Genomic DNA, 112,893 nt, shown 5'->3' on the forward strand with positions numbered 1-112,893 from the left:
TATAGTTCTGCACATGGACAGCGCAGCAACGCAGCGAAACGAACGAAGCGAAGCCAGCGCCGCCCGATAAAACCTCAAACTTATTGAATCATCTTTCATTCCGGAGCACACCATGTCGAACGCCAAACTGCAAGTCCTGACCCCGCGCAACAGCCAGCTGATCTTCATCGACCACCAGCCCCAGATGGCCTTCGGCGTGCAGTCGATGGACCGCCAGACCATGAAGAACAACGCCGTGGGCCTGGCCAAGGCAGCCAAGATCTTCGACGTGCCGACCACCATCACCACCGTGGAAAGCGAATCGTTCTCCGGCTACACCTACCCCGAACTGCTCGACGTCTTCCCGGGCAAGGAGACGCTCGAACGCACCTCGATGAACTCGTGGGACGACCAGAAGGTGCGCGACGCGCTGGCCGCCAACGGTCGCAAGAAGATCGTCGTGGCCGGCTTGTGGACCGAGGTCTGCAATACGACGTTCGCCCTGAGCGCCATGCTGGAAGGCGACTACGAGATCTACATGGTGGCCGACGCCTCGGGCGGCACCACCAAGGAAGCGCACGACTACGCCATGCAGCGCATGATCCAGGCCGGCGTGGTGCCGGTGACGTGGCAGCAGGTGCTGCTGGAATGGCAGCGCGACTGGAAGAACAAGGAAACGTACGACGCCGTGACGGGCCTGGCGAAGGAACACTCGGGCGCCTACGGCATGGGCATCGACTACGCCTACACGATGGTGCACAAGGCCGCCCAGCGCACGCAGACCGCGCACCCGTCGATTGCCCCGGTGCATGCGCCGGTGATCGAGTACTGATTGGCAAACGCCAGCACAGATCCCGGGAGAACACGATCATGAAACCCCGTCAACGCATCGCAAGCGGCGCCCTTCTGCTGGGATGCTGGCTGGCCGTCAGCATGTCGAGTGCCGCCGCCGCAGCACTGGTGGCCCAGACGCTGATGCTTTGAACACGTGTCGCAAAATAAATGCTTGCGCTTTGCGAAAGTCGTCTATAGAATTCGCGCCTTCGCTAGGCTCGTAGCTCAGCTGGTTAGAGCACCACCTTGACATGGTGGGGGTCGTTGGTTCGAGTCCAATCGAGCCTACCAACGCACAAACAGGAACGGACGGTCGCCATTACGGCACCGTCCGTTTTTGCATTCCAGAGACCCCAACGGAGCCCTTTCATGATCCAGCCTAGCCCGGTATTCAAGGACAACCTCGCCCAACTGCCCGCCATCGACGGCATCGCCCGCATCGATCTGGTCGATGCCAAGGGCACCGTGGTCGCCAGCATCGAGAACGTGCAGGGCAAGCAGGGTTCGCTGGCCGTGTACCACTACCTGCAGCAGGCGTTCGGCAAGCTCGATGCCCAGGCTGCCGAGCATGGCCTGGCCGTCTTTGCGGAACACACCGCCGATGCACGCAACCGCCCGGGCGCCCACCCGAACGTGGACCGCCTGCTGGCCGTCGCCGCCGGTGGCGAAGCGCTGCAGGTCCAGGTCGTCGCCAAGGCCTGAGCGGCCCGCCGCCTGCCGCCGAACGGAGTAGAGTGACCAGGGGAATCGGGCCCGCCCACGTCGACTGGGCCCGGGCATTTCACCTGGAGGGCGACATGGACGACACCTCCCTTGTCACCGTCACCGTGCAGGACAACGGCCCCTTGCGCATCAAGGGGCCAGTCAGGATCGTGACCCCGGCCGGCGCGGCCTTCGTGTTTGAAGGCGAACAGGTCTGGCTGTGCCGATGCGGCCACTCCGACACCAAGCCTTTCTGCGACGGATCGCACAAGCGCATGGGCTTTTCGAGCACACCGCAGCCGTCGGCCTGAAGGCGCCGTGACGGCCGGCCCAAAGAAAAACGGCCCCTTGCGAATCAAGGGGCCGTTTTTTATTGCGCAAATCTCAGTGCGCGGTGGCCTCGCCTGCGCCGATGCCTGTCTCGGAGCGCAGCTCCTGCGCCTCGAAGCCGGCCTTGTCCAGCAGGGAACGCCGCGACTTGTCGGTCACCGAGAACAGCCAGATGCCGAAGAAGCCGATCGTCATCGAGAACAGCGCCGGCGACGTATAGGGGAACGGCGCGTTCTTGAAGTGGAACACGTCCACCCACACCGCCTGCGACAGCACCGTCAGCACCACGGCTGACAACAGCCCCAGGAAGCCGCCCACCATGGCACCGCGCGTGGTGCAGCCCTTCCAGAGCACCGACAGGAACAGCACCGGGAAGTTGGCCGACGCCGCCACGGCGAACGCCAGCGACACCATGAATGCGATGTTCTGCTTCTCGAACACGATACCCAGCACCACGGCGACGAACCCCAGCACGATCGTCGTGATCTTCGACACGCGCAGTTCCTCGGCGCTGGTGGCCTTGCCGTGCTTGAACACCGTCTGGTACAGGTCGTGCGACACCGCCGATGCACCGGCCAGCGTCAGGCCCGCCACCACGGCCAGGATCGTCGCGAATGCCACGGCCGAGATAAAGCCCAGGAACACGTTGCCACCGACGGCGCTGGCCAGGTGAACGGCGGCCATGTTCACGCCACCCAGCAGCTTGCCGCTGCCATCCTGGAAGCTGGCGTTGGTGCTGACCAGCACGATCGCGCCAAAGCCGATGATGAACGTGAGGATGTAGAAGTAGCCGATCCATGTGGTGGCCCAGAACACCGACTTGCGGGCTTCCTTGGCGTTCGGCACGGTGAAGAAGCGCATCAGGATGTGCGGCAGCCCGGCGGTGCCGAACATCAGCGCGATGCCGAACGAGATGGCCGAGATCGGGTCCTTGATGAAGTTGCCCGGGCTCATGATCGAGTCCTTCTTCGCATGCACTTCCACGGCCTTGGCAAACAGCTGCTCGGGGCTGAAGTGATACTGTGCCAGCACCATGAAGGCCATGAACGTCGCGCCGCCCAGCAGCAGGCAGGCCTTGATGATCTGCACCCACGTGGTGGCGGTCATGCCACCGAACAGCACGTAGATCATCATCAGCGCGCCGACGATGACCACGGCCACCCAGTATTCCAGACCGAACAGCAGCTTGATCAACTGCCCTGCCCCCACCATCTGGGCGATCAGGTAGAAGGCCACCACCACCAGCGTGCCCGACGCCGCGAAGGCGCGGATCGGCCCCTGCTTGAAGCGGTACGCGGCCACGTCGGCAAAGGTGAAGCGGCCCAGGTTGCGCAGCCGTTCGGCCAGCAGGAACGTGATGATCGGCCAGCCGACCAGGAAGCCGATCGAATAGATCAGGCCGTCATAGCCGTTGGTGTAGACCGCCGCGGAAATACCCAGGAACGACGCCGCCGACATGAAGTCGCCGGCAATCGCCAGGCCATTCTGGAAACCGGTGATGCCGCCGCCGGTGTAAAACGTGGCCGCGGACTTGGTTTTCTTGGCTGCCCACTTGGTGATGAACAGCGTGCCGATGACGAACACCACGAACATGCCGATGGCCGTCCAGTTGGTGGCCTGCTTCACGGCCTGGCCCAGATCGCCGCCAGCCGCAAAGGCGTTGACGGACAGCAGCAGTGCCGCGCCGATGGCGGCGGTGCCGAGTGCGTGACGGGTCATCATGCCACCTCCTGCTTGATGCGGTCGGTCAGATCGTCATAGACGCGGTTGGCATGGCGCACGTACAGCCCGGTAATCACGACGGTAAAGAGAATCACGAACAGGCCGATGGGCATGCCCCAGGTCATCACGCCCTGGCCCACGCGCGTTGCCAGCAGTTCCTTGTCGAAGGCAATCAGTAGCACGTAGCCGTAGTAGACCACCAGCATCACGGCCGTCAGCAGCCAGCCCAGCCGGCCGCGCCGACGCACCAGCTCCTGATACTGCCGGCTGGCCTTCAGTTTCTCGATCAGATCCTCTTGCATCCTTGTCTCCTGCGCATCGCTGCTGCACGTCTTGCCACATCTGTTCGCATGCACCCGGCGGGTGTCTTCTGCATGGCATGGTGACAAGGTAATGCGCGCCCCTTACCCGGTTCTTACACGGTGCCGTTGGCGTTGCGGGGGTAAACGCCTAGCGCTGGCACGTCACATCGGCGCGCAAGGGACACGGGCGTCACGGCCCCACCTTGCAGACCGGCGCGGATTTGTATAGGCTCTCAACTGCGATCCAACATATCCGAGTTAAGACTCATCGGGCGAATTGACCATGTCGTTTATCAGCACCGGGGTCGAGTACGGCCTGCACTGCCTGCTCTACCTGAGCCGCTCCCATGCCGCCGTTGAAGAGGCCAGCGTCCGCGACTTGGCCGAGCTGCAGGGCATTCCCGTCGACTACGTCGCCAAGCTGTTCACCAAGCTGGCCAGGGCCGAACTCGTGGTGGCCACCGAAGGCATCCGGGGCGGTTTCCGGCTGGCGCGGCCGGCCGAGCGGATCTCGGTGCATGACGTGGTCGTGGCGATCGACGGCGACAAGTCGCTGTTCGACTGCCGCGAGATCCGCAGCCGCTGCGCGGTGTTCGAGGATGCGCCACCGGCCTGGGCCACGCGCGGCGTGTGTTCGATCCACGCCGTGATGCAGACGGCCGAGCGGGCCATGCGAACCGAACTCAAGCAGCAGACCCTGGCCGATCTGGCACAGCGTACGGTCGACAAGGCGCCCGCCAACTTCGGACCCCAAGTGGTGCATTGGCTCACCGACCGCGCGGCCAACCGCCGTGGCGACAAGGAAGACCCTGCGCCGGCGAAGGGCCGCAAGCGCGGCTGAACGCCAACGGCAGCACACGGCAAAACCCACGGCAGAAAGGGCGATCGTCATGATCGCCCTTCTTTTTTCCCTTCCTTGATGGCGTGGCGCGCGCGGCGCCACGCCCTGTCCGTAGACCTATGCCACGACGATGCGCAGCGGGTCTGCAGACGCCAGCGCCTCGGCACGGTTCGCGCTGGGCGGATAGATCCACTCGGTGTTGATCTTCGTCTTCAGCGCCTTGGCTTCCGCGCCGACCAGCTTGACCTGACGGTCCCAGCCCTCGGTATAGACCGCGCCCCACGGGCCCAGGTCCAGGCAGGTGACGTACTTCGGCTGGCTGTACGGAATCTGCGCCTGGCCCAGCAGGTCGGCCGCCACGTTGTGGCCGGCCGAACGGCCCAGGTTCATCGCGTGCTGGCACGACATCATGGCGAAATTGCCGGCGTCATCCACCGCGGCATAGGCGACATCGCCGGTGGCGTAGACAGTATCGACGCCCTTGACGCGCAGATGGCTGTCCACGTGCAGGCGGCCAAAGCTGTCGCGTTCGGCGGGGATCTGGGCGGTCAGCGCGCTGGCGCGTGCACCGGCCGTCCAGACGACCGTGGCGGCGTCGATGCGCTCGCCGCTTTCCAGCGTGACGCCCTCCGCGTCCACCGCAGCCACGCCCGAGCCGAGCTTCCACGTCACACCGAGTTCGCGCAGCGCCTGGGTGATGACGGGGCGCGGGCCCGCGCCCAGATCCGGGCCGATATCGCTGTTGCGCTCCACCACGATCACGCGCACGTCGGCACTGTCACCGAACACTTCACGCAGCCGCGCCGGCATTTCGGCAGCGGTCTCGATGCCGGTAAAGCCACCGCCCGCCACCACTACCGTGTTGCGCGCCGCGCTGGCCGGGCGCTGCGCCAGCGCCGCGATATGCGCTTCCAGCTGCGCCGCGTCGGCAATCTGGTCGACGTTAAATGCGTGCGCATCAAGCCCCGGAATCTGCGGGCGGAACAACCGGCTGCCAGCTGCCAGCACCAGGCGGTCGTAATCAAGGGTCTGGCGCGACGCCACATTCGCGTCGGCACCCACGCCCTGCACGTGCACCTGCCGGCCTTCGACATCGATGCGCTCCACCACACCCTGGACAAACCGCACGCCAACGGCCTTGAAGATCTCCTGCAGCGGCGCCTTCATGCCATTGGGGTTCTGCTCGTAGAGGCGCGGCCGCACATGCAGCTCCGGCGCAGGGGCGACCAGCGCGATCTCCACATCGGTACGACCCACCTGGTCAAGCAGGCGGGCTGCGGCCAGTGCACTCCACATGCCAGCAAAGCCAGCGCCAATCACAAGAATTCGTTTCGACATCTTCAGACTCCTGGGTCAAGCCCTTTTCGGTTCCACGGCGTTCGGTCGCCAATCCGACGGCTACGGCGCCTGCCGTCTGCCCGTCGCCTGGCTAACTACGATTCTACGAGTCGTAGTTTTAAACCTGCAAGGTGTTTTTCACAATGACCCGACGAGATGTCAGGGAATTCGCGCGGCCGCTTGCACACGTCGCCCTTCCCACCTAGCATTACTACGACTCAACGAGTCGCAGTTAAATACCAAGGAGCGCATCATGAAGCAGGTCAGCTGGGTAGCAATCCTGAGTGTGGCAGCCGTGCTGGCGGCTGGAATCGCCGCGTGGGCGGCTGAAAGCGAAGGCGCGCGTGCGATGCAAGCGGTTGCGCCGTCGCTGTTGGCGGGACAAGACCTGACGGGGGTGTCGGCACCGCCCGCGCGTACGCTCGGCACCGGCGACGAGGGCGACGCCAGCCAGGCATCGGGGCCGCCGCGCAAGTCGATCCGCTCGCAGGCGTGACGCGGCGGCGGCGTGGCAAGCGCCGTTCAGCGCATCTTGCCGACAATCGTCTTCATCTCGTCTTCGGTAAAGGCGCGCAGTGTCTGCGTGTGAACGTTTCCCTGTGCGCCGATGGACAGGCCAAAGGCGGTCACAGATGCGTCGTCCTGCGCTTCCAGCGTCAGGATCACGTCATATTTTCCAAGTGTCCAGAACACATCGGTCACCTTCACGCCGAATTGCGGCGCGATTTCGCGCACGGCTGCGGCGCGTTTGGTGGTGTCCTTGACAGAGCGTATGCCCTGGTCTGTAAAGCTTGCGAGCACGATGTATCGGGTCATGGCAAATCTCCGACAAGATGGGACAGCGTCGTCAGCATGCCGACGGCGGCTCATGGCTTCGGAGCGTGACCCGACAGGTGCGCGCGGGCGCACCGGCCTGATGATCTGGAACGTGGACGCGTGCACCTTGCAGGCGACACACCGGGGAGTGTGAGCAACTTCGCGTCCATGCAAGGAGCGAGCCACTGGCCGCACCACGCAGGCTGGCGGGCAGCGGCCGCCCGTTACCGGCGCGATTCCGGCCCAGGTCGTTGCAAGCCTGAAACAGTCAGCGCGAAGACGTGCGCACCGGCCCCGGACACGCCTTGAGGCCAAGCCACATCACGCCGATGACGATATTGACCGGCACGCTGAGCGCGCCCGGCACATAGAAGCAGGCGGACAGCGCCGGCGCGCGCATCAGCACCTCGACGGCACCGCCCAACCCGTACAGCAAGACCCCGCACCACAACCACCGCCGCATATAGGTCAGCAGCCAGTGCGCGCGGGACTGGTTGAAACGCCAGGCCGCCGTGCGCGCGATCAGGTCGCCCCGGCTCGCGTCCTTGAACATCCAGTCGAAAAAGAAGTACCGATACAGCAGGGTGCGAAAGGCAAGCTCTTGCATGATGGTGGTGGGCCTACTCTGGCCATATCGCGCAAAGACCGTGCCCACGCCGCTTCCGGCGCCGGGACTTTCACTACTGTAGGCGCTGAAGGCGCACCGGGCAGGTTTTTCAAACGCGCCTCGGCATCCAACGCGCGCATGCACCGGACCGATGCACCACGCCTGTCCCAAACGACGGAAGCGCGAACCGAAGCGCTTCGCGCATCACAACCCCGGCTCAGATCCGTAGTGATCCGCCATGAAATCGATGAAGGCGCGCGCCCTGGGGTTCTGGTGCCGGGTGTGCGGATAGAGCGCGTAGTAATGGCTGGTGCCTGCGTGATACTGCGGCAGCACACGCACCAGGCCGCCGCGTGCCAGTTCGCTGCGTGCCGTGCGCTCGGTGAACGCGGCGATGCCCGCGCCGGCCAGCGCCGCCGCATACAGCGCGGTGATCGCATCGGCAGCCAGCGCACCCCGCGCGGCAACGCGCTCGGTGTGACCCTTCTCATCGGTCAGTTGCCAGGTAACGGGCGCCGCCGTGAACGCCAGCAACTGGTGGTGGGCCAGATCGCTGGCGTTGACCGGCAGGCCATGCGTGGCCAGGTAGGCGGGTGCGGCCACGAGAACGGTATCGGAACCGGCCAGCCGCTTCGCCATCAGGCTGCTGTCGGCCAGCGGCGCGCTGCTGATGCGCAGCGCCACATCGAAGCGCTCGGCCACCAGGTCGACAAACTGATCGCTGCACGACACTTCGAGCCGCATCTCGGGATAGCGGGCGCGGAACGCAGGCAGCCAATCCTGCAGTTCGAGCGTACCGATGGCCAGCGGCACCGTCACGCGCAGCAGCCCGGACAACTGCGCGCCCTCCCCCGTCATCGCCGCGTTCATGGCGTCGATGCGTGCCAGGATGTCGGTGCAGTGGCGGTAGTAGCGCTCGCCGGCGTCGGTCAACGCAAAACGGCGCGTATTGCGGTTCAGCAGTTGCACACCCATGCTGGCTTCGAGCTGCTTGAGCTGCCGCGACACCGTGGAGTGGGACAGGTCGAGCCGCTCCGCCGCCGCCGAGAAGCCCCTGGCTTCGACAATGGCGCGAAAGACGCGCATGGCAAGCAACTGGTCCATGGAAATGCCGTCCCCCAAAAGCAGAAACGCCCCGGCGGGGCGTTTCAAGACAGTGTCAGCGCAGCGGCAGATGCGTGATGGCCGTCGTGGTCATCACATCGCCGAAGGTGTCCTCGATCTCCGCAAGCGCGGCTTCGTGCAGCGCATCCTTGCCGATCGTGCGGCCATCGGCGCGCGTGATGGCGCGCGTCGCCGAGGCGTCGGATGCTACCACAACGTGAAGCCCGAGCGGCACCGCATCGCGGGCGGCACCGGCCACGCAGGCATGCGTCATCAGCCCTGCCACCACGATGGTTTTCACGCCCATCGCCTTGAGCCGCTGGTCCAGGTCCGTGCTGGCAAACACGCTCACGGTTGCCTTGCGAAGCACCACGTCGTGCTGGCGCGGCACCATGCCCGGCTGGAAGGCCACTATCTCGCCATCGATGGCAAAGACGGCAGCGCCGGCCGGCGCGACATGCTGGACCTGAAAAACGGGGATGCGGTGCCGATCGGCAAACGCCAGCAGCTGCTGCGCGTTGTCCATGGCGCGCTGGCCGTCGGGAATCGGCATCCGGCCGGAGAAATACTCCCTCTGGAAGTCGATGATGACCAACGCCGTGGTGCGGGGATCGAGATGATCGACGGGCGTAGCACCCAGCATCGCGCGGATGCCCGGGTGCGGATTGTCTTGCGCCGCGTGGACAGCGCCGCCGGCAGAGGCCGCAAGCGACAGGCTCACGGTGGCCAGGCGGAAGCAACGCAACAGGTTCAGGGTCATGACAGGCTCCTCAACGAAATGAGGCGCCAGTCTAGGTTTGCACGGGTGACCTGTTCAACGCCATGCGCCGCACAGCATTTGTGCGGCGCATGCACAGGCGCACGGGGCGCCGGCAATGACGGAATCCAGCGACGGCATCGGGACGTCGTCAGATCAGGCGCCGTCGAGGTAGATATTGCGTCGGCCCAGGCGACTGCCAAGGGCATCGGGCGGCAGGCTCATGCTGGCGGGATCGGCCGCCATGGGCGCCGGTGCCATCGTCGCGGCGCCCGGCGCGGGCGGCACGCCCATCTGCACGGATTCCATCGAACCCTGCGCATAGGGATTGGCCGCCGGCTGCTGCTGTGCGACGTCGACCGGCGCGGCAGCGGTGGCGGGCGCGGCGTAGCCGGCGGGAGCGCCCGGTGCGGCGTAACCGGTGGGCGCGGCAGGGGCGACAGGAGCGGCCTGGGTGGCGGGCATCGGCTGGGCCTGCTGGACTGGGGCCACCTGCTGCGCGAGCAGCGGGTACGACGCGATCAGTGCGCCAGTCATCAACAGGGATTTCGCCAGATGTTGCTTCATTCGTGTACCTCCAGAAAAGCCTACAGACTCGGGAAAGCCCACTGTAGCGTCGAGGCACCTGACAAAGTGTTCCGTTTTGCAACTGTCATTTACGAGCCTTGCGGCTGACATGCATGCGCAGTATTTACGCGCGCGTGCGCCGACCGCCACCCGCGCGCGCGCATTACGGCGGCGTCATCACCGTCACGCGCAGGTACGTTGCAGGAATCTCGGTGACGTCGGGCTTGCCGCTCTGGTTCTGCGCGTTGAACAGCGCGTCGAGTTCGCGCTGCAGGTCGTCGCGCTTGCCGTTGGCCTCGGCGGCCGCGAACGCGTTCATGGTCGGGCCGTAGTAGTCGCGGAAGGTCGTCAGCAAGTCCGATGGCTTGCCGGCGAACCGGAAGACATAGGTGTCCCGGTCGAAGCCGATGTTCTCCGGCGGCACGCCTGCCGCGCCGAAACGCTCGGTGACGATGACTTCGTGGCCCCACAGCATGGGACTGATAAAGCCCTCCGGTGGCGGCGGTGAATAGGACATGCTGATTTTCAGCACCTGGGCGACCAGCGTCGGATCGTTCGGAATCCAGTTGCCCATCACGATCCGCCCACCCGGCTTGGCCACGCGCACCATCTCGCTGGCCACCTCCGCCGGCTTGGGCGCGAACATGGCGCCGAACATGCTGACGACCAGATCGAAGGTGTGGTCCGGCAGATCGGTCAGCGCGCAGGCGTCGCCCTCCTGGAAACGCAGGTTCTTGAGCCCTGCCTCCTGCGCGCGCCGGTTGCCCGCGGCCACCAGGTTGCTGGCGATGTCGACGCCCAGGACATCGGCCCCACGCTTCGCTTCCGGCAGCGCGGTGGTGCCGTCACCGCAACCCAGATCCAGCACCTTCATGCCCGGCGTGACGTGCAGTCTCTCCACCAGTTCGTCGCCACTCTCGCGCATGGTCGCCGCCAGCCGCGTGAAGTCGCCCTTTTCCCACAGCGCCTTGTTCGGATTCATCTGCTGCCCCCTTGTTGCCATGTCGTTGTTGTCCGTGCCGATTGCGTCGACACACGGCACCCGCGTGGCGGGTTCTGGTTTTGTAGTGCATGGGACAGGGGTGGGCAATGGGACCGAAGCCCCATGCGGCGAACGAGACACCCCCGGGGCCGGCCGTTATCGCACGGGCAGGTTCGCGCGTGCGTACACGCCGGTCAACGCGGCACGGCTGGCCTGGTAGGTCTGCAGGACCCAGTCCGCGTATAGCGCCGCTGCCAGGCTGCTCCGCTGCGGGCAGCGCACCACGCCGGCGGCCAGCGCACCGGCCCGGGCACCCGACTCCAGCGCAAAGCGCAGACCATCGCCCGTCGCCGGATCTAGGTAGCCAGCCGCATCGCCGCAAACGAAGTAGCCCACACCCGCCGCTTGCTGCAGGTGCCGCCAGCGGCGGCATTCGCGCCAGATTCTGCCCACGGGCCGCACGCCGACGGGCCATGCCACGCTGGTGTCGCGCGTGCTGCATAGCGCCGTCCAGATGCAGCCCTGCGCGGTGGCGCACCGCCACAGCCATCCGTGGGGGCCGATGGCGAACTGCGTACCGGGTTCGCTGGCCTGCCCGGCGTCCAGCGCGCCATAGCCGCGCTGCAGCCACCATGGCCGCGAGTCGATGACCTCCGCCAGTCCCAGGCTGCGGCGCAGCCAGCCGTTGACACCGGAGGCGTCGATCACCATGTGTGCGCCCGCTGCAAAGCCGTGTTCGGAGCCCTCCACGCCTTCCACGCGATGGCCAGCGACACGTGGCCGCAGCATGGCCGCCGGCATGGTCCGGTAGTCGACCCCGGCACGCACCGCAGCCTCACGCAGACCGCGATCGAGCCCGGCGCGATCCACGGCACGGCCCCCGGGTATGTGGCCACTGGTATCGCGCCCTGCGAGATCGAGCCATATGTCGGACCGGTTAGCGAACGCAGGCGCGATCGCGTCCAGTAGCCGTAGCGCCGCCACCGACGCGCATTCGGGCACCGCACGGGTACGGCCGCTGCCCACCATCGTCACCGCGCAGCCTGCCCTGGCCACCGCAATGGCCGCTGCGCATCCTGCGGGACCATCGCCGACCACCAGTACGCCACGGGCACGCATGATCGATCAGTACAACGCCAGTGCGTTCGGCCCTGGCGGGCGGCGTCGCACCGCGCCGATCAGGCCCGCCGGCGTGGCATCGCACTGCAGCGCCTCGGCATAGGGCACGCGCAGCCGCCCAGGCTCATGCTGGCGAGGCACGGCGCTGGCATCTGCGGGAAGCACGAACACGAAGCGATAGACGATCTCCGGCGCACCATCCGGGGCGGCAGGCAGGGCGGCTTCGGGCGCGCCGTCCAGCCTGCGCGCCGACACCAGCCACAGCCGCGTGTGCGACGGCACCTGCCCGTTGTCGCAGGCCGCCACCGCGTGCCGCAGCGCGCCAATCCGCCGGATCAGCTCGGCGGCATCGACATGCTCGAACGCGCCGAACAGCATCTTCCCGCCCAACGCATTGGCCACGTAGTCCGAACGCTGGATGTCGGCATAGTCGACCTCGCCCGCTGGGGTCAGGTACGGGCCGTACTCGCCATCCCAGCCGGGCCGTGTTGCCGCGCCGTTCGCCAGCGGGTGCGACGGGTGATAGCCCAGCTCATCGTCGAGCATCGGCAGCGCGGTGGGCGCATCGGCGCGATGAAACGTGCGCGACGCGTCGGGGCTCAGCGCCGGCCAGAAGCTGTTCGACGCCGCACACAGCTTTATGTCCTCCGCAAACGGGCTACCCAGCCCGAACGTGGCCAGGTAGATGCCGCCCCATCCCCCGGCATAGGTCACGTCCCAGCCCGGCGCGAACACGCTGGACGAGGCATCGGACAGGAAGGACACCATGCGCGGCACGTGCGCGCCGTCGGCGTCGGGTGCCTGCCCGCGTGGCGCCAGGCTGAACGACACCGGCAGGGTCGTCTCGTCGGGCGGAAACGCGCGTGCCGCGCTGAACGGGTCCAGATGCATGGGATTGGCCGCCAGTCGCTCCGCGCTGAGCGAGAGCGGCGATCCGCTGCGAAACTGCGACTTCGGATCGATCTTCTGCTCGCGGAACCAGCGCTGCAATTCCGCCTGGTCGGCGTAGGGGTAGAAATCCGGCGCGGCCACCACGGAATAGGCCGGAAACACGTGCCAGTCTGGCCATTGCGCCACGCGCACGCTGACCGCCCCTTCCGCGCAGTGGTCCAGGAACATCTGGGCGTGATAGCCGCCCTGTTTCACGTCATCCAGGAAACGCTCACGGTCCGGGGGCTCCGTGCACATGTCGCGATAGGTGGCCCCGGCGTCGTGCCAGCGATGCCGGATATTGATGTACTCGGGCGCATTGCGTGGCTCCGGATAGCGCAGGAACGCCGGCGCGAAATGCGGGATATACCGCTCGCGCAACGCGTTGATGCCTTCCAGGAACAGCTTGAACAGGTCCGAGAAAATGCGCTGGGTGGTGAAGCGCCGGTTGACCACCGGCAGCACGCGCCATTGCGGCGACACACGGAACCCCCGTATGTTGAAATTCTCGCGTGTCAAGGGCTCGATCAGCGGCAGCGCGCCCGGCATCAGCCATACGGCATCGCCCTTTTGCACCAGCGCGATCGGCGGCGCCGTGGAGCCCGGCACCGGTGCAGGGTTCTGCGCGCCCACCGGAACGCGCCACGACTGCGAATACGGCGGATCGGCCAGCACGGCCTTGGGCTCCGGCGTCACGCCCCAGCGTGCCTGCACGGCACGCCGCAGCTTGTCGCCAACATGATGGTGGCCGAACTCCAGCGTCAGGTCCTGCCCGGGTACGCAGCCGCTGGCAAACAGCTTGCGTACGGGCACCAGGAATTCGCGCGTCTCGTCGCCCTCGCGCTCGCCTTCCACCAGGCTCAGCGCGTCGGCACCACGTGTCCTGCGCACCAGATACGCCGCGTAGTGCGCGGGCAGCACGCGTACATGCTCGGGGTGATTCGTGACGGTCGGCACGTGGCTGCGCGTGCGGGGGTCGTAGCTCGATTCGGTGTCGCCATTGCGCGCGATGCCCAGCCGCGAGAACACCATGTCGGCATGCTGCTGATGGCCGGTGCGGCGGGCCGGCCGGTACTGGCAGGCTAGCACCGCGATATCGAGCGATGCCCAGTCATCCGGCAGCGGCGCGCGGGCATGGATGTAGTTTTCCAGCAGGTCCAGGTCGGCCAGTTCGATACCCGGATCCAGCGCCGGGCACTCCGCCAGCGCCAGCATGTGATAGAGCAGGCTGCGCGCGGGATCGCCAGGCTCCACGGCGCGCAGCGTGGCGCGGCTCAGCTCGGCCACGCGCGGGTCCGACCAGTCGATTTGCAGGGGATGTTCGAGGATGGCGGCGGTGTCGTCGGCCGATCGAACCGTGGTCAGGTCCAGCCCGTGCCGCAGCAACGCCTGTTTCCATGGGGTCGACAATCGCAGCACCCAGGCATGCATGGCTTCCACAGGCATCGCGTACCTCCCCCGGACAACCGGCGGCGTGCCCACAGTTTCCCGGGCGCGCGCTTCCATCGGATTTCAATCCGTATTCCATCGCATTTATTTCTGCCGGGCATCCCTTGGCCTTTAGGCCTAGGCGTGCCAGCGCCGCCTCGCGATGGCGAGCGACATTGACTAATATAGGTGATCGCAGCAGCAAGAGAATCGGGCTCGCGCGCTGACGCGCTTGCACGCTTGCGATTGCGACCAGGGCGACCAGGGGCCATGTCATGCTGACTCGTAGAACCTTTCTACTCGGCGGTGCGGCGGCGGGCGCGCTGGTGGTGGGATGGACATTGGTGCGGCCCGAGGACCGTCTCGACGCCGACCTGCCGCCGCCCGCCACCACCGGCGACGCGCGCCTCAACGGCTGGGTCGTGATCGGCGCCGACAACCGGGTGACCGTCGTCATGAGCAAGGCCGAGATGGGCCAAGGCGTGCATACCGGCGCCGCCATGCTGCTGGCCGAGGAACTCGACGCCGACTGGTCGCAGGTGCGCGTCGAGCAGTCCGCTATCGAACCCCTGTACGTCAATCACGAGAACCTGCCGCGCGGTCTGCCGTTTCGCCCCGACGATGACGGCGCGCTAGCCCATATCAGCGAATATCTGGCGCGACGCAGCGCCCGCCTGCTGGGGTCGATGGTGACGGGCGGCTCCACCAGCATCGTGGACCTTTGGCAGCCGATGCGCGAAGCCGGCGCCTCCGCGCGCGCGATGCTGTGCAGCGCGGCAGCGCGCCGCTGGGACGTGCCGCTGGAACAATGCCAGGCCCGGTCCGGGCGCGTGTTCCATGCGAAATCGGGACGCTCGGCCAGCTTTGGTGAACTGGCTGCCGAGGCGCGCGATCTGCCGCACCTCGGACACCCCACGCTCAAGGACCCGAAGTCATTCACGCTGATCGGCAAGCGCCTGGGCCGCATCGAAGCCACTGCCAAGCTCAATGGCACCGCGCGCTTCGGCATCGACGCGCTGCCCGACAACCTGCTCTACGCGAGCGTGATGATGTGCCCGACACTAGGCGGCACCCTGCGCAAGTTCGACGCGAACAAGGTGACGCACAAGATCGGGGTGAAGGGGTTCTATCCGGTCGACGCCTACCATGGCGGCACGGGCGGCGTGGCGGTGATTGCCGAGAATCCGTTCATCGCCATGCGCGCGCTGTGCGAGTTGCCCGTCGATTGGGATCATGGGGCTGCCGCCGACCTGAACAGCGATGACGTGCGCGCGGCGCTGACCCGCGCGCTGGAAACCCGCGACGGCGGCCATGCGTTCTACCGCACCGGCGACGCCGAAGCGGCGCTCAAGCGCGGCAAGATGCTGGAAATGCGCTACGAGGTGCCCTACCTGGCGCACGGTGCGCTGGAACCCGTCAACTGCACGGTGCAGGTGGACGGGCGCAAGGCCCAGGTGTGGGTGTCCACGCAGGTGCCGATGGCCGCGCGCAAGGCGGTGGCAAGCATGCTGGGCCTGCGTGCCGATGACGTCCAGATCCACCAGCAACTGCTGGGCGGCGCCTTCGGGCGACGGCTCGAAATCGACTTCATCGTGCAGGCCGCCGCCATCGCACGGCACGCGTCGCCCAACCCGGTGCAGACCATCTGGTCGCGCCTGCAGGACATGACGCACGATTTCTACCGCCCCGCCTGCATGGCCGTTTGCCGTGGCGCGCTGGACGCCGACGGCCGGCTTGTGGCGTGGGAAAGCGTCTCCGCCAGCCAGTCGATCGCCGAACAGGCGCTGCCGCGCGCGTTCGGCAAGCCACGCTTCCTGACCCGGCTGCTGCCCGACGCCACCATGGCCGAAGGTGCGTTCGACCAGCCTTACGAATGCCCGAACATGCTGGTGCACCACCATCGGGTGGAGCTGCCCGTGCCTGTCGGCTACTGGCGGTCTGTGGGCCATTCGCACCAGGCGTTCTTTGTCGAGTGCTTTCTCGACGAGATGGCGGCTGCGGCGGGCAAGGATCCCCTGGCGTTCCGGCTGGAACTGCTCAGGCAGCCGGCGCACCGGCGCCATGTGCGGGTGCTGGAGACGCTGCGCGAGCGTGCGGCATGGCGCGGGCCAGCGCAATGGAAGGATCGCGCTGGCGTGACGTTCGCACGCGGCATGGCGATGCATGAATCGTTCGGCAGCGTCGTGGCGCAGGTGGCCGAGGTAGCAGAGGTGAAGACGGAGGGTGCCCCGGGCGAGCATGGCTTCCGCGTGACGCGGGTTGTCTGCGTGGTGGATTGCGGCCGCGCCATCAATCCGAACCTGGTGGAGCAGCAAATGGAAAGTGGCATCGTGTTCGGCCTGTCGGCCGCGCTGCAGCAGGCCATCACGCTGCGCAACGGGCAGGTGCAGCAGCACTACTTCAATGAGTTTCCGCTCGTCGACATGCAGACCTGCCCTGTCATCGAGACGTATGTGCTGGACAGCGACGCAGCGCCAGAAGGCGTGGGAGAAACCGCGACCCCGCCCATCGCGCCCGCCGTGGCCAACGCCTTGTTTGCGCTGACCGGGCAGCGCCACCGCAGGCTGCCGCTGCAGCCGCCGCCTGCCGTACCGGAGGGCAACGACCCATGGTGTCAGTCCGTCTCAACGGCAAGACCGTAGACCTGAAGTCCGCAGCCGACACGCCGCTGCTCTGGGCACTGCGCTGCGAGCAGCGCCTGACCGGCACCAAGTTCGGGTGCGGCATCGGCGTGTGCGGCGCCTGCACGGTGTTGCTCGACAACCGTGCCACGCCCGCTTGCCAGTTACTGCTGAAGGATCTGCGCGGTGCGCGCATTACGACAATCGAAGGCCTGCAGGGCCCGGTCGCGCAGGCGCTGCGTGCGGCGTGGATCGAATTCGATGTGGTGCAGTGCGGCTACTGCCAGAGCGCGCAGCTCATTGCCGCTGCAGCGCTGCTCGCCCGCTGCGCGGTGCCGACAGACCTGCAGATCGATATGGCGATGCGTGACATCGCCTGCCGCTGTGGCACCTTCCCGCGCATCCGCAAGGCCATCCACAAGGCAGCCGCCGTGTGCCGGCGCGGCTGAGCGGTTGGCCGCCGAAGCGTCAGCGCCCGCGCCGCGCGTTGGCCACGCGGGCGGCCGGCTCGCCGGACTCCGCCAGCGTCAGCTCCACCACGCGCAGCACCTCGCGGGCCGTGTTTTCGGAATGCTCGCGCAGGATGTTTGCCAGGCGCGGACGCCCCGGTTCGTGCAGCGCGGTCATGATGGCCTCGTGTTCCTCGTGCGACTCCTGCCAGCGCATCAGGTCGGCATTCGCCGCGCCGCGCGCGCGATGCACCTTGCTCATCAGCGTGGCATAGATGCCCGACAGCACGGCGTTGTCGGCGCTGTCGACGATGAGTTGGTGGATTTCCTGATTGATGCGGAAGTAGTCGGTGCGACGGCCCGAATCGTGCGCGTCGATCATGGCCTGATGCTTGCGTTCGATCTTGGCCAGCGCCGCGTCGTTGATGCGCTGCGCGGCCAGGTCGCCGGCGTGGGCCTCCAGCCCGTGCAGCGTCTCGAAGGTGGCGCGCAGTTCGTCGAGGTCGAGCGGGGCCACGCGATAGCCGATGTACTGGCGATGCAGCACCAGCCCTTCGGCCACCAGCACCTTGAGCGCCTCGCGCAACGGCGTCTTCGATACGTCGAACGCATCGCAGAACGCTTTCTCGTCGATGCGCACGCCGGGCGGCAACTCGCCCTCCTGGATCATCGTGCGCAGCCGCGCCGCAATTTCGGCCGACATGCCCAGTGTGCGGAGGCGGGCGGTTTTAGGAAGCACTTGTGTCACGAACGTCACCAGAATAGGGAATCTGCACCAGTCCGAAGATTAGCACACCCAGATTGGTGCTTACCCTATGACGATATAAATCAACAACTTAGCAGCGTTGTAATTACAGATTACGTATCCTATACTCGCTTTCAGTTGCGCGACACCCAAACAGAAACGCCTCGAAAACGCAGCACCCAAGGAGCAAGGAGACCCCCGCCATGTCAACCACAAGCCAGGCCGCCACAATGACGGCCCCGCGCAGCAGCGTCCGCTGGAAGATCTTCCTGATGATGCTGTTCCTCATCGCCATCAACTACATCGACCGCGCGTCGCTGTCGGTGGCGATGCCGCTGATTGCCAAGGAATTCGACCTGAGCCCCACCATGCAGGGCATGGTCCTGAGCGCGTTCTTCTGGACCTATGCGCTGATGCAGGTGCCGGGTGGCATGCTGGCCGACAAGTACAAGCCGCGCATCGTGATTGCCTGCGCCACCGTGTTCTGGGGGGCATTCCAGGCCCTGGCCGCTGTCTGCACCACCACCACGGCCTTATTGCTGACCCGCCTGGGACTGGGCGCCGCCGAAGCGCCGATCTATCCGGCAGGAGGCAAGCTCAACGCCATCTGGATGACCCAGAACGAACGCGGCCGCGGCGCCACGCTGCTCGATGGTGGCGCCCCGCTGGGCGCGGCGCTCGGCGCGATCATCATCACGTGGCTGATTTCCGCGCTTGGTTCGTGGCGCCTGGCCTTCGTGGTGGCCGGCGTCGGCACTGTCATCGCCGGTGCCGTGGCCTGGTGGTACATCCGCAATTCACCGCGCGAACACGCCGGCGTCAATGAACTGGAAGCCAGCTACCTGGAAGAAGCCCACGCCACCGAACACCGCGCCGAGCCGGCCAACCTGTCGGGCCGCTCGCTCGACTTCTTCAAGTACCGCTCGGTCTGGTGCATGGCCATTGGCTGGATGTGCTTCAACACCGTCTTCTACGGCCTGCTGACCTGGATGCCGAACTACCTGAACAAGGTGCATGGCTTCGACATCAAGGCCATGGGCGGCGCCAGCTTCATCATCTTCTTCTCCGGCTTCGTCGGCGAACTGATCGGCGGCTGGATTGCCGACAAGTGGAAGGAAGCCGGCGGCCGGCCCAACGTGGTCATGCGCACGCTGTTCGGCATTGCCGCCGTGGTGGCCACGGTCTCGATCTTCTCGGTGGCCTACGTGACCAACGCCGTGGTGGTCGTGGCGCTGCTCTCGTCCACGCTGTTCTTCCTGCGCTGGTGCGGCCTGTTCTGGTGCATCCCGTCGATCCTGGGCACCCGCAACAAGATCGGCTTCCTGGGCGGCGTGATGAACCTGGGCGGCAATATCGGCGGCATCAGCGTGCCGATCATCGTCGGCATGATCGTGCAGTACACCGGTTCCTACTTCCTGGCCCTGATGTTCTTCGCGGCTGCCGGCGTTGGCCTGCTGCTGGCGTCCACGGCCATCGACTACGAAAAGAAGATCCCGGTCTGACCATCGCCGGCTGGAGGGGTCCCGCCTCCAGCGGCAACCCGAACCGCAAGACCCATATCGAAACCCGAGGCATCGCGTTCAGACGGTGCCCGAATACTCCCGAGAATTAACCATGAGCAAGCAGATTCGCCTTGGCATGCTGACGCCCTCTTCCAACACCGCGCTGGAGCCCATTACCAGCGCGATGGTCAGCGGCCTGCCCAACGTCAGCGCGCATTTCTCGCGCTTCACGGTCACCGAGATTTCGCTGCGCGACCAGGCGCTGGGGCAGTTCGACCTGGAGAAGATCCTGGGCGCAGCGCGCCTGCTGGCCGACGCCCGCGTGGATGTGATCGCGTGGAACGGCACGTCGTCGGGCTGGCTCGGTTTCGACCGCGACCAAGCACTGTGCAAGCAGATCACCGAGGCCACCGGCATCCCGGCCACCACCTCGGTGCTGGCGTTGAACGAGATTCTGGAGAAGACCGGCGCGCGCCGCTTCGGCCTGGCCACGCCTTACCTGGACGACGTGCAGCAGCGCATCATCGCCAACTACCAGCGCAGCGGCTTCGATGCCTCGGCGGAGCGTCACTTGGACCTGCATGTGAACTACAGCTTCGCCGAGGTGGAGGCAGACACCATCCGCAAGATGGTGCGCGAGCTGGCCGGCCAGAACGTGCAGGCCATCACCACGTTCTGCACCAACCTGCACGCCGCGCACCTGGCCGAGGAACTGGAAGCCGAGACCGGCATCCCGCTGTACGACACGATCTCCACCGTGGTGTGGAAGTCGCTGCGGCTGGCGGGCGTGGACACCAGCGCCCTGAAGGGCTGGGGCCGCCTGTTCCGCGAAGTCGCGTAACGGTAACGCATCGGAGACTGATGACCATGCCTGCAGACAACAATCTTGACCTGGTGATCCGCAATGCCGACGTGGTCACCGCTTCCGACCGCTTTCGCTGCGACATCGGTGTACGCGGCGGCAAGATCGTGGCGCTGGGCCACGGCCTGCCCGCCGCACGGCAGGAAGTCGACGCCACGGGCCTGCTGGCCCTGCCCGGCGGTGTCGATGGCCACTGCCACCTGGACCAGCCCATGCCCGACGGCATGCGCATGGCCGACGACTTCTTCACCGGCACGCGCGCGGCCGTGTGCGGCGGCACCACTACGGTGATCCCGTTCGCCGCGCAGGAAAAAGGCGCCTCGCTCAAGGCTGCCGTGGCCGACTATCATCGCCGCGCCGACGGTCGCGCCGTGATCGACTACGCGTTCCATCTGATCGTGGCCGATCCCACGCCGGCCGTGCTGCAGGACGAACTGCCGTCGCTCATCCGCCAGGGCTACAGCTCGTTCAAGGTCTACATGACCTACGACGACCTGAAGCTGTCGGACCGCGAGATGCTCGAAGTACTGGACGTCGCGCGCCAGAACCAGGCCCTGGTGATGGTGCACGCCGAGAGCGCCGACTGCATCTCGTGGCTGACCGACAAGCTGACTGGCGAAGGCCGCATCGCGCCGCGCTTCCACGGGCTGGCCCGCCCGGCCGTGGTCGAGCGCGAAGCCACGCACCGCGCGATCTCGTTCGCCGAACTGGTCGACGTGCCGATCCTGATCGTGCATGTGTCTGGCAAGGAAGCCATCGAGCAGATCCGCTGGGCGCAGGGCCGCGGCCTGAAGATCCTGGCCGAGACCTGCCCGCAGTACCTGTACCTGACCGCCGAAGACATGGGCCTGCCCGGCGACGACGGCTACGAAGGCGCCAAGTGCATCTGCAGCCCGCCGCCGCGCGACCCGGAAAACCAGGCTGCCGTCTGGCGTGCGCTGGCCAACGGCGTGTTCAGCGTGTTCTCGTCGGACCACGCGCCATTCAACTACGACGACCCCGAAGGCAAGAAGCTGGGCGGCGTGGCCCAGCCGTTCGACCATATCCCCAACGGCGTGCCCGGTATCGAAACCCGCCTGCCGCTGCTGTTCGATGGCGTGCAGCGCGGCAAGCTGTCGCTGCACCAGTTCGTCGAACTGACGTCGTACCGGCCCGCCAAGATCTACGGCCTCTATCCGCGCAAGGGAACCATCGCCGTAGGCGCCGATGCCGACATCGTGCTGTGGGACCCGGCGCGCAAGGTGCGCATTGCCAACAGCAACCTGCACCACGCAGTGGACTACACGCCGTACGAAGGCATCGAAGTCACCGGCTGGCCGATGACCACGTTCTCGCGCGGCGAGATGATCGTGCACAACGGCGAGTACCTGGAGCCGGCCGCAGGACGCGGCAAGTTCCTGGAAGCGGGCCAACCCGAACTGTGAATACCATGAACCTCCTGATCGTCAATCCGAATATCAGCGCGTCAGTGACCGACCTGATCGACGCCGAAGCCCGGCGTACCGCATCGGCGGACACGCGCATCACGATGGCCACGGCCAGTTTCGGCGTGGCCTATATCGAAACGCGCTTCGAGGCGCTGGTGGGCGGCTACGCCACGGCGTGCGCCGCCGCCGAACACGCGGGGAGCTTCGACGGCCTGATCGTCGCCGCGTTTGGCGACCCCGGGCTGGCCGGGCTCAAGGAACTGTTCGACGTACCGGTCGTCGGCATGACCGAAGCCGCGTTGGCCAGCGCCTGCCTGCTGGGACAGCGCTTCTCGATCATCGCGATTTCGCACCGCATTGAAGCCTGGTATCGCGAATGCGTGGCCGCGAACGGACTGTCGTCGCGGCTGGCCAGCATCCGGTCGCTGCAGTCGCCGCTGCGTGACATTGGCAGCGTGCAGGAAGACCATGCAGCCCGGCTGGAAGAGATGAGCCTGCAGGCCGTGCGCGAGGACGGCGCCGACGTGATCATCGTGGCCGGCGCCCCGCTGGCGGGCCTGGCGCGCTCGCTCCAGGGCCGGATTCCGGTGCCGGTGGTCGACGGCGTCAGCAGCGCCGTGCGGCATTGCGAATCGCTGGTGGCACTTCGCGCCGGCGGTGCCCGCGAAGGCAGCTTCGCGCGCCCGCCGCAGAAGGCCAACGCCGGCCTGCCGGCGGCCCTGGTGCACCTGCTGGCGTAGTCCTGCGCCAACCGCCTTCGCGGACCAGGCGGCCGCAGCCGCCCCAGGGGAACGCCGTTCTCAGCGGAGGTCAGGGAAATCTTCTTCCCAATACTCGTCCGGCATGCGCGAGGACTGGTCCTCGCGCTCCATCTCGCGGCGGCGGAGTTCTACCCGCCGGATCTTGCCCGATATCGTTTTGGGCAGCTCGCTGAATTGCAATCGGCGGATCCGCTTGTAAGGCGCCAGCTTTTCCCTTGAGAAGCGAAAAACCGCTTGCGCCAGCTCGGGCCCGGCGGTGTAGCCCTGGCGAACCGTGACGTAGGCCTTCGGCACACACAGCCTTACCGGATCGGGGCTGGGCACCACGGCGGCCTCGCCAATCGCCTCGTGTTCGATCAGCACGCTTTCCAGCTCGAACGGGCTCAGCCGGTAATCGGATGCCTTGAACACGTCGTCGGTGCGGCCGACGTAGACAAGGTAGCCATCGTCTCGCCGCAAGGCGATGTCGGACGTGTGATACCAGCCGTTGCGCATCGCTTCCGCCGTGGCCTTCTCGTTGTTGGCGTAGCCGCTCATCAGTCCAACCGGGCCGCTGGCCAGCGACAGGACAATCTCGCCTTCCTCAGCGGGCCGGTCGTCGGTATCGACCAGCTCGACCCCGTAGCCGGGCAGTGGCCGCCCCATGGAGCCCGGCACCACCGGCTGCCCCGGAGGATTTCCGATCTGGCAGGTCGTCTCGGTTTGTCCGTATCCATCGCGAATGGTCAGGCCCCATGCGTTTTGCACGCGCTCGATGACCTCGGGGTTCAGCGGCTCTCCCGCGCCAACGACCTCGCGCAGCTTTACGTCATAGGACGACAATGGCTCCTGCACGAGCATCCGCCATACCGTCGGCGGCGCGCAGAGCGTCGTCACGCCGCACCGCACCAGCACGTCCAGCGTGTCACGGGGAACGAAACGGGCGAAGTTGTAGATGAAGACGCAAGCCTGGGCATTCCACGGCGCGAAGATGCAGCTCCAGGCGTGCTTGGCCCAGCCCGGCGAGCTGATATTCCAATGAAGGTCGCCGGGCTGCAGGCCGATCCAGTACATCGTTGACAGGTGGCCAACCGGATAGCTCTGGTGGGAGTGCTCCACGAGCTTCGGCTTCGACGTGGTTCCCGACGTGAAATACAGGAGGAAAGGGGCCGACGCGTGCGTCACCCCGTCCGGCACAAATGCCTGCGACGCCTGACGGGCATCGCCAATGTCGTGCCACCCGCCCGCCGGGGCGCCGACCGAGATGCGCGTCACGCTTGCGTCCACCCCGTCGAACTTGCCCAGTTCAGCGCCATCCACCAGAACGAACCGGGCTCCGCCCGCCTGTATGCGTTCACGAACATCGTCGGCGGACAACTGCGTCGTGGCGGGCAGCACGATGGCGCCGAGCTTCATCGCCGCCAGCATGACGTCCCACAACTCCACCCGATTCGGCAGCATCAGCAGCAGCCGATCCCCCCGGGACACCCCCAACGCGCGCAGGTAGTTGGCCGTGCGCGACGACCTTTCAGACATCTCACTGAAGGACCACGACGTGCCGGCGTCGTCCGGCTTGTCCACGATCCTGAGCGCGGGATTGTCATTGCCCCGGGCCATGACGTCGAAGTAGTCCAGCGCCCAGTTGAAGACGCCGAGCACCGGCCAGGCGAAGTCCCGGTAGGCCAGATCGTAGTCCGTGCGGTGCTGCAGCAGAAAATCCCGTGCCGCGATGAACCCTGCGGCGCCTGACGCTACATCCTTCATCCTTGTCTCCTGTGGTGGTCCCCCAAGTGCAATCCAGTATAGTCACCGGATTGCCTCCGGGAGCCGGCACGTCCTGGCCGGAACGTGGGCACGACAGGAGACAGCAGCATGAAGATGGACGCCTTTGCATTCGGCACCACCAACTGGGCCGAGGTCGAGCCTATCGAGCATCCCGGCGAAACCGGCATGGCCTACTGGCGCACGCGGTTCTTTGGCGAGCAGCCAAACCAGATCCGCGTGCGGATGGTCGAATACTCCCCCGGCTATCTGGCGGACCACTGGTGCCAGAAGGGGCACATCCTCTTCTGCCTGGACGGCGAGCTGGAAACCACGCTGGAGGATGGCCGGAAGTTTGTGCTGACGCCCGGCACGAGCTATCAGGTGGGCGACAACGCCGAGCCGCACCAGTCCTATACGCGGATCGGTGCCAGGCTGTTCATCGTCGACTGAAGGCGAAGCGCCCGGCCTGAAGCCGGGCACCCCCGATCAAGGCGCCTCGAACCGCGACTGCTCGTGCAGTTCCAGCCGCAGCTTCTGCTGCGCCTCCAGCGCATTGACCATGGCCGTACGCGCCGCCAGCGTGGTCTCGGTCAGCCCCCGGCGCACGACCAGCAACTGGCCGATGCCGATCTCGCCGGCCACGTAGGCACGGGCCGCGCGATCCGCGGCGCTCTGGTCGAGCGTCAGCGCGGCTTGTTGGGCGCGCGCCGCCTGCTCCAGCCCCGTGACCGATCTGGCCAGCACATCGAACTCGGCCCCGGCCGTCTGCTCCACGGCGGCACGCCGGCGCGCGGCGGCTTCGGCGTCGGCCACCGCCGCCAGCGCGACGGATCGCCGATGCGCGGACCCCAGCGGCATCGAGATCGACAACCCCGCAATGCGCTCCGCCCCGCCGCGCTCGACCGTGACAAACGCCCCCACCGTCGGATCGGGCTTGCGCTCTAGGTCCGAGCGGCGGGCCGCACGGCTGGCCACCGCTTCGTCGGCAATCGCCAGCCGCACGGCATGGCTGACATCGAGATAGCGGGCCCGCGCGCCTTCGCCGAGCAGATCCCCGGCAGCCGCCGGCGGCATCGTGGCAATCTGCGGTCCGGCCGGCATGGCGACGGGCAGGCCCAGCGCCGGAAAGCGCGCCCGCAGTTCGGCTTCCGCCGCACCCTGTGTCGCGCTGGCGCCGGCCAGCGCCGCTTCAGCGCGCGCCTTTTCGGCCTGCACGATTTCCAGGTCCATGGGCGCGGCGTCGCTGGCACGCACCCGCTTGCCCGTCGACGTCACCAGATCGCCGGCCAGTGCGGCACTTCGCACCATGGCGGCGGTGGCCTGGCGCGCACGCAGCACGTTGAACCACAGTGCCAGCATCTGCTTCGACGTTTCGTGCTGCGCGTCGTCCAGCGCGATATCGCCCTGGTCGATCGTGGCATCGGCCAATGCTGCGTCCGCGTCGGACTTGCCCCACAGCCGCAGCGGCCGCTCGATGGCGACCTGCCCTTCCGCGAAATTGTCGGACGGGTCGCGAACATGGCGCCGCTGCCCCGTGGCCCGCACCACGAACTCGGCCGTGCCGGCGCGAATGCCACTGGCCCGCGCGCTAGCGCTGTCACGGCGCGCCCTGGCCGCCGCCACGTCCGGCGCAGCATCCAGCGCGGCGCGTACTGACACGGCCGTCGGCAGATAGCTTTCCTCGGTCACGGCGTGCATTTCGGGTGCCCGGGCCTCCGCGGCGCAAACGCCCGACGCCCACCAGCCGGCAACCAGCACGATGCCGAGCGTCAGCTTCAGTTTCAGTTTCTGATCATGCGTCTTCATTGTTCCTGTCCTCCCACTGCGGCAACCGGGGGATTCACTTGCGCGATGCGCTTCGGCATGCCGAAGCGCTCGAACAGCAGCGGCAACAGCAGCAGCGTCAGCGCGGTGGAGGTGACCAGCCCGCCTGACACCACGATGGCCAGCGGACGCTGGATTTCCGAGCCCGGCCCACTGGCCAGCAGCAGCGGAATCATGCCGAGCGCCGTGATGCACGCCGTCATCAGCACCGGGCGCAGGCGGTCCCTGACGCCGCGCTGCACCGCCTGCCGGACATCGATCCCCTCCTCCAGCAACGCGTTGAAGTGCGACACCAGCACCACGCCATTGAGCACGGCAATGCCGAGCAGCGCGATAAAGCCGACCGAGGCCGGCACCGACAGGTACTCGCCCGCGATGCGCAGCGCCGCGATCCCGCCGACCAGCGCGAACGGGATGTTGCCGATCACCAGCAGCGCCTGCCGCACCGAGCGGAACGTCAGCATCAGCAGCAGGAAGATGGCCACCAGCGCCAGCGGCACCACCAACCCCAGCCGCGCGGCGGCGCGCTGCTGGTTCTCGAACTGGCCACCCCAGACAATGCGCACGTCCTTCGGCATGCCGGGCAGCGCGGCCACCGCGGCACGCGCATCCGCGACAAAGCCGGTCAGGTCGCGCCCATCGACATTGACCTGCACGATGCCGAAGCGCGCGCCGTTCTCGTGGTTGATGCGCACAGGCCCGTCCACGCGGCGCACTTCGGCCAGCGACGTCAGCGGCCAGGTCTTGCCGTCGGGCGCCGTCACCATCAGGCTCGTGAAGCTCTCGGGCGTCTGCCGCAGTGCGTCGCTGCCACGCAGCAGCAGCGGCGTGCGCACCACCCCTTCCGGCACGATGCCGATGCGCTCGCCTTCCACCTGCGCACGCAGCAGCGCCTGCAGGGCATCGCCGGACAAGCCAGCGCGGCCCAGTGCCGCCCGGTCCACGGCCAGCGTCAGGTACTGCACGCCGTCATTGCTGGTGGCGATCACCTCGGCGGCGCCGGGCACCTTGCGCATCTGCTCGGCAATCGCGGTGGACGCATGATTGATGGCCGCCAGATCGTTGCCGAACACCTTGATGGCCACGTCCCCGCGCGTGCCGGTCATCATCTCGGAGATCCGCATCTCGATCGGCTGGGTAAAGCTGTACATCACCCCCGGAAAACGCCCCATGACCTTGCGGATGTCGACGGCGATGTCTTCCTTCGTGCCCCGCCATTCGGACTTCGGCTTCAGCACCAGGAACGCGTCCGTCTCGTTCAGGCCCATCGGGTCCAGGCCCAGATCGTCAGACCCCATGCGCGCGACAATGGAGCGGATCTCGGGCACCTCCGCGAGCAGCGCGGACTGCACGCGGCGGTCGATGTCGAGCGATGTCTCCAGCGACACCGACGGTGCGCGCTGCATCTGCACGATCAGATCGCCCTCGTCCATCGACGGCATGAACGTCTTGCCCACCGACGCGTAGAGCGCCACCGCAACCAGCAGCACCGCGCCGGCCAGGCCGAACACCACGCGGGCACGCTGCTGGCTCCAGACCTGCAACCGGTCGAAGCGCGCCGACACCCAGCGCATCAGGAACGGCGCGTGCTCGTCATGTGTGCGCAACAGCAGCGACGCCAGCGCCGGCACCACGGTCAGCGCGATCACCACGGACGCGCCCAGCGCCAGCACGATCGTCAAGGCCACGGGGCCGAACAGCTTGCCCTTCAGCCCTTCGAGCGACAGCAGTGGCAGGAACACGATGGCGATGATCGACACGCCGGCCAGCATCGGCACGGCCACGCTGGACACCGCATGCCGGATGATGGCGGGACGCAGCGCCGGATCGGTATGCCGCGCATGGGCGCGCGCCAGCCCCGATTCGATGTTCTCGACCACCACCACGGCCGCGTCGACGAGCATGCCCAGCGCGATGGCCAGGCCGCCCAGGCTCATGAGGTTGGCCGTCAGGCCCACGTAGCGCATCATCAGGAAGGTGGCCAGCAGCGACAGCGGCAATGTGGCCGCCACCACCAGCGCCGCGCGCAGGCCGCCCAGGAACAGGTACAGCGTGACGATCACCAGCAGGCTGGCCTCGACCAGCGCGCGCACCACGGTGTTCGCCGCGCGGGACACGAGTTCGCCCCGGTCGTAGAACACCTTCGTGGTCATGCCCTTGGGCAGGCTGGGCGCCAGTTCGTCGAGCTTGTCCTGCACGGCCTTGACGACCTTGGACGCATCGGCGCCGCGCAAGGCCAGCACCAGCCCCTGCACCGCCTCGCCCTTGCCGTCCATCGACACCGCACCGTTGCGCGTGGTGGATCCCAGCCGCACGGTCGCCACGTCGGCCACGGTGACCTGGGCCGCCTGTGCCGCATCGGCACCTGCCGACACGACGATGCGCCGCAGGTCGTCCAGCCCGCGCACGCCGCCTTCCACGCGCACCACCCAGGTTTCGTCGCCCTGCTCCACGCGCCCCGCGCCGTCGTTGCGGTTGTTGGTTTCCAGCGCCTGGCGCAACTGTTCGAGCGTCACGCCGCGCGCGCGCAGCCTGGCGGGATCGGGAATCACCTCGTAGCTGCGTACCTCGCCGCCCAGCGCATTGACGTCGGCCACGCCGCTGACGGTGCGCAGCGCCGGCCGGATCACCCAGTCCAGCACCTGGCGGCGCTCGGCCAGCGTGTGGGTATCGCTCTCGATGGTGAACATGAACATCTCGCCCAGCGGCGTGGTGATCGGCGCCAGGCCGCCCACCGCGTTGTCGGGCAGGTCGCGCATCAGCCCGGACAGCCGCTCGGTGACCTGCTGGCGGGCCCAGTACGGGTCCACGCCTTCCTCGAAATCCACGGTCACATCGCTGAGCCCGTATTTCGACACCGACCGCACGATGGTCTTCTGCGGAATGCCCAGCAGTTCCTGCTCGATCGGCGTGGACACGCGCTGCTCTACCTCCTCGGGCGTCATGCCGGGGATCTTGAGGATGACCTTGACCTGCGTCGGGGCGATGTCCGGGAAGGCATCGATGGGCAGGTTGGCATAGGCCCACGCGCCGGCAAACGCGAGCACGGCGGCCGCGATCAGCACCAGCACGCGCTGGCGCAGGGCGACATCAACGATTCTGGCCAGCATCATTGGCCTCCAACGAGCATGCCTTTCAGCGCGCCAATACCCGTGACGGCCACCCTGGCATTGGCCGGCAGCGTGCCTTGCACCGTGGCAACGGCATCGTCCGTGGCATCGACTGTCACCGAGTGATAGGCCACGCCGTCCTTGACGGCCACGAACACCCCGGCCTTGCCTTGCGTGTAGGTCAGCGCGGCCACCGGCACGCGCAGCCGGACGCTGGCCTGCCCGGATGCACCGCCTGTGGCCGTGCCCAGATGAATGACGACGCCGACGCTCTCGCCCGCCTGCAGGCTGCCGCGCGTGTCCAGCGTGGCCCGGATGCGCACCGCGCCAGTACCGTCGCTGGACGGCACCACCCCCGCCACCTTGCCGGCCGCGCCGCGCTGGCGTACCTCCACGCGCTCGCCGCCGCGGATCGCGGGCATGTCGCGGCCGACCAGCAGGTCAAGCTCCAGCGCCTCGGGATCGACGATGCGGAACAGCGCCGCCGACGCATCCACGCGCGTCCCCGGCACCGCATGGATGTCGGCGATCAGCCCGTCGCGGCCCGCCACCATGCGCGCTTCGCCACGCGGCCCCACGCCGATGCCGGCGGCCGCCATTTCGGCCTCGCGCGCCCGCACGGCGGCGGTGGCCTCGCGGGCACGTGCCTGGGTGGTCTCCCAGCGGCTGCCGGCGATGATGCCGTCGTCGTGCAACTGACGATCGCGCTTGAGCGCAAGCTGGGCCAGTTCGGCCCGCGAGCGTGCCTCGGCCAGCGCACGGCCGGCCTCGAACATTTGCGGGCTGGCAAACAGCGCCAGCGGCTGACCCTTCTTCACGGGCTGGCCGATGGCGACCAGCACCTGCGACACCATGCCTGGATACGGCGCGGCCACCACGAACTGTGCGTCGGGACGCAGCACCACGCGCGCGGTGGTGCCGATTTCGATATGCGCGGCGTTTTCGGCGGCCGCAAAGCGGATGCCCAGTGCCTGGGCCTGGGCGGCGCTGAGCGGCAGCGTGCGTGCGTGGACGGGGGCGATACAGGTCAGCGCCGATACCGCAAATGCGGCCAGCGCCAGACGACGACGGAAAGACATTCCTGACTCCGAATCAATGCGAGTGAAAGCCGCACGCCGAAGTGCTCGGGCGTGCAAGGACACCGGTTTGCCCGGTGGGAATCGCGGTCAGGGATACAGCGGAGGAGCGTGTGCGGGCGGCGGGTGGCTACTGCCACCGCGCCAGCGTAGCCGGTGCGGCGTGGCGGCACGTGCCAGCGGCCAGGCGACCCATGTCGCCAGCACCAGCAGCACGGCGCACAGGGCCAGCAGGGCCTCGATCATCGACGGATCGACATCGAGCCCCGGGCCGGCGTGGTTCAGGCCTTTTTCGACATCGATCGAGAACGGCTCGTCATCGGCGTGGGGCACGGCCGGGACGGCCTGGGCCTTGCGCTCGTCAAGCACGATCTTGAACAGGCCCGGCATCGGGATATCCAGATGGAAGCCGGTCTGGTGCGGCGTGCCCATGTGGGCATGCAGCAGCGGACCCAGGCACTGGATCACGATCAGGATCGTCAGGAAACCAAATCTGGCGAATGGTACAAGGCGCCCCATGGCGGTCGAATCACAAGGTTGGGGCTGGCGGAGTTCGCGACCAATGACTCTATCGTCCAGTGCCAGCCCCAGCCGGTGGACGTAAAGTCAAAGGTCTCGCGAAACAGGCTTCGATTGCCGAAACCGGTTGCCGGCGCCATGGCTTGTCTGGCCAAGTATGTTGACGACGGCGCCCCCGTGGGTGGAGGCAGGCTACTCCCCTAAGACGGACCGAATGCTAGCACGGCTTGACTGGCGCTGCCACCGCGCCCCGTGCCTGCCATCCGGGCGCCGTGTGCGGTACGACATGGCGCAACTTGTCAATCGGCCATTCGATGCCACACATGCCATGCCCGCACGACTGTTTGATCAGTAACACTCTGCGCAGCTGTGACACTGAATCTGCCATATGCTGGGTTGTTCAGCGTCGGACCGCAGCCTGCCAGACCCCGCACGGAGGCGACACATGCTTTATGGAAGAGCAGCCGATACCCTGCGACGAGAAGCCGTCATCGCACGCGAGATCGCGCCCGTGGATCGGCGGATCGCAATGCTTCGCCAGGACATTCGCTGGCAGCTTCACTATGCAAAAACGCAGAAGGCGCGCGGCTATCCGGCGCAGGATTACGCGCAGGTGCTGCGCCTGTTGCGGCGGACGCTGACTGTGGAAAGAGCGTACCGCGCCGCGTTGTGCAAGGCGGCGCTGGCCCGACTGCCCTGAGCCTGCCGGGCCTGACTGGCCCGTTCGCGCCTGCTGCGCACCTGCTGCGCGCCGTTTCGGTTCCGTATTGACGTGCCGCGGTTTCCCCGACGAAGCCATTCCCGGGTGCCATTTCGTTTCCCTGTCGGAAACGTACCGGCGGCAGCCCAGCTACCCCCCCATATCCCGACCAACCGGTAATCGCACAAGCCGATGTTGCAAGGCAGCAAATGGCCTTGTAGCCGTTTCTTTAAAGTTGTATTTTGAATGCATGTTTAAGAGAGGTGAACCGGCCACCCGGCTCTCCTGGATCCTCGTTATCACAACCCACGCTCATCACTTCGGAGCCATCATGCAAGCCCCCAACCACACGCCGGCAGACCTTGACGTCCACCACAATGTCTCGGGCTTCTCGGACCGCGTCGCCCTGGCCATCACCATGACGCTGCGCTTCTTTGCCGACACCTTCTTTGCCAAGCGTTATGGCAACCGCGCCATCGTGCTGGAAACCGTGGCCGCCGTGCCGGGCATGGTCGGCGGCATGCTGGTCCACCTGCGCTGCCTGCGCTGGATGGTGGCCGACGAAGGCTGGATCCGCACTCTGCTGGACGAAGCCGAGAACGAGCGGATGCACCTGATGACGTTCATCCAGATCGCCAGGCCCAACTGGTTCGAGCGCGTTGTGATCCTGCTGGTACAAGCGGTCTTCTTCGTCGCCTACTTTGTCCTGTACCTGGTGTCGGCACGTACCGCGCACCGCCTGGTCGGGTATTTCGAGGAACAGGCGGTCATCAGCTACACGCTCTACCTGGCCGAGATCGATGCAGGCCGTGTCGAGAACGTTGCCGCCCCGGCCCTGGCCATCGAATACTGGAACCTGCCTGCCGATGCCCGGCTCCGCGAAGTCGTCCTGGCCGTGCGAGCCGATGAAGTGGGCCACCGCGACGTCAACCACGGCTTTGCCAATGCTCTGACGGGCGCCGAAACCATCGGCCAGGCCGTGTAAGCGTTATCGAGCCGCTCGCCGCCACGTCAGGAAAGCCCGCCTCAGGCGGGCTTTTTGCTGGCCATCGCGCAGGCTTCGCGTCGCTCGACGCATGCCGGGGCCCTGCGCGTGGCAGCCCAGAACACCAGCGCGACGACGCTGACCGCAGCGCCGAACGCGCATACGGCCAGCCATCCGCCAGCTGCGTAGGCCGCAGTGGTGCCCAGGGCGCCCAAGCCGCTGCCCACGGCATAGAACAGCATATAGATGCCGATGAGGCGGCCCGGCGCCTCGGGGCGTGTCCGGACGATCATGCTCTGGCTTGTGACGTGCAGCGCCTGCGCCGCCGCGTCGAGCAGCACGATTCCCGCAGCCAGTATCCACAGCGACACATGGAGTTGTGCGAGCGGCCACCACGCCAGGATCAGCATCACCAGCGCCACCAGCGTCGTGCGCTGCCCGTGCCCGCCATCGACCCATTTTCCGGCACGCGCGGCGGCTAGGGCGCCGACTACGCCCACCAGCCCGAACGCACCGATGGCCGTGTGCGGCAACGAGAACGGCGGCGCGCTCAGGGGCAGGACCAGTGCACTCCAGAAGATGTTCAGCGCGGCAAACATCAGCAGCGCCAGCGTGCCCCTGACCTGCAGCGTGCGTTCCTGGCGCAGCAACGTGAACATCGACAGGATGAGTCGCGGGTAGCTCACGCGCACGCCTGGCGGCGCAAGGCGCGGCAAACGCTTCCAGAGCAGCAACCCCAACGCCACCATCAGCATCGCCGCCGCAAGGTAGACCCAGCGCCAGCCTGCCAGATCGCTGACCGCCCCGGCAAAGACCCGTGCCGTCAGCAATCCCACGAACACGCCACTCTGGGCCGCGCCGACCACCCTGCCCTGTTCGTGCACCGGCGCCGCACTGGCCGCATAGGCCAGTAGGCCCTGCGTCATCGCCGTGCCAAGCAGTCCCACCGCCAGCATGCCCGCGAACAGCGCCGGCAACGTTCGCGCGGTGGCCACGACCACCAGCGCGATGATCAGGGCCGCCAGCTGCGCACGCATCAGCCGGCGCCTGTCGATCAGGTCGCCCAACGGCACGACGAACAGCAGGGCCAGCGCGCTGCCCACCTGCGTCATCGCCACCACGCTGCCCACCACCGACTGGCCCATCTGGAAATCCCGCGCCAGGGCGTCGAGCAGCGGCTGGCCATAGTAGACGTTGGCCACGCTGAACCCGGCCGATGCGGCGAACAGCGCGACCAGCCCCTTGGCCATGCCAGGCGCGTCCGATGGCGCCCCCGTCCCCCTGCGTAATCCTTCCGACGGCTGTTCCGGTGCCATGTCGCCCCTCAATCTGGTTTCAAATAAAAACTTGTTGAATGCTAGGGCATGCAGTTTTAAAATGCAACCAGATCATTCCAGCCGATGCCCATGACACGCACCAGCCCGAAGCCTCCCGAATCCTGTCCCGTCGCCCGCTCTCTCGATGTGGTGGGCGACCGCTGGTCGCTGCTGATCGTGCGGGACGCCTTCGATGGCGTCCGCCGCTTCAGCGACTTCCAGCGCGGCCTGGGCATGGCGCGGAATATCCTGGCGGACCGGCTGCACAAGCTGCTGGAGGCCGGCGTGCTGGCATTGCAGGCGGCGTCGGACGGATCGGCCTATCAGGAGTACGTGCTGACCGCTGCGGGCGAACGGCTGTTTCCGGTAGTGGTAGCGCTGCGCCAGTGGGGCGAACGGCATCGGTTCGCGGCCGGTGAGCGCCATTCCACGCTGATCGACAAGCGCACCGGCAAGCCCGTGCCGCCCATGCAGCCGCTGGCGAAGGACGGCACGGCCATCCGGCCTGCCGATACCGAAGTCCGCAAGCTGAAGCAGGACATCGACACCGCCCGGACCGGCGTATGATCTGAGGCATCTCTCCCTGGCCGCCGGAATGCCCGCGATGACCGACCGCCCTCACCTGTCTCCCAAACTGCATCTGACCGCCACGCACGGCTTTGCGCTGCACAACAGCCGGCAGCCGGCGTTCCGGCGCGAATGGCACGAGCACGACTGCGGCATGTTGCTGTGGCCGCGCATGGGCCGGCTCAAGGCGGAGTGGGATGGCCGACGCGATACGTCGGCAGGATCGGAGACAGGGAAGACAGAGGAAACAGGGGAATTGGCGGGTCGCCGCCAGGCAGCGACGCTGGTACGCGGCGCCGCGGTGCTGCTTCCGGCGTCGATCTCGCACCTCACCGCCTCCGAGCATCGACAGCAGCAGCATGGCGAACTCTATCTGCCGCCGGACCGCATGCCCGCCCGGCGGTATGGCGCGATTCGCCTCGACGGGCCCACGGTCGCCATGCTCGAAGCGCTGCTGGCCCCCAACCTGTCCACTGCGAGTGCCTCCTGGCTGGTGCGCGCCATCGTCGAACAGATCGTCACCAGCCCGCCACTGGCGCTGCGGGCCGAACCGGCATCGATCGCCCACCGCATGGTGTGGCGCTTCACGCAGGCGCTGGAATGCGACCGGCCCCTGCCATCGATCGATGCCCTGGCCAGCGAACTTGGTGTGGCGATTCGCCAGTTGCAGCGCGCTTGCCAGATCGAATTCGGCACCACGCCCGTGGCGATCCGCCGGCGCGTACTGGCCGTGCACGCCAGGGCACTGATCGCGGCCGGGCATTCGCCCGCCAGCGTCAGTGTGCAACTCGGTTTTGCTTCCAGCGGCCATTTGCACCGGCTGCTGCGCGAGGTGCCGGCATCGGCGTAGGCGCGGCCTTCCTTACGCGTTGGCCACGATCGCTTCGACTTCGATCTCGATCCACGCACAGTCGGGCAGACTGGCCACGCCCAACGCGCTGCGGGCAGGCAGTGGCTGATCGGGAAACGCCACGCGCAACACGGCCGACGCCGCGTCCAGCACCGCCGGATGCCGCGTGAAGGGTTCCGCAGCGCGGATGAACCCGCGCAGCCGCACCACCTGGATCACGCGCGACAGCTCGCCGCCACACGCCAGTTGCAACGCCGCCAACGCATTCAGCATCGACACCTCCGCCGCTTGCCGGGCCGGCATCAGGTCCTGATCGGTGCGGCACTGCCCCACCATGGCCACGCCGCTCCGCCGGCAGACCTGGCCGGAAATTGACACCCATTGCGCATCGCCAACCGGCACGGCGCAAAACGGGGCGTAGTGGCCTTGGGGTGCCGACACCTGCGGCAGCGCCAAACCCACGGCCGCCAGGCGTGATTCGGGCGTTTCCGGCATCACCGCCATCACCGGTACCTGCGCCGTCATGGCGCGCCCCACGCGGTCTGACCACTGAGCCAGCAGCCGTCCGCCGCACCCTGATCGTCGACACGCGGCGCCACCAGGATCTCCGAGGGACTGCCCATGGCATCGCCCTGCCAGACGGCAATGGAAGGCACGGTTTCGCTGTCAAGCTTGCCTTCGCCGGCCAGGTAGCCCCACAGGGCGGCAGCGGCAATGCCGGTGGCCGCATCCTCTGGATAGCCCGACGATTTCGGAAACTGGCGCGCATGCACGATGCGCCGGCCGTCCGGTTTCGTGGCGCCGATGGCGTACGGATAGAGCCCCGTGGAGTCGATCGACTCGCAGAGCGTCTGCATGTTTGCGAAGTCCGGCTGCAGGCCATCCAGCATCGACTCCGATGGCAGCGCCACCAGCGTCTTCACACGGCTGGTGGCGGCGTTGGTCATCGTCCACGCACCCGCCGGCAAGCGCAGTTGCGCCGCCACCCGGGCACTGTCCTGTGCATCCAGAGGCTGCGTGCGCACTGCCGGCTGCGAGATCCACGCGCATTGCAGGGTGTCGTCCCACCGGGCGTGCACCACGCCGCTCAGTGTTTCGATGCTTGCCGTCGGCGTGGTCCAGTGCCCCCATTGCCGCAGCGCCCACAGCGTGCCGACGGTGGCATGGCCGCACATTTCCATCTCATGCTGGGGGACGTAGAAGCGGATGCGCCAGTCGCAGCCAATCGTGCTGGGCAGCACGAAGGCCGACTCGTGCCCGTGGGCTGCCGCCACCGCCTGCATGGCCGCCGCGTTCATGCCCTGCGCGTCGGCAACCAGGGGCACCGGGTTGCCGCCCCAGCCATCGCGCACGAATACGTGGATCAGACTGACTTCACTCACCTGTGGCTCCTACCGATCGCGCAATCGCCCCCCAATAGGGGATGTCCTTCTGTACCGCTGCCTGCAGCACGGCCGGAGTGCCGGGGCGCGCCGTCACGCCCTTGGCCGCCAGGTCGTCCACCACGGCCTTGTCACCCAGCACCTTGTTCAGCGCGGCATTGAAGCGCGCCACCACGGGTGCCGGCGTCCCCTTGGGGAACGCAATGCCGTACCACAACTGCTGCTCGAAGCCGGGCACGCCCTGGCTGGCGAAGGTCGGCACATCGGCCAGCAGCGGCGTGGGCGCGGTGGTGGCAATGGCGGTGATCTTGTGGGCCTTGATGTACGGTGCCAGGCCTACCGGGTTATCGAACATGATCTGCACCTGGCCACCGATCAGGTCCGTGTAGGCCGGCGACGCGCCGCGATAGGGCACGTGCACCAGCGGTACGCCGGCCAGTTTCTGGAACTGCTCGCCCATCAGGTGCGAAACGGTGCCCACACCCACCGAGCCAAAACTGTGCTGCGCGCGGTCGGCCTTGAGCCTGGCGAGCAATGCCTTGACATCGGTCGACTGCAACTGGTTGTTGACAGCCAGCACGTATGGCGAGGTGCCGACAAACCCGGCATAGCTGAAGTCCTTGGCGGGATGGTAGGCCAGCTTGGGATAGAGCGCCGCGCTGACCGCGTGCGTGCTGGTGGTCACCACGCCGGCCGTGTAGCCATCGGCATTGGCGCGCGCCACGTAGGCCGAGCCCAGCGTGCCGCCGGCCCCGCTGCGATTGTCGATCACCACCGGCTGGCCCAGTTCCCGCTGCAGCTGGGGCTGAATCGACCGCACCACCAGGTCGGTGCCGCCGCCCGCCGGGAACGGTACGACGATGACAACGGGCCTGGTTGGCCAGGTTTCGGCATGCGCGGCCCCGAAACAGAGTCCGGCGGCAATGGCCAGCAGGGCGCGGCACGCCGCGCGTGGCGAATAGGACAGGATTGACACGGGCTTGCTCCCTTACTCCTTGTTGGTGTGCAAGAAGTCTAGGCACGCGGTCTACGGGACTCGAACCGGAATGCGACCGGCGCCGATCCGAAATACGCCCTGCCATCATGCGGCCCCGCCCCGCGTCTAGACGCAAAAAAGGGCACCCTCGCGGATGCCCTTCCTGTCATCGCACGCAGCGCGCGATCAGAACTTGTGGCGAATGCCCATCAGCACGCCGGTCTGGTTCTTGCCCGCCACCGTGGTTCCGAAGCCGCCGGTGCCCAGGTCCGAACCGTCCTTGTTGCGGGTATAGGCCAGGTTCAGGTAGACGTCGGTCCGCTTCGAGAACGAATAGTCAGCCGAGACGATGAACAGCCACGGATCGGCGCCGGAGTTGCGGAAGTCCTGGTAGTACGCCGCGCCGGTGAGCGACCACGCCGCGGTGATGTCCCACTGCGTGCCAGCCCAGTACAGGTTGGTGGTCTGCGAGGTCGGCGGCGTCATGAAGCGGGCGTAGCGATAGCCCAGGTACGACTTGACCGAGCCGAACTGGTACGTGCCGGACACGGCGGCCTTGCGCGTCTTGTCCTGGTCCGTGGACACGGTATTGCCGTTCACTTCGTCGTACACCACCGCGACGGCCAGCGGGCCGCTTTCGTAGGCGAGGCTGCCGCCGAATTCGCGGCCGACCTTGTAATTGCCCGGCACTTCGCCGTTGACGCCCGACGTGCCGTCCGCACCGGCGCTGTACATCAGCTTGGCGCTGACCGGACCGAACTTGCCGGCGTACTTGATCGAGTTGTCAGCGCGCGACTGGAACGCGCCGTCCTGGGCACCGATCGAGTAACGCGTCGAAATGCCCATCGGGTCGTACTGCACGCCGAAGTCATACATCGCCGTCGTATGACGGCCGAGCGTCAGCGTGCCATAGGCGTTGCTCAGACCGATCCACGCCTGGCGGCCGAACAACCGGTTGTTCTGGGTGCTCTTGCCATCGTCGACGCTGAAGCCGCTTTCCAGGGCAAACACCGCACGCAGGCCACCGCCAAGATCCTCGGAACCGCGCAGGCCCCAGCGCGAGCCCGACAGGTTGCCCGACTGCATGCGGACCACCGAATTGTTGCCGGCACCCAGATGGTTGGCGTATTCCACGCCAACGTCCGCCACACCGTACAGCGTCACCGACGTCTGGGCGAACGCACCCCCGGCGAACAGGCCTGCAACGGCCGCCGCCATCCATACTGCTTTCTTCTGCATGACTTTGAGGTCTCCCCTCTCGTTGGAAAATCGTCATCGGCCTGGCAATGCCGGCCTGGGTTCTTCTTGCGCTGCCGCCACCCCGTGGCTGCGGCCTGACGCCACCTGGTCTGCAATATCATGCATACCGATGGCGCTTCGTATGTATTTGAACCAAGACAATACCTCATATAGTGACGCATGTGTCACTCACTCGGGGTTATCCCCGATAAAGCGGCGCAACAAAACCCAACGGGGCGGGGCGGTCTCGTTTTGGGAGAGGGAGGGGGAAACTGGCGTTGAGCGTGCGGCGAGGCGCTCAGCGTTCGGCGCCGCCCTCTCGAACCGGCAGGGTGCCGGTGATGGGCGGACGGCGCCCGATGGCCGTATCAGGCAGGCAGCTAAATTTCCATCGTTTCGTCGGCGCGCAGCGTCAGGACGCCTGCACCGTGGTCATCCGGTGTCCTAGCCGTGGTGTTCTTCGTGGTGATCGTCATGATGGTCGTCGTGGTGACGGTCATGGTCGTGCGGATGATGGTGGCGGTTCCATTCATCGCGCCCCCACCAGCGGCGTCCGTCCCAATAGCGGTCACCGTGCCAGCCAATGACGACAGCCGGCCCGGCGACGACTGTCGGCGCCCGCTCATAGACGTGGGCTGGTTCGACGTAGACGGGCGCGCCGCGTTCATCCACATAATCGCGCGCCAGAGCGGCGGTAGAAGCGGCGGCAGCGAGCAGACCCAGAGTAAGGCAAGTAGCGTAGTGTCGTAACATGATCCAACTCCTTGGATAAGGAACTCGATACCTTCAATCTACGGCGGCTGACGCGCATGTCCTCTGCTACCCGGGCTGAAAGACGTGTCCAACGGTGTCCTACATCGCCATACCCATATGCCGAATCGGTCGTTTGTCCGCAAGTGTGACGCGGTTAGACTGACGCCCCTTTTTGCATTCTGAAGTGTCGTCCATGGCTTTCCCGATTCCATCCCGCGTTGCACTGGCCCTCACGTTCGGCGTGGCGGCTGCTGCGGCTACCGGCAGCGCTGTTGCCGATACCTATCCCAGCCGTCCCATCCGCCTGGTGGCGCCCTTCCCGGCGGGAGGCGCCACCGACGTGCTGGCGCGACTGCTGGGCAAGCAGATGGGCGAGCGCCTAGGGCAGCCGGTGGTCGTGGAGAACCGGGCCGGTGCGGGCACGATCGTCGGGGCCAGCTATGCGGCAAAGGCGGCCCCGGACGGCTATACGCTGCTGCTCACGGCGGGCACCACCACGTTCACGATCAACCCGGCGCTGCAGAACAACCTGCCTTACGACCCGGTAAAGAGCTTCGAGCCGATCGGCTTTGCCACGCGCCTGCCCCTTGTGCTGATTGCCAATCCGAAGGCACAGATCAGCGACCTCAAGCAACTGATCGCCAAGGCCAGGGCCGAGCCGGGCAAGTACAGCTATGGTTCGTTCGGTGAAGGCAGCACCGCGCATTTCGCGGGCGAACTGCTGTGGTACAACGCCGGCATCAAGCTGGTTCACGTACCGTACAAGGGCAGCGCGCCGGCCATGAACGACCTGATCGGCGGACAGATTCCGCTGGCAATCGACACCGTCACAGCCGCCGCGCCGCAGATCAAGGCGGGCAAGGTGAAGGCGCTGGCGGTGACCACGGCGCGACGCTCCGCGCAACTGCCCGACGTGCCGACGGCGGCAGAGGCCGGCATCGCCGGCGTCGACATCGATGCCTGGTCCGTATTGGCCGCACCGCGCGGACTGCCGGCCGACGTGAAGCAGAAGCTCACGAAGGCGTTGGCCGACACGCTTGCGGATCCGAACGTGCGTCGGCAACTGATCGAAGCCGGCTTCGAGCCGCGCTATGGCACCCCCGCCCAGGCCGAGGCCCAGATCGAAACAGAACTGCCGAAAATGCGCGCCATCGCACGACGCGCCGGCATCAGCAGCCAGTAACGATGCGGTTCGCCCAGGCGGCGCCAGACTGCGGCGCTGCCTGGGCCGGCGTCTTCAAAGGCTGTCGCGGCCGGGACCATCGTCCCCGGCCGGCGGATGGCGGAAGTGGGCCTGCACCAGCCCGGCGGCAGCCTCCCAGAGCGCCGGGGCACCAAGCTGGATGGTCGGCCCGTAGCGGGCGACGACCTGCGCTTCATCGAGTCCGGGTGCAATCCAGGTGCCACCGCCGGTGGCGACGTTATGGAGCAGCGGCTGGAAGCGGTCCAGCGACTTGGCAAACTTCGCGTCGTCGCTTTCCGCTGCCTCGAATTCCGTCCACAGCCGCCGGAACTCGGCGGCCTGCGCTTCCGGCAGCAACGAAAAGATTCGCTCCGCCGCCCGCTGTTCCCGTTCGGCCTGATCGGCCTGCATCGACGGATCATGAAACGGCGTGTCGCCGGCATCGATCTCCACGATGTCGTGAAGGAGCAGCATTTTCACGACGCGCACCACATCGACGGGCGCCGCGGCATGCTCCGACAGCACGAGCGCGTACATGGCGAGATGCCACGAATGCTCGGCGCTGTTCTCCCGCCGCGACTGGTCGATCAGCGGCGACATCCGCACGACGCTCTTCAGCCGGTCGATTTCCCGAAGAAATGCCAACTGGCGTTCCAGGTTGGAAAGATTCATGGCGCAGTGCCGTCCGGTCCGTCTTCCTCGTCTTCCTCGTCTTCCAGCAGGTGCCCGTAGGCGTCGATCTCCTTCTGGGTGCGCGCCTCGCTCGCGGCGATCTTGTCGGCGGTGATCTCGCCGTCCACGAACTCGACCGATACCCGTCGTACGCGCGAATCCTTGTCGACGATGCCCTGCAGCACCTTGTCGAACAGTTTCTCTCCGGCCCTGAGGCCCAGCACCTGCGGCACCAGCACCTTGACCAACAGGATCTCGGTGTCGTCCGAGCCCTTGGCCACATCAGCGATCGCTGTCCTCAGGTGGCTCTTGAGCTTGAGCACACTGAGGTTGCCGGGAATCGCCACGTGCGATACCCGAATCCGTTTCTTGTCCATGCCTGACTGCCCGACTGTGATGTCAAGGCGCCGAATATAACGCACTGACGCGCCACGACCGGGGCCGGCGGCGGCCAAGCGCTTCATTAAGCATTCTTAAGGGAAGATGCAGACGAGAATCATTATCATTCGAATCTCATTTGACATGACCGGATGTGTAGGCCGCCGGTTCCGCCCCCCGAATGCGTCTGAAAACCCTTGCCGTCGTTGCCGGCACCCTCCTTTCCGCAGCGCCGCAGGTGCGAGCCCAACAGGCCGGTTCCGCCGGTTCCGGTGCCCCCCTGCCGACGGTCGTCGTCACCGGTACCCGAAGCGAGAAAACGCTGGACGAGACGCCGATCCGCACCGAGGTGGTGGATCGCCAGGAAATCGAGCGCACCCATGCGCGCACGCTCAAGGACGCGCTGGAAAACGTGCCCGGCCTGCAGTTGCGCGAGATCCACGGCAAGTCGGGCTACGAAGTGACCCTTCAGGGCATGACCAGCGACCAGGTGCTGGTCCTGATCGACGGGCTGCCGATCTCGGCCAGCACGGGCTCTACCGTCGATGTCTCGCAATACCTGCTGACCGAGGTCGACCGCGTCGAGGTGGTCAAGGGTGCCAGTTCGGCGCAGTACGGCAGCTCGGCAATGGGCGGCGTCATCAATGTGATCACGCGCCCGATCGCCAAGGGGTTCTCCGGCGCGGTCACAGCCGACGCCGGCAGCTATGGCGCCCAGAATGCCAATGGCTCGCCGGGCGCCCTGCACGGCAACGTCCGGCTGGAAGGCGGCACCGAGCAGATCCGGGCGCGGATCAGCGCCGATGCGCTCGACAACAAGGGGTTCGCCGTCGATCCGGACGGCTGGACGCGTCACGGCGACAAGATCCGGCGTGAACAGTACGCAGGGCGGCTGGAATGGCTGCCCAGCACGGCGGGCAGCTTGTGGTTCGATGCCAGCGCCTATCGCGAGACCGACGAACAGCGCTACCAGTACTACGCGCCGCAGCGCAAGACCGAGGACATCGACCGCAACCGATACGCCTACGGCGGCCAATGGCGCTTCGACAACGGCGTGCGGGCGCGGCTGGCGGGCGTGCATGAGACGTACGACAGCACGTCGCGCGAATACTCGAACGGCTTCCAGACCTCGGTCCGCAACTCCTCGCAGCAGACCGACCACGTATCGGCCCAGTTCGACCTGCCGGCCTGGTATCGCCAGCTGTGGCAGTTCGGCGGCGACTTCCATCGCGAAACCCTGGACCAGTCGGTCAACGGCACATCGGAACTGACCGGCACCGGCAACGCCGAACGCCAGGCGGGCGAGCTTTACCTGCAGAACGACATCATCTTCAACGACATGTGGGAGATGGTCGTCGGCCTGCGCGGCCAGCACGATTCCGATTTCGGCAGCCACTTCGCGCCCAAGGTGGGGGTGCGTGCCAATCTGCTATCGAACGACACCTGGAAAGGCGTGCTGCGCGCCAACTACGGGCAGGGCTACCGCGTGCCCAACCTCAAGGAACGCCACTACCTGTTCGACCACAGCTCGCTGGGCTACATCGTGCTGGGCAACCCGAACCTGAAGCCGGAATCGTCGAACAGCTTCCAGCTGGGCGGCCAGCTCAGCTGGCGCGACCGTGTGACGCTCGACGCCAACCTCTTCTACAACCGCGTCACCGACCTGATCCAGACCGACATGACCAACTTCACCATGGTCAACGGCATCGCGGTCTACACGTACCGTAACGTGGCGCGGGCCAAGACGCAGGGCATCGAGACGTCGCTGCGCTGGCGCGCCACCAACCAGCTGAACCTGACCACGGCCTACACCTTCACCGACACCGAGGATCTCGACACGGGCCTCGAACTGACCCGCCGGCCACGCCATATGGGCCGCGTGGGCGCCGACTGGCGCGTCTTGCCGTCGACGGAGCTGTCGGCCCGTGCGCGCTTCCAGAGCAGCGAACTGACCGACTCGGCCACCGGCGCACGGTCGCCGGGCTGGGGCACGCTCGACCTGGTGCTGAACCAGAAGATTGGTCGCAACGTGACGGCCTTCGCCGGCGTGAACAACCTGTTCAACCGTCAGCGCGATTTTGCGAATGCCAGTGACTTCGGGCCCGTGGCGGGGCGCTTTATCTACCTGGGCGCACGGTTCAACGTCGACGTCGCCCGCTAACGAGAAATCAAACGGGGAAGCACACTCATCATGATCCAGGACACCCTTGCATTGCATCGCCGCCCGCTGGGCGTCTTCGGCGCGGCCGCGCTGGCGCTGACGCTGGCAGCCTGTGGCGGCGGCGACGGCGGCGGCACCACGACCGGCAGCCCCAACGGCGGCACGACCACCCCGCCCGCCTCCACCTCGGCCTTCTCGCAGACCGCCGAATGGACATTCGCCCTGCCGGCGGCCGGCAATTCGCTCTGCTACGACTTCAACACCAAGGCCGAGACCGGCTGTACCGGCACCGCCTGGGACCTGAAGGTCAAGACCGATACCGGCGGCCGCACAGCCAAGCTGTGGACCAACAGCGGCACCAGCGGCACCGGCAACGGCGGCGCCTTCGGCAGCCCGTTCGACCACACCTGGACCGCGCTGGCGACCTGGAAGAACGCGACCATCGACCCGGTCAATGGGGCGCTGCCCGCCACGGTGTTCCTGAAGGACTCGGCCAGCGGCGTGTTCGCCAGCGCCAATGACATCGGCTCGGCCGTGTTCGAGTACGGCGTGACCGGCGCGGCGACCGATCACCTGCTGTATCCCACGTTCCGCACGTTCGTGATCACCACCAACAGCGCGCTGCCGGACACCACCGGCACGGCAGCGGCACCGGTGTTTGCGCTGCAGGTGACCGGCTACTACGGCGGCACCGGCGGCACCACGTCCGGCTATCCGAGCTTCCGTTTCGTGGACCGCAGCGCGCCTGGCACCGTCTACACGGCTTCGGTCAACGCATCGGCCGACTGGGTCTACTACGACCTGATCAACCGGGCCGTCACCACCGCGTCGGGCACCTGGCATATCGCGTTCAACCGCTACAACGTCAAGCTGAACGGCGGCGAATCGGGCACGGGCACCGTGGCGGGCTTCCTGGGCAAGACGCCGGCCGGTTTCTATGACTCCTCGAACAAGCCGGTGGCATCGGCCTTCACCAGCGCCAGCAACGTCACCACCACGCTGGCCAACCTCACCGCTGCCGACATGAGCCTGCCCACCGCCGCGGCGCAGTGGGTCAAGGACTCGACAGCTTCGGTGCTGAACCCCACGTACACCGGCGCCTACCCGAACCCGCTCAACTACGGCTGGTATTCGTACTTCCCGACCGCTGCGGCATCCGCCGCAAACGGCCTGCCGGCGGTGGCACACCTGATCAGCGCCAACACCGACGCCGGCGGCCTGATTCGCGGCGGCGAGGGTGCCACGTATGCGCGCTTCCACCTGACGAAGATCGCCTACGCCGATCCGAACTCGAACAGCAGCCAGCAGACGTGGACGATCAACTTCGACGTCCAGCCCTGAGCCGGCCTCACTGACACACGCGACGACTGACGACACGCATGGAAATGGAACAACAAGGCATCGAGACGCTGCGCCAGCGCCATCAGGCGTTGGTGGAAGCCCAACCGAAACTACGCATCCGCGACCGCGCCCAGCGGCTTGGCGCCAGCGAGGCCGAGCTGGTCGCGGCAGGATGCGGCGTAGCCGTGCGACAGCTCAGCGGCACGGCGCAGCAGTTGTTCCGTGACCTCGGCACGCTCGGCACGGTGATGGCACTGTCGCGCAACGACCATGCCGTCCACGAACGGCATGGGCAATACCAGGGCATCGAGGCTGACGGCCCCGTCGGCATCGTGCTCGGGCCCGACATCGACCTGCGCATGTTCTTCGGCGGATGGCGATTCTTCTACGCCGTGACGGAGAACGGCCGCGACAGCCTGCAGTTCTTCGACAAGGCGGGCGAAGCGGTCCACAAGGTCTACCGCACCGATGCGACCGATGCCGCTGCATGGCAGGCGTACATCGGCCGCCATGCCGTGGAAACGGTGACGCAGGTCGTGGTCGAGCCCATCGTGGCGCCTGCCGATGCCGACATGCCTGCCGACGCGGAAGCGATGCGCGCCCACTGGCTCGGGCTCAAGGACACGCATGACTTCTTTGCCATGCTGCGGCAGTTCAAGGTGTCGCGTCTCGGCGCGCTGCGTACGGCTGGCAACGACCTGGCCCAGCAGGTCGGCCATACGGCCGTGGAGACCATGCTCGGCCGTGCCGCCGAATCCGCCCTGCCGATCATGTGCTTCGTGGCCAATCGGGGCATCGTGCAGATCCACACCGGGCCGGTGCACAAGCTGGTGCGCACCGGACCGTGGTTCAACGTACTCGACGAAGCCTTTAACCTGCACCTGAACACCGAAGCCGTAGCGTCGAGCTGGGTCGTCAACAAGCCCACTGCCGATGGCTGGGTGACATCTCTGGAACTGTATGGCGCCAACGGCGAGCTGATCGTGCAGTTCTTTGGCGAGCGCAAGCCGGGCAAGCCGGAACTGGGCGCCTGGCGCGCGCTGCTGCAATCGCTTTGTCCGGTGGCCCTGGCCGCCTGATGGATTTCCGGAGTCGACAATGAAACTGCTTCGCCCTGCGCTGTTGTCCCTGCTGTGCGCGGCAGGCCTGGCCCAGGCCGCCCCGCCCGCCCGCGTGGTCGGACTGGGTGGTGCGGTCACCGAAATCATCTACGCGCTGGACGCGGAGAAATCGCTCGTCGGCGCCGATTCGTCGAGCATCTATCCGCCTGCCGCGTTGAAGCTGCCCAAGGTGGGCTACTACCGTGCCGTCTCGGTCGAAGGGCTCGCCAGCCTGAAGCCCGATCTGGTGCTGGCCGCCGATCAGGCCGGCCCACCCCAGGCGCTGGAACAGATCGGCAAGCTCGGCAGCAAGGTGGTGACGCTGCCTTCGGCGCCCACCGTGGCCGCGCTGGACCAGCGCATTCTTGGCACCGCCACGGCGCTGGAGATACCGGAGCGCGGTCGCGCGCTGGTTGACAGGCTGCACGCCGACCTGCGCGCCATCCGGCCGGTCAGCCAGCCAGTGCGCGTGCTGATCGTCAGCAGCCATACCGGCAAGATGCAGGGAATGGGCAAGGACACTGCCGGCGATGCCATGCTCACGCTCGCGGGCGGCACCAACGTGCTGGCCGGGCAGACCGGATTCAAGCCGTTCTCGGCCGAAGCAGCAGCGGCCCTGAAGCCGGACGTGATCGTCACCACGACGATGTCAGTGGGTGCCAGCGGCAGCGCCGATGCATTCCTGGCGCAGCCTGGCCTCAATGCCACCCCTGCCGCGCGCAACCGGCGCCTCGTCGTCATGGACGATCTGCTGCTGCTGGGCTTTGGTCCTCGCCTGCCAGAAGCACTTCGACTGTTGCAGACGGGGCTCGCCGCACCGCAAACGGCGGCCCGCTGATGCGCGGCCACCGACTGGGCATCTTCACCACCCTGTGCGTCATGCTGGTGCTGGCCGCCCTCTGGACCGCGTCCAGCGGCGCACTGTCGATTCCGCACAGCCGGCTGTTGCCGTTGCTGTGGTCGCCTGCCGTGGACGGCGACGACGCCATGTGGCGCAACGTGCTGATCGAAGTGCGGCTGCCGCGCATCGTGCTGGCCATGACCGTGGGCGCCGCCCTGGCGCTGGCGGGCGCGGTCATGCAGGCGTTGTTTCGCAATCCGTTAGCCGAACCCGGCCTGATCGGCATTTCGCTGGGCGGTGCGGCGGGCGCGGTGGCGGCCATCGTGTTGGGCGCGGAGGGGCTGGCGGGCATCGCGCCCGCGGCGTTCCTGGGGAGCCTGGCGGCTACGGCATTTGCCTACCGGCTCGGCGCGCGGCGCGGGGGCATGGCCAATCTTCTGCTGGCCGGCATTGCCATCAACGCCATCTGCGCGGCCATCGTCGGCTTCTTTACCTATCAGGCCAGCGACGTGCAACTTCGCAACCTCACGTTCTGGAACATGGGCAGTCTCGCCGGCGCCACGTGGACGATGCTGGCCTGGCTGGTGCCACTGGTGGCCGTGCTGTGCGCGCTGCTGCTACGTGACTGGCGCGCCATGAACGCGCTGCTGCTGGGCGAGCGCGAAGCCCAGCACCTTGGCTTTGACCTCAAACGGCTGCGCCGCCGGCTGATCGTGCTGACTGCCCTGCTGGTCGGGCCCATCGTCGCGGTCACGGGCACCATCTCGTTCGTCGGGCTCGTCGTACCGCACCTGGTACGCATGCCGCTGGGCGCGGATCACCGCTGGCTGTTGCCGAACACGCTGGCTGGCGGCGCGGTGGCGATGACGCTAGCTGACTGGCTGTCCCGCATGGTGGTGATTCCGGCCGAACTGCCAATCGGCATCGTGACGAGTCTCGTGGGCGGGCCCTTCCTGCTCTGGATGCTGACGCGAAGGGGGGCATGACATGCTTGTCGCCCGGAGTCTGAGTTGCAACCGCGGTCGCCGGCAGGTGCTCTCGAGCATCGATCTGCATTTGCAGCCCGGCGAAGTGCTGGGCGTCCTGGGCGCGAACGGCGCGGGCAAAAGCACGTTGTTGGGTGCATTGGCCGGCGAAATCGCCGCGCCGGCGGCAGCGGTGTCGCTAAACGGACGTTGCCTGGGAGACTGGCCTGTCCACGCCCTCGCCCGGACACGCGCCGTGCTGCCGCAATCGCCGGGACTGAACTTCGACCTCGACGTGACGGAAGTGGTCGCCATGGGCGGCTATCCGTTTCCGGAACTGGATCGTCGCGCGCTGGATACGCTGATGCACCGCGCGCTGGCGCTGGCCGATGTGACGCATTTGGCCAGCCGCGACTACCAGAGCCTGTCCGGCGGCGAGCAGCAGCGTGTGCAGTTTGCCCGCTCGCTGGTGCAGACGCTGGCCTGCCGAGGGACGGACAGCTATCGTGCCCTGCTGCTTGACGAGCCGATTTCGAGCCTGGATCCACGTCACCAGCTACTGCTGCTCGACAGCGTCAGGACGCTGAGCCGCACCGACGGCCTGGCCGTACTCGTCGTGCTACACGACGTCAATCTGGCTGCGCGCTGGTGCGACCGGTTGCTTCTGCTGGCGGACGGCCAGACCGTGGCATGCGGCGCGCCCGTCGACGTACTGACGGAATCCACCCTGGCAAGTGTCTATGGCATACCCGCCAGGGTCATGGCGTCGCCCGTCCATGCGGGCGTTCCGTTTGTCGTCTTCGGATGAGACGGCTTGCCACGCACCGGCCCCCATCATCCCACGTGCCGCGAGCCCGACCCGGAGTTTCCGCATGACCTTCCGCCTGCAGCAGATTCTGCAAGACGCGGTCGCACTGATACCGGCTTCGCTGACCTTTGCGGCGCTGGTGCTGCCACCCGCATTGCTCTGGATTGCGGTGTCCGACCTGCTGTATCGCCGCATTGCCAACCGCATGTTGCTGGCACTGCTCGCCCTGTGGCTGACGCACGTTGCGTGGATCAGCCTTTGCGGCGGGCAAGCCCCCGCGTGGCCGGACATCGTCCGCAGCGGCACGGCGGCCGTGATCGTGCTGGTGGTCGGGTACGGCCTGTTTGCGATGCGATGGGCAGGCGCGGGGGACGTGAAGCTGACGGCCATACTTTGCCTCTGGCTGGGACGTGAAGTGGCGATGTTCCTGCTGGTCACATCGCTGGCGGGTGGTGTGCTGGCCTTGTTCATGCCGCTCCTGCACAGAATCGAACTGGCCGTGGCGCAGTGCGTCGCGCAGCTTGGCCCGCGCCTGCGCCTGACGCTGCCCACACCGATGTCGCTGCAGGGTCATGCTTCGCCCGGCATTCCCTATGGGTTTGCGATTGCCGCCGGCGCGGCTTTCGTGCTGTTCCGGCACTGACGTCATGCACCGACCCATGATCCCGTTACGGCTGCGATCGCGTATGCCATCGCGCCGTGCCGCCCGTGGCGCGCTTGCCATGGAAGCCGCCTTCGCGCTGCCCGTCATCATCGCCGGCGCGATGATGTTCATCGAACTCGGCAACATCGGGCTGACCGTTGCCATGGGCAGCACCGCACTGGACCGCGCCACCCAGCAGCTACGCACCCAAACCACAGGGACCGTCCGTCCGGCCGACGTCGGGTCGCTGGAGCGGCGCTTGCGCCATGGTATGGCTGCCGTATCGCATCGCTTTCTCGACGAGACCGATATCGCCGCCGTTGCGGTCGAACGCTTCACATCGCTGGATGCCATGAACGCTGGCCGTACGACCACAGCCAGCGCCGCCGCCAGCCGCACCGTGCCGGCCTGGCGCATCACCGTGGAAATCCGCAAGGACTTCATCACGCCGCTGCCGCGCCTGCTGGGTACGGGTGGCACCGCCTTCCGCTATCAGTACCAGGTGTGGCTCGATAACCTGCCCGCGCTGACGGCCAACATGAAGCAAGATTAACGTGTCTTCCGCCTGGCGATCACGTACAAAGAAGCCCTGCACGCAAGCGCCGCACGGCTGCGCCTTGTCCCTCTTTTCTCGATTCCGGAAGCACTCACGATGACCACCACCACGGAAGCCCGCACTTCGCTCTCTTCCCGACTCAAGCATGAGACCGCGGCCCAACACGAGCGCATGCACGGGCTCATGGAAACGGCCAAGCCCTTTGCCAGCCGCGACGGCTACGCGCGCTTTGTTGCCGCGCAGTTCCTGTTCCAGCGCGATATCGAGCATCTCTTCGCAAACCCGGCCGTGCGTGCCGCGGTGCCGGACATCGACAGCCGCGGCCGGGCCGCCGCATCGCAAGCCGACCTCGCCGACCTGGAATGGGCGGTACCCGTTGGTGAGATCGCCAGCCGGGGCGTGGCCATGCCCGAAGCACTGGGCTGGCTCTACGTGTCCGAAGGGTCGACGCTGGGCGCGGCATTCCTGTTCAAGGCCGCGAAGGATGAGCTGGGACTGTCGGCCGAGTTCGGCGCGCGCAACCTGGCCGCCTATCCCGAAGGACGCGCCGTCGCGTGGCGCAACTTTGTCGCAGCGCTGGACAGCGACACCGTGGCCGCGCACACGCACGATGCCGTGATCGCAGGCGCCAATGCGGCCTACAACCGCTTCGGCCAACTGCTCGCCGACATGTTTGAAACCGTCTGACCCTGCACGACGCCCGTCCCCCACGCGGCGGGCGAGCGGGTGGAAATGGCGCTAGGTCTTGAGCGCGTCCTTGAGACCTGTCCGGTCGCTCCAATGCCGACGGTCCAGCAGCAGCACCGCCAGAAGGCCCTGGGGCTCATGCGCCTCCAGGGAAAGCTGGGCACCGTGAAGCCTGGCGATGGCATTGACCAGCGCCAGGCCCAGACCGCTGCCTGATGGCGAGATACCACCGGAGGTGCCGCCAGAGATACCGCCCAGACGACGAAAGCGCTCCACGGCCTGACCGCGCAGATCCGCCGGGATGCCGGGACCGTGGTCGGCCACGCCTAGTGCCATGCCTTCGCCACGACGGCGCGCCAGCAACAGCAGCGTCTTGCCGTCCGGTGCGTACTTGATGGCGTTTTCCAGCAGGTTCGACAGCGCCTGAAACAGCAGCGCGCGGTCGCCATAGAGTTCGCGCCCCGGCTCCGCCTCGATGTACAGCGCCATGCCGGACATCGACACCAGCGGCGCATAGTATTCGGCCAGGTCGTCGAACAGCCCGCGCACCTCGAACCATTCAAACGCGTGCTCGCAGCGGCCCGCTTCCACTTCGCCGATGCGGAGCACGGCGCGCACCATGCGCTGGATGCGTTCGCCTTCCTCCAGCGCGCCAAGCACATCATCGCGCATGGGGTCATCGACTTTCTCTGCCAGATTGGCCAGCCGGTTGTGCATGCGCGTCAGCGGCGTGCGCAGTTCGTGCGCCAGGTGGCTGCTCACGCTCTTGACCTCTTCCATGAGCCGGTTGACACGATCCAGCACGTGATTGATGTCCTGGCCCAGCAGGTCGAACTCATCGCCATCGCGCCGGCAGGGCACCGTCGCGTCGCGCTCGCCGGTCACGTAGCGGCGCAGCGCGCTGCGGATGCGGTCGACCCTGCGCATGCTTTGCACGCTGGTATAGAGCCCGATGGCAAGGCTCGACAACAGGACGGCGAACAGTCCGGCCCCGGCCACCAGCGGAATGACGCGCAGCCGCTCGCGCATTGGCAGGATGTCGTAACCGCTGAAGAACACGCCGCCGTCCGCCAGCGGCACCTGCACGCCGAAAAGCTGTGCCAACCTGGCGCTGGTGTCGCCCACCGTGACATTGCGCCACTGCAGTTCGCACGGCGGCACGCATTGCAGCGCGGACCTGACCTTCGCATCACCAAACAGCAGCCCGCCCGACGGCGACAGGACCAGCGACTTGCTGCCTTCACGTTCGCGGCTGTCCTCGCGGGCCAATGCCACGGCCAGCTGCCTCGCATCGGAAAAATGATGGCTGTGTTCCTGCGCGCGCACGTCGGCCAGGATCATGTCGCGCACGTGGCTGCGCAGCAGTACGTCGATCTGGTGCGCGCTCAGCAGCACCGATCCGATCGCTACCAGCAGGAAAAGGAAGGCGACCAGCGAGGCATGCCGAAAGGTTCGGGTCTCCAGCAGGTGGGCGAGGCGCTCAGCCCAGGACATAACCGACCGCACGCACCGTGCGCAGCAGTGACCGCGGGAAATTGCGGTCGATCTTGCTGCGCAGCTTCGAGACATGAACGTCGATCAGGTTGGTCTGCGGGTCAAACTGGTAGCCCCAGACCTTTTCCAGCAGCATGGCGCGCGTGACCGTACGGCCAGCGTTCGCGGCCAGCACCTGCAGCAGTGCAAATTCCTTTTCGGTGAGATCGATGGGCTGACCGCCCCGTGACACGCGACGCTCGCGCCAGTCGATGCAGAGGTCTTCCAGACGGGTGATCCAGTCCGCCTCGTTCGGCAAGGCCCGCCATTTGGCGAGCCCCTCCAGCCGTAACAGCAGTTCGGTGAAGTCGAAAGGCTTGCCAAGATAGTCGCCCGCACCGGCGCGCAGCCCTGCCACCCGGTCACTGGGCTGGTCCACGGCAGATAGCACCATGACGGGGGGATGCGGGTGATCGGCCAATGCGCGCAGCACGCCAATGCCGTCGATACCGGGCAGCATCCGGTCCAACAGTACAGCGTCAAACGCCTCGTCCCGGATCAGCTCCAGCGCATGTTCGCCGGTGTCTGTCAGGCGGCAGTCATGTCCCTTCTGCTGCAGCTTGGAACTTAGCCAATGACTCACCCGCGGATCGTCTTCCACGATCAGAACACGCATGACAGTTCCCCCCCCTTACCAAAGTTCACCCGTCCATTGACCCTTCTTCCGCCCGGACTTTTTGTCATTTGTACCGGTTCGGTGACAATTCTACATGAGACGCATTCTCATTTGCGAGGAAATTTTGGACAAGCGCCTACCCCTGGCGCGGGGAGCCCGGCCGCAGCGTAACAGGCATTATTGGCGAATTTTGCGTTGCGAAAGATTAACTTTGCTTAACGCCCAACCCAGCTCTGGGGGCTCGATAGCGTCCCGATACAAGGCTTCGCCTTCCGAGATGCCAAATCAGGCCGCAGTCCACACGCATGCGATGGACACCATCTGAATCTGCCACGCATCGGCGCGCCTCTACCCCGCTTCAGGCTTTTGACAGCCTTGCCACGCGTTGACTGCCCGCCATCGATTGTTGTCGACCCGACAACATACTGAAGGCCTTCGCGAGCCTACTGCCGTTCGCCTCGCCTGCCTAGAATCCGTTGCAACGATGGTTACGCAAATTGCGCGACGGTCGAGGAAGGATGTCCGCACGACGAAGCGGACCGTGCTGCCGCCCAGTGCGGCTTACCCACCCAATTGACAGGACTACTGATGATGAGCGAAACAACTCGCAATGTGCAGCCGGTTACCGCCAACCTTGGCAACGAAAACGCCGGCGAGCTCGTGTCTTCCCGCTATGCCGTGCGCGTGGGCGACGTCGACGTCGTGCTGATCAGCGATGGCATTCTGCCGCTGCCGACATCCACGATGTCCACCAACGTGAGCCAGGCCGACCGCAACGAATGGTTCGATGGCCGCTTCCTGCAACGTGACATGTTCGACTGGGCGCTGAATATCGCGCTCGTGCGCAGCGGCGATCGCCTGATCCTGATCGACTCGGGCGTGGGCGACGGGTTCGCGTACTTCACGCGCGCCGGCCGGTCGGTCATGCGCCTGGAAACGGCGGGCATCGATCTGGCCGCGATCACCGATGTCGTCATCACGCATATGCACATGGACCACATCGGCGGGCTGAACGTGGATGGCGTCAAGGCCAAGCTGCGTCCGGACGTACGCATTCACGTGGCTGGCGCAGAAGTGGAATTCTGGAAGAATCCGGACTTCAGCAAGACCGTGATGCCGGAAACGGTGCCGCCCGCCCTCCGCAAGGCCGCGGCCAGGTTCATGGAGCTTTACCGCGAGAACGTCGTGCAGTTCGACCAGACCGTGCAAGTTGCGGCGGGCGTGTCGGCGCGTGTGACGGGTGGCCATACGCCGGGGCACTGCGTCGTGGACGTCGCCTCGAACGGCGAGAAGCTGACGTTTGTCGGCGACGCAATCTTCGAGGTGGGCTTCGACCATCCCGAATGGCAAAACGGCTTCGAGCACGAACCCGAAGTGGCCGTGGACGTGCGTATCGCGCTGCTCAACGAAGCCGCTGAAACCGGCGCGATGCTCGCCGCGGCGCATGTCGCCTTCCCGTCCATCGGACACATTGCCAAGCAGGGTAATGGCTTCCGGTTCGTGCCGGTGCAGTGGGATTACTGATGGATGGCGAGTCGCTGTCCGCAAACCCGGGCCACTATTGTTGGCATCACATCACCTCACTACCTGCTTGCAGCAGACCTTCGTACATGGCGACCACCTCGTGTCGCGTTATCTACACGGTCCGACACGGACCGACACGCTTCGGCCCGTGGCCCGACTTCTGAATGAATGGCTTCCGGGCTCGATGGGCGTGCGGCAGCCCGAGCAATATGCACACGCGATGCTGGAAGGAATTACCGCCCGGTCGCTCATGAAGTACGGCTTGGTGCTGCAGATGGCAGGGGCCTCAGCCGCGTATCAGCGCGGCGATATCCGCCGCCTGCCTCGCCCGCTCCAGCCTCGCTCCGAAAGCCCTGAACGACGCAAGAAGCGTGACTCGCGGGACAAAGGCGATTGCCTGCCGGAGGTCCAAAACACCCGCAGGCGCCCAAAACGCACGCGCAGGTGGATGAATCGATACATTCCGCCTTCGCCCGACAGGCTGGACGCAGCGCTAATACACGCTGCCCAAAAAGCGCTGGCGAAGGTTCTATGCTTGAGGTGTGGGACGCCGGGCCGGCTCCATGGTCGCTGGATCTTGGTCGGGCCAGGAAAACGATGGCACTGACGACATGAAGCTCATTCACGCGGGAACCGTGCTGTGCGCCATGTTGGCGGCCTGCGTCTCGACTGGCGTCGACGTCAGGCCAGAGCAGTTGTCGAACTTCCTGCTCGGCTTTTCCACCATCGACGACGTCACCAGCCAACTCGGCACGCCATCATCCGTGGTCGCGCTGAAAACCGGATCGACCATCCTCGTCTATTCATTCGCAACGTCCCACCCGCATCCGGAGAGTTTTATCCCGTTCATTGGGCCGCTTTTCTCCGGAGGCGAGATCCTCTCGTCAATGGTCCTGCTGGAATTCGACGAGAACGGCGTTCTCAGAAGTGAACGTCGAACGACGTCGAGCGGCGCGTCCGGTCTGAGTGTCCTGCCTTCCAAACCCATGTAGTGGCCGCCCCGTCTGGGCGCCCTGATGAACAAGGGCCTCACCATCCGCACGGGACAGACCCATGTGAACCGCTGGACCGATGACCTGCTGCAATGCATTCTCGACGGGCAGATTGATCCCAGGTTCATCATCACGCACCGCGTGGCGCTGGAAAACGGCCCGGACATGTACAAGACATTCCGCGACAAGCAGGGCGGCTGTGTAAAGGTCGTCATGACGATGTCGTAGTTCGATTCGTCCCCAGGCCCTCGCAGGGCTGGAATGCGTCTTGCTGGGCCTTGGCTGGACGGACCTGTCGGCCCGTCTCCGCCCCAAGCAACCCCACAGCACGAGACATCATGGACAAATCCAAAGTACCCGTCGAACAGCGCGCCGCGCTGTCCCTGCTGGTGGATGATCACCGCAGCGTCAAGAAGCTCTTCAAGGCCTTCGAGGATGCGAAGGCCGACGCCGAAAAGCAGTCGATTGCATCCGAGACCTGCCAGCAACTGACAATCCATGCGCAGATCGAGGAGGAGATCTTCTACCCCGCCCTGCGCGGCGACAGCGACAAAATCGATGACATGCTTGATGAAACCACGGTCGAGCACGACATGCGCGTGGTGGCGCAGGCCGACTGGGTCATCGACATCGGACCCGGCGCTGGCGACGAAGGGGGGCGCATCGTGGCCAGCGGCTCGCCGACCATCATCGCTACCTCCACCACCAGCGTGACGGCGGCCTACCTCGCCGCCGAGTTGGGCTAAGCCGATCCCGGAACGCGCGCCTCGGCTCGACGAGGTCGTCACGGTGTGAGGAAATTCCAGACTCCTCGACGGCGTTTCGCCGACGGCACGCAGTGATAATTATTCGTATTCGGGTCGAAGCACGCGCTCCGCGAAGCCCGCGATCTCATCTGAATCAGCTACGCGCCCTAACCAAGAATGCGGGTGATGACCGCTCACCTCTCGGTTTCTACCCGTCAGACGACTCAACGAGGTTCATACCGCAATCTGTGAGGTGTGCACGTTCATATGGAAGCTTGTACCTTTTCAGCTTGTTCCCCTGGCCCAAGTGCATGCCACCCTATCCTATAGTTGAAAAATATTGAATAACACGTGCGCGACATGAGTGATTGTGGTCAGGCTTCAATGCTTATAGTTCAGCACACACGACGCCGAAGCGAGAAGGGTGGCGGCGGCGTGAAACATCAGACAAACTGAACTACTTTGCGCTGGACGTTTCGGCGCCTTTTGGAGAAAGAACACATGCCGGCCATCAGCGATTCCCAACGTCCCGACACTTCCGCCGCCAGCATCTGGGCGCAATGTCGCGCCGCGGTGCTGTTGACGATAGTCGGCGGTGCCATCGACACCATCGGTTTTATCGCGCTGCTCGGCTTCTTTACCGCCCACGTCACCGGCAACCTGGTGCTCGCCGGCGCGGCCTTCGTGAAGGGCGGAGCGGGGCTGTGGATCAAGCTCGGCGCGATTCCGCTGTTTATCGCCACCGTGGTGGTTGCCAAGATCTGGATCGATCGCTGCAGCCAGACGCACAAGACGCTGGGCTGGCTGTTCGTGGCCGAGGCGATATTCCTGCTGGGATTCATGGGCGTGGGGTTGTATTTCGCTCCGTTCAGCGACCCGAATGCGGTCGAGCTCGCGTTGGCCGGTGGTCTGGGCCTGATGGCGCTTGCGATCCGCAATACCTCGAGCAAGACACTGACCAAGAGCATCAGCCCCAGCACGATGATGACCGGCAACACGACGCAATTCGGCATCGATCTGTCGAGCTACCTCCGCGCACCGATCCGCGAACATCGGGTGGCTGTCCTGAAAAGCGGCAGCATCGTGCTCGGCTTCGTGCTGGGTGCTTTCCTCGGTGCCGTGCTCTATATGCAGATCGGTTTCTGGAGCGTGCTGCCGTTTATCGTGATCATCGCGTATCTGGCCAGCCTGTCCTTCCGCAATCAGTTCGTGTGAGCGCGTTCATGACTATCAACAAAAGCCGGCTCGAATCGTTCAGCGATGGTGTGATTGGCGTCAGCCTGACGCTGATGCTCTATCAGATCCAGTTTCCAACGGAATTCAACTGGAATGGCCTGCGTTCGGAGGCCCCGCATTTTTTTGGCTACGTGCTGAGTTTCATTTACGTCGGCATTTACTGGAACAACCATCACCACCTGTTCCAGCTGGTGCGCGGCATCAACGGCAAGGTGATGTGGGCAAATCTGCATCTGTTGTTCTGGCTGACGATGATCCCGATCACCACCACCTGGACGGGCAAATCGGATTTCTCGGCGATTCCGACGGCACTCTACGCCTTCGTGCTGTTCATGTGCGCGATTGCCTACTGGATTCTGGAGCGCGTCATCATCGCCACGCAGGGTAAGGATTCTTCGCTCGCAGGCACCATCGGCAAGGATCTGAAGGGCAGGCTGTCGCTGGTCGTGTATGCGTTGACGGTTGGCGTGAGTTTTTTCAGCACCACCGCCGCAACGCTGATGCTGATTGCCATGGCGGCATTCTGGTTCTTCCCCGATTCACGGATCGAGAAATATCTCCTGTTGCATTAATCCAAACCCGACCAGCTTACGGCACAGCCCGGGTGGCGTAAGCCGCGTCAACCTCCGCGCGCACCGCCCCTGGTGGCCGTCCGACCACCCGCTTAAATGCGCGGCTGAACGCAGCGAGCGACCCGTAGCCGAGCCGGTACGCGACGGATTCGATCGCCTCCCGGTCGCGTGCGATCCATTGCGCGGCGAGTCGCATCCTCAGCTCGGTCAGGTAGCGCACGGGCGTCATCCCAGTCGCCGCGAGAAATCGCTCGGCAAACACCGAACGCGACACGCCCGCTTCGACGGCCAATTCCGCGACGCTCCAGATTCGGCCCGGATCGCGATGCAGCGCGACGATCGCGCGGCCGAGCTTCGGATCGAGCAGCGCTTGCACCCAACCCGTTGCGTCACCACAGCCGCACTCGACCCAGCCGCGGACGATGAACGAGGCGACTACGTCCGCGAGCCGCGCGAGGATCCCCGCGAATCCTGCGCGCTCCGAGCAGGATTCGCGCTCCATCGCATCGAGCATCGGGCGGATTTCGGGGTAACGCGCGAGCAGTGTGCCGACGTGCATGAACTCCGGCATCGTGCCGACCAGCGGCTGCATGCCGCCAAGATCAAACTCCATGCACCCGCTGAAGATCAGCGCGTCGCCGACCGTCGAATCGGAGCTCGCGCACGACGGTGGCGCACCGACCGACGCGACCGAGTCGCAGATTTTCGCGGTCTCGAAGGCACTGATGGGGCGGCACGCCGCGTCTGGATCGGACACAAGTGAATGCATGCTGCCGTGCGGCAACAGGATCGCGTCACCGGTTTCAAGCCTCATCGTCGCGCCAGCCGCGTCGCGCAGCAGGACGGGGCCGCGCCCGACAAAATGGAACTGCGCGCGTCCCGGGACGTGACCGAAGCTCAACCCGAACGGGCGCAGGACCTGGATGCGGCGATATTGGACGCCGCTCAGGCGCATCCCCAGCAGCAACTCGCTGACGAGGTCGCGCACGTCGGGAACAGGAAGGGAAGCGGACATTGGATCCGGACGATTGATCAATGATTGCGGATTGTATGTCATATACCGTCCGACCATCGCCGCTTACGATATGCCGTCATTGGCACTTTTCCCGACTTTTCCTGACATGGAACCACCACGCATGAATCCCGGAATTTCCAACGCCGCTTCGCTAGCGGCTCCCAGCGAACCCGCCTGGGGCGCGGTCTTCGCCATGTCGCTTGGCGTGTTCGGCCTCGTCACAGCCGAATTCCTGCCCGCGAGCCTGCTCACGCCGATGGCCGACAGCCTCGGTGTGACCGAAGGTGTCGCCGGGCAAACAGTGACGGCCACCGCAATGGTCGCGCTCATCACGAGCCTGCTGACCGCTGCCGCGACGCGTACAATCGACCGGCGGCGCGTGCTGCTCGCATTTTCGGTGCTATTAGTCGCATCGAATCTCGCCGTTGCGTTTGCGACCGACCTCACAATGATTCTGGTTGGTCGCGTTGTGCTCGGCATCGCGCTTGGAGGCTTCTGGACGATGGCGACGGCCACCGCGATGCGGCTCGTGCCCGCTGCGATGGTGCCGCGCGCGCTGTCGATCATCTTCAGCGGCGTGGCTGTCGCGACGATCGCCGCTGCCCCGCTCGGCAGCTATTTCGGCCACCTGATCGGCTGGCGCAACGTGTTCCTGTTAGCAGCGGCGCTTGGCGGCGTCGCGTTTCTGTCGCAGGTCGCCACGCTGCCGTCGATGCCGCCGAGCGGAACGACGCGTCTGCGCACGTTGATCGACGTGCTGCATCGACCGACCGTCGGCCTCGGAATGTTCGCGACGACGCTCGTATTCACCGGACATTTTGCGTTCTTCACGTACCTGCGGCCGTTCCTCGAACAGGTCGCAGGCGTCGGAGTCAACGGGCTGTCGGCGATCCTGCTCGGCTACGGGGTCGCGAACTTCGTCGGCACGTCGCTCGCCGGCCGCGTGCTTGAACACCGGCTGCGGCCGATGCTGATTGCAATGCCAGCGCTGATGGTCGTGCTCGGCATCGGGCTCGTAGCGCTCGGCCGTGCACCAATGATCGACGCGGTGCTCGTAGCGCTTTGGGGGATGGCATTTGGCGGCGTGCCGGTCGCATGGTCGACTTGGGTCACGCGCACCGTACCCGATGAAGCCGAGAGCGCGGGCGGCCTGATCGTCGCGGCCGTGCAGCTTGCGATCGCGACCGGTGCAGCGGCAGGCGGCGTCGTGTTTGACGCAAACGGCGCGGCTGGTGTGTTCATCGGGGCGGCCGTCGTGCTAGCCATCGCGGTTGCGACGATCGTGACGGGCGTGCCGAAACGAGTACAGACAGTATCCGCGCTAGTCGAGGGTAGACCGCAATGATGGGGTAGACCGCAGGGTGTCCGGCCAACCCCATCACGGGCTTTACTGCCTGGTGCCCTTATTAATGGACTGCATCACCGCTTCGGTCATCTGGTCGATCGTGAAGCTGGCCGGTCTCTGGCTGGGCGGATAGTCCTTGAACGTTTGGAGGAATGGTGCCACGCGCGACGATGCATAACTGATCATGTACGCGTTCTTTGCCGTCCAGTCGTAGTATTGGTCGGAAACGATGTCCGCCCGCTCGTAGGGGTCCATGCGCAGGTTGAACGCCTTCGGCACGCGCAAGCACGTGAACGGGTTGGCCCACACTTCGAAGCCGCCCGGGTGCCGCTGCTCACAGAAGACGAACTTCCAGTCGTTGTGCCGCATCGCAACCAATACGCCATCGTCGTTGAAGTAATAGAAGTCCTGGCGAGGGCCCGTGTTCGTCTGTCCGGTCAGGTATGGAAGGAAGTTGTACCCGTCCAGATGCACCTTGAAGGTCTTTCCGCCAATGCTGGCGCCCTTTAGCAAACGATCCTTGATGTCGGTATCGCCGGCCGCGGCAAGCAAGGTCGGGAACCAGTCGAGCCCGGAGATCATCGTCGTCGACACGGTACCGGGCTTGATCCGGCCCGGCCACCGGATCATCGCCGGGACGCGAAACGCACCTTCCCAGTTGGTATCCTTCTCGCTTCTGAACGGCGTGGTCGCAGCATCCGGCCATGACCACTGATTGGGGCCATTGTCCGTTGTATAGATGACGATGGTGTTGTCGGCAATCTTCAGATCGTCGAGCGATTTGAGCAGCTTGCCCACATCGCCGTCGTGCTCGATCATGCCATCGGCGTATTCATTGCCTGGCATGCCGCTCTGGCCTTGCATGGACTCGCGCACATGCGTGAAGGCATGCATGCGCGTCGTATTCATCCACACGAAGAAAGGCTTGTCGGCTTTCGCCTGCTTTTCCATAAAGCCGATCGCGGCCGCTGTGGTTTCGTCGTCGATCGTCTCCATCCGCTTGCGGTTCAGAGGGCCAGTGTCGTCTATCTTGCCGTCCGCGAAGGAATGGAGAACACCGCGAGGGGCGTTCGCCTTCACCCAGGCCGTATCGTTCTTCGGGTAATAGGGGCGCTCAGGCTCCTCTTCCGCATTCAGGTGGTAGAGGTTGCCGAAGAACTCGTCGAAGCCGTGTGCAGTGGGCAGGTATTCGTTGCGGTCTCCAAGGTGGTTCTTGCCGAATTGCCCCGTCGCATAACCCAGTGGCTTGAGCGCTTGGGCGATGGTCACGTTCTGCGCCTGCAGGCCGATCGCGGAGCCGGGAATGCCAACCTTCAGCAAGCCCGTACGCAAGCCAACTTCACCGGTGATGAACGTGGAACGTCCCGCCGTGCAACTGTTCTCGCCGTAGTAGTCGGTGAGCATCATCCCTTCGCTGGCAATGCGGTCGATATTGGGTGTACGGTAGCCGACCACGCCTTGGCTGTAGGCGCTGATGTTGGTTTGCCCAATGTCATCGCCGAAGATGACCAGGATGTTCGGCTTCTTGCCAGACGATGCGGGGGCATTCAGCGCGGGCGCAGAGGCAGCATCCACCGGTGCATTGGCCGCGACCGGCGGATTTTCCCTGGCCGGCGCTGGCGCTGCCGCGCTGGACTCCGGCGCCGGAGCGGGCGCTTGTGCCGCTGGCTGCTGCGTCTTTGGTGACTCGTCCTTCTTGCCACAGCCCGTGATCGCGAGGACTGCTGCCATCGTGGCCAGCATCAACAGGCTGCAGCCCGTTTGTCTCGCCCTCCCTTCCTTGTCTCGATGCATGTGCGCCCCCATTATTGGCCACCATCAGTTCGTTGCTGCCCTCATCAGTGCCCCCCAGCCACTCGGAGACGGAAAAGCCGGCCCTTATTGCCCCGGTTTTCCCTCCGCAATGCACAAATGGCGCCCAGAATGCACCTAAAGACTATCGTTGCAGAAGAAATTGCGAAGTGGAATTGAGAATTTTCGGACCGAGATTTTAGTGATCTTTGACCAGGTATTCGGGCCGCATCAGTGCCATCGCCAGCGGCAAGACCAGGATCGTGTGACACCCACCTGCGACACCCCGCCACACCCGATAACACCCACCCCCCCGCGCATGTTTTTAAGTTTTGTTCTAAACTTTCACAAATTTCTGAAAGTTCAAAACAGACAATGCAGCTCTCGCCCCTGGTCCAGCGCTTTGTCCTCCACTTCGGTGAGATGGGCAGTCGCTGGGGGATCAACCGTACGGTTGGTCAGATCTATGCCCTCCTCTTTACCGCCGCACGCCCCCTGAATGCGGACGAGATCGCCGAGTCACTCGGGTTTTCGCGCTCCAACGTCAGTATCGGGCTCAAGGAATTGGAGTCCTGGAATCTGGTGAAGCTGTCGCACCAGCCCGGCGACCGCCGCGAGTATTTTTCCGCGCCCGACGATGTCTGGGCGATCTTCCGCACGCTGGCTGAGGAACGTCGCCGGCGCGAGATCGACCCCACGCTGTCGATGCTGCGCGAAGTCCAGCTGGAAACGCCGCTGTCCGATGAAGACCGGCATGCGCAGGCCCGCATGAAGGAAATGTACGGGCTGATCCTGCTGGTCACCACGTGGTTCGGCGACATGCAGAAGCTCGATGTCGCCACCCTCGAAAAGCTGATGCGCCTGGGCTCGCGCGTCACCAAGCTGCTGGACGTCAAGGACCGGCTGACCTCTGCCATCGGCATGGGCGGCGCCGCGAAAGACAAGACCGCCAAGGCCGACAAGGCCCCGGCAAAGGCCGCCGGCAGCAAAACCCCCGCAAAGTCAGCCCGCCCCCGCAAGGAGTAACCCGTGTTTGCAAGTGTCGATCCGGTGATACTGGCGCGCATCCAGTTCGCCGCGAATATCACGTTCCACATCCTGTTTCCCACCATCAGCATCTCGCTGGCGTGGGTGCTGCTGTTCTTCAAGCTGCGCTACAACAAGACCGGCGATGAAAGCTGGATGGACGCCTACCGCGTCTGGGTCAAGATTTTCGCGCTGACGTTCGCGCTGGGCGTGGTCAGCGGCATCACCATGAGCTTCCAGTTCGGCACTAACTGGCCCGGCTACATGGAGACCGTGGGCAATATCGCCGGCCCGTTGCTGGCCTACGAGGTGCTGACGGCGTTCTTTCTGGAAGCCACCTTCCTGGGCATCATGCTGTTTGGCATGCGGCGCGTGGGCAATCGCATGCACACGATCGCCACGCTGCTGGTGGCCGGCGGCACCACGCTGTCGGCGTTCTGGATCCTGGCGCTGAACTCGTGGATGCAAACCCCAGCCGGCTTCGAGATGATCGACGGCCGCGCGCACGTCATCAGCTGGCTCGAAGTCATCTTCAACCCGTCGTTCCCCTACCGGCTCGTGCACATGCTGCTGGCGTCGGGCCTGACCGTGGCCTTCCTCCTGGCTGGCATCTCGGCCTATCGCTGGCTGCGCGGTGACCGGACCCGCGAAGTCATGCACTCGCTGCGCACCGGCGTGACGCTGGCGGCGTTGCTGATTCCGCTGCAGATCGTGGCTGGCGACCTGCACGGCCTGAACACGCTGCATCATCAGCCGGCCAAGATCGCGGCCATGGAAGGCATCTGGAAGACCGAAAAAGGCGCGCCGGCCGTGCTGTTCGGGCTGCCCAACGCCGCCACGCAGTCGAACGATTTCGAGATCGCGATTCCCAAGCTGGCGTCGATCTACCTGACCCACAAGGCCGATGGCGAAATCAAGGGCATCGACGCCTTCGGCGATCGGCATCCGCCCGTGGCGCCGCTGTTCTTCGCATTCCGCATCATGGTGGGCGTGGGCCTGCTGATGCTGGCCGTGTCGTGGCTGGGCACCTGGCAGATCCGCCGGCAAGGCGCGCCGTCGCCATGGCTGGCTCGCGTGCTGGTGGCGATGACGTTTTCCGGCTGGATCGCGCTGGTGGCGGGCTGGTATGTCACCGAGATCGGCCGGCAGCCCTATCTGGTCTATGGCGTGCTGACGACCGCGCAGGCTGCCTCCAAGGTGCCCGCCGCCATGATCGGAAGCACCCTGGCCATGTACCTATCGCTGTATCTGGCGCTGATCGTGGCCTACATCTCCGTGGTCTTCCACCTGGCCCGCAAGGCGGGCAAAACCGACGCATCCGGCCCCGCCGTCGGGACGCCGCAAGCCATCATCGGCCAACCCAGGAGCGCGCAATGAACCCGGCCACGATTCACGACCTGACCCAGCCGGCCGGCTGGCTGCCGCTGGTGTTCCTGGCGCTGATGGGCCTGTCGATGCTGATCTACGTGATCCTCGACGGTTACGACCTGGGCGTGGGCGTGCTGCTGCGCCGCGCCGACGATGCCGACAAGGACACCATGATCGCGTCGATCGGCCCGTTCTGGGATGCCAACGAAACCTGGCTGGTGCTGGGGGTGGGGCTGCTGCTGACGGCGTTTCCGCTGGCGCATGGCGTCATCCTGACCAACCTGTACCTGCCCGTGGCGTTGATGTTGGCGGGGCTGATCATCCGCGGCGTGGCGTTCGACTTCCGCGTCAAGGCGCGCGATCCGCATAAGCCGTGGTGGAACTTCGCGTTCTACGCGGGCTCGCTGCTGGCCAGCTTCTCGCAAGGGCTGATGCTCGGGCTCTATATCACGGGCTTCCGCTACGACCTGCCCAACCTGCTGTTTGCCGTGGCCGTGGGGCTGTGCCTGGTGGCCGGCTACTGCCTGCTGGGTGCCACGTGGCTGATCATGAAGACCACGGGCAGCCTGCAGTTGCGTGCCATCTACTGGGCCCGGCGCAGCCTGTGGCTGACAGCGGCTGGCGTGGCGGCGATCTCCGTGGTCACGCCGATGGTCAGCACGCGCATCTTCGACAAGTGGTTTGCGCTGCCGAACATCATCATGCTGGCGCCGATTCCGTTGCTGACGATGGGGCTGTTCGTGGTGATCGAGCGGTTCCTGCGCCGCATGCGCAACCTGCACGCCAACGGCAACGACCGCTGGTGCTGGGTGCCGTTCGCGGGCACGGCCGTGATCTTCCTGCTGGCGTTCAACGGCCTGGCCTACAGCCTCTTTCCGTACCTGGTGGTCGATCGCATCGACATCTGGCAAGCGGCCAGCGCGCCGGAATCGCTGATGGTGATCCTGCTGGGCGCGGCGGTGGTGCTGCCGACGATCCTGGGCTATACGGCCTACGCCTACCGCGTGTTCTGGGGCAAGGCCACCGACCTGCGCTACGACTGACGACCATCCGTCGCCTTCGGGGGTGACGGCGCGGCGGCACGGCGGGTGTATGCTGGCGACAGCCAGACAACACCCGCTTTTTTCGTTTCGTACCTTGTCCGCCTCGCCCGACCCCACTCACCGTACGCCTGCGGGCGCCACCACCGGTCCGCTGCTGCGTCGCCTGCGCAGCCACGCGGGCAATCAGGTTCGCGCGCTCACGCGCAGCAATTCCGGGCTGACGCTCGACTACGACAATCCACCCGGCGACCCCGGCCTGTTCGGCCCGGACGCCGTCTGCTGGCGCGTGCATGCCGACTTTCCGGCGATGCTGGCCGGCGGCGTCAGCGCGCTGCTGCTGCAGGCGCTGCACCCGCGCGCGCTGGCCGGCGTGTGGGATCACTCCACCTTCCGCACCGACATGCAGGGCCGCCTGGGCCGCACCGCGCAGTTCATCGCCGGCACCACCTATGGCAGCCGGGCCGATGCCATGCAGCTGATCGAACGCGTGCGGCGCATCCATGCGGCGATCCAGGGCACGGCACCCGATGGCCAGCCCTATGCGGCCGACGACCCCGACCTGCTGACGTGGGTGCATGTGGCGGAGGTATCGAGCTTCATGGCGGGATACCTCCGCTACGTGGGTCCGCTGTCCGTGGCGGAACAGGACCGGTACTTCGCGGAGGAAGCCACGGTGGCGGCCCTGCTGGGCGCACCGGACGTGCCGCGCTCGCGCGCGCAGGTCGACGCCTATCTGGAAGCGCAGCGCCCTGGCCTGGTGAACAGTGAACGTACGAAGGAAGTGGTCCGGCTGATCATGGCAATGCCGGTGGCCAACCCGCTGCTGGTGCCGGCCGTGCGGACCATGGCCGATGCGGGCGTGGCCCTGCTGCCGCCCTGGGCGCGGCAGATGCTCGACCTGCACCGCCCGTCGCTGCGCCGCTCGCTGGCGCTGGCCGGCATGCGCGGCCTGGCGCCGACGCTGCGCTGGGCGCTGGGCCCGGGGCTGGCGGCACGTGCCCGGAGACGGGTGGCGGCCCAACCTGCTGTTTAGCTCCGCTCTCCCGCATGGGAGAGGGGTTGGGGGCGTTTCTGCTTGCCGAAGTGGCAGATCAAGCCGCCAGTCCGCTTCCCTGGCCCCGTTTCCCTGGCCCCTCTTCCCTGGCCTCTCCCCATTTCATCGGGAGAGGCGAAAACCAACCCGAACCTACTCCGCCGTGGCCGCTGCCTTGGCCGCCGCAGCCGGGCTGCCGCGCAGCGTCGTTTCCTTCAGGCGGACCACAAAGAACGGCGCGATCAGCGACACCGCCGCGCTCATCAGGAACAGCACGCGGAACGCGCGCTCGGCGGCCACGCGCACCGCAGCCGCGTCGGCCTGGTCGCCGCCCGACATCGCGCGGCGGAACATGCTCATCAGCACATCCTCGCCACCGCTCATGTCCGATACGGCCACGCCGCTATGGCGCAGCAACGCGATCAGCACCGTGGTGAGCACGGCCACCCCGACGGCCCCGCCCAGCAGCCGCGAGAACGCCGTCAGCGCCGTTGCGATACCCACCTGCTGCGGCGGTACGGAGTTCTGCGTCGCCACCAGCCCGCTGGGCAGTTGCAGGCCGATCGACAGGCCCAGCACAATCATCACCAGCGCCGCCAGCGTCACCGATTGCGGCGGCGTGAACGCCAGCGCCACGATGGCCACGGGCGCCACCAGGCAGCCCGTCATCTGCAGCGGCTTGTAACGGCCGCTCCACGACATCAGCCGGCCCGAGATATAGGCACCGAACGGAATCGCCAGCGTCAGCGGCACCAGCCGCAGCGCGGCCGTGTCGGCAGCCGCGCCGCCCACGACCTGAAAGCGCAGCGGCAACAGCACCGACATCGCGATCAGCTGAAAGAAGCACAGGAACAGCGTCAGGCAGCAGATGGCCACGGTGGGCACGCCCAGCATGCCAAGCGGAATCACCGGATCGGTGGCGCGGCGCTCCTGCCACAGGAACAGCAGCAGGCCGATCAGGCCCACCGCCAGCAGGCCGATGGTGTGCAGCTCCAGCGGCGAATGGCCCTGCCCCAGGCGGGTCAGGAACACCAGCACGCCCGACAGCCCGCCGCCGAACAGCAGCGCGCCCAGGTAGTCGATCTTGTGCTTGCGGCCGCTGACTGGCAGATGGCGCAGCGCGCGACGCACCACAACCAGCGCGATCAGGGCCAGCGGGATGTTGATCCAGAAAATCCAGCGCCACGACAGAAAGTGCGCCAGGTAGCCGCCGATCACCGGCCCGGCCATGCTGGCCACGGCCCACACGCCGCTGACATACCCCTGGTATTTGCCACGTTCGCGCAGCGGCACCACGTCGGCGATGGTGGCCTGCGACACCGAGATCAGCCCGCCGCCGCCCAGACCCTGCAAGATGCGCGCGACGATCAGCATCGGCATGGTCGTGGCCAGCGCGCAGGCGATGGATGCCAGCAGGAACAGCACGATGGCGAACGTCAGCACCGAGCGGCGCCCCAGCACATCGGACAGCTTGCCGTAGATGGGCGTCACCACCGTCGACGCCACCAGGTAGGCGGAAATCACCCAGGCCATGTCCTCGAAGCCGTTGAGCTGCAGCGCGATCTCGGGCAGCACCACGGCCACGATCGACTGTTCGAGCGCGCCGAGCAGAATGGCCAGCATCAGGCCAAAGATGACCTGCATGACGGGGACGTCAGCCGGGGGAGCGTCGGGAGAAAGCCGGGATGAGGGCGCTGCGGACATGGTGTGGCCTGGCTGGCAGATGAAGGCCCGGACGGGCTTCGCTGCTCTTCTGTCGGGTGAAGGAGACCGGCCATTTTAGGCGACTGCTGAAAACCGCGCTTGTCGATTCCCTTTCAACACCGGTTTTTTAAACCTGTTTCACGGCCAAAAAGAGACACCATCGTCACTTGACTGACGATAAATCGCGGCAGGCCGTCATCCGGGGCTGCCATGCCCGTGGCTGGCTCCGCCCCGGACACCGCCCCGCCGCACAGGCATCCGCGTTAGAACGTTTCCCAGTCGCCGCTATCGGCTGCTGCCGGGGTTGGCGCGGCGGCAGGACGACGGCGGGCCGGCGTGGCCAGCACGGGTTCCTTGCGCTGATGCGTGACTGGCGGGCGCGGTGCGGCCGGCTTGGCAGTCTGGCGCGACAGCACGGGGTCGGCCTTGGCCTTGCGCTGCACGGGCGGCCGGACAGCGGCGGGCACGGCGGCGACACGCGTCGGGGTCGAGGCCGAGGCCCGGGCCGTCACCGGCGCCGCTGCGGCCACGGTCGCGGCCTTGGCCGGCCGGGTACGCTTCACCGGCGCGGTGGCGGGCGCTGTAACGGGCTTGGTGGCGGGCTTGATGGCGGGCGCGGGCAGTGCCCGGACCGGCTTTGCAGCAATGGCGCGGGCGAGCCTGACGGTTTCCATCACGGCTGCGCGCGGCGCCACAGGACGTTCGCTGTAGCGTTCGGCCGATTCCCGGCCGCCCTGCCCCAGATCGAAACGCGCCACTTCGGTCACCAGGCCGCCGGCCTGCTGCAGCAGGCTTTCGGCGGCGGCACTGGCTTCTTCCACCAGCGCGGCATTCTGCTGCGTCACGCTTTCCATTTGCGTGATCGCCAGGCTGACCTGCTCGATGCCGGCGGTCTGCTCTTCGCTGGCGGACGAAATCTCGCCCATGATGTCGGTCACGCGGCGCACGGCGGTCACGATGTCGTCCATCGTCTTGCCGGCCACTTCCACCTGTTTGGCGCCGTCCTGCACCTGGCGCACCGATCCGTTGATCAGCTCACCGATTTCCTTGGCCGCCGACGACGACCGCTGCGCCAGGCTGCGGACTTCGGCCGCCACCACGCTGAAGCCACGCCCCTGCTCACCCGCCCGCGCCGCTTCCACGGCGGCGTTCAGGGCCAGGATGTTGGTCTGGAATGCAATGCCCTCGATCACGCCGATGATTTCCGACACGCGGGCCGACGACTTCGAGATGCCGTCCATCGTATCCACCACGCTGCGCACCGCGCGGCCGCCTTCGGTGGCCACGTCCGACGCGTTGACGGCAAGCTGGTTGGCCTGTCGCGCGTTCTCGGCGTTCTGGCGCACGGTCGACGTCAGTTGCTCCATCGATGCGGCGGTCTGCTCCAGCGAAGCCGCCTGCTCTTCGGTACGTTGCGACAGATCGGTGTTGCCGGTGGCGATTTCGCGGGCGGCGGTATCGATCGATCCGGCCGCCTGCTGGATGCCGCGCACCAGCGTGCCCAGCTGGCCGAAGGCGCGCTCCAGCGCGCCAAGCATGCGGCCCATTTCGTCCTGGCTGCGCACCTCGATCGCATGGCCCAACTGGCCTTGCGCCAGCGCCTCGGCCGCATCCAGTGCCTGGTGGGCGGGACGTGTCACCGAGCGCGCCAGCCCAATGCCCAGCAGCGTGGCGATGACGGCGGCCGCCGCCGACATGCCAATCAGCACGTTGCGCGTGAATACATACTGCGCCGAAGCCTCTTCGACGGCCGCCATGGCCATCTTGCGGCCCAGTTCGGCCGCGGCATCGAGGCTTTCAAAATACGCCGCCTGGGCGGCCGGCAGCGTCACGACCAACCCGGCGCGGGCACCGTCGAAGGCGCCGCTGCGCAGCTGCTGCAAGACAAGGTCGAGCTGGCCGTTGTAATTGGCGCGCACCTTGGTCAATTCCTCGAACCTCGCGTTGGAATCCGGGTTGGACGACGCCCGCAGTACCTTGCCCAGGCTTTCGAGCGTGGCACTGACCTGCTCGCGGATCTTGCCGACCTTCTCGGCGTTCTGCTCTGCCAGTGCCGGATCTTCCGTCAGGGCGGCGTCGCGCACCAGGATGCCGATCGTCAGCACCTGCTCCTTGGCCAGCTTCAGATCCATCACTCGCAGCAGCCGTTGCTCCACGGCCTGATGCATCGCATCGTTCATGCCGCCCAGCGCCCTGACACCCACCGTGGCCACCACGGCCAGCAGCACCACCACCACGGCGAATGCCAGCGACATCCGCGCGCCAATACCCAGTTTCCGCAAGCCCATGACTTCGTACCTTTCGTCTGTCGGGTTGTATTTGTACGAGCTGCGTCCGCCCGAGGAGGGGCGTCGCACGGCCCGGTAACGGCGGGGCGCACGCTGCACTTGAGCGAATAAATGAAATGGGGGGGAAAGTCGCTGCTCTTCCCCAAATTGAGGGTGCAGCGGGTGGCGTCTAATCTGCCCCAGGCACTTCGATCCCGCCGCAAATGGGTGGGCGAGGCGGTCGCTGGCAACGGCGGATCGCAGCGAAGGATGCGGGCTCAAAAAAAAGAAGCCCACGCGCGGGGTGCTCGTAGGCTTTCAGGACTGCTATGAAGGGACCGGCTGTACCCGGCCCCGAACCGCGAATATAAACCCGCTTACATGAGGTGTAAATCCTGCTTCTATCAGGGATTTCCCTCATAGCGGGTGTAACGAATGGCGCACATTAACGTCAAAAGTGATTGACAAAATCACTTTTGGACTTATCGATGAATTACGGACGCTTCCCGGAAACCTTTAGCTGGCGCGGGTTGCGGGCAGATCGTCAATTCGAGCCATCGGTGTCAAGCCTGCAAGTGCTACACGAATCACAATACGTCAGCAATTAATAAAGTAGAACAAATCCTCTAGGCCCAGCCCCCAAGGGGGTTCGTCAACGCTTGTAAAACTTTGTTACTCTCCCGCCTGAAGTATTCCCCTTCTCTCCTGGCAGAGACGATCCCATCCGGCAGCGGGGCAGCGCTCATCACTTTTGTGAAGCGCCTGTTCGCTGCCATCATGTCGTCATGTCCCTGCACCGGTTCCGAGAGCGAATGTTTCAATTCTCGCCGCGATCAGGCTGCCATAAACGTCACTTTTAGTGCGACGCCAAGCAAAGTCCCTGGTCATCGGACCGTTGTCAGCCGCCAGAACCCTCGCGGGCTCTTCCGGAGAAGTTGTGAAGAAGGAAATCAAGGCTCCCAGACCCAGCAGAAAGCTGCAGCAGTTGCAGTTCGCCGCGCACAGCGCCAGCCGTGCCGCGGTGGTCGTGCATCTGTCGAATGGCACGCGGCTCAATGGCATCGTGCTGGCGTCGGACAATTACATGATCCTGCTGGGGCGTACCGACGAGGATCCCACCCCGACACTGATCTACAAGCGCGCCATCACCGTGGTGACGCCCGCCCACGCGTCAACCGACACCGTGGCGATGCTGGACGCCGAAGTCTCGCCGGATTTCGTGCGCATCTTCATTCCGCGCACCCGCAAGCGCCGTTGAGGGCCCCGGCCGCCGCGCCGGGCAGGGGGCCGGCCGCCGCCGGCACCGCCTTCGTCTCTCTATATATAGAGGGCCACAACGGGGGCCATTCCGCGTACGGCACCTGCCATACACCAGATCGGGCTACGCCCGCAACTCGCGCAAAAGTCACTCTAAAGTCTTCCCCCCCACTGTCGATAACCTTTGCAACGGAGGCACTCTACGCCCTGCACTGCAGGCAGCCAACGTTACGGCACCCGCCGGAATGCCTACAACATTGCAAATAGGAGTCGTACCATGGCGCAAGTCATCAACACCAACATTCTGTCGCTGCAAACGCAGAGCAACCTGAACACGTCGCAATCGTCGCTGAACAGCGCGATTCAACGTCTGTCGTCGGGCCTGCGCATCAACAGCGCCAAGGACGATGCTGCTGGTCAAGCCATCGCCAACCGCTTCACCGCCAACATCAAGGGCCTGACGCAAGCTTCGCGTAACGCCAACGACGGTATCTCGATCGCTCAAACGACCGAAGGCGCGCTGAGCGAAGTCAACAACAACCTGCAACGCGTTCGTGAACTGTCGGTGCAAGCCGCCAACGGCACGAACTCGGCGTCGGACCTGAAGTCGATCCAGGACGAAATCAAGCAACGTCTGTCGGAAATCGACCGCGTGTCGGCTCAAACCCAGTTCAACGGCGTGAAGGTCCTGGCCAAGGATCAAAACATGTCGATCCAGGTTGGTGCCAACGACAGCGAAACGATTTCGATCGCCCTGAAGCAAATCACGTCCAAGACCCTGGGCGTTGCTGGCTTCAGCGTTGCCGGCCCGCAAGGCGCAACGGCTTCGATCGGTTCGGCTGCTGCTCAAACCGCCCTGGGTTCGGCCACGCCGGTGACCGCTGCTTCGGCAACGGGTATCGCCGCCGCTGACATCCAACGCGCTCTGGGCCTGAACACCTCGGCTGCCGTGAACTCGCAATCCGTGGTTGCCGACTCGAACGGCAACTGGTTCGTGCAAGTGAGCATGACCGGCCTGACCGCCGCCGACGACGCTGCTCTGTCGGCCAAGGGCTTCGCTGGCAACGGTACCGCCACGTCGACCACGATGTTCATCGCCGTCAAGCCGACCGACGCTTCGGTTTCGGGTTCCACCGCTGGCTTCACGCTGACCGGTTCGTCGCTGCAAGCTTCGGACTTCCAGCAAGCTGCCACGACCAACCCGCTGGCCACGATGGACAAGGCCCTGGCAACGGTTGACAACCTGCGTTCGAGCCTGGGCGCTGTGCAAAACCGCTTCGAGTCGACGATCAACAACCTGAGCACGACGGTGAACAACCTGTCGGCTTCGCGTTCGCGCATCGAAGACGCTGACTACGCAACGGAAGTGTCGAACATGACCCGCGCGCAGATCCTGCAACAAGCTGGTACGTCGGTTCTGTCGCAAGCGAACCAGACCACGCAAAACGTGCTGTCGCTGCTGCGTTAATCGCCGCGCCGCAAGAAACCGGGCCGCAAGGCCCGGTTTTTTTGCCGGAGTGCTTTGCAGGCAGACCACTGCCTGCAAAGCATTTCAACCGTACAGTTTTTCCTGCCCTACCGGACGGAGCTGACCATGGCATCTTCCACCCCCGTATCCCTGCCGACGGCACGCATCACCGCCGAGCCCGTGGCTGTCAGCCCGGCACCCGCCGCGCCGGCCACAGTCGCCGGCGCCGTGCATCCGGCCGCCACAGCACAGGACACCGGCAACCACGCCGGCTCCGGTGGCAGCTCCGGCAACATGGCAGCCGCCGTGGAAGAACTCGTCGACGTGCTCAAGACCACGTCGATCGGCCTGCGGTTCGAGATCGACGACACTACCCACCGCGTGATCACCAAGGTTGTGGACAAGGAAACCGGCGAGCTGATTCGCCAGTTGCCGAGCGAGGAGGTGCTGCGCTTCGCGCGCGCCATCGACAAGCTCCAGGGGCTGTTCGTCAGCCACGCAGTCTGATTCACCGCAAGCCCAATCAGTTGAAGCGATAACAACAGGTAGAAAAAAATGTCAGGTATCTCCTCCATCGGTATCGGCTCCAATCTCCAGCTGCAGGATCTGCTCGACAAGATCCAGACCAACGAAAACACCGCGCTGGACCAGATCAACACCCAGGCCACCAGCTTCCAGTCCAAGCTGAGCGGCTACGGCACCATCAAGAGCGTGCTGGACGCCTACTCGGCCGCCGCCAAGACCCTGGCCACCGCTTCGACGTTCGGCGCCGTGAAGGCATCGGTCGGCAGCGGCAGCGTGCTGTCCGCCACCACCGCCGCCAACGCCGTGGCAGGCAGCTACACCATCAACGTGACCTCGCTGGCCCAGGCCCAGAGCCTGGTGTCGAAGCAGGTGGCAGACCAGACCGCCGCCGTCGGCGGCGGCACGATCACGGTCGACTTTGGCGCAGACCTGGCCACCGGCGGCACGCCGACCAGCACCAAGACCGTGACGATCGGCTCGGACACGTCGCTGCAAGGCATCCGCGACTCGATCAACAAGGCCGGCATCGGCGTGACGGCCAGCATCATCAACGACGGCAGCGGCACGCCCTACCGCCTGGTGCTGACGTCGGACAAGACCGGTACGCAGTCGCAAATGCGCGTTTCGGCCGATAACAGCGCCGTGAACGGCATCGTCGGCTACGATCCGGCCCTGGCCACGCAGCCGAGCGGCATGCAGGAGAAGGTCAAGGCTGCCGACGCCGCGCTGACGATCAACGGCATCGACATCACGAGCCAGAGCAACACCGTGGCCGAGGCCGCCCAGGGCGTGACCCTGACGCTGACGGGTACCGGCACCACCAGCATGAGCGTGACGCGCGACGATGCGTCGATCAAGAGCGCCGTGCAGGGCTTTGTCACCGCCTACAACAACGTGCTGTCGGCCGCCAAGACGCTGACGGCCTTCGACACCGACGCCGGCACCAAGGGCGCCCTGAACGGTGACGGCACGCTGCGCAACATCCAGACGCAGATGCGCTCGATGCTGACCACCCCGATGTCCGACGGCAAGGGCGGCATGGTCACGCTGTCCGACATGGGCGTCGAGTTCAGCCTCGATTCCTCGAACTCGGGCTCGCTGAAGGTTGACGACGACAAGCTGACGAAGGCCATCGCCAACAACCTCACCGGCATGACCGCCTTCTTCTCGGGCACCAACGGCGCGTCGGGCATGGGCAAGACCATCACCGACTACGTCGACGGGCTGAACGCCACCGGCGGCGCGCTGACCGCGGCCACCGACAGCCTGACCACGACGCTGAAGGGCCTGGAAACCAAGTACAGCGACACGCAGGACCGCATCACCGCAACGATGGACCGCTACCGCGCCCAGTTCACGCAGCTGGATCTGCTGGTTTCGCAGATGAACCAGACCAGCAGCTACCTGACGCAGCAGTTCTCGTCCCTGACGTCCAGCAGCAAGTAAGAACCGGAGTATCGCCATGTTCGCGCGCCAAGGTATCAACGCCTATGCCCAGGTCGGTGTCCAGACCGGGGTGATGAGTGCCAGTCCGCACAAGCTGATCGTGATGCTGTACGACGGCGCGCGATCGGCCATCGCCCGGGCAAAGTTCCATCTGGAAAACGGCGAACTCGAAGCGCGCGGCAATGCGATCTCCAAGGCCATCAACATCATCGACAACGGCCTGCGCGCGGTGCTGGACCACGAGGCGGGCGGAGAAGTCTCCGCCAACCTCGAATCGCTGTATGAATACATGACGCGCCGCCTGATGCTGGCCAACCTGCACAGCGACGCCGATATGCTGTCCGAGGTGGACGCCCTGCTCGAGAATCTTTCCTCGGCATGGGCCGCCATCGATCCGGCCGCACCCGCAGACGCCGTGCCGGCAGAGTCGGCCCTGGCGTCACCACCCGCTTTGCAGGACAACTGATGATGTTTGCCATGTCCCCCATCGTTCGCAGCTACGAAGAGCTTCTGGTGCTCTCCGAGCAGATGCTCGACGCCGCACGCGCGTCGAACTGGGATGCGCTGACCGATTTGCAGAAGGTCTATATGGCCGAAGTGGACCGTCTGCGCATGCTCGACCACAGCGCACCGTTTACCGATAACGAACGCCTGCGCCGCTTCCAGTTGCTGGAACGCATCCTGGCGTACGATGCCCGGATCCGCGACCTGACCATGCCGCGCCTGGCCGAACTGGGCGCCCTGCTCAACAACTCGCGCCGCAAGCTCGAACTCTCCGCAACCTACGGCGCCATCTGATCTCGCGCCCTCCGGCTGACGGCGGGAACGGCGCGACGCGTATCGCATCCGCTCCCATCGCTGACACGCGTTCATGACCGGCATCCAGATTCCTTCCAGCCTGATTCCGCATCAGGCACCGGACCCGCAGCTATCGCGTCCCGCGCTGGCCATCGACAAGCTCGCGGCGCTGATGCCGGTGCAGGATGTGTCGCAAGGCGACGTGCAGTCGTCGACCGGCGAGACCGTCCAGGCACGCCAGCCCAACGCGCTGATGCCGGGCGGCACCGACCCGCGCCTGGCCGGGCAGACCACTTCCACGCGCGAGACGCTGAGCTTTGCCGCCAAGGCCATCCTGGATCTGTTCGAGGCGGGCGATGCCGTGCCGGCGCGCCCGAACTCGCCGCTGCTGGCTGCATCGCCTTCGGGCCAGCCGGGCGCCACGCAGGACCTGGCCAGCGCGCTGGCCCGCTTTGTGGACCAGAGCGGCCTGTTCTATGAGTCGCATCTGACCCAGTGGGTGATGGGCCAGCGCCCGTTGTCCACGCTGCTGCAGGAACCGCAGGCCGCGCTGCGCAATCCGGTCCAGGCCCAGGCTGCGCCACCGCAAGGCCAGCCGGCTTCGGCCTCGCCCGCCGCGCCGGCGCCTGCCGCCTTGCTGCCGTATGGCGGTCCGGCCGCGCCCAGCGCACTGCCGCCGCCCAGCGCAGCGATCCTGGCCGAACTGACACGTCCGGTCATCTATCCGTTGTCTACCGGCGTGCCCGGTCATGGCGCGCACGGCCAGCCGCATGCCGGCGACGCGGCACCGAATCTCGCCAATCCCGCGACAGCGCCGCAGACGCCGCAAAGCGCTGCCGCCGAGCAGCGCCTGGCCGCGCATGCGTCCGCTGCCGCGCACGCCTATCAGGTCACGGCCGAGATTTCGCACGAAGGCCACCACGTCGCCCAGGCCCAGCGTGCCGCCATCGTCGCCAGCTGGAATGCGCCGGACGGCAGCAGCCCCGCCGCCCAGGCGCAGCCCGATCCGGGCCCGCCCATCCATCCGTCCAGCGAAGGCGTGGTGCGCCAGCAGCTGGAACTGCTGGCCTCGCAACAGTTCCGCGCCACGATCGATGCCTGGCCCGGCATGCCCGTCGACTGGGAAATCACGCGCGAGCATGACCAGGAAGCCGGCGGCGGTTCTGCGGAACCGGCCACCTGGAGCACCCGCCTGCGCCTGAACCTGCAGGCGCTGGGCAGCGTCGATGCCGTGCTGACGCTGGGCACGCACGGCCTCGAAGCCCGCTTTGTCGCCGCCGATTCCGATGCCGCCGCACGCCTGATTCAGGGCCGCGCGGACTTCCGCACCCAGCTGGAGGCGCGCGGCATTTCGCTGCTGAACATGAACGTGTCGACGCAGGACGCCCCGTCGACGCCCACCGTCATCGCCCTGCCAGCATGAGCGACCAACCGTCCGACCGCGGCGCCGCCGTCGCCCTCTCCTACCAGACCAAGGACAACGCGCCCCGCGTGGTGGCCAAGGGCTACGGCATGTCCGCCGAGGCCATCATCACCCGCGCCCGGGACGCCGGTGTCTACGTGCACGGGTCGCCGGCACTGGTCAACCTGCTGATGCAGGTGGACCTCGACAGCCAGATCCCGCCGCAGCTCTATGTAGCCGTGGCCGAACTGCTGGCCTGGCTGCACCGGATGGACGAGCCGAACGCCGGCGTCTCCGAAGGCGTGCCGGCCCTGCGCTGACCCGCCTGCCCGGCCCCTTCCCGCGCCCTTCGCGCGCGCCCTTCCCCGCGCCATGCGGGGCGGCGAAAACGGCACCCTTGCCGCGCCCCGCTTGAAATAGCGCCAATTTCGGCCCGTGTTCCGGCCGCTGGCGCAGAACGTCCCTTGTTACTGTGCAGGCATCGATCAGCCCGTCCGTTTCGCGCGGGCCGACATCGCGCCTTCGCACACAACGCCATGAACAAGAACGCTTCAATGGGTCCCGCGCAGCGGATGATCCAGCAGGCCTGGAATGCCTACAACGCCAACAAGTATGCGGAAGCCCTGAAGCACGCGCGGGCCGCCAAGCGCATTACCGGGACGATGCCCGATGGCTATTACCTCGAATCGCTGGCGCTGTCTGGCCTGAACCACAACGAAGAGGCGCTGCGGCTGGCCGAAGCCGGCGTGCGCCGGTTTCCGAGCCATCCTGGCTTCCTGGGGCTCGCCGGCGCGCTCGAGGTGCAGCTGGAGAACTACGACAAGGGCATCCCGCTGCTGAAACGCAGCCTGGCCCTGCAGCCCGGCTCCGCGCATCTCTGGCAGGCACTGGGCACGGCCAGCTTCTACAACGGCGACTATTTCGAGGCGCGCCTGGCAGGCGAAAAGGCCGCGGCACTGCTTCCGAACGACCCGATTGCCATTGGCAACTATGCATCGGCGTTGCGCGAATCGGGCAGCACGATCGAATCCATCCCGGTCTTCCGCCGCGCCTGCGCCCTCGACCCCACGCAGCGCGTGAACCGTTCCAACCTGCTGTTCTCGCTGCTCTATGACGAGACCATCGGCGCCGAAGAACTGCGCCGCGAGGCCATGGACTGGGCCCAGACGCTGGGCCGCACCAAGATCGACGGACCGGAAATGCAGGCCAGCGAAGGCCAGCGCATCCGTATCGGCATCCTGTCGAACGACCTGCGCCGCCATGCCTGCGCGTACTTCCTGATCCCGCTGATCGCCAACCTGGACCGCACCCGCTTCGAGGTGCATCTGTTCTCGCTGTCGAACGTCAACGACACCATCACGAAGAAGATCCGCGTCTACGCCGAAGGCTTCCACAGCCTGTACAAGATGTCCGAAGCCGACGTCGTCAAGACGGTACGCGCCCAGCGGTGCGACGTGATGATCGACCTTGGCGGCTATACCGGCGCGTCGCCGCTGACCTACATGGTGCAGCGCCTGGCGCCGAAGCAGCTGACGTGGCTGGGCTACCCCGGCACCACGGGCATGGAGCAGATCGAGTACCGCGTGACGGACTGGACGGCCGACCCCGAAGGCTTCGACCACAACTACACCGAAAAGCTGCTGCGCGCGCCGGTGTTCAGCGCATTCCATCCGATCGTCACCAACCCGCTGATGATCTACGACGCCCGCTACCGCGTGAAGCCCACGCCGGCGCTGGCCAATGGCTACATCACGTTCGGTTCGTGCAACACCATCGCCAAGCTTGGTCCCAAGACCATGCGGCTGTGGAGTGCCGTGCTGGCCCGCTGCCCGAATTCGCGGATGCTCGTGGAAGCAGCCGGCTGCGATCAGGAAGGCGTCCGCGAGATGCTGTTCGAGCGCATGGCCGCCTACGGCATCGATACCTCGCGTGTGGAGCTGATCAACCGCGACGGCAGCAACCAGTACGTGACGTACCACCGCATCGACATCGCACTCGACACCGCGCCGGTCACGGGCGGCACCACGACCTGCGACGCCATCTGGATGGGCGTGCCCGTGGTGAGCTTCGCGGGCGATACGTTCCACCAGCGCGTGTCGGCCCCGTTCCTGCACGCCGCCGGCCTGGACGACCTGATCTGCGACAGCGAGGAACGCTACGTGGAAGTGGCCTGCGCGCTGGCTGCCGATATGCAGCAGCTCGACAACATCCGCCAGTCGATCCGCCCGCGTGCCGAGCAGAGCGAAATGTTCGACGCCCCGCGCTTCGCCGCGTGGTTCGAGGACCAGCTCACCGAGATGTGCAGCGAGACCAAGCCGGTGGCCGCACGCACCGAGCCGCGCCAGTCGGGCATCTTCTTCGCCGGCCAATGGTATCCGGCCGAGACCCTGCTGATGTCGGTGGCTGCACACATCCACCTGGGCGAATGGCAGGCCGTGCACAACGTGCTGGAAAACCTGACGTCTACCTGGTATCGCCACTGGGCCGTGGCCTATGGCCTGGCCGAGTACAAGTACCACAATGGCGCCACCGATACCGCCATCGACCTGCTCGTGGAAGCCATCGGCATGCGTCCGTACGCGCTGCCGCTGTACCGCAAGCTGGCGGCGTGGCTGGATGAGCAGCAGCTCGACAAGTCCGCGCTGGCATCGCTGCTGCAGGACCAGTTCGGCCTGACGCTGGCCACGCTGGAAGCCTCGCCGCCGCCCAACGCATTTGAAACGCTCGGGATCTCGCTGGAACTTCCCGTTGCCGAATCCGCCACCGAAGAAGCAGAGGTAACCGCATGAAAGCCGTCATCCTGGCCGGTGGCCTTGGCACCCGAATCTCCGAGGAATCGCACCTGCGGCCGAAGCCGATGATCGAGATCGGCGGCAAGCCGATCCTGTGGCACATCATGAAGATGTACTCGGCGCACGGCGTCAACGAGTTCGTGATCTGCCTGGGCTACAAGGGCTACGTCATCAAGGAATACTTCGCCAACTACTTCCTGCACATGTCCGACGTGACGTTCGACATGCGCGAGAACCACATGACCGTGCACCACCGCAAGGCGGAGCCGTGGAGCGTGACGCTGGTGGATACCGGCGAGGATTCGATGACCGGCGGCCGCCTGCGCCGCGTGCGCGAATACCTGACGCCCGGCGAGGCGTTCTGCTTCACCTACGGCGACGGCGTATCCGACATCGACATCAGCCGCGAGATTGCCTTCCACCGCTCGCACGGCCGCCGCGCCACCGTGGCTGCCGTACAGCCGCCGGGCCGCTACGGCGCGCTCGACCGCGGCGACAACGACCTGGTCAGCGGCTTCACCGAGAAGCCGCGTGGCGACGGCGCGTGGATCAACGGTGGCTTCTTCGTGCTGCAGCCCGAGGTGATCGACCTGGTCGAGGACGACAGCATGTCGTGGGAAGAAGCGCCGATGCGCGAACTGGCCCGCACCGGCCAGATGGCCGCCTTCGAGCACACCGGCTTCTGGCAGCCCATGGACACGCTGCGCGAGAAGAACCTGCTGGAAGACCTGTGGCAATCGGGCAAGGCACCGTGGAAGATCTGGTAACCGCCGGCAATCCGGCCGGCAATCCGGCCGGCGTGTTCGCGGCCTATCGCGGCCGGCGCGTCTTTGTCACGGGCCACACCGGCTTCAAGGGCGCCTGGCTGTCGCTGCTGCTCGCGCGCTTCGACGCGCAGGTGAGCGGCTACGCGCTGGCGCCGAACACCGAACCGAGCCTGTTCGATGCCGCGGACGTGCGCTCGGCGCTGGTGCGCCATACCGTTGCCGATATCCGTGACGCCGCCACGCTCGCGCAAGCCATGCAGGACGCGCAGCCCGAGATCGTGCTGCACCTGGCGGCGCAGCCGCTGGTGCGCGCCAGCTATCGCGATCCGGCGCAGACGTGGTCCACCAACGTCATGGGCACCGTGAACGTGCTGGATGCCGTGCGCGCCTGCGCGTCGGTGCGCGCCGTGATCGTCGTCACGACCGACAAGTGCTACGACAACAAGGAATGGCTCTGGGGCTATCGCGAAACCGACCCGCTCGGCGGCCATGACCCCTACAGCGCCAGCAAGGCCGGCACCGAACTGGTGGCCGCCAGCTATCGCAAGTCGTTCCTGGCCGAGCGCGGCGTGCTGCTGGCCACCGCGCGCGCCGGCAATGTCATCGGCGGCGGCGACTGGTCGGAAGACCGCCTGATCCCCGACGCCGCGCGCGCGGCCGCCGCCGGACGCACGCTGGAGATCCGCAGCCCGCAGGCCACCCGCCCGTGGCAACACGTGCTGGAGGCCCTGCACGGCTACCTGCGCCTGGGCAGCCGGCTGCTCGATGGCGACACCGCGCTGGCCGACGCCTTCAACTTCGGGCCCGAGCCGCGCGACAACCTGCCGGTGGCCACCGTGCTGGCGGGCTTGCAGTCGCACTGGCCGGAACTCGACTGGAAACACTGCCCCCCGCCGGGCGCCGCGCCCCACGAGGCGCGCAACCTGTATCTCGACGCCGCACGCGCCCGCACGGAACTGGGCTGGTCGCCACGCTGGACGCTGGAAGAGGCCCTGGCCGCCACGGCCAGCTGGTATCGCACCGTCCAGATGGACCCCGCCCAGGCGCGCGCCATCACTGAACGACAAATCGGGCAATTCTGCGCATGACCGCTCAACTCAACGCTCACCCCGCGAACTGCCGCGCCTGTGGCGCGCCGCTGACGCACACCATGGTGGACCTCGGCCTGTCGCCGGTCTCCAACGCCTTCATCAAGCCCGAGAACATCGCGCACGGCGAGATGTTCTATCCGCTGCATGCGATGGTTTGCGACAGCTGCTGGCTGGTGCAACTGCGCGATGCCACGCCGGCCGAGACCCACTTCCACGACGACTACGTGTACTTCTCGTCGTTCTCGACCTCGTGGCTCGATCACGCACGCCGCTATGTCGACGCCATGACCGCCCGTTTCGGGCTGGGGACGCAAAGCCGCGTGATGGAAATCGCCAGCAACGACGGCTACTTGCTGCAGTATTTCCACCAGAACGGCGTGCCCTGCCTGGGCATCGAGCCATCGGCCAACACCGGCGCCGCCGCACGCGCCAAGGGCATCGACAGCCGCGAGCTTTTCTTCGGCGAGCGCACCGCCCGCGCCCTGAGCGTGGAAGGCTGGCAGGTGGACCTGCTGCTGGGCAACAACGTGCTGGCCCACGTACCCGACATCAATGACTTCGTCGGCGGCATGCCGCTGGTGCTGAAGCCCGAAGGCGTGGTGACGCTGGAATTCCCGCACCTGCTGCGTCTGCTGGAGCAGAACCAGTTCGACACGCTGTACCACGAACACTATTCGTACCTGTCGCTGACGGCGCTGGTGCCGATTCTGGCGCGGGCCGGCCTGCGCGTATTCGACATCGAGCACCTGCCCACGCATGGCGGCAGCTTGCGCCTGTTTGCCTGCCACCAGCACGCCAGGCACGCCACCACGGCGGCCGTGCAGGCCTGCCTGGACGAGGAAACGCGTGGCGGCCTGAACGGCACGGCGCGCTACACGGCGTTTGCCGAAGGCGTGCGCCGGGCCCGCATCGACCTGCTGGCCTTCCTGATCGACGCCCGCCGCCAGGGCAAGCGCGTGGCCGCCTACGGCGCAGCCGCCAAGGGCAACACGCTGCTGAACTACTGCGGCATCGATGCCGACCTGGTGGAATACGTGGTGGACCGCAACCCCGCCAAGCAGGACAAGCTGCTGCCGGGGTCGCGCATTCCCGTGTTCGCGCCCGACGTCATCGACAGCCGCAAGCCCGACTACCTGCTGATCCTGCCCTGGAACATCAAGGACGAGGTGATGGACCAGATGGCCGGCATCCGCGCCTGGGGCGGCCGCTTCGTGGTGGCCATTCCCGAAACCGTGGTGCTGCCGTGATCTTCACGCCCGCCCGCATCGCCGGTGCCTGGATCGTCGACCCCGAACCGCTGGCCGACGAACGTGGCTACTTTGCGCGCACGGTCTGTGTGGAGACCTTCGCGGCGCACGGCATCGACGCGCGCTTCGTGCAGCAGAGCGTGTCGCGCAACACGCGTGCGGGCATCCTGCGCGGCATGCATTTCCAGCGCGGCGCGCATGCCGAGGACAAGCTCGTGCGCGTGACTACCGGCGCGGTCCATGACGTGATCCTGGACCTGCGCCCCGAATCGCCCACGTACCTGCAATGGCAGGCCGTGGTGCTCGATGCCGACGTGCAGCGGGCGATCTTTATTCCGAAAGGCGTGGCGCATGGCTTCCAGACCCTGACGCCGCTGTCCGAGGTGTTTTACCAGATGACGGTGCCGTTCGCGCCCGGCAGCAGTGCCGGCGTACGCTGGGACGATCCCGCCATCGGCATCGACTGGCCCGACTGCGCGGATCGCATGATCTCCGCAAAGGACCTGGCCTTGCCCACGCTGGCCGAACTGGCCGCGCCATCCCAACTTCACCCTGAAAACTGACTACCCCAAGCGGAGCCACCCATGACGACTGAACATTTGCAGAAGCTTTCCGACGCGTTGCGCACGGTGGGCGGCAGCGCCGCCGCCCGAGACAAGGTCATTGCCCTGTGCCAGAGCATCGAGCAGGACCTGGACGCCTATGAAGGCAGCGTGCGCGACGACATCACCGGCCCGATCGTCGATGCCATGTACAACGAGACCTCGCGCCTGCGCAAGACGCTGGCAGACGGCACGGTCTTCGAGTTCCTGTACCGCACCAAGATCGCCCGCGACTTCCTGATGAGCACGCCGGCCGCGCCGGACCACGTCTGGGAACCGCAGACCACCAAGCTGCTGGTCAAGCTGTGCGAGCGCGGCGGCCATGCCGTGGTGGGCGGCGCCTACTTCGGCGACCAGGTGATCCTGATGGCCCGCCAGCTGGCCCGTGCCGGCGGCACCTGCCACGCGTTCGAGCCCAACGCCGACCAGCTCGGCATGCTGCGCAACAACGCCGAACTGAACAAGGTCGAGAACATCCGCAGCTGGCGCCTGGGCCTGTGGTCGGACAGCACCACGCAACTGCGCCTGGAAGGCCACGATTCGTTCGCCCACGCCGTGCACAGCACCGGCCCCGCCGGCGACGACAGCTTCAAGACGGTGACGATCGACGACTACTGCGCCCAGCAGAACCTGGACAAGCTGAGCCTGATCATGCTCGACATCGAGGGTGCCGAGCTGAACGTCTTCAAGGGCGCCGCGAAGCAACTGGCACGTCCGGCCGGCGAAGCGCCGAACCTCGTGTTCGAGGTGCACCGCCACTACGTGGACTGGAGCCGCGGCCTGGAAAACGCCGAGATCATCCAGCTGCTCAAGGGCTATGGCTATCACGTGTACGCCGTGCGCGACTTCAACTCGAACGTCGACATGCAGGGCCGCCCGGTGGAACTGGTGCCGGTGGACAAGGTGTACCTGGAAGGCCCGGCCCATGGCTTCAACATGGTGGCCGTGAAGGAGCCGGCGCTGCTGCAAGGCCAGGGCTTTGCCGTCGTGCCGGGCGTCAGCCCCAAGCTGCTGTGGCACCGTGACCCGGCGCTGCACCACCCGGCCAACTGAGGATCGCAATGCGCTGTACGGTAATCGGCGGCGCCGGCTTCGTCGGCCGTCGCCTGGCCGACACGCTGCGGCGTGCCGGCCATGAGGTCTGGGTGCCAGCGCGCGGCGACCGCGCGCTGCTCACCCGCGACCTGGGACACGTCTACTACTGTGCGGGGCTGACTGCCGACTACGCCGCACGGCCGTACGACACGGTAACCGCGCACGTCACGTTGCTGGCCGACGTGCTGCGCGCCAACCGCTACGAACACCTGGTCTACCTGTCGTCGACCCGGCTCTACGACACGTCGCAACTGCCCGTGGGCGACGAGGCCGCGGCGCTGACGCTGCAGCCCGCGAACCCGCGCGCCCTGTACGACTTCTCGAAGGGGCTGGGCGAGAACCTGTGCCTGACCGTGGCAGCGGGCCGCACCGCCGTGGCACGCCTGTCGTGCGTGTTCGACTGGACGCCCGAGTCGCCGGGCTTCCTGTCCGAATGGCTGATGCGCGCCGCCTCCGAGCGTGCATTCCGGCTCGACAGCGACTCCGGCTTCGTGCGCGACTACATCCATCTGGATGACGTGGTCGATGCGCTGATCGGCATTTCCACGCGCAACGCCGGCGGGATCTTCAACGTCGCCAGCGGCGAGAACGTATCGAATGGCGAGCTGGCCGAGGCCTTCAACGCGGCCGGCTGGGACATTGCCCTGGCACGCCACTCGCCCGTGCAGCGGGCGGCGGAATGCAGCACGGCGGCGCTGCGCGCGCTTGGCGTGGCACCGCGCAACGTGCGTGCGGTGGTGGCCAGCTATCTGGAAGGTATCCGCCCATGGAACTGATCGGACAGACCCGCGAATCGCTGGCGGCCTACACCTGCGCGCAGGTGGCCAACCTGGTGCCGGACGGCCGCGGCGACGCGCTGCTGCCCGTGGTGTCGCGCCATCTCGACGAAGCGCTGGCGCGTACCGGCCGGTGCATCGATGCCGTGCGCATGTGGCGCCCCGGCCAGTTCAACTACCTGCATTCGTCGCAGTATTGCCAGTACCTGTACTACCTGGCCAATACGATCTGGCGCAACGAGCGCAACGGCGAGGCCTGCACGAAGCTGTTCCTGCTCAACAAGACCCTCAACGCCATCGACCTGTTCTACGAGATCGAGATGCCCGAGGTGTTCTTCATCGGGCACTCGGTGGGTATCGTGCTGGCCAAGGCCACCTACGGCAACTATCTGGTGCTGTACCAGAATTCCACGGTCGGCAAGAACCATGGCGTGGCGCCCGTCATTGGCGACGGCGTGGTGATGTATCCGAACACGGCCATCATCGGCCGCAGCTATGTGCGCGACAACTCGGTGGTGGCGCAGGGCGTGAGCGTGCTCAACCGCGAAACGCCGGGCAATTGCCTGGTGTATGCCGGGCAGGCAGGCGACCTGGTGTGCAAGCCCGCCACGGAACGTGCGGCCGAGGAGTACTTCCGCGTCTGAACCGTACCCTGCCCGTCCGGCGGGGTCGTCCAGAAAAGTAAGAAGGCCATGCCGCTTCACGCGGGCATGGCCTTTTTTTGCGTGGCGCGCCGCAGCGCGCCGGACGCATACCGGGCGTCAGACCGGCATGTTCATCATTTCCTGGTAGGCAGCCGCCAGGCGGTTACGCACCTGCACGGTGGTCTGGAACGAAATGTTGGCCTTCTGCATGTCGATCATCACGTCGTTGAGCGACACGCCGGGCTTGCCCACTTCAAAAGCCTCGGCCTGGCCGTAGGCGCGTTCCTGGGTGGCGTTCAGGCGTTGCAGCGAGCGTTGCAGTTCGCCGGCAAAACCCGCCGTGGCCGCCGAATTCGCGGCCGGGGAGGTGGTTCCGCCGCCAGCTACCTGCGCCAGGCCGCGCAGTTGCTGGAGCATGCCCTCGATGGAAGAAATAGTCATGGCACGTACAGGTTGGTCAGTCGGGACAGGATAAATGTGACGAAAGCACTACTCGCCATCCTGTTTCAGCCCTCGCACTGTACTGGCCCCCCGCCTCCGTCCAAAGGCTGAAATCGGCGGGAAAACATCGCCTATTCAGCCGATTGTTCCTCGGCCGTCTGCCCGATCATCGCTACCGTGCCGGATCTGGCGGATCGACGCGTTTTTTGTCTCGCCGCCTGAGTCCATGGAATTCAACTAACGCGGGGAGTGCGCGTGTTTTTTCAGCAGCGTAAAGTGAGCCGTGCCGAGATGATTAACGGCAGCGAAGGCCAGAGTGGTAAGGGCAGGGAATGCCCGGCCAAGCCGGAGACGCGCGCATGAACGCGGCCGCTACCCTGCCGAACGGCGCGGCCCTGGTCGAGAAGCTCAAGGGCAATCCGCGTCTGCCCCTGATGCTGGGCGGTGCGGCACTGGTTGCCGCCATTGCCGTGGGCGTCATGTGGTCGCGCCAGCCGGACTACAAGGTGCTGTACACCAACCTGTCCGAGCGCGACGGCGGTGCAGTGATCCAGTCGCTGCAGCAGATGAACGTGCCGTACAAGTTCGCCGAAGGCGGCGGCGCCGTCATGGTGCCGTCCGACAAGGTTGCCGAGACGCGTCTGCGCCTGGCCAGCCAGGGCCTGCCCAAGAGCGGTACCACGGGCATGGAACTGATGGACAACCAGAAGTTCGGCATCAGCCAGTTTGCCGAACAGGTGAACTACCAGCGCGGGCTGGAAGGCGAGCTGGCGCGTTCGATCGAATCGATCGGCGCCGTGCAGTCGGCCCGCGTGCACCTGGCCATCCCCAAGCCCACGCTGTTCGTGCGCGAACGCCAGAAGCCCACCGCATCGGTGGTGCTGCAGCTCTACCCGGGCCGCGCGGTCGATGAAGGCCAGGTGGCCGCGATCACGCACCTGGTGTCGTCGAGCGTGCCCGAACTGACGCCGAAATCGATCTCCATCGTCGACCAGCACGGCAACCTGCTGTCCGGCAACAGCGACCGCTCGATGGACGCCACCCAGCTCAAGTTCGTGCAGCAGGTGGAACAGAGCTACGTCAAGCGCGTGGAATCGATCCTGGCCCCGATCCTCGGCAAGGACAACGTCCACGCCCAGGTCACGGCCGATATCGACTTTTCGTCGGTGGAACATACCGACGAAAGCTACAAGCCGAACCAGGACCCGACCAAGGCCGCGATCCGCAGCCAGCAGACCAGCGAATCGAACCAGCAAGGTGGTTCGGCCGTGGGTGGCGTGCCCGGCGCGCTGTCCAACCAGCCGCCCGCCGCCGCCGTGGCTCCGGTCACCACGCCGCAGCCGCCGCGCCAGCCCGGCCAGCCGAATCCGCCGGCCCAGGCACAGCCCAACCAGGCCACGCAGACCGCTGAAAAGAGCGGCCCGAGCAGCAACCGCCGCGACGCCACCACCAACTACGAGCTCGACCGTACCGTGCGCCACGTGCAGCAGGCTCCGGGCGGCGTGAAGCGTCTGTCGGTGGCCGTGGTGGTGAACTACCGCAGCAAGGTCGACGCCAAGGGCAAGCCGATCACCGAGGCGCTGTCCGCCAAGGAACTGGCCCAGATCGAGAACCTGACCAAGGAAGCCATGGGCTTCTCGACCGAGCGCGGCGATTCGCTGAACGTGGTCAACAGCCCGTTCACGGCCGACAACAAGACGGAACCGGAACTGCCGCTGTGGAAGCAACCGCAGATGATCGACCTGGCCAAGACCGGTGTCGGCTACCTGCTGCTGGCCCTGCTGGCCGTGTTCCTGTGGTTCAAGGTGGCGCGTCCGGTGCTGCGCAAGTACACCGCGCCGGCACTGCCCGCCACCACCGACGCCACGGAAGCCACTGCAGCCGAAGCCGCGCTGCCGCCGCCGGAAGAGGAAACCAATCCGGAAGTGCTGCGCCTGGCCGCGAAATACGAAAGCGATCTCGCCCTGGTGCGTGACGCCGCGCAACGCGACCCGCGCCTGGTCGCCAGCGTAATCAAGACCTGGATGGCAAATGACGAAGGCTAACGCTAGCAAGGGAACGGCCGAAAAGGGCCTGCAGAAGAGCGCCATCCTGATGATGGCGGTGGGCGAGGATTCGGCCGCCGAGGTGTTCAAGCATCTGTCGCCGCGCGAAGTGCAGCAGCTGGGTTCCGCCATGGCCAACCTGTCGGCCGTGACCCGCGAGGAAATGGCCGAGGTGCTGGCCGAGTTCCGCGGCGAGACCGAGCAATACCTGGCCCTGAACGTCGATTCGAGCTCGTTCATCAAGAGCGTGCTGAACAAGGCGCTGGGCGAGGAACGCGCGCTGTCGGTGATCGAGGACATCCTGGAATCGCGCGACCCGGGCGGTGGCATCGATTCGCTGAACTGGATGGAAGCGAACACGGTGGCCGAACTGATCAAGGACGAACACCCGCAGATCATCGCCACGATCCTTATCCACCTGGACCGCCAGAAGTCGTCCGAAGTGCTGGGCTTCTTCACCGAACGCCTGCGCAACGACGTGGTGCTGCGTATCGCCACGTTCGGCGGCGTGCAGCCGGGCGCGCTGCAGGAACTGACCGACGTACTGACCAAGCTGCTGGCAGGCCAGAGCCTGAAGCGCAGCCGCATGGGCGGTGTCCGTACGGCGGCCGAGATCATCAACCTGATGAGCACGGCCCACGAGGAAGCGGTCATCGACGGCGTGCGTACGCACGACGCCGACCTGGCGCAGAAGATCATCGACGAGATGTTCCTGTTCGAGAACCTGCTGGAAGTGGACGACCGCGGTATCCAGCGCGTGCTCAAGGAAGTGGCCACCGAATCGCTCATCGTCGCGCTCAAGGGCGCGCAGCAGGAACTGCGCGACAAGTTCATCCGCAACATGTCGACGCGTGCCGGCGAAATGCTGCGCGAGGACCTGGAAGCCCTGGGTCCGGTGCGTGTGTCGCAGGTCGAGGCCGAACAGAAGGCCATCCTGCAGGTGGTGAGACGCCTGGCCGAGGCCGGCGAAGTCCAGATTGGCGGAGGCGACGATGCCTACGTTTGAACGCGGCTTTGCCGCAGGCCGCGGCCCGGGCCGCGGCGATCCCGGTTTCTTCGGCGCGCCCAGCGCGCCGCAGGGCGCGGGCGGACTTTCGGACAAGCTCTCCGGCGGCCTTTCGGGTGGCTTGTCGGGCGGCCTGTCCGGTGGACTCACCAATGTCCACCGCAGCGACGAAGGCTTCCAGGGTTTCGAGCCGCCGATGCGCTCCAGCCTGGGCGGCGACGCCTGGAAGCGCTGGCAGCCCGAATCGCTCGACCCGCGTGACGCGCTGAAGAAGGTGCTGGCCGCGCAGTTGCCGGTCGAGCCCCCGCCCCCGCCGCCGATCGACTTTGCCGCGCTGGACGCCATGCGCGACGGCGCCCGCAAGGAAGGCTACGCACAGGGCTACACCCAGGGCCAGACCCAGGGCTACGGCGACGGTCACCGCGAAGGCTATGCCCGCGGGCTGGAATCGGCACGCAGCGAAGCCGCGCGCCTGCAGGAACTGGCCGGCAACTTCCGCGACGCGCTGGGCCGTGTCGATACGGAAATCTCCGACGCGCTGATTTCGCTGGCGCTCGACGTGGCACGCCAACTGGTGCGCAAGACGATGGAAATCGATCCGGCCGCGCTGGTGCCTGCCGCCCGCGAACTGATCAACGCCGAGCCGCCGCTGTCCGGCGCGCCCTGCCTGCTGCTCAACCCCGAAGACGTGCCGCTGGTGGAAACCCACCTGAAGGGCGAACTCGAAGCCGCCGGCTGGACGGTGCGCACCGATGCCACCGTGGCACGCGGCGGCTGCATTGCCAGCGCCGCCAGTGGCGAGCTCGATGGCACGCTGGCCACGCGCTGGGAGCGCGTGATCAAGGCCCTGGGCCGCAACGATCCGTGGGAGCCCCCGCATGCATGAGCCCCAGGCCACCGCGCCCGACAACGCTTCCGCCGCGGCCCATACCGGCCGCTGGCGCGATGCGCTGGCCACCGCGTCGTCGAACATCGCAGAGATCGACAGCAAGCGCGCCTGCGGCCGCCTGACGCGCGCCGCCGGGCTGGTGCTGGAAGCCGTGGGCCTGCGCATGCCCGTGGGCAGCGACTGCCTGATCGAACTGCCGGGCGGCCAGCATTCGCATGGCGGCCCGCGCACCGCCGAAGCCGAAGTGGTGGGCTTTGGCGCCGATCGTCTCTACCTGATGCCGCAATCGGACGTGGCCGGCCTGGTGCCGGGCGCCCGCGTCTATCCGCTGGAACCGTCGCCGCTGCCCAAGGGCGTGAGCGCCCCGCGCGAGCCGGGCTCGAAGCGCCTGCCGGTTGGCGATGGCCTGCTGGGACGCGTGCTGGACGCGGCCGGACGTCCGCTTGACGGGCTGGGCCCGATCACCGCCGCCAGCGAAGTGCCGCTCTCGGGCGCGCAGATCAATCCGCTGATGCGTGCCCCGATCGAAACGGTGCTCGATACCGGCGTGCGCGCCATCAACGGCATGCTGACCGTGGGCCGTGGCCAGCGCATGGGCCTGTTCGCGGGCTCCGGCGTGGGCAAGTCGGTGCTGCTGGGCATGATGGCCCGCTACACGAACGCCGACGTAATCGTGGTGGGCCTGATTGGCGAACGCGGCCGCGAAGTGAAGGAATTCATCGAGAACATCCTGGGCGAGGAAGGCCGCAAGCGTTCGGTAGTGGTGGCCGCGCCGGCCGACTGCTCGCCGCTGCTGCGCATGCAGGGCGCCGCCTACGCCACGCGCCTGGCCGAGTACTTCCGCGACAAGGGCCAGCACGTGCTGCTGATCATGGATTCGCTGACCCGTTATGCCATGGCCCAGCGCGAGATCGCACTGGCCATCGGCGAGCCGCCCGCCACCAAGGGCTATCCGCCTTCGGTGTTCGCCAAGCTGCCGACGCTGGTGGAGCGCACCGGCAACGGCCCCGAGGGCGGCGGCTCGATCACCGCCTTCTATACCGTGCTGACCGAAGGCGACGACCAGCAGGACCCCATTGCCGATTCGGCACGCGCCATTCTCGACGGCCATATCGTGCTGTCGCGCAGTCTTGCCGAAGCCGGCCACTATCCGGCCATCGACGTGGAAGCGTCGATCAGCCGCGCCATGACCGCCTTGATCGAACCGCCGCAATTTGCCTCCGTACGGCGATTCAAGCAGTTGATGTCGCGCTACCAGCGCAATCGCGACCTGATCAGCGTGGGCGCCTATGTGCCCGGCAACGATCCGGAGCTGGACCTTGCGATTCGCCTGCATCCGCGCATGGAGGCATTCCTGCAGCAGGACATCCACGAGCGCGCCGACTACGACGCGTCGATTGCCCAGCTGCACGCGACCATCGGAGCAAACTACCATGGCTAAGACATCGCCAATGCATACCCTGGCGGACATCGCCCAGGACAACACGGACAAGGCCACGCGCGAGCTGGGCCGCCTGCAGGGGCTGCGCACGCAAGCCGAGCAGCAGCTCCACGCGTTGACCGAATACCGCCACGAGTATCGCGCCCGCATGCAGGCCATTGCCGCCGAAGGCATGACGTCCAGCCGCTGGCAGGACTTCTCGCGCTTTCTCGATTCGCTGGACCATGCCATCCGCCAGCAGACCGCCGCGCTGGACAAGGCCGAGGCCGACCTGCTGGCCGGTCGTGCCAACTGGCAACAGCAGAAGCGTCGCCAGAACTCCTTCGACACGCTGATCACGCGCGCCGAAGTGCGCGAACAACAGATCGCCACGCGCCGCGAACAGCGCGCCAACGACGAATACGCGGCCCGCATCGCCCGCCAGCCGGCGAGCGGCCAGAACTGACCTGCCAAAGACCACAATGATCGATATCAGCCAGATCGTCGGCAACGCCGCCGCAGCCCTCGGTAACCTCAAGTCGCCGGACGCCGGCAAGGGCGGCGACGCCAATCCGTTCCAGGATGCCCTGTCGCGCGCACGCCAGGATGGCCAGCAGTCCGCGCCGGCCGCCGCGCAGGTAAAGGTGCCGGCCAAGGATGGCAAGCAGGCCGACGCATCGAAGGACAGCGCCGCGCAAAAGCCGCAGCAGCCCGCCGCCAACAATGCGTTGCCGCAGAAGGACACCAGCAAGGTTGCCGCCAAGGGCGACACGAAGCCCGATGACGCGAAGGATGGCGAAACCGACGACACCGCATCGAGCGATGCCGCTGCGGCCGCTGCCGCACTGGCCGCCGCTGCGCTGCTGACGCAGCCCCCGGCTCCGCAGGCCCCTGCCGCCGGCAGCACGGCCGGCTACGATACCAGCGCGATCAACGGGCTGCCGACGCTGCCGTCGGCACAAGGCACGGCGCAGGGCGCCAGCGCAGCCGCCACTGCCGCTGCTGCTGCAGCCGCCGCGGCCACCACGACGGCCGATCCGGCCGCCGATGCCGCAGCCTTGCAGGCACAGGCCGAAGCCAGGCTGCCGACCGTTGCCGTCGACACGGCCGCCAAGGGCACCACCGCCAGCCCGACCGACACGCTGGCCCTGATCGCCCAGCAACGCGCCGCGCTGCAGAACAACGCACCGACCACGGCGGACAAGATCGCCGCCACCGTCACCGCGCCGGCCCAGGCCGCCGCACAGGACGCACGTGGACAGGGCGCCGGCCAGCAGCATGCCAACCTGGGTCATCAGAACCAGCCAGCCCTGACGCCGGCCGACAACGCCCAGGCCAGCCAGCCGACGCAGGCGCCGGTCACGCCGTTTGCCGCCGCACAGGCCAGCGTACGCACCGGCGAAGGCGTGGATACGGGCGCCACCAACGCCAGCAGCGCCGCCACCATCGCATCGGCGCTCGCCGCCCAGACGCCGGCCCAGGCCGCACAGGCCAATGCGGCCGCAGCCGCCGCGCGTCCGGTCATCGCGCCGAATGTCGGCGACAGCCAGTGGTCGCAGGCACTGGGCCAGCAGATGGTGCGCCTGTCCACCCAAGGCAACCAGACCGCCGAACTCGACCTGAACCCGCCCAACCTGGGCCCGCTGAAGGTGGTGCTGAACGTGGTCAACGACCAGGCCCAGGCGCAGTTCGTATCGCCGCACCAGGCCGTGCGCGCCGCAGTGGAAGCCGCGCTGCCGCATCTGCGCACGTCGATGGCCGAAGCAGGCATCCAGCTTGGCCAGACCTCGGTGGGCGCCGACAGCTTTGCGCAAGCCAACTCGGGCGGCCAGCAACAGCAGCAGCAGCGCCAGGCCGGCAACGGCAGCAGCTTCGGCCAGGCCATGGGCTTCGGTAAGGACACGGCGGCCCCGGCGGCCCCCGCCACGCCGCGCGCCGCGCGCACGCTGGCACGTGGCGAGGTCGATACGTTCGCCTGACGCAACACGTCTTTCCGACCCCGGAAAGCCCGCCCTCTGTCCCGCGTTGCGGGATGGACGGCGGGCTTTTTTCATGCTGGCACCCCGGAACTTAACCGCGCACGGCGCGGTCATTTGAGTGACGATATGGATACCCGATATGGATACCCCGTCCACTCGCATCCGCCCACTCGCCCCGGCCCATGACCATGCCCAGCCTTCGCCCCCTTCCCGTTCGCCCGCCCCTCGTTCGTCCTCTCCTGCTTGCCGCGCTCACGCTGACCGCCACCCTCGCCCCGCTGGCTCACGCCGCCGACGCCACCGATGGCGGCCCCGCCTATGGCCCCGAGCTGGAAGGTTTCGACTACCCCTATCCGGTCCAGCGCTACAAGTTCTCGTCCCAGGGCAAGCCCATCGAGATGGCGTTCATGGACGTCAAACCCGAAAAGCCGAACGGCCGTGCCGTGGTGCTGCTGCACGGCAAGAACTTCTGCGGCGCCACGTGGCAGGAAACCATCCGCCAGCTCACCGGCGCCGGCTACCGCGTGGTGGCACCCGATCAGGTGGGCTTCTGCAAGTCGACCAAGCCCGCGCACTACCAGTACACGTTCCAGCAACTGGCACGCAACACGCACGACCTGCTGGCGTCGATCGGCATTCGCGACATCACCGTGATGGGCCACTCCACAGGCGGCATGCTGGCCATGCGCTACGCGCTGATGTATCCGCAGGAGACGAAGCAGCTGGTGCTGGTGAACCCGATCGGGCTCGAGGACTGGAAGGCCAAAGGTGTGCCATCACTCTCGGTGGACCAGTGGTACGCCCGCGAGCTGAACACCACGGCCGACCGCATCCGCAACTACGAGAAGTCCACCTACTACGTGAACCAGTGGAAGCCGGAATACGAACCGTGGGTGCAGATGCTGGCCGGCATGTACCGCGGCCCGGGCAAGCAGATCGTGGCGTGGAACTCCGCGCTGCTCTACGACATGATCTACACCCAGCCCGTGGTCTACGAGATGGGCGCCATCCAGGCCCCCACGCTGCTGATGATCGGCGACAAGGACACCACGGCCATCGGCAAGGACGCCGCCCCGGCCGACGTGCAGCCAAAGCTGGGCCGCTACCCGGAACTGGCGAAAGCCACGGCAAAGGCCATCCCGAACACGACACTGGTGGAATTCCCCGAAATGGGCCACGCCCCGCAAATGCAGGACCCGGCGGCGTTTCACAAGGCGTTGCTGGAGGGGATGGGGAAGGTGCAAATGCGTTAGATTGGGAGCGTTCTCCGCCCCGATGTGCGGCCACCATGACTTTCGACCTCTTCGACGCCCTTCCCGCCGATCCCGACACGCCGCCGGCCACCGAGCCGCTGGGGCCGGGTGCCGTGGTCCTGCGCGGTTTTGCGCGCGACCTCGGGTCCGCGCTGCTGCAGGCGGTGGGCGAAGTCAGCGCCGGCTCACCGTTCCGGCACCTGATCACGCCGGGTGGGTTGCGCATGTCGGTGGCGATGACCAATTGCGGCGAGCAGGGCTGGGTGTCCGACCGCACCGGATATCGCTATGACCCGGTCGATCCCGACACGGGCAGGCCCTGGCCGGCCATGCCCGGTGCCTTCCGCCAGTTGGCGCTGGACGCCGCCGAGGCGGCCGGCTATCCCGGTTTTGCGCCCGATGCCTGCCTGATCAACCGCTATCTGCCCGGTACGCGGCTTTCGCTGCATCAGGACCGCGACGAACTGGATCTGCGGGCCCCGATCGTGTCGGTGTCGCTGGGCCTGCCGGCCATCTTTCTGTGGGGCGGACTGCGCCGGGCCGACCGTCCGTCGCGGGTGCGGCTGGCGCACGGCGACGTGGTGGTCTGGGGCGGCCCGTCGCGGCTGGTGTTCCACGGCATCGCGCCGCTGGCCGCAGGTGATCACGCACTTACCGGCAGCGAGCGCATCAACCTGACATTCCGCAAAACACACTGACCAGCGCGCAGCAGTTGCCTGCTTCATCAGACAACCATACGATAGCGGCTCAGCACATTTGCTCATAAAACAGGACCGGCGCCGAGACGCGACCCGTCCGCTTGCGAGACAGATCCAAGATGTCAGCCACCCCCGGCCGCGCCGACGCACGTCCCGAAACCACACCCCCGACACCCCCCGCCCCGCCCAAGCCCGCACCGCTGGCCGGCCGCCCTGCCGATTCGATCCGTGCCGCGCTGCTGATTGGCGCCTGCATCAGCGCCGTCTGGATTGCGGGCAGCGCCCTGCATGCCCCACCCGCGCTGATCTGGGCCGGCGCGCTGGTGCTATCCACCGTTTCCTGCTGGGCGGTCGGCGTGCTGCCGGAACCCACGGCCACGCTGCTGTTCTTCCTGTCCGCCGTGGTGTTCCACATCGCGCCGCCCACGGTGGTGTTTTCCGGATTCACGTCGACGGCATGGTGGCTGATGTTCGGTGGCGCCGTGACCGGCGTGGCGCTGCGCAGTACCGGCCTGGCGCTACGGCTGGCCGACATCATCTTCCACAAGCGGGTGGGCACTTACCCCCAGGTGATCACCACGGTGGCGCTGAGCGCGGTCGGGCTGGCGTTCCTGATGCCCTCCACCACGGGCCGCGTGCTACTGCTGATGCCGATCGTGCTGGCGCTGGCAGACCGTCTGGGCTTCGCCGCCGGATCGAATGGCCGCATCGGCATGGTGATGACCGTCGCGGCAGCCAGCTACATGCCGCCCACCGCCATCCTGCCGGCCAACATCCCGAACAGCGTGCTGCTGGGCGCGGCTAGTTCGCTCTATCACATCAACCTGAGCTACGGCAGCTACCTGCTGCTGCATTTCCCGGTGCTGGGCGCGCTGAAGACCGTGGTGCTGATCTGGGTGATCTGCAAGCTGTTTCCGGAAAACGGCCCGATGCCAGCGCAGGCGCCTGTCACACAGACCGCGATGGGTGCGCAGGAGCGCGTGCTGGCCGTCATCCTGGCGCTGGCGGTGGCGGGGTTCGCCACCGACGCGTGGCATGGCATTTCGCCAGCCTGGATTTCGCTGGCCGCGTGCATCGTCTGCCTGCTGCCCGGCATCGGCCTGGTATCGCCAAAGGCGCTCACCGAGCAGGTTCACCTGGTGCCGCTGATCTACGTGGCCGGCTTTCTGGGGTTGGGAGCCTTGGTGGAATCCACCGGCCTGGGCAGCGCCATCAGTGCCGGCCTGCTGCAAGTGCTGCCGCTGACGCCCGGCCACACGGCCGCCAACGTAGGCACCATCGGGGCCATGGGCGCGGTACTGGGGATGATGTCGACGCTGCCCGCGCTGCCGGCCGTGCTCACGCCGCTGGCACGCGACCTGGCCAATGCCACGGGGCTGCCGCTGGAAACGGTGCTGATGCTGCAGGTGCCGGTGTTCTCGACGGTCTTTTTCCCGTACCAGTCACCGCCGATCGTGATCGCGATGCAGCTCGGTGGCGTGGGCTTGCGCCACGGCACGCGGCTTTGCCTGACCATGGCCGCCATCACGCTGGTGGTGTTGCTGCCGCTCGATTACTTCTGGTGGAAGCTGCTGGGCTACCTGCCCTGATTCGCCCCACGACTGGCCGCGCGCGGCACAGGCTGCCGCGCGCCGGCTACCACTCGAGCTTCTCCAGCACCGCATCGCTCACGGTACGCGGCTCGACGAACAGATCCATGTCGTAGGCCCCCAGCAGCGCCAGCAACTGCGCCACGCTGATGGTCTCGGGGTTCAACTCCATATGGGAAACGCGGCTCTGGCTGATGGCCAGCCGCGCGGCGGCGTCGGCCTGGGTCAGGCCGGCGATCTTGCGCGCGCCCTGGAGCACCTGCCCCAGTTGGTCGCTGCTGGTAATGGTGACTCTGGCGGACATCTTGGGCTACCCGGCAGTAAATACATCAGGAATCTATCAATTTCCGCCAGCAATCGACAAATTCTTCGTCATCGACGAATGCGCGGAGGGTGCCATTACCCATGCAGTGGGTAGATGACGCTGTGGGCCGTTGCCAAAAACAAACGCCCACCCCGATTGGGGCAAGCGTGAGTCGGCCTCAGCGCAGGTAATCGCGGAAGCGCGAGCGGATTTCCTCGACGTTGGCGAGCGTGCCGGTCAAGTGGTCGCGCAGCGCGGTCTCGGCGGCGACCACGTCGCCGGTGGCGATGGCGTCGACGATCGCGGTGTGGTCGCGCAGCACCGCATTGGCCTTGCCCGGAATCGGCAGGTGCAACCGGCGCAGGCGGTCCAGATGGCCGCTCTGGCGCCGCACCAGCCCGAACAGGTCCGGCACGGCGGCGGCCTCGTAGAGCTGGCGATGGAAATACTGGTCGTTGGCGGTGAATTCGGCCAGATCGTCGAGTTCGAGCATCCGCTGCTGGCGCGCCACCGTGGCGCGCAGCCGTTCCACCAAACCCGGATCCGGCGCACCCGCCAGCGTGCGGACGATTTCCACCTCCACCGAGCGGCGCAGGAAATGCGCCTGTCGCGCCAGCGCCACGTCGATGCGGCTGACGCGCGTGGCGTGCTGCGGAAACACGTCGACCAGCCCTTCTTCCGCCAGCCGCATCAACGCATCGCGCACCGGCGTCTGGCTGATGCCGTACTGCAGCGCCAGTTCGGGACGCGACAGCACCGTGCCCGGTGGCAGCGCCATCGAGATGATCTGGTCGCGCATATGCTCGAACACCTGCGGCGCCGCCAGGCGCGTGCGGTCGAACTGGAACTGCGCGGAAGGGTTGGGTAGCGTGGCGGCCATGCGTAAATGACTGGAATGTTGGGCGCGATTCTAGCCGAACCGTGGCGGAAATCCCTGCGTTGACGTACTAATATATTAGTGCTTTAATTCCCAAAACCCCAGTCGTCGTACAACTAGGTGACTGGCAGGATTCTTAGGTGGAAGAGACAACGATGACGGCACATAAAAAGACGCCGGACCAGCTGCGCAGCGCGCGCTGGTTCGCGCCCGACGACCTGCGCTCGTCCGGGCACCGCTCGCGGATCATGCAGATGGGCTACGCGCCCGATGAATGGATGGGCAAGCCGCTCATCGCCATCATCAACACATGGTCCGACATCAACCCCTGCCACGCGCACTTCAAGCAGCGCGTGGACGACGTGAAGCGCGGCATCCTGCAGGCTGGTGGTTTCCCCGTGGAGCTACCGGCCATTTCTTTGTCCGAGAGCTCGGTCAAGCCGACCACGATGCTCTACCGCAACCTGCTGGCCATCGAGACCGAGGAGCTGATCCGCTCGCACCCGATCGACGGCGCCGTGCTGATGGGCGGCTGCGACAAGACCACGCCCGGCCTGCTGATGGGCGCCACCAGCGCCGGCGTGCCGGCCATCTACGTGCCCGCCGGCCCCATGCTGCGCGGCAACTACAAGGGCCAGGTGCTGGGATCGGGCTCCGACGCCTGGAAGTTCTGGGACGAGCGCCGCGCCGGCAATATCAGCAAGACCGAGTGGATCGGCATCGAAGGCGGCATCGCGCGCAGCCACGGCACATGCATGACGATGGGCACGGCCAGCACCATGACCGCGATTGCCGAGGCCATCGGCATGACACTGCCCGGTGCGTCGTCGATTCCGGCGGCGGACGCCAACCACATCCGCATGTGCTCCGAAGCCGGCCGGCGCATCGTCGGCATGGTCTGGGAAGACCTGACGCCGCAGCGCATCCAGACGCACGCGTCATTCGAGAACGCAATTGCCGTCGCTATGGCGATGGGTTGTTCCACCAACGCCATCATCCACGTGATTGCGATGGCACGGCGCGCCGGCCACGACATCGGCCTGGACGATTTCGACCGCATGAGCCGCCACGTGCCCGTGATCGCCAACATCCGGCCCAGCGGCGACACCTACCTGATGGAAGATTTCTTCTATGCGGGCGGGCTGCCGGCGCTGATGAACCGCATCCGCGACAAGCTTCACCTCGACACGCCCACGGTCACGGGCCGCACGCTGGGCGAAAACATCGCCGGCGCCGAGGTCCACAACGACGACGTGATCCGCACCTGCGAGAACGCGCTGTACCAGGAAGGCGCCCTGGCCGTGCTGCGCGGCAATATCGCGCCCGACGGCTGCGTGATCAAGCCCAGCGCGTGCGAAAAACGCTTCTTCAAACATACCGGTCCGGCGCTGGTGTTCGACGACTACCCGTCGATGAAAGCGGCCGTCGAAAATGAAGACCTCGATGTCACGGCCGACCACGTCCTGATCCTGCGCAACGCCGGTCCGCAGGGCGGCCCGGGCATGCCCGAGTGGGGCATGCTGCCGATTCCGAAAAAGCTCGTGAAGCAAGGCGTGCGCGACATGCTGCGCATGTCCGACGCGCGCATGAGCGGCACCAGCTATGGCGCCTGCATCCTGCACGTGGCCCCCGAGGCCTACATCGGCGGCCCGTTCGCGCTGGTGAAGACGGGCGACCTGATCACGGTCGACATCGACCAGCGCAGCATCCACCTGGAAGTGTCCGACGAGGAACTGGCCGCGCGCCGTGCCGCGTGGACCCCGCTGCCCCCGCGCTATATGCGCGGCTACGGCTACATGTTCTCGCGTCACGTTCGCCAGGCCAACGACGGCTGCGACTTCGACTTCCTGCAAACCGATTTCGGCGAGCCCGTGGGCGAACCGAGCATCTACTGAGGCCTCCCCCATGACCCCGCTCAGTTCCAGCCTGCGCGACGCGCTGAAGACCGTCAGCACCGCCACGCTCTGCACCGCGCTGTTCAAGCGCGGCCTGCGCAACCAGTTCATCCAGGACGTGCGCCCGCTCAACCCGGACGGCGGCGCGATGGTCGGCGAAGCGTTCACGCTGCGCTATATCCCTGCACGCGAGGACCTGAACCCCATCACCGTGTTCCAGGACCCCAACCATCCGCAGCGCCAGGCCATCGAGAAGTGCCCGCCCGGCGCCGTGCTGGTGATCGACAGCCGCAAGGACGCGCGCGCCGCGTCGGCGGGGTCGATCCTGGTCACGCGGCTGATGCAGCGCGGCGGCGCGGGCATCGTCACCGACGGCGGCTTCCGCGACTCGCCCGAGATCGCGCAGATGGCCATGCCCGCATACCACCATCGCCCATCGGCGCCCACCAACCTGACGCTGCACCAGGCGCTGGAATTCAACGTGCCGATCGGTTGCGGCGACGTGGCGGTATTTCCCGGCGACGTCATCGTGGGCGATGCCGAAGGCGTGGTCGTCATTCCGTGGCACATCGCCGAGGAAATCACCGCCGAGGCCGTGGAAATGACGGCGTTCGAGGACTTCGTGACCGAGGAAGTGCGCAACGGCCGATCGATCATCGGGCTCTATCCGCCAACCACCGAACAGGCGCGCGCAGATTTCGCCGCGTGGCGCAAGGCCAAGGGGCGCTGACGCGATCGGCCCAGACACACCTACCTATAACAATTCCGGAGACAAACCCATGTTGAAGATTGCCCGCATCGCCACCGCGGCCCTGGCCGTTACCGCTGCCTTTGGCGCTCACGCCCAGGGCGAATGGCCGACCAAGCCCGTCACCATCATCGTGCCGTTCACGCCCGGCGGCGGCACGGACATCGGCACGCGGCTCGTCGCGCAGCGGCTGTCGCAGATCTGGAGCCAGCCGGTGGTGGTGGACAACCGCCCCGGCGCCGCCGGCAATGTCGGCCTGGAACTGACCGCACGCGCCAAGCCCGATGGCTACACGCTCGTGGCGGGCAATGTGGGCACGCAGTCGATCAACCCGTTCCTGTACAAGAAGCTCAACTACAAGCCCGACAGCTTCGTGCCCGTGACGATGATGGCCGAACTGCCGTTCGCGCTGGTGGTCACGCCGGGCCTGCCCGCGAAAACGCCGAAGGAACTGGTGGCGCTGGCCAAGGCCAAGCCCAGCAAGCTGACCTTCGCCAGCTCGGGCACGGGCGGCTCGCCGCACCTGTCCGGCGAAATCTTCAAGGCCGCCACCGGCACTGACATGCTGCACGTGCCCTACAAGGGCGGCGGCGCGGCAATGACCGACCTGATGGCCGGCAACGTCGACATGCTGTTCGCATCGATCCTGGAAACCACCGGCCACGTGAAGGCCGGCAAGCTGCGCGCGCTGGCCGTGACCGGCAACGTGCGCTCGCCGTCGATGCCCGACGTGCCCACGCTGGCCGAGGCCGGCATCCAGAACGCCGAGTCGGGCTCCTGGGTGGGCCTGCTGGCGCCCGCTGGCACGCCGAAGGACATCGTCGACAAGATCGCGGCCGACGTGAAGAAGGTGGTGGCCATGCCGGAGGTCAAGAAGCAGCTGCTCGAACAGGGCGCGATTCCGGTAGGCAGCACGCCGCAGCAGTTTGCCGAGACCATCGCCAACGACCGCAAGCGTTACGCAAGGATCATCGCCGATAATCACCTGAGCGCCGACTGACCGCGCGCCCGGACATTTCCATAAAAAAGGACTCTTCTCGCATGAAACCCCGCCTCCTGCAGCATGGCCGGCTCCCGGAACAGACCGAAGCCCGTCTGGCCGAGCATTTCGACGTGCACCCGCTCTGGGCCGAAAGCGATCCTGCCGCCTACCTGGCGCAGCACGGTGGCGAGTTCGTGGCGATGACCACGCGCGCCGCCACCGGCGTGGACGCCGCGATGCTGGCCACGCTGCCGAACCTGCGCGTGATCTCGAGCTTCGGCGTGGGCCTGGACAAGCTGGACCTGGACACCGCCCGCGCACGCGGCATTGCCGTGGGCTACACGCCGGACGTGCTCAATGACTGCGTGGCCGATACCGCGTTCGCGCTGCTGATGGACGCGGCGCGCCAGATCAGCGCCGCCGACCGCTACGTGCGCCGTGGCGACTGGCTCAAGGGCCCGTATCCGCTGACCACGCGCGTCAGCGGAAAGCGACTGGGCATCGTCGGCATGGGCCGCATCGGCCGCGTCATCGCCAAGCGGTCGAGCGGCTTCGACATGGACGTGCGCTACTTTGGCCGCAAGGCCCAGGACGGCGTGCCCTATGGCTTCGAGCCGTCGCTGCAGGCGCTGGCCGAGTGGGCGGATTTTCTGGTGATCGCCGCTTCGGGTGGCCCCGAAACCCGCCATCTGGTGTCCGCCGACGTACTGAAGGCGCTGGGTCCGAAGGGCTATCTGATCAACATCGCCCGCGGCACGGTGGTGGATGAAGCGGCGCTGGTCGACGCCCTGACGCACAAGCGCATTGCCGGCGCCGGGCTGGACGTGTTCGAGCACGAGCCCAAGGTGCCCGAAGCCCTGTTCGCCCTGGACAACGTCGTGCTGCTGCCGCACGTAGCCAGCGGCACGCACGAGACCCGTGCGGCAATGGCCGGGCTGGTGTTCGACAACCTGCAGAGCTTCTTCGCCACCGGCGCGGTCCTGAAGTCGGCCGTCTGAGCGCCGGCAACCCTGCGGCTGCGGTGGAAAAAGCGTAGCCGGGTCGACACAGAGCGGAAACACTGCGCCCGCGACCCGGCGCTACACTGGGCATCTCATTTCCTGATGGAAGATGCGATGTCCGCAAACTCTTCGCAGCCGCCATCCACATCGCGCCGCCGGCATCTGCTGGCGGCGGCGCTCGGCGGCGCCGAGCTGGTCACGCTGTCTCGCACGGCGCCCGCCAGCGCGCAGGCCTTGCCCACCACCGCCAGGCTCCCGCTGACGGCCCAGACCACCGAGGGGCCGTACTATTTCGATGCGGCCAAGGTCCGCCAGGACATTACCGAGGGGCAATCGGGTGTGCCGCTCGACCTCCGCTTCACGGTGGTGGACATCCACGGCCGACCCCTGGCGGGCAAGCGCGTGGACCTGTGGCACTGCAACGCCGCAGGTGTGTACTCGGGATATGCCGGCCAGGTCGACGATCACGACCAGGCGGTGTCCACCAAGGGCCAGACCTTCCTGCGTGGCAGCCAGCCGGTGGGCGCCGATGGCGTGGCAGCGTTCCGCACGATCTATCCGGGCTGGTACGAAGGGCGCGCCACGCACCTGCACATGAAGGTGATCGACGGCCGCCGCACGTTGCTGACCACGCAGTGCTTTCTGCCCGACGCGCTCAGCGAATATCTGTACACCCAGCTGCCGGCCTATCGCCGCAAGCGCCTGCGCGAGACGCTGAACAGCAACGACGGTATCGCCCTGCGAGCCGGCGATACGGTGTTCGGCGCCGTACGCGAGGCCAAGGACCGCTATATCGCCACGCTGATGCTGGTAGTGGACCCTGCGGCAACGGCGCCGCGCGAATCGGTCCCGCCCGGCCCGCCGGGATCTGCGGGTACGCCGATGGGGCCGCCGGGCCAGGGCCAGCACGCGGCGCTGGATGGCAACGCGCGCGTGGCCGCCATCGTGCCGGGCAGCAAGTCGTAGGGCATCGCCCTACCACCTCGTCCAACCCGCTCCCTCCACCTTCGGATGCCGATCGCCCTGGGCGAACGGCCCGTCTTGCCCCAGACCCTGCCCCAGACCTGCCCCAGACCTGCCATTGCCCGGCATGCGCTGCCGCGCCAGGCACCCTGCGTCAGAATCTGTCACATCGCCTCGCTGGAGCCTCCGGATGTCGACCCGCCGTCACCGGAGTGCCGACATCCGGGGGCCTCACACCACCCCGCCATCGGGATGAATTCGGGCGTAGGCGAATATCCCTTACCCTGTGTTTGAATCCGTGCCGTGCCGGGAACGCCACTCGGGCATGCCATCGGGGGAAAATGCAAAAACCCGCACGAAGTATCAGACATGACCGCGTCATTGTTAGCTATGCTCCCCAGAGCAGGCGCGTAATTTTGTGGTGCAGCAACGCAACACCCGCTCCGGGTATCAGGCAACACTGTCAATACTGTCAAATCGGTTTGTGAGGTTGTGAATGGCACGGTGCGCGCAGCGCCGTGGGCGCCCTCCGGGGCGCACTCTCCTGAGGGCTCCCGATGCAGCGCAGCTGGTTCCTGGTTGTGACGATCGTGCTGGCGACGATGGCCACGCTGTTCCCGGTGGGGATCGGCGTGTTCATGGCCCAACTCGAAGCCAGCCGGCGCGAATCCGAGCAGCTGAGCGTGTTCGCCGACGCGGCCGTGACGCGCGCCGAGACGGTCATGACCCAGGCGCTCAACGCACTGCAGGACCTGGAATCGCTGCGCGAAGATCCCTGTTCGTCGTCGCATCTGGTGGAGATGCGGCGCATTACCTATACCTACCGTCACATCCAGGATGCGGGCGCCTACCGGGGCGGCAAGCGGCTGTGCTCGGCCCTGCTGGGCGCCGTGCAGGCCGACCAGTTCATCCTGCCGCCGCCCGACTGGCGCACCCCCGACGGCCTGGACTACTGGTTCGACCAGCCCAACCCGTTTGCCGCGCCGCGCCGTTCGATGCTGCTGGGCCGCAATGGCAGCTATGTCGGGCTCGATCCGCAGACCTTTGTCGATGTGGTGGACCGCGAATCGCGCATGCTGGCCGCCGTGCAGACCGATGCCGGGCGCATCTTCGCGGCGTCGCAGGGCGCCAACCTGGCGCGGCTGCAGCGCGCCTATGCCGATCACGCCTACGGATCGGGCGGCGACGCCACCAACGACGACGATGCGTCGATCGTCCTGCGCAAGTCGCGCAACATGCCGCTGGCGGTGGTGGTGCTGGCGCCGCGCGCCGCCCTGCTGACCAACTGGAAGGCGCTGCTGGTGGGCGGATTGGTCGTGGGGCTGGCGGCTGGCGTGCCGCTGGGCATCCTGGTCTGGCGCCGCGCCACGCGCCGCTTCAGCCTGGAAGGCGAGTTGCGCGGGGCAGTACGGCGGCACGAGATGGCCGTGCATTACCAGCCCATCGTCTCGCTGTCGGACAACCAGTGCGTGGGCGTCGAAGCGCTGGTGCGCTGGCGCCGCCACGGCCGGCTGGTACGTCCCAACCTGTTCATCCCGATGGCGGAGAACGCCGGCCTGATCCAGCAGATCACCGACCAGGTGCTCGACATCGTGCTGGCCGAACTGGGCACGCTGCTGCGCCGGCATCCGTCGTTCTACGTATCGATCAACGTCGGCACGGAAGACCTGAAGAGCCGCCGCTTCCTGAGCGTGCTCACCGCGCGCCTGCGCGGCACCGGCATCTCGCCCGACCAGATCCGCATCGAGGCCACCGAGCGCGGCTTTCTGGAGCCGGACGTGGCGCGCGACACCATCCAGGCATTCCGTGACGCGGGCCATCCGGTCTATATCGACGACTTCGGCACCGGCTACTCCAGCCTGTCGTACCTGCAGAGCTTCAAGGTCGACGCGCTGAAGATCGACAAGTCCTTTGTCGACACGATTGGGCAGGAGGCGGCATCGAGCGCCGTGGCGCCGCACATCATCGCCATGGCCCAGTCGCTGGGGCTGCAGGTGGTGGCCGAAGGCATCGAGGACCGCGCCCAGGCCGATTTCCTGCGCGCGCAGGGCGTGGACTACGGCCAGGGCTGGCTGTTCGGGCGGCCGGTGCCGGCCGTGGAACTGGCCCAGGTGCTGGCACGCGGGGTGGCGCCCGCAGCCGCCTGAGCAGCCTGGGCCGCCTAGGCCACCGGAGCCGCCTGAGCCGCTTGCGTCGACTTGCCGCTAGAATCGGCAGACAACACCAACGACCATCGAGAGCCCATCATGTCCCTGCCCGCCCTCTTCCTGACCGCTGCCGGTGTCGGCCTGGCCGTTGCCGCGCCGGTCGGGCCCATGGGGATGCTCTGCATCCGCCGCACCCTGACCGATGGCCCGCGCGCCGGGTTGTCGATCGGCTTTGGCATTGCCTGTGGCGACGCCGTGTATGGCCTGGTGGCCGCGTTGGGGCTGGTGGGGGTGTCGCAGTTCATGCTGGCCTACGACAAGCCGCTGCACATTGCCGCCGGGCTGTTCCTGCTCTACCTGGGGCTGCGCACGTTCTTCCACAAGCCAACCGAACAGGTGGCCACGCTGCGCGGCAATGGCACGGGCCTGCGCGCGTTCGCCAGCGCCTTCCTGCTGACGCTGACCAACCCCCAGACCATCATCATGTTCGCCGCGCTGTTCGCCACGCTGGCGCCGCGCGGGCCGTTCTCGACGACCATCGCCATGACCACGGTGCTGGGGGTGTTCTGCGGATCGATCGCCTGGTGGTGCGTACTGGTGGCGATGGTCACGGGGGCGCGCCATGCGCTGGGCACGCGCCTGCGCCAGTGGATCGACCGGGTGGCCGGACTGGCGCTGGCGGCGTTCGGGCTGGCGGAGATCCGCCGCGCGATGTAAGGGTGCGAAGTTAAAACGCGACCAAGGGCGCGGCGGCATCGGCGGCCAGGAGAATGGCCGGATTCCGGCCCGATCCCGCCTGACCTGGCTTATTCGGCCTTCGCGCCCGAATCCTTGGCCACCTTGGTCCACTTGGTGGTTTCGGTCTTGATGAAGCCGGCCAGCTGCTGCGGCGTCATGTCGCCGGCGGTTACGCCCTGCTCGTCGAAGCGCTTCTGCACGTCCGGCTGCTTCAGCACCTTGGCCAGTTCGGCGCTCACACGCTGGCGCACTGCCTCGGGCGTGCCATGCGGCGCCATCAGCGCGTACCAGGTGGTGACTTCATAGCCGGGCACGCCGCTCTCGGCCACGGTCGGCACACCCGGATAGGCGGCCGAGCGCTTGGCCGACGTCACGGCCAGCGCCTTGACCTTGCCGCTCTTGATATGCGGGTTGGCCGACGGACTGGTCTCGATCGCCATCTGGATCTGGCCCGCGATCAGGTCGGTCATCATCGGCGCGCCGCCCTTGTACGGGACGTGCGAAATATCGGTACCCGTGGACGCGCGGAACAGCTCGCCCGACAGGTGCTCGGTGCTGCCGATGCCGGCCGAACCATAGTTGACCTTGCCCGGATTGGCCTTGATGTAGGCCACCAGTTCTTGCACGGTCTTGGCCGGAATCGACGGATTCACGATCAGCACGTTAGGCGTCAGCGCCACCATGCCGATCGGTTCCAGGTCCTTCTGGAAATCGTAGGGCAGCGTCTTGTAGATGCCGGGTGCCATCGTATGCGCCACGGTGGCCAGCAGGAACGTGTAGCCGTCCGGATTGGCGCGAGCCACCAGGGCCCCGCCGATCGTGCCGCCCGCACCGGGCCGGTTGTCGACCACCACGGGCTGGCCCAGTGCCTCGCCCAGCCGCTGGCCCACGGCACGTCCGATGATGTCGGTGGTGCCACCCGAGGCAAACGGCACGACCAGCGTGATCGGCTTGGACGGCCAGGCATCGGCGGCGAAGGCAGCGGTGGGGAAAGGGGCCGAAACGGCGGCAGCCAGGACCATGGTGCCGAGCGCCTTCAGCGCGATGCGGCGCGGCATGCGTGGGGTCATGCGAGTCTCCTGCGGGAATCGTTGGAATAGTTGGAATCGGTTGCACCCCCGACTCTACGGAGTCCGCGCCATGTGCGCCAGCCCCGACGCGGCGGACGGTGTTCAGGATTTGTGAAGGGTGGCACCTGGCCAGCGCCCGGCCGTCACCAGTTCACGCGCCACCTGTTCCAGCACGCTGCGGGCGGCCAGGCCGGCTGGAGACAGTTCGTCGTCCGACAGGCTCACCAGCATGTTCGGACGGCTCACCCCGGCGTCCACGATCTCGATCAGCGTCAGCGGGTCGCCCAGATGGCGGGCCACAGCCGCACCGGGCTGGATGGTGGCGCCGATGCCGGCGCGCACGGCGTCCATCAGCATCGCCAGGCCATCGATTTCCGCCACCACGTTCAGCGGCCGCTGGTTTCGCGCCGAGGCCGCATTGAGCACCGCGCGCAACCCATGGGCGCCGCTTGGCAGGATCAGCGGCAGGTCGCCGATGGCATCCAGGTGGATCGTCTCGGCGGCGGGCAGGCCTGGCTGGTCGGGCCGCGCGATCACGAACAGGCGCTCCTCCAGCAGCCGCATGCTGCTCCAGCGTTGCCCCGGCTCCATCTGGAACAGCACGGCCAGGTCGAGCTGGCGCGCGCCGATCATCGTGGCCAGGCCGCCCGACAGGCTTTCCACCAGATGCAGGCGGATGTCGGGATAACGATCGCGCATGGCCAGCATGAACGCCGGCCCGAGCACCGCCAGCGTGCTGGGCGCCATGCCCACGCTGACATGCCCGGACAACCGTGCGGTACGCGCCGCATGCGCCGCATCGTCGGCATGACGCAGCGCCAGTTGCGCCTGGCGCCAGAATGCCAGCCCCGCATCGGTGGGCACCACGCCGCTGGACGTGCGCTGCAGCAACCGCGTGGACAGCTCGCTTTCCAGGCGGCTGATCTGCTGGCTCAGCGCGGAGGTGACCACGCCAAGCCGCTGCGCCGCCTGCCCCATGCTGCCAAGCTCCACCACATGCACGAAGTAGCGCAGTTGCCGCAATTCCATTTCCTCTCCCCGCTGTCCGCCTGAATTTCAGCCCGTATTGTGCCTGTGGCGCAGGCAAACGGCACAGGCCATGTGCCCGGGACAGCATGTGCGACCGGCTAGGCGCGCCCGAACGCCTCGCGCAGCTTCTGCTTCGCCCGTTGCAGCGTGGCGCGCCGGGTCTTGGGCAGATTGCGGCCGGCGCGGTTGATGTAGAAATTCAGCATCGACATGGCCGACTGGTAGGGCGTGCCCTTGCGGCGCCGGCTATGCGTGGCCGATTGTTTCAACGACTTCGCAATGGCCTCCGCGGAATCCGACTTGAAGATGTCCGGCGCCAGATCCATCGCGTCGCTGCTTTCGGTCACGCGCTGCGACCAGCGGCGTGCCTTGCGGCGGGACTTGCCGCTGTGCGGCCGATGGCGCGTGGTCTTCGAGGTCTTCGAGCTCTTCGTTGAGGTCCTTGAGGCAACTGTCTTGGTCATGACGCATGGCTCCTGCACGATTCGTACACAAGCCCCAGCGACATCCGTGCCACCCGTACATCGCGAATCGCGAAGGCGCAATGGGACATCTGCCGGTTGACCCGTGATCCGTCATGGATGACGATGTGGTGGCGCCCCCAAGGATGCCGTGATGCCTGCCCGTGATGCCGGCATCACCCCGCCCGGTCACCTGTCCAATCGACTGGCACATCCCCTTGCAGCACGTTTGCAGCACGATTCGCACTGCCCTTTTCTCACTGGTTGAACAACCTGGAGCCTTCCAGCATGCAAAGCCAATCCACGACCCCCTGGGCCATCTGGCCATTCCAGCCGTTTGCTTTCCCGCCTGCCGCCTTCCAGCCGTTTGCAGCGTTCGACAACAAGCTGCTGGAGAACTGGCAGAAGATGATGGGGCTCAATGCCGACTTCTCGCGGTCGATCGCCGAGGAAACGCAGTTCGACTGGGCCTCTTGCTTCATGCCGCAAGACCCCGAGGAACTCTACGCCCGGCAGTGGACCAACCAGATGCCCATGATGTCGATTCCGCTGCACTACATGAACGCCATGCTGGAGCTTGGCGCGGCCACGCAGCGTGCCTGGATGGACACCTGGGGCCATTGGCTGGGCCTGCCGGCGCTGCTGCCGACCATGTCCATGATGCCCGTGATGCCCGTGATGCCCGTGATGCCCGACGTGTCGGCGGCGCCGACCGCCAAAGGCGATGTGGTCGATGTACCGGCCGGACGTGTGCGCGAGACACCGCGCGAGCGCAAGGGCAATTCGCATTAGCGAGCACCGCGCCGGCGCCGGCATGCCGTGCGTCGGCACGTTTAAGCGTGAGGGTCTATCCTTGCAGAGACACAAACCCAGGCTTGCGTCATGCCGCCTGCCCGATGGCTTGATGGGCGCACTCGGGCGGGCCTTTGAATCGCGCCCCAATCTGGCGAGGCTCCCATGAGCAAGACACTTCTTTCCAGTCTGATCGTCGCTGCGGCAGCCGTGGCCATGGCACCACTTGCACACGCGCAAACCAAGCAGTTCGACCCCTATTCCCAAGGCGCAAAGGCCGGCAAGGCCGACCCGTACACCGATGGGGCCAAGGGCAAGCCAGACCCGTACACGGACGGCGCCAAGTCCGGCAAGTTCGACCCCTATACCGATGGCGCGAACAAGTCGACCCGCACCGACCTGGCACCCTCGGCCAAGGCCGATCCGTACACCGACGGCGCCAAGTCGGACAAGTACAACCCCTATACGGACGGCGCTCGCACAGGCAAGCCTGACCCGTACACCGACGGCGCCAAGACCAGCAAGCCGGACCCCTATACCGACGGCGCGAAGTCCAAGTAACGCCGGTCCGGCACGTCTGACCCACCACGTCTGACCCACCCGCTCCGCCCGGTGCAGCCGCAAGCTGTGCCGGGCGTTTTGCTTTCCGCCGTCAGGCCTAGGCGCAAAAGAAAAAACCCCGCGGCGCCGGAGCGCTCGCAGGGTTTTTTTTTCGCTTGTCGCGACGGGTAGGCTTACAGCGTCACCGTATCGGCCACTTCCTTGAAGTCTTCGATCTGGTCGAAGTTCATGTACTTGTAGATCTTGTCGCCGTTGGCGGTGAGCACGCCCATGTCGGCCATGTACTCTTCCTTGTTCGGGATACGACCCAGGCGCGAGCAGATGGCGGCCAGTTCGGCGGAGCCAAGGTACACGTTCGTGTTCTTGCCCAGGCGGTTCGGGAAGTTACGCGTCGACGTGGACATCACCGTGGCGCCTTCGCGCACCTGTGCCTGGTTACCCATGCACAGCGAGCAGCCCGGCATTTCGGTACGTGCACCAGCCGTGCCGAACACGCCGTAGTGACCTTCCTCGGTCAGCTGTTTCTGATCCATCTTGGTCGGCGGCGCGACCCACAGCTTCACGGGGATGTCGCGCTTGCCTTCCAGCAGCTTCGACGCGGCACGGAAGTGACCGATGTTGGTCATGCACGAACCGATGAACACTTCGTCGATCTTGGCGCCAGCCACATCCGACAGCGTCTTCACGTCGTCCGGATCGTTCGGGCAGGCCACGATCGGCTCATGCACGTCGGCCAGGTCGATCTCGATCACGGCGGCGTACTCGGCGTCGGCGTCCGGAGCCAGCAGCTTCGGATCGGCCAGCCATGCTTCCATGGCCTTGATACGGCGCTGCAGGCTGCGCGGGTCCTGGTAGCCTTCGGCGATCATCCACTTCAGCAGCGTGATGTTGCTGTTGATGTATTCGATGATCGGTTCCTTGTTCAGGTGCACCGAGCAACCGGCGGCCGAACGTTCAGCCGAGGCGTCCGACAGCTCGAAGGCCTGCTCCACCTTCAGGTCGGGCAGACCTTCGATTTCCAGGATACGGCCCGAGAAGATGTTCTGCTTGCCTTGCTTGGCCACGGTCAGCAGGCCCTGCTTGATGGCGTACAGCGGAATGGCATTGACCAGGTCGCGCAGCGTCACGCCGGGCTGCATCTTGCCCTTGAAGCGGACCAGCACCGATTCCGGCATGTCCAGCGG

At 66.3% G+C, this 112,893-nt stretch carries 108 protein-coding genes, 1 tRNA gene, 1 pseudogene and 1 riboswitch (1 of these 111 running past the window's edge); of the genes and pseudogenes, 72 read left to right on the forward strand and 38 right to left on the reverse strand.

Features of this window, described 5'->3' with window-relative positions:
• The first annotated feature begins 112 nt into the window (after positions 1–112).
• The 4 genes from CYJ10_RS09325 (at position 113) to CYJ10_RS09340 (ending at position 1,826) form a co-directional block, all read left to right on the forward strand.
• Positions 113–811 carry a hydrolase gene (locus CYJ10_RS09325; protein ID WP_101681222.1) on the forward strand — a complete coding sequence of 233 codons (699 nt, stop codon included), beginning with the start codon at positions 113–115 and terminating at the stop codon, positions 809–811.
• Positions 812–1,027: 216 nt separating this feature from the next.
• Positions 1,028–1,104: transfer RNA gene (locus CYJ10_RS09330), tRNA-Val, on the forward strand.
• A 78-nt stretch (positions 1,105–1,182) separates the two neighbouring features.
• Entirely contained in the window at positions 1,183–1,515 is a 333-nt protein-coding gene (locus CYJ10_RS09335) for a DUF2322 family protein (protein WP_101681223.1), read from the forward strand.
• 95 nt (positions 1,516–1,610) lie between these two features.
• Positions 1,611–1,826 (forward strand): CDGSH iron-sulfur domain-containing protein, encoded by a 216-nt coding sequence (locus CYJ10_RS09340; protein ID WP_101681224.1) that lies wholly within the window; start codon positions 1,611–1,613, stop codon positions 1,824–1,826.
• Positions 1,827–1,899: 73 nt separating this feature from the next.
• Here CYJ10_RS09340 and CYJ10_RS09345 read toward each other — a convergent pair whose 3' ends face one another.
• Together CYJ10_RS09345 and CYJ10_RS09350 are read right to left on the reverse strand one after the other, a co-directional pair.
• Entirely contained in the window at positions 1,900–3,564 is a 1,665-nt protein-coding gene (locus CYJ10_RS09345) for a cation acetate symporter (RefSeq protein WP_374703253.1), read from the reverse strand.
• A complete protein-coding gene (locus CYJ10_RS09350; protein ID WP_101681226.1) occupies positions 3,564–3,869 on the reverse strand; it encodes a DUF485 domain-containing protein in 306 nt (101 codons plus the stop codon). The genes CYJ10_RS09345 and CYJ10_RS09350 overlap by 1 nt, the downstream gene beginning before the upstream one ends.
• A 283-nt stretch (positions 3,870–4,152) precedes the next feature.
• Here CYJ10_RS09350 and CYJ10_RS09355 point away from each other — a divergent pair, with 283 nt between their 5' ends.
• Entirely contained in the window at positions 4,153–4,710 is a 558-nt protein-coding gene (locus tag CYJ10_RS09355; protein WP_101681227.1) for an RrF2 family transcriptional regulator, read from the forward strand.
• A gap of 117 nt (positions 4,711–4,827) precedes the next feature.
• Here the strand turns inward: CYJ10_RS09355 and CYJ10_RS09360 are convergent, their stop codons facing one another.
• Positions 4,828–6,048, reverse strand: a complete 1,221-nt coding sequence (locus CYJ10_RS09360; RefSeq protein ID WP_101681228.1) for an NAD(P)/FAD-dependent oxidoreductase — start codon at positions 6,046–6,048, stop codon at positions 4,828–4,830.
• A 253-nt stretch (positions 6,049–6,301) separates the two neighbouring features.
• Here CYJ10_RS09360 and CYJ10_RS09365 point away from each other — a divergent pair, with 253 nt between their 5' ends.
• Positions 6,302–6,544: a hypothetical protein gene (locus tag CYJ10_RS09365; RefSeq protein WP_101681229.1), complete on the forward strand. Its 243-nt coding sequence runs from the start codon at positions 6,302–6,304 to the stop codon at positions 6,542–6,544.
• A gap of 26 nt (positions 6,545–6,570) precedes the next feature.
• Here the strand turns inward: CYJ10_RS09365 and CYJ10_RS09370 are convergent, their stop codons facing one another.
• The 8 genes from CYJ10_RS09370 to CYJ10_RS09405 all read right to left on the reverse strand — a co-directional run bounded on the left by CYJ10_RS09370 (position 6,571) and on the right by CYJ10_RS09405 (position 14,376).
• On the reverse strand, positions 6,571–6,864 hold the full coding sequence (locus tag CYJ10_RS09370) for a GYD domain-containing protein (protein WP_101681230.1): 294 nt from the start codon (positions 6,862–6,864) through the stop codon (positions 6,571–6,573).
• A 268-nt stretch (positions 6,865–7,132) separates the two neighbouring features.
• Positions 7,133–7,471, reverse strand: a complete 339-nt coding sequence (locus tag CYJ10_RS09375; protein WP_101681231.1) for a hypothetical protein — start codon at positions 7,469–7,471, stop codon at positions 7,133–7,135.
• Between the two features lie 204 nt (positions 7,472–7,675).
• On the reverse strand, positions 7,676–8,575 hold the full coding sequence (locus tag CYJ10_RS09380) for a LysR family transcriptional regulator (RefSeq protein WP_101681232.1): 900 nt from the start codon (positions 8,573–8,575) through the stop codon (positions 7,676–7,678).
• Positions 8,576–8,630: 55 nt separating this feature from the next.
• Positions 8,631–9,335, reverse strand: a complete 705-nt coding sequence (locus tag CYJ10_RS09385) for a cysteine hydrolase family protein (protein ID WP_101681233.1) — start codon at positions 9,333–9,335, stop codon at positions 8,631–8,633.
• A gap of 153 nt (positions 9,336–9,488) precedes the next feature.
• Positions 9,489–9,899 carry a hypothetical protein gene (locus CYJ10_RS09390; protein WP_101681234.1) on the reverse strand — a complete coding sequence of 137 codons (411 nt, stop codon included), beginning with the start codon at positions 9,897–9,899 and terminating at the stop codon, positions 9,489–9,491.
• Positions 9,900–10,062: 163 nt separating this feature from the next.
• Positions 10,063–10,902: a class I SAM-dependent methyltransferase gene (locus tag CYJ10_RS09395; protein WP_219621434.1), complete on the reverse strand. Its 840-nt coding sequence runs from the start codon at positions 10,900–10,902 to the stop codon at positions 10,063–10,065.
• Positions 10,903–11,037: 135 nt separating this feature from the next.
• Positions 11,038–12,000 (reverse strand): NAD(P)/FAD-dependent oxidoreductase, encoded by a 963-nt coding sequence (locus CYJ10_RS09400; protein ID WP_101681236.1) that lies wholly within the window; start codon positions 11,998–12,000, stop codon positions 11,038–11,040.
• A 6-nt stretch (positions 12,001–12,006) separates the two neighbouring features.
• Positions 12,007–14,376 carry a hypothetical protein gene (locus tag CYJ10_RS09405; protein WP_146002003.1) on the reverse strand — a complete coding sequence of 790 codons (2,370 nt, stop codon included), beginning with the start codon at positions 14,374–14,376 and terminating at the stop codon, positions 12,007–12,009.
• A 257-nt stretch (positions 14,377–14,633) separates the two neighbouring features.
• Between CYJ10_RS09405 and CYJ10_RS09410 the strand changes: the two genes are divergently transcribed.
• Both CYJ10_RS09410 and CYJ10_RS09415 read left to right on the forward strand, forming a co-directional pair.
• A complete protein-coding gene (locus tag CYJ10_RS09410; protein WP_101681238.1) occupies positions 14,634–17,000 on the forward strand; it encodes a xanthine dehydrogenase family protein molybdopterin-binding subunit in 2,367 nt (788 codons plus the stop codon).
• A complete protein-coding gene (locus tag CYJ10_RS09415) occupies positions 16,967–17,428 on the forward strand; it encodes a (2Fe-2S)-binding protein (protein WP_101681239.1) in 462 nt (153 codons plus the stop codon). The genes CYJ10_RS09410 and CYJ10_RS09415 overlap by 34 nt, the downstream gene beginning before the upstream one ends.
• A gap of 19 nt (positions 17,429–17,447) precedes the next feature.
• On the opposite strand, the gene CYJ10_RS09420 is transcribed toward CYJ10_RS09415, so the two are convergent.
• On the reverse strand, positions 17,448–18,131 hold the full coding sequence (locus CYJ10_RS09420) for a GntR family transcriptional regulator (RefSeq protein ID WP_257993204.1): 684 nt from the start codon (positions 18,129–18,131) through the stop codon (positions 17,448–17,450).
• A 245-nt stretch (positions 18,132–18,376) separates the two neighbouring features.
• On the opposite strand from CYJ10_RS09420, the gene CYJ10_RS09425 reads away from it, so the two are divergent.
• The 4 genes from CYJ10_RS09425 to CYJ10_RS09440 all read left to right on the forward strand — a co-directional run bounded on the left by CYJ10_RS09425 (position 18,377) and on the right by CYJ10_RS09440 (position 22,704).
• On the forward strand, positions 18,377–19,675 hold the full coding sequence (locus CYJ10_RS09425; RefSeq protein WP_101681241.1) for an MFS transporter: 1,299 nt from the start codon (positions 18,377–18,379) through the stop codon (positions 19,673–19,675).
• Positions 19,676–19,787: 112 nt separating this feature from the next.
• Positions 19,788–20,516: a maleate cis-trans isomerase family protein gene (locus CYJ10_RS09430; protein WP_101681242.1), complete on the forward strand. Its 729-nt coding sequence runs from the start codon at positions 19,788–19,790 to the stop codon at positions 20,514–20,516.
• A 26-nt stretch (positions 20,517–20,542) separates the two neighbouring features.
• Positions 20,543–21,961: a dihydropyrimidinase gene (gene hydA / locus CYJ10_RS09435; RefSeq protein WP_101681533.1), complete on the forward strand. Its 1,419-nt coding sequence runs from the start codon at positions 20,543–20,545 to the stop codon at positions 21,959–21,961.
• A 5-nt stretch (positions 21,962–21,966) separates the two neighbouring features.
• Entirely contained in the window at positions 21,967–22,704 is a 738-nt protein-coding gene (locus CYJ10_RS09440; RefSeq protein WP_101681534.1) for an aspartate/glutamate racemase family protein, read from the forward strand.
• A 60-nt stretch (positions 22,705–22,764) separates the two neighbouring features.
• On the opposite strand, the gene CYJ10_RS09445 is transcribed toward CYJ10_RS09440, so the two are convergent.
• Complete coding sequence (locus tag CYJ10_RS09445; protein WP_101681243.1) at positions 22,765–24,468, reverse strand: AMP-binding protein; 1,704 nt, start codon at positions 24,466–24,468, stop codon at positions 22,765–22,767.
• 108 nt (positions 24,469–24,576) lie between these two features.
• On the opposite strand from CYJ10_RS09445, the gene CYJ10_RS09450 reads away from it, so the two are divergent.
• On the forward strand, positions 24,577–24,918 hold the full coding sequence (locus tag CYJ10_RS09450; protein WP_101681244.1) for a DHCW motif cupin fold protein: 342 nt from the start codon (positions 24,577–24,579) through the stop codon (positions 24,916–24,918).
• A 36-nt stretch (positions 24,919–24,954) separates the two neighbouring features.
• Here CYJ10_RS09450 and CYJ10_RS09455 read toward each other — a convergent pair whose 3' ends face one another.
• From CYJ10_RS09455 to CYJ10_RS09470, 4 genes are all read right to left on the reverse strand, one after another.
• A complete protein-coding gene (locus CYJ10_RS09455) occupies positions 24,955–26,274 on the reverse strand; it encodes a TolC family protein (protein ID WP_257993206.1) in 1,320 nt (439 codons plus the stop codon).
• Positions 26,271–29,402 (reverse strand): efflux RND transporter permease subunit, encoded by a 3,132-nt coding sequence (locus tag CYJ10_RS09460; protein WP_101681245.1) that lies wholly within the window; start codon positions 29,400–29,402, stop codon positions 26,271–26,273. The genes CYJ10_RS09455 and CYJ10_RS09460 overlap by 4 nt, the downstream gene beginning before the upstream one ends.
• Positions 29,402–30,481: an efflux RND transporter periplasmic adaptor subunit gene (locus tag CYJ10_RS09465; protein WP_101681246.1), complete on the reverse strand. Its 1,080-nt coding sequence runs from the start codon at positions 30,479–30,481 to the stop codon at positions 29,402–29,404. Before CYJ10_RS09465 ends, CYJ10_RS09460 begins: the two co-directional genes overlap by 1 nt.
• 87 nt (positions 30,482–30,568) lie before the next feature.
• Positions 30,569–30,997, reverse strand: a complete 429-nt coding sequence (locus tag CYJ10_RS09470) for a hypothetical protein (protein WP_101681247.1) — start codon at positions 30,995–30,997, stop codon at positions 30,569–30,571.
• 70 nt (positions 30,998–31,067) lie between these two features.
• A riboswitch (yybP-ykoY riboswitch) is annotated at positions 31,068–31,210 on the reverse strand.
• A gap of 232 nt (positions 31,211–31,442) precedes the next feature.
• On the opposite strand from CYJ10_RS09470, the gene CYJ10_RS33650 reads away from it, so the two are divergent.
• On the forward strand, positions 31,443–31,697 hold the full coding sequence (locus CYJ10_RS33650; protein WP_146002004.1) for a hypothetical protein: 255 nt from the start codon (positions 31,443–31,445) through the stop codon (positions 31,695–31,697).
• Positions 31,698–32,028: 331 nt separating this feature from the next.
• Positions 32,029–32,682 (forward strand): alternative oxidase, encoded by a 654-nt coding sequence (locus CYJ10_RS09475; RefSeq protein WP_101681248.1) that lies wholly within the window; start codon positions 32,029–32,031, stop codon positions 32,680–32,682.
• A 41-nt stretch (positions 32,683–32,723) separates the two neighbouring features.
• Here CYJ10_RS09475 and CYJ10_RS09480 read toward each other — a convergent pair whose 3' ends face one another.
• Positions 32,724–33,932 (reverse strand): MFS transporter, encoded by a 1,209-nt coding sequence (locus tag CYJ10_RS09480; RefSeq protein ID WP_101681249.1) that lies wholly within the window; start codon positions 33,930–33,932, stop codon positions 32,724–32,726.
• Positions 33,933–34,088: 156 nt separating this feature from the next.
• Here CYJ10_RS09480 and CYJ10_RS09485 point away from each other — a divergent pair, with 156 nt between their 5' ends.
• Both CYJ10_RS09485 and CYJ10_RS09490 read left to right on the forward strand, forming a co-directional pair.
• Positions 34,089–34,565, forward strand: a complete 477-nt coding sequence (locus CYJ10_RS09485) for a winged helix-turn-helix transcriptional regulator (RefSeq protein WP_101681250.1) — start codon at positions 34,089–34,091, stop codon at positions 34,563–34,565.
• A 37-nt stretch (positions 34,566–34,602) separates the two neighbouring features.
• The gene (locus tag CYJ10_RS09490; RefSeq protein ID WP_101681251.1) at positions 34,603–35,415 is read left to right on the forward strand and encodes a helix-turn-helix transcriptional regulator; all 813 of its coding nucleotides are present in this window, start codon (positions 34,603–34,605) and stop codon (positions 35,413–35,415) included.
• Between the two features lie 12 nt (positions 35,416–35,427).
• Here the strand turns inward: CYJ10_RS09490 and CYJ10_RS09495 are convergent, their stop codons facing one another.
• The 5 genes from CYJ10_RS09495 to CYJ10_RS35085 form a co-directional block, all read right to left on the reverse strand.
• Complete coding sequence (locus tag CYJ10_RS09495) at positions 35,428–35,940, reverse strand: RidA family protein (RefSeq protein ID WP_257993207.1); 513 nt, start codon at positions 35,938–35,940, stop codon at positions 35,428–35,430.
• Positions 35,937–36,797, reverse strand: coding sequence for a PhzF family phenazine biosynthesis protein (locus CYJ10_RS09500; protein WP_101681252.1), 861 nt, complete (start codon positions 36,795–36,797; stop codon positions 35,937–35,939). Before CYJ10_RS09500 ends, CYJ10_RS09495 begins: the two co-directional genes overlap by 4 nt.
• Positions 36,790–37,773, reverse strand: coding sequence for a Bug family tripartite tricarboxylate transporter substrate binding protein (locus CYJ10_RS09505; protein WP_101681253.1), 984 nt, complete (start codon positions 37,771–37,773; stop codon positions 36,790–36,792). The genes CYJ10_RS09500 and CYJ10_RS09505 overlap by 8 nt, the downstream gene beginning before the upstream one ends.
• A 186-nt stretch (positions 37,774–37,959) precedes the next feature.
• The gene (locus CYJ10_RS09510; RefSeq protein WP_180862878.1) at positions 37,960–39,012 is read right to left on the reverse strand and encodes a porin; all 1,053 of its coding nucleotides are present in this window, start codon (positions 39,010–39,012) and stop codon (positions 37,960–37,962) included.
• Positions 39,013–39,392: 380 nt separating this feature from the next.
• Positions 39,393–39,545 carry a hypothetical protein gene (locus CYJ10_RS35085; protein WP_180862879.1) on the reverse strand — a complete coding sequence of 51 codons (153 nt, stop codon included), beginning with the start codon at positions 39,543–39,545 and terminating at the stop codon, positions 39,393–39,395.
• Positions 39,546–39,958: 413 nt separating this feature from the next.
• On the opposite strand from CYJ10_RS35085, the gene CYJ10_RS09520 reads away from it, so the two are divergent.
• Positions 39,959–40,948, forward strand: coding sequence for a tripartite tricarboxylate transporter substrate binding protein (locus tag CYJ10_RS09520; RefSeq protein ID WP_101681256.1), 990 nt, complete (start codon positions 39,959–39,961; stop codon positions 40,946–40,948).
• 54 nt (positions 40,949–41,002) lie between these two features.
• Here CYJ10_RS09520 and CYJ10_RS09525 read toward each other — a convergent pair whose 3' ends face one another.
• Together CYJ10_RS09525 and CYJ10_RS09530 are read right to left on the reverse strand one after the other, a co-directional pair.
• Entirely contained in the window at positions 41,003–41,620 is a 618-nt protein-coding gene (locus CYJ10_RS09525) for an HD domain-containing protein (RefSeq protein WP_101681257.1), read from the reverse strand.
• Positions 41,617–41,997, reverse strand: a complete 381-nt coding sequence (locus tag CYJ10_RS09530; protein WP_101681258.1) for a hypothetical protein — start codon at positions 41,995–41,997, stop codon at positions 41,617–41,619. The genes CYJ10_RS09525 and CYJ10_RS09530 overlap by 4 nt, the downstream gene beginning before the upstream one ends.
• A 239-nt stretch (positions 41,998–42,236) precedes the next feature.
• On the opposite strand from CYJ10_RS09530, the gene CYJ10_RS09535 reads away from it, so the two are divergent.
• The 9 genes from CYJ10_RS09535 to CYJ10_RS09575 all read left to right on the forward strand — a co-directional run bounded on the left by CYJ10_RS09535 (position 42,237) and on the right by CYJ10_RS09575 (position 51,100).
• Positions 42,237–44,159, forward strand: coding sequence for a TonB-dependent receptor plug domain-containing protein (locus CYJ10_RS09535; RefSeq protein WP_257993208.1), 1,923 nt, complete (start codon positions 42,237–42,239; stop codon positions 44,157–44,159).
• Between the two features lie 30 nt (positions 44,160–44,189).
• Positions 44,190–45,500 carry an HmuY family protein gene (locus tag CYJ10_RS09540; protein ID WP_101681260.1) on the forward strand — a complete coding sequence of 437 codons (1,311 nt, stop codon included), beginning with the start codon at positions 44,190–44,192 and terminating at the stop codon, positions 45,498–45,500.
• Positions 45,501–45,538: 38 nt separating this feature from the next.
• On the forward strand, positions 45,539–46,579 hold the full coding sequence (locus CYJ10_RS09545; RefSeq protein ID WP_101681261.1) for a hemin-degrading factor: 1,041 nt from the start codon (positions 45,539–45,541) through the stop codon (positions 46,577–46,579).
• Positions 46,580–46,598: 19 nt separating this feature from the next.
• Positions 46,599–47,438, forward strand: coding sequence for a heme/hemin ABC transporter substrate-binding protein (locus tag CYJ10_RS09550; RefSeq protein WP_101681262.1), 840 nt, complete (start codon positions 46,599–46,601; stop codon positions 47,436–47,438).
• A complete protein-coding gene (locus CYJ10_RS09555) occupies positions 47,438–48,427 on the forward strand; it encodes a FecCD family ABC transporter permease (protein ID WP_374703244.1) in 990 nt (329 codons plus the stop codon). The genes CYJ10_RS09550 and CYJ10_RS09555 overlap by 1 nt, the downstream gene beginning before the upstream one ends.
• A 1-nt stretch (position 48,428) precedes the next feature.
• Positions 48,429–49,214 carry a heme ABC transporter ATP-binding protein gene (locus CYJ10_RS09560; protein WP_101681263.1) on the forward strand — a complete coding sequence of 262 codons (786 nt, stop codon included), beginning with the start codon at positions 48,429–48,431 and terminating at the stop codon, positions 49,212–49,214.
• A 64-nt stretch (positions 49,215–49,278) separates the two neighbouring features.
• A complete protein-coding gene (locus tag CYJ10_RS09565) occupies positions 49,279–49,857 on the forward strand; it encodes an A24 family peptidase (protein WP_101681264.1) in 579 nt (192 codons plus the stop codon).
• Between the two features lie 43 nt (positions 49,858–49,900).
• On the forward strand, positions 49,901–50,410 hold the full coding sequence (locus CYJ10_RS09570; protein ID WP_101681265.1) for a hypothetical protein: 510 nt from the start codon (positions 49,901–49,903) through the stop codon (positions 50,408–50,410).
• Positions 50,411–50,509: 99 nt separating this feature from the next.
• On the forward strand, positions 50,510–51,100 hold the full coding sequence (locus tag CYJ10_RS09575) for a biliverdin-producing heme oxygenase (RefSeq protein WP_101681266.1): 591 nt from the start codon (positions 50,510–50,512) through the stop codon (positions 51,098–51,100).
• A 51-nt stretch (positions 51,101–51,151) separates the two neighbouring features.
• On the opposite strand, the gene CYJ10_RS09580 is transcribed toward CYJ10_RS09575, so the two are convergent.
• Both CYJ10_RS09580 and CYJ10_RS09585 read right to left on the reverse strand, forming a co-directional pair.
• Complete coding sequence (locus CYJ10_RS09580; RefSeq protein WP_180862880.1) at positions 51,152–52,594, reverse strand: sensor histidine kinase; 1,443 nt, start codon at positions 52,592–52,594, stop codon at positions 51,152–51,154.
• Positions 52,581–53,249, reverse strand: a complete 669-nt coding sequence (locus CYJ10_RS09585; protein WP_101681268.1) for a response regulator transcription factor — start codon at positions 53,247–53,249, stop codon at positions 52,581–52,583. Before CYJ10_RS09585 ends, CYJ10_RS09580 begins: the two co-directional genes overlap by 14 nt.
• Before the next feature lie 591 nt (positions 53,250–53,840).
• Between CYJ10_RS09585 and CYJ10_RS09590 the strand changes: the two genes are divergently transcribed.
• From CYJ10_RS09590 to CYJ10_RS09615, 6 genes and pseudogenes are all read left to right on the forward strand, one after another.
• Complete coding sequence (locus CYJ10_RS09590) at positions 53,841–54,773, forward strand: MBL fold metallo-hydrolase (protein WP_101681538.1); 933 nt, start codon at positions 53,841–53,843, stop codon at positions 54,771–54,773.
• A gap of 611 nt (positions 54,774–55,384) precedes the next feature.
• Positions 55,385–55,765: a hypothetical protein gene (locus tag CYJ10_RS09595; RefSeq protein ID WP_101681269.1), complete on the forward strand. Its 381-nt coding sequence runs from the start codon at positions 55,385–55,387 to the stop codon at positions 55,763–55,765.
• A 15-nt stretch (positions 55,766–55,780) separates the two neighbouring features.
• Positions 55,781–55,993, forward strand: a pseudogene (locus CYJ10_RS09600) (glutathione-dependent formaldehyde dehydrogenase); the annotation flags it as partial.
• A gap of 110 nt (positions 55,994–56,103) precedes the next feature.
• Positions 56,104–56,511, forward strand: coding sequence for a hemerythrin domain-containing protein (locus CYJ10_RS35090; RefSeq protein ID WP_101681270.1), 408 nt, complete (start codon positions 56,104–56,106; stop codon positions 56,509–56,511).
• Between the two features lie 501 nt (positions 56,512–57,012).
• Positions 57,013–57,726, forward strand: a complete 714-nt coding sequence (locus CYJ10_RS09610; RefSeq protein WP_101681271.1) for a YoaK family protein — start codon at positions 57,013–57,015, stop codon at positions 57,724–57,726.
• An 8-nt stretch (positions 57,727–57,734) separates the two neighbouring features.
• Positions 57,735–58,319: a TMEM175 family protein gene (locus CYJ10_RS09615; protein ID WP_101681539.1), complete on the forward strand. Its 585-nt coding sequence runs from the start codon at positions 57,735–57,737 to the stop codon at positions 58,317–58,319.
• A 16-nt stretch (positions 58,320–58,335) separates the two neighbouring features.
• Here CYJ10_RS09615 and CYJ10_RS09620 read toward each other — a convergent pair whose 3' ends face one another.
• A complete protein-coding gene (locus tag CYJ10_RS09620) occupies positions 58,336–59,376 on the reverse strand; it encodes an AraC family transcriptional regulator (RefSeq protein WP_101681540.1) in 1,041 nt (346 codons plus the stop codon).
• 79 nt (positions 59,377–59,455) lie between these two features.
• Here CYJ10_RS09620 and CYJ10_RS09625 point away from each other — a divergent pair, with 79 nt between their 5' ends.
• A complete protein-coding gene (locus CYJ10_RS09625; RefSeq protein WP_101681272.1) occupies positions 59,456–60,679 on the forward strand; it encodes an MFS transporter in 1,224 nt (407 codons plus the stop codon).
• A 42-nt stretch (positions 60,680–60,721) separates the two neighbouring features.
• Here CYJ10_RS09625 and CYJ10_RS09630 read toward each other — a convergent pair whose 3' ends face one another.
• Complete coding sequence (locus tag CYJ10_RS09630; RefSeq protein ID WP_101681273.1) at positions 60,722–62,422, reverse strand: arylsulfatase; 1,701 nt, start codon at positions 62,420–62,422, stop codon at positions 60,722–60,724.
• Positions 62,423–62,845: 423 nt separating this feature from the next.
• Here CYJ10_RS09630 and CYJ10_RS09635 point away from each other — a divergent pair, with 423 nt between their 5' ends.
• From CYJ10_RS09635 to CYJ10_RS09650, 4 genes are read left to right on the forward strand one after another with little or no spacing between them, the layout of a single operon-like run.
• The gene (locus tag CYJ10_RS09635) at positions 62,846–63,496 is read left to right on the forward strand and encodes a GbsR/MarR family transcriptional regulator (protein ID WP_101681274.1); all 651 of its coding nucleotides are present in this window, start codon (positions 62,846–62,848) and stop codon (positions 63,494–63,496) included.
• 3 nt (positions 63,497–63,499) lie between these two features.
• Positions 63,500–64,873, forward strand: coding sequence for a cytochrome ubiquinol oxidase subunit I (locus CYJ10_RS09640; protein ID WP_101681275.1), 1,374 nt, complete (start codon positions 63,500–63,502; stop codon positions 64,871–64,873).
• Positions 64,870–65,907 (forward strand): cytochrome d ubiquinol oxidase subunit II, encoded by a 1,038-nt coding sequence (locus CYJ10_RS09645; protein WP_101681276.1) that lies wholly within the window; start codon positions 64,870–64,872, stop codon positions 65,905–65,907. The genes CYJ10_RS09640 and CYJ10_RS09645 overlap by 4 nt, the downstream gene beginning before the upstream one ends.
• 49 nt (positions 65,908–65,956) lie before the next feature.
• Positions 65,957–66,940, forward strand: coding sequence for an oxygenase MpaB family protein (locus CYJ10_RS09650; RefSeq protein ID WP_374703245.1), 984 nt, complete (start codon positions 65,957–65,959; stop codon positions 66,938–66,940).
• A 153-nt stretch (positions 66,941–67,093) separates the two neighbouring features.
• On the opposite strand, the gene CYJ10_RS09655 is transcribed toward CYJ10_RS09650, so the two are convergent.
• On the reverse strand, positions 67,094–68,644 hold the full coding sequence (locus tag CYJ10_RS09655) for an MDR family MFS transporter (protein ID WP_101681277.1): 1,551 nt from the start codon (positions 68,642–68,644) through the stop codon (positions 67,094–67,096).
• 263 nt (positions 68,645–68,907) lie between these two features.
• Entirely contained in the window at positions 68,908–70,932 is a 2,025-nt protein-coding gene (locus tag CYJ10_RS09660; protein ID WP_101681278.1) for a methyl-accepting chemotaxis protein, read from the reverse strand.
• Positions 70,933–71,848: 916 nt separating this feature from the next.
• Here CYJ10_RS09660 and CYJ10_RS09665 point away from each other — a divergent pair.
• The 16 genes from CYJ10_RS09665 (at position 71,849) to CYJ10_RS09740 (ending at position 86,821) form a co-directional block, all read left to right on the forward strand.
• Positions 71,849–72,169: an RNA chaperone Hfq gene (locus CYJ10_RS09665; protein WP_101681279.1), complete on the forward strand. Its 321-nt coding sequence runs from the start codon at positions 71,849–71,851 to the stop codon at positions 72,167–72,169.
• Positions 72,170–72,445: 276 nt separating this feature from the next.
• Positions 72,446–73,636 (forward strand): FliC/FljB family flagellin, encoded by a 1,191-nt coding sequence (locus tag CYJ10_RS09670; protein WP_101681280.1) that lies wholly within the window; start codon positions 72,446–72,448, stop codon positions 73,634–73,636.
• A 126-nt stretch (positions 73,637–73,762) separates the two neighbouring features.
• Positions 73,763–74,143, forward strand: a complete 381-nt coding sequence (locus CYJ10_RS09675) for a flagellar protein FlaG (protein ID WP_101681542.1) — start codon at positions 73,763–73,765, stop codon at positions 74,141–74,143.
• Between the two features lie 48 nt (positions 74,144–74,191).
• On the forward strand, positions 74,192–75,607 hold the full coding sequence (gene fliD / locus CYJ10_RS09680; RefSeq protein ID WP_101681281.1) for a flagellar filament capping protein FliD: 1,416 nt from the start codon (positions 74,192–74,194) through the stop codon (positions 75,605–75,607).
• A gap of 16 nt (positions 75,608–75,623) precedes the next feature.
• Positions 75,624–76,073, forward strand: coding sequence for a flagellar export chaperone FliS (gene fliS / locus CYJ10_RS09685; protein WP_101681282.1), 450 nt, complete (start codon positions 75,624–75,626; stop codon positions 76,071–76,073).
• A gap of 2 nt (positions 76,074–76,075) precedes the next feature.
• A complete protein-coding gene (locus CYJ10_RS09690; protein ID WP_101681543.1) occupies positions 76,076–76,405 on the forward strand; it encodes a flagellar protein FliT in 330 nt (109 codons plus the stop codon).
• A 73-nt stretch (positions 76,406–76,478) separates the two neighbouring features.
• Positions 76,479–77,828 carry a flagellar hook-length control protein FliK gene (gene fliK / locus CYJ10_RS09695; protein WP_101681283.1) on the forward strand — a complete coding sequence of 450 codons (1,350 nt, stop codon included), beginning with the start codon at positions 76,479–76,481 and terminating at the stop codon, positions 77,826–77,828.
• A complete protein-coding gene (locus CYJ10_RS09700) occupies positions 77,825–78,127 on the forward strand; it encodes an EscU/YscU/HrcU family type III secretion system export apparatus switch protein (protein ID WP_101681284.1) in 303 nt (100 codons plus the stop codon). Before fliK ends, CYJ10_RS09700 begins: the two co-directional genes overlap by 4 nt.
• 216 nt (positions 78,128–78,343) lie before the next feature.
• Positions 78,344–80,596: an O-linked N-acetylglucosamine transferase, SPINDLY family protein gene (locus CYJ10_RS09705; protein WP_101681285.1), complete on the forward strand. Its 2,253-nt coding sequence runs from the start codon at positions 78,344–78,346 to the stop codon at positions 80,594–80,596.
• Positions 80,593–81,366: a glucose-1-phosphate cytidylyltransferase gene (rfbF, locus tag CYJ10_RS09710; RefSeq protein WP_101681286.1), complete on the forward strand. Its 774-nt coding sequence runs from the start codon at positions 80,593–80,595 to the stop codon at positions 81,364–81,366. Before CYJ10_RS09705 ends, rfbF begins: the two co-directional genes overlap by 4 nt.
• Positions 81,367–81,398: 32 nt before the next feature.
• Complete coding sequence (gene rfbG / locus CYJ10_RS09715; protein ID WP_101681544.1) at positions 81,399–82,454, forward strand: CDP-glucose 4,6-dehydratase; 1,056 nt, start codon at positions 81,399–81,401, stop codon at positions 82,452–82,454.
• Entirely contained in the window at positions 82,451–83,704 is a 1,254-nt protein-coding gene (locus tag CYJ10_RS09720) for a class I SAM-dependent methyltransferase (RefSeq protein WP_101681287.1), read from the forward strand. The genes rfbG and CYJ10_RS09720 overlap by 4 nt, the downstream gene beginning before the upstream one ends.
• Complete coding sequence (rfbC, locus tag CYJ10_RS09725; protein ID WP_101681288.1) at positions 83,701–84,267, forward strand: dTDP-4-dehydrorhamnose 3,5-epimerase; 567 nt, start codon at positions 83,701–83,703, stop codon at positions 84,265–84,267. Before CYJ10_RS09720 ends, rfbC begins: the two co-directional genes overlap by 4 nt.
• A gap of 21 nt (positions 84,268–84,288) precedes the next feature.
• Positions 84,289–85,359: an FkbM family methyltransferase gene (locus CYJ10_RS09730; RefSeq protein WP_101681289.1), complete on the forward strand. Its 1,071-nt coding sequence runs from the start codon at positions 84,289–84,291 to the stop codon at positions 85,357–85,359.
• 8 nt (positions 85,360–85,367) lie between these two features.
• A complete protein-coding gene (locus CYJ10_RS09735; RefSeq protein WP_101681290.1) occupies positions 85,368–86,177 on the forward strand; it encodes an NAD-dependent epimerase/dehydratase family protein in 810 nt (269 codons plus the stop codon).
• On the forward strand, positions 86,168–86,821 hold the full coding sequence (locus CYJ10_RS09740) for a hypothetical protein (RefSeq protein WP_180862881.1): 654 nt from the start codon (positions 86,168–86,170) through the stop codon (positions 86,819–86,821). Before CYJ10_RS09735 ends, CYJ10_RS09740 begins: the two co-directional genes overlap by 10 nt.
• A gap of 117 nt (positions 86,822–86,938) precedes the next feature.
• Here the strand turns inward: CYJ10_RS09740 and fliE are convergent, their stop codons facing one another.
• Entirely contained in the window at positions 86,939–87,262 is a 324-nt protein-coding gene (gene fliE, locus CYJ10_RS09745; RefSeq protein WP_101681291.1) for a flagellar hook-basal body complex protein FliE, read from the reverse strand.
• A gap of 359 nt (positions 87,263–87,621) precedes the next feature.
• Here fliE and fliF point away from each other — a divergent pair, with 359 nt between their 5' ends.
• The 9 genes from fliF to CYJ10_RS09790 all read left to right on the forward strand — a co-directional run bounded on the left by fliF (position 87,622) and on the right by CYJ10_RS09790 (position 98,141).
• Entirely contained in the window at positions 87,622–89,307 is a 1,686-nt protein-coding gene (gene fliF, locus CYJ10_RS09750; RefSeq protein ID WP_101681292.1) for a flagellar basal-body MS-ring/collar protein FliF, read from the forward strand.
• Positions 89,294–90,313, forward strand: coding sequence for a flagellar motor switch protein FliG (fliG, locus tag CYJ10_RS09755; RefSeq protein ID WP_101681293.1), 1,020 nt, complete (start codon positions 89,294–89,296; stop codon positions 90,311–90,313). The genes fliF and fliG overlap by 14 nt, the downstream gene beginning before the upstream one ends.
• Positions 90,300–91,199, forward strand: coding sequence for a flagellar assembly protein FliH (fliH, locus tag CYJ10_RS09760; protein ID WP_101681294.1), 900 nt, complete (start codon positions 90,300–90,302; stop codon positions 91,197–91,199). The genes fliG and fliH overlap by 14 nt, the downstream gene beginning before the upstream one ends.
• Complete coding sequence (gene fliI / locus CYJ10_RS09765) at positions 91,192–92,643, forward strand: flagellar protein export ATPase FliI (RefSeq protein ID WP_101681295.1); 1,452 nt, start codon at positions 91,192–91,194, stop codon at positions 92,641–92,643. The genes fliH and fliI overlap by 8 nt, the downstream gene beginning before the upstream one ends.
• Positions 92,636–93,088, forward strand: coding sequence for a flagellar export protein FliJ (gene fliJ / locus CYJ10_RS09770; RefSeq protein ID WP_101681296.1), 453 nt, complete (start codon positions 92,636–92,638; stop codon positions 93,086–93,088). Before fliI ends, fliJ begins: the two co-directional genes overlap by 8 nt.
• A 16-nt stretch (positions 93,089–93,104) precedes the next feature.
• Positions 93,105–94,601 carry a flagellar hook-length control protein FliK gene (locus CYJ10_RS09775; protein WP_101681297.1) on the forward strand — a complete coding sequence of 499 codons (1,497 nt, stop codon included), beginning with the start codon at positions 93,105–93,107 and terminating at the stop codon, positions 94,599–94,601.
• 188 nt (positions 94,602–94,789) lie between these two features.
• Complete coding sequence (locus CYJ10_RS09780) at positions 94,790–95,854, forward strand: alpha/beta fold hydrolase (protein WP_101681546.1); 1,065 nt, start codon at positions 94,790–94,792, stop codon at positions 95,852–95,854.
• 35 nt (positions 95,855–95,889) lie between these two features.
• Positions 95,890–96,552, forward strand: a complete 663-nt coding sequence (alkB, locus tag CYJ10_RS09785) for a DNA oxidative demethylase AlkB (protein ID WP_101681298.1) — start codon at positions 95,890–95,892, stop codon at positions 96,550–96,552.
• 119 nt (positions 96,553–96,671) lie between these two features.
• Entirely contained in the window at positions 96,672–98,141 is a 1,470-nt protein-coding gene (locus tag CYJ10_RS09790) for an SLC13 family permease (protein WP_257993211.1), read from the forward strand.
• Between the two features lie 46 nt (positions 98,142–98,187).
• On the opposite strand, the gene CYJ10_RS09795 is transcribed toward CYJ10_RS09790, so the two are convergent.
• Positions 98,188–98,445: a helix-turn-helix domain-containing protein gene (locus CYJ10_RS09795; protein WP_101681299.1), complete on the reverse strand. Its 258-nt coding sequence runs from the start codon at positions 98,443–98,445 to the stop codon at positions 98,188–98,190.
• Positions 98,446–98,623: 178 nt separating this feature from the next.
• The gene (locus CYJ10_RS09800; RefSeq protein ID WP_101681300.1) at positions 98,624–99,325 is read right to left on the reverse strand and encodes a GntR family transcriptional regulator; all 702 of its coding nucleotides are present in this window, start codon (positions 99,323–99,325) and stop codon (positions 98,624–98,626) included.
• Positions 99,326–99,477: 152 nt separating this feature from the next.
• On the opposite strand from CYJ10_RS09800, the gene araD reads away from it, so the two are divergent.
• The 7 genes from araD (at position 99,478) to CYJ10_RS09835 (ending at position 107,775) form a co-directional block, all read left to right on the forward strand.
• Complete coding sequence (araD, locus tag CYJ10_RS09805; protein WP_101681301.1) at positions 99,478–101,217, forward strand: L-arabinonate dehydratase; 1,740 nt, start codon at positions 99,478–99,480, stop codon at positions 101,215–101,217.
• A 10-nt stretch (positions 101,218–101,227) separates the two neighbouring features.
• Positions 101,228–101,947 carry a ribonuclease activity regulator RraA gene (locus CYJ10_RS09810; protein WP_101681302.1) on the forward strand — a complete coding sequence of 240 codons (720 nt, stop codon included), beginning with the start codon at positions 101,228–101,230 and terminating at the stop codon, positions 101,945–101,947.
• A gap of 49 nt (positions 101,948–101,996) precedes the next feature.
• On the forward strand, positions 101,997–102,965 hold the full coding sequence (locus tag CYJ10_RS09815) for a Bug family tripartite tricarboxylate transporter substrate binding protein (protein ID WP_101681303.1): 969 nt from the start codon (positions 101,997–101,999) through the stop codon (positions 102,963–102,965).
• 41 nt (positions 102,966–103,006) lie between these two features.
• A complete protein-coding gene (locus CYJ10_RS09820; protein ID WP_101681304.1) occupies positions 103,007–103,945 on the forward strand; it encodes a 2-hydroxyacid dehydrogenase in 939 nt (312 codons plus the stop codon).
• A gap of 117 nt (positions 103,946–104,062) precedes the next feature.
• Complete coding sequence (locus CYJ10_RS09825; protein ID WP_101681547.1) at positions 104,063–104,914, forward strand: intradiol ring-cleavage dioxygenase; 852 nt, start codon at positions 104,063–104,065, stop codon at positions 104,912–104,914.
• Between the two features lie 554 nt (positions 104,915–105,468).
• Positions 105,469–107,058: an EAL domain-containing protein gene (locus CYJ10_RS09830; RefSeq protein WP_101681305.1), complete on the forward strand. Its 1,590-nt coding sequence runs from the start codon at positions 105,469–105,471 to the stop codon at positions 107,056–107,058.
• Positions 107,059–107,157: 99 nt separating this feature from the next.
• Complete coding sequence (locus CYJ10_RS09835; protein ID WP_101681306.1) at positions 107,158–107,775, forward strand: LysE family translocator; 618 nt, start codon at positions 107,158–107,160, stop codon at positions 107,773–107,775.
• Positions 107,776–107,864: 89 nt separating this feature from the next.
• Here the strand turns inward: CYJ10_RS09835 and CYJ10_RS09840 are convergent, their stop codons facing one another.
• From CYJ10_RS09840 to CYJ10_RS09850, 3 genes are all read right to left on the reverse strand, one after another.
• Positions 107,865–108,866: a Bug family tripartite tricarboxylate transporter substrate binding protein gene (locus CYJ10_RS09840; protein ID WP_374703246.1), complete on the reverse strand. Its 1,002-nt coding sequence runs from the start codon at positions 108,864–108,866 to the stop codon at positions 107,865–107,867.
• Between the two features lie 102 nt (positions 108,867–108,968).
• Positions 108,969–109,895 (reverse strand): LysR family transcriptional regulator, encoded by a 927-nt coding sequence (locus CYJ10_RS09845; protein WP_101681307.1) that lies wholly within the window; start codon positions 109,893–109,895, stop codon positions 108,969–108,971.
• A gap of 98 nt (positions 109,896–109,993) precedes the next feature.
• Positions 109,994–110,359 carry a DUF3175 domain-containing protein gene (locus CYJ10_RS09850; protein WP_101681308.1) on the reverse strand — a complete coding sequence of 122 codons (366 nt, stop codon included), beginning with the start codon at positions 110,357–110,359 and terminating at the stop codon, positions 109,994–109,996.
• 285 nt (positions 110,360–110,644) lie between these two features.
• Here CYJ10_RS09850 and CYJ10_RS09855 point away from each other — a divergent pair, with 285 nt between their 5' ends.
• Complete coding sequence (locus CYJ10_RS09855) at positions 110,645–111,148, forward strand: phasin family protein (RefSeq protein ID WP_101681309.1); 504 nt, start codon at positions 110,645–110,647, stop codon at positions 111,146–111,148.
• A 165-nt stretch (positions 111,149–111,313) separates the two neighbouring features.
• A complete protein-coding gene (locus CYJ10_RS09860) occupies positions 111,314–111,709 on the forward strand; it encodes a hypothetical protein (RefSeq protein WP_101681310.1) in 396 nt (131 codons plus the stop codon).
• Between the two features lie 173 nt (positions 111,710–111,882).
• On the opposite strand, the gene CYJ10_RS09865 is transcribed toward CYJ10_RS09860, so the two are convergent.
• Positions 111,883–112,893, reverse strand: partial view of a bifunctional aconitate hydratase 2/2-methylisocitrate dehydratase gene (locus CYJ10_RS09865; protein ID WP_101681311.1) — the 3' end only. The gene runs 1,581 nt beyond the window's last position; only the last 1,011 of its 2,592 coding nucleotides appear in the window; its start codon lies beyond the right edge, outside the window — the gene reads right to left on this strand; the stop codon is at positions 111,883–111,885.

This window comes from Cupriavidus pauculus, assembly GCF_002858765.1.
GTDB classification, from domain to species: Bacteria; Pseudomonadota; Gammaproteobacteria; order Burkholderiales; family Burkholderiaceae; genus Cupriavidus; species Cupriavidus pauculus_B.

Excerpts from the sequence above, each read along its gene's own strand:
- CYJ10_RS09385 (WP_101681233.1), bottom strand. The coding sequence starts at position 9,335 with ATGACCCTGAACCTGTTGCGTTGCTTCCGCCTGGCCACCGTGAGCCTG.
- CYJ10_RS09325 (WP_101681222.1), top strand. The coding sequence starts at position 113 with ATGTCGAACGCCAAACTGCAAGTCCTGACCCCGCGCAACAGCCAGCTG.
- CYJ10_RS09740 (WP_180862881.1), top strand. The coding sequence starts at position 86,168 with ATGGAACTGATCGGACAGACCCGCGAATCGCTGGCGGCCTACACCTGC.
- CYJ10_RS09625 (WP_101681272.1), top strand. The coding sequence starts at position 59,456 with ATGAATCCCGGAATTTCCAACGCCGCTTCGCTAGCGGCTCCCAGCGAA.
- CYJ10_RS09795 (WP_101681299.1), bottom strand. The coding sequence starts at position 98,445 with ATGTCCGCCAGAGTCACCATTACCAGCAGCGACCAACTGGGGCAGGTG.
- CYJ10_RS09630 (WP_101681273.1), bottom strand. The coding sequence starts at position 62,422 with ATGCTGGCCACGATGGCAGCAGTCCTCGCGATCACGGGCTGTGGCAAG.
- CYJ10_RS09540 (WP_101681260.1), top strand. The coding sequence starts at position 44,190 with ATGATCCAGGACACCCTTGCATTGCATCGCCGCCCGCTGGGCGTCTTC.
- CYJ10_RS09340 (WP_101681224.1), top strand. The coding sequence starts at position 1,611 with ATGGACGACACCTCCCTTGTCACCGTCACCGTGCAGGACAACGGCCCC.
- CYJ10_RS09430 (WP_101681242.1), top strand. The coding sequence starts at position 19,788 with ATGAGCAAGCAGATTCGCCTTGGCATGCTGACGCCCTCTTCCAACACC.
- fliI (WP_101681295.1), top strand. The coding sequence starts at position 91,192 with ATGCATGAGCCCCAGGCCACCGCGCCCGACAACGCTTCCGCCGCGGCC.
- CYJ10_RS09850 (WP_101681308.1), bottom strand. The coding sequence starts at position 110,359 with ATGACCAAGACAGTTGCCTCAAGGACCTCAACGAAGAGCTCGAAGACC.
- CYJ10_RS09590 (WP_101681538.1), top strand. The coding sequence starts at position 53,841 with ATGAGCGAAACAACTCGCAATGTGCAGCCGGTTACCGCCAACCTTGGC.
- CYJ10_RS09510 (WP_180862878.1), bottom strand. The coding sequence starts at position 39,012 with ATGCAGAAGAAAGCAGTATGGATGGCGGCGGCCGTTGCAGGCCTGTTC.
- CYJ10_RS09690 (WP_101681543.1), top strand. The coding sequence starts at position 76,076 with ATGTTTGCCATGTCCCCCATCGTTCGCAGCTACGAAGAGCTTCTGGTG.
- CYJ10_RS09440 (WP_101681534.1), top strand. The coding sequence starts at position 21,967 with ATGAACCTCCTGATCGTCAATCCGAATATCAGCGCGTCAGTGACCGAC.
- fliE (WP_101681291.1), bottom strand. The coding sequence starts at position 87,262 with ATGACTATTTCTTCCATCGAGGGCATGCTCCAGCAACTGCGCGGCCTG.
- CYJ10_RS09495 (WP_257993207.1), bottom strand. The coding sequence starts at position 35,940 with ATGACGGCGCAGGTACCGGTGATGGCGGTGATGCCGGAAACGCCCGAA.
- fliD (WP_101681281.1), top strand. The coding sequence starts at position 74,192 with ATGTCAGGTATCTCCTCCATCGGTATCGGCTCCAATCTCCAGCTGCAG.
- CYJ10_RS09660 (WP_101681278.1), bottom strand. The coding sequence starts at position 70,932 with ATGGGCTTGCGGAAACTGGGTATTGGCGCGCGGATGTCGCTGGCATTC.
- CYJ10_RS09855 (WP_101681309.1), top strand. The coding sequence starts at position 110,645 with ATGCAAAGCCAATCCACGACCCCCTGGGCCATCTGGCCATTCCAGCCG.
- CYJ10_RS09780 (WP_101681546.1), top strand. The coding sequence starts at position 94,790 with ATGCCCAGCCTTCGCCCCCTTCCCGTTCGCCCGCCCCTCGTTCGTCCT.
- CYJ10_RS09735 (WP_101681290.1), top strand. The coding sequence starts at position 85,368 with ATGCGCTGTACGGTAATCGGCGGCGCCGGCTTCGTCGGCCGTCGCCTG.
- rfbF (WP_101681286.1), top strand. The coding sequence starts at position 80,593 with ATGAAAGCCGTCATCCTGGCCGGTGGCCTTGGCACCCGAATCTCCGAG.
- CYJ10_RS09370 (WP_101681230.1), bottom strand. The coding sequence starts at position 6,864 with ATGACCCGATACATCGTGCTCGCAAGCTTTACAGACCAGGGCATACGC.
- CYJ10_RS09375 (WP_101681231.1), bottom strand. The coding sequence starts at position 7,471 with ATGCAAGAGCTTGCCTTTCGCACCCTGCTGTATCGGTACTTCTTTTTC.
- CYJ10_RS09655 (WP_101681277.1), bottom strand. The coding sequence starts at position 68,644 with ATGTCCGCAGCGCCCTCATCCCGGCTTTCTCCCGACGCTCCCCCGGCT.
- CYJ10_RS09335 (WP_101681223.1), top strand. The coding sequence starts at position 1,183 with ATGATCCAGCCTAGCCCGGTATTCAAGGACAACCTCGCCCAACTGCCC.
- CYJ10_RS09400 (WP_101681236.1), bottom strand. The coding sequence starts at position 12,000 with ATGCGTGCCCGTGGCGTACTGGTGGTCGGCGATGGTCCCGCAGGATGC.
- CYJ10_RS09835 (WP_101681306.1), top strand. The coding sequence starts at position 107,158 with ATGTCCCTGCCCGCCCTCTTCCTGACCGCTGCCGGTGTCGGCCTGGCC.
- CYJ10_RS09365 (WP_101681229.1), top strand. The coding sequence starts at position 6,302 with ATGAAGCAGGTCAGCTGGGTAGCAATCCTGAGTGTGGCAGCCGTGCTG.
- fliH (WP_101681294.1), top strand. The coding sequence starts at position 90,300 with ATGCCTACGTTTGAACGCGGCTTTGCCGCAGGCCGCGGCCCGGGCCGC.
- fliK (WP_101681283.1), top strand. The coding sequence starts at position 76,479 with ATGACCGGCATCCAGATTCCTTCCAGCCTGATTCCGCATCAGGCACCG.
- CYJ10_RS09580 (WP_180862880.1), bottom strand. The coding sequence starts at position 52,594 with ATGTCCTGGGCTGAGCGCCTCGCCCACCTGCTGGAGACCCGAACCTTT.
- CYJ10_RS09620 (WP_101681540.1), bottom strand. The coding sequence starts at position 59,376 with ATGACATACAATCCGCAATCATTGATCAATCGTCCGGATCCAATGTCC.
- hydA (WP_101681533.1), top strand. The coding sequence starts at position 20,543 with ATGCCTGCAGACAACAATCTTGACCTGGTGATCCGCAATGCCGACGTG.
- CYJ10_RS09550 (WP_101681262.1), top strand. The coding sequence starts at position 46,599 with ATGAAACTGCTTCGCCCTGCGCTGTTGTCCCTGCTGTGCGCGGCAGGC.
- CYJ10_RS09585 (WP_101681268.1), bottom strand. The coding sequence starts at position 53,249 with ATGCGTGTTCTGATCGTGGAAGACGATCCGCGGGTGAGTCATTGGCTA.
- CYJ10_RS33650 (WP_146002004.1), top strand. The coding sequence starts at position 31,443 with ATGCTTTATGGAAGAGCAGCCGATACCCTGCGACGAGAAGCCGTCATC.
- CYJ10_RS09405 (WP_146002003.1), bottom strand. The coding sequence starts at position 14,376 with ATGCCTGTGGAAGCCATGCATGCCTGGGTGCTGCGATTGTCGACCCCA.
- CYJ10_RS09635 (WP_101681274.1), top strand. The coding sequence starts at position 62,846 with ATGCAGCTCTCGCCCCTGGTCCAGCGCTTTGTCCTCCACTTCGGTGAG.
- fliJ (WP_101681296.1), top strand. The coding sequence starts at position 92,636 with ATGGCTAAGACATCGCCAATGCATACCCTGGCGGACATCGCCCAGGAC.
- CYJ10_RS09450 (WP_101681244.1), top strand. The coding sequence starts at position 24,577 with ATGAAGATGGACGCCTTTGCATTCGGCACCACCAACTGGGCCGAGGTC.
- CYJ10_RS09345 (WP_374703253.1), bottom strand. The coding sequence starts at position 3,564 with ATGACCCGTCACGCACTCGGCACCGCCGCCATCGGCGCGGCACTGCTG.
- CYJ10_RS09775 (WP_101681297.1), top strand. The coding sequence starts at position 93,105 with ATGATCGATATCAGCCAGATCGTCGGCAACGCCGCCGCAGCCCTCGGT.
- CYJ10_RS09425 (WP_101681241.1), top strand. The coding sequence starts at position 18,377 with ATGTCAACCACAAGCCAGGCCGCCACAATGACGGCCCCGCGCAGCAGC.
- CYJ10_RS09815 (WP_101681303.1), top strand. The coding sequence starts at position 101,997 with ATGTTGAAGATTGCCCGCATCGCCACCGCGGCCCTGGCCGTTACCGCT.
- CYJ10_RS09575 (WP_101681266.1), top strand. The coding sequence starts at position 50,510 with ATGACCACCACCACGGAAGCCCGCACTTCGCTCTCTTCCCGACTCAAG.
- CYJ10_RS09530 (WP_101681258.1), bottom strand. The coding sequence starts at position 41,997 with ATGGACAAGAAACGGATTCGGGTATCGCACGTGGCGATTCCCGGCAAC.
- CYJ10_RS09410 (WP_101681238.1), top strand. The coding sequence starts at position 14,634 with ATGCTGACTCGTAGAACCTTTCTACTCGGCGGTGCGGCGGCGGGCGCG.
- CYJ10_RS09545 (WP_101681261.1), top strand. The coding sequence starts at position 45,539 with ATGGAAATGGAACAACAAGGCATCGAGACGCTGCGCCAGCGCCATCAG.
- CYJ10_RS09610 (WP_101681271.1), top strand. The coding sequence starts at position 57,013 with ATGCCGGCCATCAGCGATTCCCAACGTCCCGACACTTCCGCCGCCAGC.
- CYJ10_RS09380 (WP_101681232.1), bottom strand. The coding sequence starts at position 8,575 with ATGGACCAGTTGCTTGCCATGCGCGTCTTTCGCGCCATTGTCGAAGCC.
- CYJ10_RS09650 (WP_374703245.1), top strand. The coding sequence starts at position 65,957 with ATGCTGGCGACAGCCAGACAACACCCGCTTTTTTCGTTTCGTACCTTG.
- CYJ10_RS09700 (WP_101681284.1), top strand. The coding sequence starts at position 77,825 with ATGAGCGACCAACCGTCCGACCGCGGCGCCGCCGTCGCCCTCTCCTAC.
- CYJ10_RS09845 (WP_101681307.1), bottom strand. The coding sequence starts at position 109,895 with ATGGAATTGCGGCAACTGCGCTACTTCGTGCATGTGGTGGAGCTTGGC.
- CYJ10_RS09390 (WP_101681234.1), bottom strand. The coding sequence starts at position 9,899 with ATGAAGCAACATCTGGCGAAATCCCTGTTGATGACTGGCGCACTGATC.
- fliS (WP_101681282.1), top strand. The coding sequence starts at position 75,624 with ATGTTCGCGCGCCAAGGTATCAACGCCTATGCCCAGGTCGGTGTCCAG.
- CYJ10_RS09830 (WP_101681305.1), top strand. The coding sequence starts at position 105,469 with ATGCAGCGCAGCTGGTTCCTGGTTGTGACGATCGTGCTGGCGACGATG.
- araD (WP_101681301.1), top strand. The coding sequence starts at position 99,478 with ATGACGGCACATAAAAAGACGCCGGACCAGCTGCGCAGCGCGCGCTGG.
- CYJ10_RS09720 (WP_101681287.1), top strand. The coding sequence starts at position 82,451 with ATGACCGCTCAACTCAACGCTCACCCCGCGAACTGCCGCGCCTGTGGC.
- CYJ10_RS09480 (WP_101681249.1), bottom strand. The coding sequence starts at position 33,932 with ATGGCCAAGGGGCTGGTCGCGCTGTTCGCCGCATCGGCCGGGTTCAGC.
- CYJ10_RS09800 (WP_101681300.1), bottom strand. The coding sequence starts at position 99,325 with ATGGCCGCCACGCTACCCAACCCTTCCGCGCAGTTCCAGTTCGACCGC.
- CYJ10_RS09445 (WP_101681243.1), bottom strand. The coding sequence starts at position 24,468 with ATGAAGGATGTAGCGTCAGGCGCCGCAGGGTTCATCGCGGCACGGGAT.
- CYJ10_RS09570 (WP_101681265.1), top strand. The coding sequence starts at position 49,901 with ATGCCATCGCGCCGTGCCGCCCGTGGCGCGCTTGCCATGGAAGCCGCC.
- CYJ10_RS09460 (WP_101681245.1), bottom strand. The coding sequence starts at position 29,402 with ATGCTGGCCAGAATCGTTGATGTCGCCCTGCGCCAGCGCGTGCTGGTG.
- CYJ10_RS09615 (WP_101681539.1), top strand. The coding sequence starts at position 57,735 with ATGACTATCAACAAAAGCCGGCTCGAATCGTTCAGCGATGGTGTGATT.
- CYJ10_RS09355 (WP_101681227.1), top strand. The coding sequence starts at position 4,153 with ATGTCGTTTATCAGCACCGGGGTCGAGTACGGCCTGCACTGCCTGCTC.
- CYJ10_RS09730 (WP_101681289.1), top strand. The coding sequence starts at position 84,289 with ATGACGACTGAACATTTGCAGAAGCTTTCCGACGCGTTGCGCACGGTG.
- CYJ10_RS09840 (WP_374703246.1), bottom strand. The coding sequence starts at position 108,866 with ATGACCCCACGCATGCCGCGCCGCATCGCGCTGAAGGCGCTCGGCACC.
- CYJ10_RS09825 (WP_101681547.1), top strand. The coding sequence starts at position 104,063 with ATGTCCGCAAACTCTTCGCAGCCGCCATCCACATCGCGCCGCCGGCAT.
- CYJ10_RS09565 (WP_101681264.1), top strand. The coding sequence starts at position 49,279 with ATGACCTTCCGCCTGCAGCAGATTCTGCAAGACGCGGTCGCACTGATA.
- CYJ10_RS09475 (WP_101681248.1), top strand. The coding sequence starts at position 32,029 with ATGCAAGCCCCCAACCACACGCCGGCAGACCTTGACGTCCACCACAAT.
- fliG (WP_101681293.1), top strand. The coding sequence starts at position 89,294 with ATGACGAAGGCTAACGCTAGCAAGGGAACGGCCGAAAAGGGCCTGCAG.
- CYJ10_RS09645 (WP_101681276.1), top strand. The coding sequence starts at position 64,870 with ATGAACCCGGCCACGATTCACGACCTGACCCAGCCGGCCGGCTGGCTG.
- CYJ10_RS09675 (WP_101681542.1), top strand. The coding sequence starts at position 73,763 with ATGGCATCTTCCACCCCCGTATCCCTGCCGACGGCACGCATCACCGCC.
- CYJ10_RS09595 (WP_101681269.1), top strand. The coding sequence starts at position 55,385 with ATGAAGCTCATTCACGCGGGAACCGTGCTGTGCGCCATGTTGGCGGCC.
- CYJ10_RS09415 (WP_101681239.1), top strand. The coding sequence starts at position 16,967 with ATGGTGTCAGTCCGTCTCAACGGCAAGACCGTAGACCTGAAGTCCGCA.
- CYJ10_RS09520 (WP_101681256.1), top strand. The coding sequence starts at position 39,959 with ATGGCTTTCCCGATTCCATCCCGCGTTGCACTGGCCCTCACGTTCGGC.
- CYJ10_RS09455 (WP_257993206.1), bottom strand. The coding sequence starts at position 26,274 with ATGAAGACGCATGATCAGAAACTGAAACTGAAGCTGACGCTCGGCATC.
- alkB (WP_101681298.1), top strand. The coding sequence starts at position 95,890 with ATGACTTTCGACCTCTTCGACGCCCTTCCCGCCGATCCCGACACGCCG.
- CYJ10_RS35085 (WP_180862879.1), bottom strand. The coding sequence starts at position 39,545 with ATGAATGGAACCGCCACCATCATCCGCACGACCATGACCGTCACCACG.
- CYJ10_RS09560 (WP_101681263.1), top strand. The coding sequence starts at position 48,429 with ATGCTTGTCGCCCGGAGTCTGAGTTGCAACCGCGGTCGCCGGCAGGTG.
- CYJ10_RS09705 (WP_101681285.1), top strand. The coding sequence starts at position 78,344 with ATGAACAAGAACGCTTCAATGGGTCCCGCGCAGCGGATGATCCAGCAG.
- CYJ10_RS09420 (WP_257993204.1), bottom strand. The coding sequence starts at position 18,131 with ATGTCGGCCGAAATTGCGGCGCGGCTGCGCACGATGATCCAGGAGGGC.
- CYJ10_RS09790 (WP_257993211.1), top strand. The coding sequence starts at position 96,672 with ATGTCAGCCACCCCCGGCCGCGCCGACGCACGTCCCGAAACCACACCC.
- CYJ10_RS09485 (WP_101681250.1), top strand. The coding sequence starts at position 34,089 with ATGACACGCACCAGCCCGAAGCCTCCCGAATCCTGTCCCGTCGCCCGC.
- CYJ10_RS35090 (WP_101681270.1), top strand. The coding sequence starts at position 56,104 with ATGGACAAATCCAAAGTACCCGTCGAACAGCGCGCCGCGCTGTCCCTG.
- CYJ10_RS09360 (WP_101681228.1), bottom strand. The coding sequence starts at position 6,048 with ATGTCGAAACGAATTCTTGTGATTGGCGCTGGCTTTGCTGGCATGTGG.
- CYJ10_RS09465 (WP_101681246.1), bottom strand. The coding sequence starts at position 30,481 with ATGTCTTTCCGTCGTCGTCTGGCGCTGGCCGCATTTGCGGTATCGGCG.
- CYJ10_RS09810 (WP_101681302.1), top strand. The coding sequence starts at position 101,228 with ATGACCCCGCTCAGTTCCAGCCTGCGCGACGCGCTGAAGACCGTCAGC.
- CYJ10_RS09525 (WP_101681257.1), bottom strand. The coding sequence starts at position 41,620 with ATGAATCTTTCCAACCTGGAACGCCAGTTGGCATTTCTTCGGGAAATC.
- CYJ10_RS09820 (WP_101681304.1), top strand. The coding sequence starts at position 103,007 with ATGAAACCCCGCCTCCTGCAGCATGGCCGGCTCCCGGAACAGACCGAA.
- CYJ10_RS09670 (WP_101681280.1), top strand. The coding sequence starts at position 72,446 with ATGGCGCAAGTCATCAACACCAACATTCTGTCGCTGCAAACGCAGAGC.
- fliF (WP_101681292.1), top strand. The coding sequence starts at position 87,622 with ATGAACGCGGCCGCTACCCTGCCGAACGGCGCGGCCCTGGTCGAGAAG.
- CYJ10_RS09350 (WP_101681226.1), bottom strand. The coding sequence starts at position 3,869 with ATGCAAGAGGATCTGATCGAGAAACTGAAGGCCAGCCGGCAGTATCAG.
- CYJ10_RS09470 (WP_101681247.1), bottom strand. The coding sequence starts at position 30,997 with ATGGGGCGCCTTGTACCATTCGCCAGATTTGGTTTCCTGACGATCCTG.
- CYJ10_RS09555 (WP_374703244.1), top strand. The coding sequence starts at position 47,438 with ATGCGCGGCCACCGACTGGGCATCTTCACCACCCTGTGCGTCATGCTG.
- CYJ10_RS09490 (WP_101681251.1), top strand. The coding sequence starts at position 34,603 with ATGACCGACCGCCCTCACCTGTCTCCCAAACTGCATCTGACCGCCACG.
- CYJ10_RS09395 (WP_219621434.1), bottom strand. The coding sequence starts at position 10,902 with ATGGCAACAAGGGGGCAGCAGATGAATCCGAACAAGGCGCTGTGGGAA.
- CYJ10_RS09860 (WP_101681310.1), top strand. The coding sequence starts at position 111,314 with ATGAGCAAGACACTTCTTTCCAGTCTGATCGTCGCTGCGGCAGCCGTG.